General features: G+C 31.6%; 108 protein-coding genes, 2 tRNA genes, 3 pseudogenes, 1 riboswitch and 1 other annotated feature (1 of these 115 running past the window's edge). Of the genes and pseudogenes, 75 read left to right on the plus strand and 38 right to left on the minus strand.

Features of this window, described 5'->3' with window-relative positions; translation table 11 throughout:
* Positions 1-141: 141 nt before the first annotated feature.
* Positions 142-402 carry a hypothetical protein gene (locus ACVBFA_RS01950; protein WP_002458611.1) on the plus strand — a complete coding sequence of 87 codons (261 nt, stop codon included), beginning with the start codon at positions 142-144 and terminating at the stop codon, positions 400-402.
* Between the two features lie 113 nt (positions 403-515).
* Positions 516-715 (plus strand): annotated as a pseudogene (locus tag ACVBFA_RS01955) (XRE family transcriptional regulator).
* A gap of 247 nt (positions 716-962) precedes the next feature.
* Here the strand turns inward: ACVBFA_RS01955 and rpsR are convergent.
* The 3 genes from rpsR to rpsF are packed head-to-tail and all read right to left on the minus strand — an operon-like array spanning position 963 to position 2078.
* Positions 963-1205 (minus strand): 30S ribosomal protein S18, encoded by a 243-nt coding sequence (gene rpsR / locus ACVBFA_RS01960; RefSeq protein ID WP_001831354.1) that lies wholly within the window; start codon positions 1203-1205, stop codon positions 963-965.
* Between the two features lie 44 nt (positions 1206-1249).
* Positions 1250-1759 (minus strand): single-stranded DNA-binding protein, encoded by a 510-nt coding sequence (gene ssb, locus ACVBFA_RS01965; protein WP_002447681.1) that lies wholly within the window; start codon positions 1757-1759, stop codon positions 1250-1252.
* Between the two features lie 22 nt (positions 1760-1781).
* Entirely contained in the window at positions 1782-2078 is a 297-nt protein-coding gene (rpsF, locus tag ACVBFA_RS01970; protein ID WP_001831345.1) for a 30S ribosomal protein S6, read from the minus strand.
* A gap of 384 nt (positions 2079-2462) precedes the next feature.
* On the opposite strand from rpsF, the gene ACVBFA_RS01975 reads away from it, so the two are divergent.
* Both ACVBFA_RS01975 and ACVBFA_RS01980 read left to right on the plus strand, forming a co-directional pair.
* Positions 2463-3272 carry a GH25 family lysozyme gene (locus ACVBFA_RS01975; protein ID WP_126122229.1) on the plus strand — a complete coding sequence of 270 codons (810 nt, stop codon included), beginning with the start codon at positions 2463-2465 and terminating at the stop codon, positions 3270-3272.
* 73 nt (positions 3273-3345) lie between these two features.
* Positions 3346-3537 carry a hypothetical protein gene (locus ACVBFA_RS01980; protein ID WP_001831355.1) on the plus strand — a complete coding sequence of 64 codons (192 nt, stop codon included), beginning with the start codon at positions 3346-3348 and terminating at the stop codon, positions 3535-3537.
* 232 nt (positions 3538-3769) lie between these two features.
* On the opposite strand, the gene ychF is transcribed toward ACVBFA_RS01980, so the two are convergent.
* From ychF to ACVBFA_RS02000, 4 genes are all read right to left on the minus strand, one after another.
* Positions 3770-4867 carry a redox-regulated ATPase YchF gene (ychF, locus tag ACVBFA_RS01985; protein ID WP_002447679.1) on the minus strand — a complete coding sequence of 366 codons (1098 nt, stop codon included), beginning with the start codon at positions 4865-4867 and terminating at the stop codon, positions 3770-3772.
* Positions 4867-5082, minus strand: a complete 216-nt coding sequence (locus tag ACVBFA_RS01990; RefSeq protein WP_002447678.1) for a DUF951 domain-containing protein — start codon at positions 5080-5082, stop codon at positions 4867-4869. The genes ychF and ACVBFA_RS01990 overlap by 1 nt, the downstream gene beginning before the upstream one ends.
* 20 nt (positions 5083-5102) lie before the next feature.
* On the minus strand, positions 5103-5978 hold the full coding sequence (locus ACVBFA_RS01995; RefSeq protein WP_002458618.1) for a mechanosensitive ion channel family protein: 876 nt from the start codon (positions 5976-5978) through the stop codon (positions 5103-5105).
* Positions 5979-6134: 156 nt separating this feature from the next.
* Positions 6135-6977 carry a ParB/RepB/Spo0J family partition protein gene (locus tag ACVBFA_RS02000; RefSeq protein ID WP_002447676.1) on the minus strand — a complete coding sequence of 281 codons (843 nt, stop codon included), beginning with the start codon at positions 6975-6977 and terminating at the stop codon, positions 6135-6137.
* A 727-nt stretch (positions 6978-7704) separates the two neighbouring features.
* Here ACVBFA_RS02000 and ACVBFA_RS02005 point away from each other — a divergent pair.
* From ACVBFA_RS02005 to ACVBFA_RS02025, 5 genes are read left to right on the plus strand one after another with little or no spacing between them, the layout of a single operon-like run.
* Positions 7705-8808: a PLP-dependent transferase gene (locus ACVBFA_RS02005; protein WP_002447675.1), complete on the plus strand. Its 1104-nt coding sequence runs from the start codon at positions 7705-7707 to the stop codon at positions 8806-8808.
* Positions 8805-9980 carry a cystathionine beta-lyase MetC gene (gene metC, locus ACVBFA_RS02010; protein WP_002447674.1) on the plus strand — a complete coding sequence of 392 codons (1176 nt, stop codon included), beginning with the start codon at positions 8805-8807 and terminating at the stop codon, positions 9978-9980. The genes ACVBFA_RS02005 and metC overlap by 4 nt, the downstream gene beginning before the upstream one ends.
* Positions 9934-11772 (plus strand): bifunctional homocysteine S-methyltransferase/methylenetetrahydrofolate reductase, encoded by a 1839-nt coding sequence (locus ACVBFA_RS02015; protein WP_002458619.1) that lies wholly within the window; start codon positions 9934-9936, stop codon positions 11770-11772. Before metC ends, ACVBFA_RS02015 begins: the two co-directional genes overlap by 47 nt.
* Positions 11769-14015 carry a 5-methyltetrahydropteroyltriglutamate--homocysteine S-methyltransferase gene (metE, locus tag ACVBFA_RS02020; RefSeq protein WP_070845774.1) on the plus strand — a complete coding sequence of 749 codons (2247 nt, stop codon included), beginning with the start codon at positions 11769-11771 and terminating at the stop codon, positions 14013-14015. The genes ACVBFA_RS02015 and metE overlap by 4 nt, the downstream gene beginning before the upstream one ends.
* A 21-nt stretch (positions 14016-14036) precedes the next feature.
* Positions 14037-14780, plus strand: coding sequence for a cyclase family protein (locus tag ACVBFA_RS02025; protein WP_126122231.1), 744 nt, complete (start codon positions 14037-14039; stop codon positions 14778-14780).
* A 216-nt stretch (positions 14781-14996) separates the two neighbouring features.
* On the opposite strand, the gene ACVBFA_RS02030 is transcribed toward ACVBFA_RS02025, so the two are convergent.
* From ACVBFA_RS02030 to ACVBFA_RS02040, 3 genes are all read right to left on the minus strand, one after another.
* Complete coding sequence (locus ACVBFA_RS02030; protein WP_002491728.1) at positions 14997-16181, minus strand: acetyl-CoA C-acetyltransferase; 1185 nt, start codon at positions 16179-16181, stop codon at positions 14997-14999.
* A 15-nt stretch (positions 16182-16196) separates the two neighbouring features.
* Positions 16197-16409: a hypothetical protein gene (locus ACVBFA_RS02035; RefSeq protein ID WP_002447670.1), complete on the minus strand. Its 213-nt coding sequence runs from the start codon at positions 16407-16409 to the stop codon at positions 16197-16199.
* Between the two features lie 608 nt (positions 16410-17017).
* Positions 17018-17218 carry a sterile alpha motif-like domain-containing protein gene (locus tag ACVBFA_RS02040; RefSeq protein ID WP_001831332.1) on the minus strand — a complete coding sequence of 67 codons (201 nt, stop codon included), beginning with the start codon at positions 17216-17218 and terminating at the stop codon, positions 17018-17020.
* A gap of 284 nt (positions 17219-17502) precedes the next feature.
* Between ACVBFA_RS02040 and ACVBFA_RS02045 the strand changes: the two genes are divergently transcribed.
* The 6 genes from ACVBFA_RS02045 to ACVBFA_RS02070 all read left to right on the plus strand — a co-directional run bounded on the left by ACVBFA_RS02045 (position 17503) and on the right by ACVBFA_RS02070 (position 21268).
* Positions 17503-17706 carry a helix-turn-helix transcriptional regulator gene (locus ACVBFA_RS02045; protein WP_001831346.1) on the plus strand — a complete coding sequence of 68 codons (204 nt, stop codon included), beginning with the start codon at positions 17503-17505 and terminating at the stop codon, positions 17704-17706.
* Positions 17703-18437, plus strand: a complete 735-nt coding sequence (locus ACVBFA_RS02050; protein ID WP_002491718.1) for a DUF3169 family protein — start codon at positions 17703-17705, stop codon at positions 18435-18437. Before ACVBFA_RS02045 ends, ACVBFA_RS02050 begins: the two co-directional genes overlap by 4 nt.
* Before the next feature lie 27 nt (positions 18438-18464).
* On the plus strand, positions 18465-19307 hold the full coding sequence (locus ACVBFA_RS02055; protein ID WP_002437236.1) for an ABC transporter ATP-binding protein: 843 nt from the start codon (positions 18465-18467) through the stop codon (positions 19305-19307).
* Complete coding sequence (locus ACVBFA_RS02060) at positions 19307-19945, plus strand: ABC-2 transporter permease (protein WP_002447666.1); 639 nt, start codon at positions 19307-19309, stop codon at positions 19943-19945. Before ACVBFA_RS02055 ends, ACVBFA_RS02060 begins: the two co-directional genes overlap by 1 nt.
* A 149-nt stretch (positions 19946-20094) precedes the next feature.
* Entirely contained in the window at positions 20095-20325 is a 231-nt protein-coding gene (elxI1, locus tag ACVBFA_RS02065; RefSeq protein ID WP_070845771.1) for an epilancin biosynthesis-related protein ElxI1, read from the plus strand.
* Positions 20326-20803: 478 nt separating this feature from the next.
* On the plus strand, positions 20804-21268 hold the full coding sequence (locus ACVBFA_RS02070; RefSeq protein WP_126122232.1) for a bacillithiol transferase BstA: 465 nt from the start codon (positions 20804-20806) through the stop codon (positions 21266-21268).
* Positions 21269-21389: 121 nt separating this feature from the next.
* On the opposite strand, the gene ACVBFA_RS02075 is transcribed toward ACVBFA_RS02070, so the two are convergent.
* On the minus strand, positions 21390-21938 hold the full coding sequence (locus ACVBFA_RS02075) for a GNAT family N-acetyltransferase (RefSeq protein WP_002458624.1): 549 nt from the start codon (positions 21936-21938) through the stop codon (positions 21390-21392).
* 1328 nt (positions 21939-23266) lie between these two features.
* Here ACVBFA_RS02075 and ACVBFA_RS02080 point away from each other — a divergent pair.
* A complete protein-coding gene (locus ACVBFA_RS02080) occupies positions 23267-24631 on the plus strand; it encodes an MFS transporter (RefSeq protein ID WP_049383323.1) in 1365 nt (454 codons plus the stop codon).
* 62 nt (positions 24632-24693) lie between these two features.
* Here the strand turns inward: ACVBFA_RS02080 and lepB are convergent, their stop codons facing one another.
* From lepB to ACVBFA_RS02095, 3 genes are all read right to left on the minus strand, one after another.
* Complete coding sequence (gene lepB / locus ACVBFA_RS02085; RefSeq protein WP_002447662.1) at positions 24694-25272, minus strand: signal peptidase I; 579 nt, start codon at positions 25270-25272, stop codon at positions 24694-24696.
* 65 nt (positions 25273-25337) lie between these two features.
* On the minus strand, positions 25338-25982 hold the full coding sequence (locus ACVBFA_RS02090; protein ID WP_046044521.1) for a hypothetical protein: 645 nt from the start codon (positions 25980-25982) through the stop codon (positions 25338-25340).
* Positions 25983-25997: 15 nt separating this feature from the next.
* Entirely contained in the window at positions 25998-26378 is a 381-nt protein-coding gene (locus ACVBFA_RS02095) for an LptM family lipoprotein (RefSeq protein ID WP_002474869.1), read from the minus strand.
* 293 nt (positions 26379-26671) lie between these two features.
* On the opposite strand from ACVBFA_RS02095, the gene ACVBFA_RS02100 reads away from it, so the two are divergent.
* From ACVBFA_RS02100 to ACVBFA_RS02110, 3 genes are read left to right on the plus strand one after another with little or no spacing between them, the layout of a single operon-like run.
* Positions 26672-27430: an ABC transporter ATP-binding protein gene (locus ACVBFA_RS02100; RefSeq protein ID WP_002458531.1), complete on the plus strand. Its 759-nt coding sequence runs from the start codon at positions 26672-26674 to the stop codon at positions 27428-27430.
* A complete protein-coding gene (locus ACVBFA_RS02105) occupies positions 27420-29300 on the plus strand; it encodes an ABC transporter permease (protein ID WP_002499498.1) in 1881 nt (626 codons plus the stop codon). The genes ACVBFA_RS02100 and ACVBFA_RS02105 overlap by 11 nt, the downstream gene beginning before the upstream one ends.
* 44 nt (positions 29301-29344) lie before the next feature.
* On the plus strand, positions 29345-29536 hold the full coding sequence (locus tag ACVBFA_RS02110) for a VraH family peptide resistance protein (protein WP_001831751.1): 192 nt from the start codon (positions 29345-29347) through the stop codon (positions 29534-29536).
* A gap of 79 nt (positions 29537-29615) precedes the next feature.
* On the opposite strand, the gene lip is transcribed toward ACVBFA_RS02110, so the two are convergent.
* From lip to ACVBFA_RS02130, 4 genes are all read right to left on the minus strand, one after another.
* Positions 29616-31661 carry a YSIRK-targeted triacylglycerol lipase gene (gene lip, locus ACVBFA_RS02115; protein ID WP_070845769.1) on the minus strand — a complete coding sequence of 682 codons (2046 nt, stop codon included), beginning with the start codon at positions 31659-31661 and terminating at the stop codon, positions 29616-29618.
* Between the two features lie 998 nt (positions 31662-32659).
* Positions 32660-33856 (minus strand): ABC transporter permease, encoded by a 1197-nt coding sequence (locus ACVBFA_RS02120; RefSeq protein WP_126122278.1) that lies wholly within the window; start codon positions 33854-33856, stop codon positions 32660-32662.
* On the minus strand, positions 33849-34535 hold the full coding sequence (locus ACVBFA_RS02125) for an ABC transporter ATP-binding protein (RefSeq protein WP_070845767.1): 687 nt from the start codon (positions 34533-34535) through the stop codon (positions 33849-33851). The genes ACVBFA_RS02120 and ACVBFA_RS02125 overlap by 8 nt, the downstream gene beginning before the upstream one ends.
* Positions 34532-35650, minus strand: coding sequence for an efflux RND transporter periplasmic adaptor subunit (locus tag ACVBFA_RS02130; RefSeq protein WP_002501618.1), 1119 nt, complete (start codon positions 35648-35650; stop codon positions 34532-34534). Before ACVBFA_RS02130 ends, ACVBFA_RS02125 begins: the two co-directional genes overlap by 4 nt.
* A gap of 237 nt (positions 35651-35887) precedes the next feature.
* On the opposite strand from ACVBFA_RS02130, the gene ACVBFA_RS02135 reads away from it, so the two are divergent.
* Positions 35888-36517 carry a YIP1 family protein gene (locus ACVBFA_RS02135; protein WP_002447653.1) on the plus strand — a complete coding sequence of 210 codons (630 nt, stop codon included), beginning with the start codon at positions 35888-35890 and terminating at the stop codon, positions 36515-36517.
* Between the two features lie 190 nt (positions 36518-36707).
* Here ACVBFA_RS02135 and ACVBFA_RS02140 read toward each other — a convergent pair whose 3' ends face one another.
* The 10 genes from ACVBFA_RS02140 to rpmH all read right to left on the minus strand — a co-directional run bounded on the left by ACVBFA_RS02140 (position 36708) and on the right by rpmH (position 44893).
* Positions 36708-37277, minus strand: coding sequence for a helix-turn-helix transcriptional regulator (locus ACVBFA_RS02140; protein ID WP_002447652.1), 570 nt, complete (start codon positions 37275-37277; stop codon positions 36708-36710).
* Between the two features lie 219 nt (positions 37278-37496).
* On the minus strand, positions 37497-38036 hold the full coding sequence (locus ACVBFA_RS02145; protein WP_002447651.1) for a TetR/AcrR family transcriptional regulator: 540 nt from the start codon (positions 38034-38036) through the stop codon (positions 37497-37499).
* Positions 38002-38397, minus strand: a complete 396-nt coding sequence (locus ACVBFA_RS02150; RefSeq protein WP_001831775.1) for a DUF3147 family protein — start codon at positions 38395-38397, stop codon at positions 38002-38004. The genes ACVBFA_RS02145 and ACVBFA_RS02150 overlap by 35 nt, the downstream gene beginning before the upstream one ends.
* 15 nt (positions 38398-38412) lie before the next feature.
* On the minus strand, positions 38413-38772 hold the full coding sequence (locus ACVBFA_RS02155) for a DUF3147 family protein (RefSeq protein ID WP_001831810.1): 360 nt from the start codon (positions 38770-38772) through the stop codon (positions 38413-38415).
* Positions 38773-39172: 400 nt separating this feature from the next.
* A complete protein-coding gene (gene noc / locus ACVBFA_RS02160) occupies positions 39173-40012 on the minus strand; it encodes a nucleoid occlusion protein (protein WP_002447649.1) in 840 nt (279 codons plus the stop codon).
* Positions 40013-40055: 43 nt separating this feature from the next.
* Positions 40056-40775, minus strand: coding sequence for a 16S rRNA (guanine(527)-N(7))-methyltransferase RsmG (gene rsmG / locus ACVBFA_RS02165; protein ID WP_002458523.1), 720 nt, complete (start codon positions 40773-40775; stop codon positions 40056-40058).
* Positions 40775-42652 (minus strand): tRNA uridine-5-carboxymethylaminomethyl(34) synthesis enzyme MnmG, encoded by a 1878-nt coding sequence (gene mnmG / locus ACVBFA_RS02170; protein WP_002470718.1) that lies wholly within the window; start codon positions 42650-42652, stop codon positions 40775-40777. Before mnmG ends, rsmG begins: the two co-directional genes overlap by 1 nt.
* 72 nt (positions 42653-42724) lie before the next feature.
* Positions 42725-44104 (minus strand): tRNA uridine-5-carboxymethylaminomethyl(34) synthesis GTPase MnmE, encoded by a 1380-nt coding sequence (mnmE, locus tag ACVBFA_RS02175; RefSeq protein WP_002447646.1) that lies wholly within the window; start codon positions 44102-44104, stop codon positions 42725-42727.
* A 145-nt stretch (positions 44105-44249) separates the two neighbouring features.
* Complete coding sequence (gene rnpA / locus ACVBFA_RS02180; RefSeq protein ID WP_001832522.1) at positions 44250-44597, minus strand: ribonuclease P protein component; 348 nt, start codon at positions 44595-44597, stop codon at positions 44250-44252.
* Positions 44598-44755: 158 nt separating this feature from the next.
* A complete protein-coding gene (gene rpmH / locus ACVBFA_RS02185) occupies positions 44756-44893 on the minus strand; it encodes a 50S ribosomal protein L34 (protein ID WP_000240855.1) in 138 nt (45 codons plus the stop codon).
* Positions 44894-45641: 748 nt separating this feature from the next.
* Here rpmH and dnaA point away from each other — a divergent pair.
* The 6 genes from dnaA (at position 45642) to gyrA (ending at position 54884) form a co-directional block, all read left to right on the plus strand.
* On the plus strand, positions 45642-46997 hold the full coding sequence (gene dnaA, locus ACVBFA_RS02190; protein ID WP_002496908.1) for a chromosomal replication initiator protein DnaA: 1356 nt from the start codon (positions 45642-45644) through the stop codon (positions 46995-46997).
* A gap of 312 nt (positions 46998-47309) precedes the next feature.
* A complete protein-coding gene (gene dnaN / locus ACVBFA_RS02195; RefSeq protein WP_002447644.1) occupies positions 47310-48443 on the plus strand; it encodes a DNA polymerase III subunit beta in 1134 nt (377 codons plus the stop codon).
* A 432-nt stretch (positions 48444-48875) separates the two neighbouring features.
* Entirely contained in the window at positions 48876-49112 is a 237-nt protein-coding gene (gene yaaA / locus ACVBFA_RS02200; RefSeq protein ID WP_001831806.1) for a S4 domain-containing protein YaaA, read from the plus strand.
* Complete coding sequence (gene recF / locus ACVBFA_RS02205; RefSeq protein WP_002458520.1) at positions 49109-50224, plus strand: DNA replication/repair protein RecF; 1116 nt, start codon at positions 49109-49111, stop codon at positions 50222-50224. Before yaaA ends, recF begins: the two co-directional genes overlap by 4 nt.
* Before the next feature lie 10 nt (positions 50225-50234).
* Positions 50235-52166, plus strand: a complete 1932-nt coding sequence (gene gyrB / locus ACVBFA_RS02210) for a DNA topoisomerase (ATP-hydrolyzing) subunit B (protein ID WP_126122276.1) — start codon at positions 50235-50237, stop codon at positions 52164-52166.
* 36 nt (positions 52167-52202) lie between these two features.
* On the plus strand, positions 52203-54884 hold the full coding sequence (gyrA, locus tag ACVBFA_RS02215; protein ID WP_126122275.1) for a DNA gyrase subunit A: 2682 nt from the start codon (positions 52203-52205) through the stop codon (positions 54882-54884).
* A gap of 396 nt (positions 54885-55280) precedes the next feature.
* Here gyrA and ACVBFA_RS02220 read toward each other — a convergent pair whose 3' ends face one another.
* On the minus strand, positions 55281-56096 hold the full coding sequence (locus ACVBFA_RS02220; protein WP_001831762.1) for an NAD(P)H-hydrate dehydratase: 816 nt from the start codon (positions 56094-56096) through the stop codon (positions 55281-55283).
* 542 nt (positions 56097-56638) lie between these two features.
* Positions 56639-56853: a binding site (T-box leader), on the plus strand.
* Positions 56854-56940: 87 nt separating this feature from the next.
* Here ACVBFA_RS02220 and serS point away from each other — a divergent pair.
* Positions 56941-58227 carry a serine--tRNA ligase gene (serS, locus tag ACVBFA_RS02225; RefSeq protein ID WP_001831805.1) on the plus strand — a complete coding sequence of 429 codons (1287 nt, stop codon included), beginning with the start codon at positions 56941-56943 and terminating at the stop codon, positions 58225-58227.
* A gap of 528 nt (positions 58228-58755) precedes the next feature.
* Here the strand turns inward: serS and sph are convergent.
* Complete coding sequence (sph, locus tag ACVBFA_RS02230) at positions 58756-59739, minus strand: sphingomyelin phosphodiesterase (RefSeq protein WP_002458517.1); 984 nt, start codon at positions 59737-59739, stop codon at positions 58756-58758.
* Between the two features lie 384 nt (positions 59740-60123).
* Between sph and ACVBFA_RS02235 the strand changes: the two genes are divergently transcribed.
* The 32 genes and pseudogenes from ACVBFA_RS02235 to ACVBFA_RS02390 all read left to right on the plus strand — a co-directional run bounded on the left by ACVBFA_RS02235 (position 60124) and on the right by ACVBFA_RS02390 (position 95141).
* Positions 60124-60816, plus strand: coding sequence for an AzlC family ABC transporter permease (locus tag ACVBFA_RS02235; RefSeq protein WP_020363450.1), 693 nt, complete (start codon positions 60124-60126; stop codon positions 60814-60816).
* The gene (locus ACVBFA_RS02240; RefSeq protein ID WP_002447636.1) at positions 60813-61142 is read left to right on the plus strand and encodes an AzlD domain-containing protein; all 330 of its coding nucleotides are present in this window, start codon (positions 60813-60815) and stop codon (positions 61140-61142) included. The genes ACVBFA_RS02235 and ACVBFA_RS02240 overlap by 4 nt, the downstream gene beginning before the upstream one ends.
* A 124-nt stretch (positions 61143-61266) precedes the next feature.
* Positions 61267-61367: riboswitch (SAM riboswitch) on the plus strand.
* A 64-nt stretch (positions 61368-61431) separates the two neighbouring features.
* Entirely contained in the window at positions 61432-62400 is a 969-nt protein-coding gene (gene metX / locus ACVBFA_RS02245) for a homoserine O-acetyltransferase MetX (RefSeq protein WP_001831747.1), read from the plus strand.
* 227 nt (positions 62401-62627) lie between these two features.
* Positions 62628-63554 (plus strand): YybS family protein, encoded by a 927-nt coding sequence (locus ACVBFA_RS02250; protein WP_020363449.1) that lies wholly within the window; start codon positions 62628-62630, stop codon positions 63552-63554.
* Positions 63555-63582: 28 nt separating this feature from the next.
* Positions 63583-65550: a DHH family phosphoesterase gene (locus tag ACVBFA_RS02255; protein ID WP_002458514.1), complete on the plus strand. Its 1968-nt coding sequence runs from the start codon at positions 63583-63585 to the stop codon at positions 65548-65550.
* On the plus strand, positions 65547-65993 hold the full coding sequence (gene rplI, locus ACVBFA_RS02260; protein WP_002447632.1) for a 50S ribosomal protein L9: 447 nt from the start codon (positions 65547-65549) through the stop codon (positions 65991-65993). The genes ACVBFA_RS02255 and rplI overlap by 4 nt, the downstream gene beginning before the upstream one ends.
* Positions 65994-66163: 170 nt before the next feature.
* The gene (gene dnaB / locus ACVBFA_RS02265; RefSeq protein WP_001831779.1) at positions 66164-67564 is read left to right on the plus strand and encodes a replicative DNA helicase; all 1401 of its coding nucleotides are present in this window, start codon (positions 66164-66166) and stop codon (positions 67562-67564) included.
* A 278-nt stretch (positions 67565-67842) separates the two neighbouring features.
* The gene (locus tag ACVBFA_RS02270; RefSeq protein ID WP_002455931.1) at positions 67843-69126 is read left to right on the plus strand and encodes an adenylosuccinate synthase; all 1284 of its coding nucleotides are present in this window, start codon (positions 67843-67845) and stop codon (positions 69124-69126) included.
* Positions 69127-69543: 417 nt separating this feature from the next.
* Positions 69544-69618 (plus strand) — tRNA-Glu (locus ACVBFA_RS02275).
* Between the two features lie 5 nt (positions 69619-69623).
* A tRNA-Asp gene (locus tag ACVBFA_RS02280) sits at positions 69624-69696 on the plus strand.
* 474 nt (positions 69697-70170) lie between these two features.
* Positions 70171-70872, plus strand: coding sequence for a response regulator YycF (gene yycF, locus ACVBFA_RS02285; RefSeq protein WP_001831816.1), 702 nt, complete (start codon positions 70171-70173; stop codon positions 70870-70872).
* Positions 70873-70884: 12 nt separating this feature from the next.
* Positions 70885-72717 carry a cell wall metabolism sensor histidine kinase WalK gene (gene walK, locus ACVBFA_RS02290; RefSeq protein ID WP_126122285.1) on the plus strand — a complete coding sequence of 611 codons (1833 nt, stop codon included), beginning with the start codon at positions 70885-70887 and terminating at the stop codon, positions 72715-72717.
* Positions 72710-74047 carry a YycH family regulatory protein gene (locus ACVBFA_RS02295; protein ID WP_001831744.1) on the plus strand — a complete coding sequence of 446 codons (1338 nt, stop codon included), beginning with the start codon at positions 72710-72712 and terminating at the stop codon, positions 74045-74047. Before walK ends, ACVBFA_RS02295 begins: the two co-directional genes overlap by 8 nt.
* Positions 74048-74839: a two-component system regulatory protein YycI gene (locus ACVBFA_RS02300; RefSeq protein WP_002474930.1), complete on the plus strand. Its 792-nt coding sequence runs from the start codon at positions 74048-74050 to the stop codon at positions 74837-74839.
* A gap of 29 nt (positions 74840-74868) precedes the next feature.
* Positions 74869-75006 carry a hypothetical protein gene (locus ACVBFA_RS02305; protein WP_157977666.1) on the plus strand — a complete coding sequence of 46 codons (138 nt, stop codon included), beginning with the start codon at positions 74869-74871 and terminating at the stop codon, positions 75004-75006.
* Positions 75007-75462: 456 nt separating this feature from the next.
* Positions 75463-76263, plus strand: coding sequence for an MBL fold metallo-hydrolase (locus tag ACVBFA_RS02310; RefSeq protein WP_002501606.1), 801 nt, complete (start codon positions 75463-75465; stop codon positions 76261-76263).
* A gap of 1032 nt (positions 76264-77295) precedes the next feature.
* Positions 77296-77775, plus strand: a complete 480-nt coding sequence (gene rlmH, locus ACVBFA_RS02315; protein WP_002494607.1) for a 23S rRNA (pseudouridine(1915)-N(3))-methyltransferase RlmH — start codon at positions 77296-77298, stop codon at positions 77773-77775.
* A 145-nt stretch (positions 77776-77920) separates the two neighbouring features.
* On the plus strand, positions 77921-79807 hold the full coding sequence (locus ACVBFA_RS02320) for a hypothetical protein (RefSeq protein WP_447158769.1): 1887 nt from the start codon (positions 77921-77923) through the stop codon (positions 79805-79807).
* Between the two features lie 469 nt (positions 79808-80276).
* Positions 80277-81425: an HNH endonuclease signature motif containing protein gene (locus ACVBFA_RS02325; protein WP_099606511.1), complete on the plus strand. Its 1149-nt coding sequence runs from the start codon at positions 80277-80279 to the stop codon at positions 81423-81425.
* Positions 81406-81702 carry a nucleotidyltransferase domain-containing protein gene (locus ACVBFA_RS02330; protein WP_062837789.1) on the plus strand — a complete coding sequence of 99 codons (297 nt, stop codon included), beginning with the start codon at positions 81406-81408 and terminating at the stop codon, positions 81700-81702. The genes ACVBFA_RS02325 and ACVBFA_RS02330 overlap by 20 nt, the downstream gene beginning before the upstream one ends.
* 410 nt (positions 81703-82112) lie before the next feature.
* The gene (locus tag ACVBFA_RS02335) at positions 82113-82370 is read left to right on the plus strand and encodes a hypothetical protein (protein ID WP_237638895.1); all 258 of its coding nucleotides are present in this window, start codon (positions 82113-82115) and stop codon (positions 82368-82370) included.
* A 1103-nt stretch (positions 82371-83473) separates the two neighbouring features.
* A complete protein-coding gene (locus ACVBFA_RS02340) occupies positions 83474-84253 on the plus strand; it encodes a tandem-type lipoprotein (RefSeq protein ID WP_099606512.1) in 780 nt (259 codons plus the stop codon).
* Positions 84254-84387: 134 nt separating this feature from the next.
* Positions 84388-84621, plus strand: a complete 234-nt coding sequence (locus tag ACVBFA_RS02345; protein ID WP_237638896.1) for a hypothetical protein — start codon at positions 84388-84390, stop codon at positions 84619-84621.
* Entirely contained in the window at positions 84615-85064 is a 450-nt protein-coding gene (locus ACVBFA_RS02350; RefSeq protein ID WP_237638897.1) for a hypothetical protein, read from the plus strand. Before ACVBFA_RS02345 ends, ACVBFA_RS02350 begins: the two co-directional genes overlap by 7 nt.
* A gap of 573 nt (positions 85065-85637) precedes the next feature.
* Entirely contained in the window at positions 85638-87368 is a 1731-nt protein-coding gene (locus tag ACVBFA_RS02355; RefSeq protein ID WP_447158770.1) for a DUF2075 domain-containing protein, read from the plus strand.
* A complete protein-coding gene (locus tag ACVBFA_RS02360; RefSeq protein WP_126122654.1) occupies positions 87361-87702 on the plus strand; it encodes a nucleotide pyrophosphohydrolase in 342 nt (113 codons plus the stop codon). Before ACVBFA_RS02355 ends, ACVBFA_RS02360 begins: the two co-directional genes overlap by 8 nt.
* Before the next feature lie 425 nt (positions 87703-88127).
* Positions 88128-88274 carry a hypothetical protein gene (locus ACVBFA_RS02365; RefSeq protein WP_002470813.1) on the plus strand — a complete coding sequence of 49 codons (147 nt, stop codon included), beginning with the start codon at positions 88128-88130 and terminating at the stop codon, positions 88272-88274.
* Between the two features lie 290 nt (positions 88275-88564).
* Positions 88565-89345, plus strand: a pseudogene (locus tag ACVBFA_RS02370) (tandem-type lipoprotein).
* A 188-nt stretch (positions 89346-89533) separates the two neighbouring features.
* Positions 89534-90391 carry a GIY-YIG nuclease family protein gene (locus tag ACVBFA_RS02375; protein WP_126122653.1) on the plus strand — a complete coding sequence of 286 codons (858 nt, stop codon included), beginning with the start codon at positions 89534-89536 and terminating at the stop codon, positions 90389-90391.
* Positions 90392-91127: 736 nt separating this feature from the next.
* Positions 91128-93191 (plus strand): heavy metal translocating P-type ATPase, encoded by a 2064-nt coding sequence (locus ACVBFA_RS02380; RefSeq protein WP_164539713.1) that lies wholly within the window; start codon positions 91128-91130, stop codon positions 93189-93191.
* Positions 93192-93205: 14 nt separating this feature from the next.
* Positions 93206-94639: a multicopper oxidase family protein gene (locus tag ACVBFA_RS02385; protein WP_002477377.1), complete on the plus strand. Its 1434-nt coding sequence runs from the start codon at positions 93206-93208 to the stop codon at positions 94637-94639.
* A gap of 19 nt (positions 94640-94658) precedes the next feature.
* Positions 94659-95141, plus strand: a complete 483-nt coding sequence (locus ACVBFA_RS02390; RefSeq protein WP_060556184.1) for a YdhK family protein — start codon at positions 94659-94661, stop codon at positions 95139-95141.
* 205 nt (positions 95142-95346) lie between these two features.
* Here ACVBFA_RS02390 and arsC read toward each other — a convergent pair whose 3' ends face one another.
* The 3 genes from arsC to ACVBFA_RS02405 are packed head-to-tail and all read right to left on the minus strand — an operon-like array spanning position 95347 to position 97365.
* On the minus strand, positions 95347-95742 hold the full coding sequence (gene arsC / locus ACVBFA_RS02395; RefSeq protein WP_002484920.1) for an arsenate reductase (thioredoxin): 396 nt from the start codon (positions 95740-95742) through the stop codon (positions 95347-95349).
* Between the two features lie 16 nt (positions 95743-95758).
* On the minus strand, positions 95759-97051 hold the full coding sequence (gene arsB / locus ACVBFA_RS02400) for an arsenite efflux transporter membrane subunit ArsB (protein ID WP_176295398.1): 1293 nt from the start codon (positions 97049-97051) through the stop codon (positions 95759-95761).
* A complete protein-coding gene (locus tag ACVBFA_RS02405; RefSeq protein ID WP_002477373.1) occupies positions 97048-97365 on the minus strand; it encodes an ArsR/SmtB family transcription factor in 318 nt (105 codons plus the stop codon). Before ACVBFA_RS02405 ends, arsB begins: the two co-directional genes overlap by 4 nt.
* Positions 97366-97568: 203 nt before the next feature.
* Between ACVBFA_RS02405 and ACVBFA_RS02410 the strand changes: the two genes are divergently transcribed.
* From ACVBFA_RS02410 to ACVBFA_RS02425, 4 genes are all read left to right on the plus strand, one after another.
* Positions 97569-97769 carry a hypothetical protein gene (locus ACVBFA_RS02410; protein WP_002477372.1) on the plus strand — a complete coding sequence of 67 codons (201 nt, stop codon included), beginning with the start codon at positions 97569-97571 and terminating at the stop codon, positions 97767-97769.
* A gap of 32 nt (positions 97770-97801) precedes the next feature.
* Positions 97802-98122 (plus strand): ArsR/SmtB family transcription factor, encoded by a 321-nt coding sequence (locus ACVBFA_RS02415; protein WP_002477371.1) that lies wholly within the window; start codon positions 97802-97804, stop codon positions 98120-98122.
* A gap of 87 nt (positions 98123-98209) precedes the next feature.
* Positions 98210-99094: a permease gene (locus tag ACVBFA_RS02420; RefSeq protein ID WP_237638899.1), complete on the plus strand. Its 885-nt coding sequence runs from the start codon at positions 98210-98212 to the stop codon at positions 99092-99094.
* A gap of 13 nt (positions 99095-99107) precedes the next feature.
* Positions 99108-99236, plus strand: coding sequence for a hypothetical protein (locus tag ACVBFA_RS02425; RefSeq protein WP_002473436.1), 129 nt, complete (start codon positions 99108-99110; stop codon positions 99234-99236).
* A 353-nt stretch (positions 99237-99589) separates the two neighbouring features.
* Here ACVBFA_RS02425 and cstB read toward each other — a convergent pair whose 3' ends face one another.
* Both cstB and ACVBFA_RS02435 read right to left on the minus strand, forming a co-directional pair.
* On the minus strand, positions 99590-100918 hold the full coding sequence (gene cstB / locus ACVBFA_RS02430) for a persulfide dioxygenase-sulfurtransferase CstB (protein ID WP_002477369.1): 1329 nt from the start codon (positions 100916-100918) through the stop codon (positions 99590-99592).
* Positions 100919-100936: 18 nt separating this feature from the next.
* A complete protein-coding gene (locus ACVBFA_RS02435; protein ID WP_002477368.1) occupies positions 100937-102007 on the minus strand; it encodes a DsrE/DsrF/DrsH-like family protein in 1071 nt (356 codons plus the stop codon).
* 138 nt (positions 102008-102145) lie between these two features.
* On the opposite strand from ACVBFA_RS02435, the gene cstR reads away from it, so the two are divergent.
* The 6 genes from cstR (at position 102146) to ACVBFA_RS02465 (ending at position 106358) form a co-directional block, all read left to right on the plus strand.
* Positions 102146-102406 (plus strand): persulfide-sensing transcriptional repressor CstR, encoded by a 261-nt coding sequence (cstR, locus tag ACVBFA_RS02440; RefSeq protein ID WP_000456195.1) that lies wholly within the window; start codon positions 102146-102148, stop codon positions 102404-102406.
* Positions 102403-103161 (plus strand): sulfite exporter TauE/SafE family protein, encoded by a 759-nt coding sequence (locus tag ACVBFA_RS02445; RefSeq protein ID WP_002473148.1) that lies wholly within the window; start codon positions 102403-102405, stop codon positions 103159-103161. Before cstR ends, ACVBFA_RS02445 begins: the two co-directional genes overlap by 4 nt.
* A gap of 324 nt (positions 103162-103485) precedes the next feature.
* The gene (locus ACVBFA_RS02450) at positions 103486-104265 is read left to right on the plus strand and encodes a tandem-type lipoprotein (protein ID WP_032606736.1); all 780 of its coding nucleotides are present in this window, start codon (positions 103486-103488) and stop codon (positions 104263-104265) included.
* Positions 104266-104267: 2 nt separating this feature from the next.
* A complete protein-coding gene (locus ACVBFA_RS02455) occupies positions 104268-104402 on the plus strand; it encodes a hypothetical protein (protein WP_002477366.1) in 135 nt (44 codons plus the stop codon).
* Positions 104403-104558: 156 nt separating this feature from the next.
* The gene (locus tag ACVBFA_RS02460; RefSeq protein ID WP_423830412.1) at positions 104559-105299 is read left to right on the plus strand and encodes a tandem-type lipoprotein; all 741 of its coding nucleotides are present in this window, start codon (positions 104559-104561) and stop codon (positions 105297-105299) included.
* Positions 105300-105608: 309 nt separating this feature from the next.
* A complete protein-coding gene (locus tag ACVBFA_RS02465; protein WP_002477363.1) occupies positions 105609-106358 on the plus strand; it encodes a tandem-type lipoprotein in 750 nt (249 codons plus the stop codon).
* Positions 106359-106461: 103 nt separating this feature from the next.
* On the opposite strand, the pseudogene ACVBFA_RS02470 reads toward ACVBFA_RS02465, so the two are convergent.
* Positions 106462-106605 (minus strand): annotated as a pseudogene (locus ACVBFA_RS02470) (response regulator transcription factor); the annotation flags it as partial.
* A 13-nt stretch (positions 106606-106618) separates the two neighbouring features.
* Positions 106619-107164 (minus strand): radical SAM protein, encoded by a 546-nt coding sequence (locus tag ACVBFA_RS02475; protein WP_237638900.1) that lies wholly within the window; start codon positions 107162-107164, stop codon positions 106619-106621.
* A 160-nt stretch (positions 107165-107324) separates the two neighbouring features.
* Between ACVBFA_RS02475 and ACVBFA_RS02480 the strand changes: the two genes are divergently transcribed.
* The 6 genes from ACVBFA_RS02480 to ACVBFA_RS02505 all read left to right on the plus strand — a co-directional run bounded on the left by ACVBFA_RS02480 (position 107325) and on the right by ACVBFA_RS02505 (position 114015).
* On the plus strand, positions 107325-108230 hold the full coding sequence (locus tag ACVBFA_RS02480) for an ABC transporter ATP-binding protein (protein ID WP_126122574.1): 906 nt from the start codon (positions 107325-107327) through the stop codon (positions 108228-108230).
* Entirely contained in the window at positions 108205-109326 is a 1122-nt protein-coding gene (locus tag ACVBFA_RS02485) for a hypothetical protein (RefSeq protein WP_126122573.1), read from the plus strand. The genes ACVBFA_RS02480 and ACVBFA_RS02485 overlap by 26 nt, the downstream gene beginning before the upstream one ends.
* Entirely contained in the window at positions 109292-109903 is a 612-nt protein-coding gene (locus tag ACVBFA_RS02490; RefSeq protein WP_001830486.1) for a hypothetical protein, read from the plus strand. Before ACVBFA_RS02485 ends, ACVBFA_RS02490 begins: the two co-directional genes overlap by 35 nt.
* A gap of 80 nt (positions 109904-109983) precedes the next feature.
* On the plus strand, positions 109984-110649 hold the full coding sequence (locus tag ACVBFA_RS02495) for a response regulator transcription factor (protein ID WP_164539710.1): 666 nt from the start codon (positions 109984-109986) through the stop codon (positions 110647-110649).
* The gene (locus tag ACVBFA_RS02500; protein ID WP_126122571.1) at positions 110637-111728 is read left to right on the plus strand and encodes a sensor histidine kinase; all 1092 of its coding nucleotides are present in this window, start codon (positions 110637-110639) and stop codon (positions 111726-111728) included. Before ACVBFA_RS02495 ends, ACVBFA_RS02500 begins: the two co-directional genes overlap by 13 nt.
* A 925-nt stretch (positions 111729-112653) precedes the next feature.
* Positions 112654-114015: an SLC45 family MFS transporter gene (locus ACVBFA_RS02505; RefSeq protein ID WP_002477358.1), complete on the plus strand. Its 1362-nt coding sequence runs from the start codon at positions 112654-112656 to the stop codon at positions 114013-114015.
* Between the two features lie 262 nt (positions 114016-114277).
* Here the strand turns inward: ACVBFA_RS02505 and ACVBFA_RS02510 are convergent, their stop codons facing one another.
* Positions 114278-115343, minus strand: the 3' portion of a protein-coding gene (locus tag ACVBFA_RS02510; RefSeq protein WP_447158771.1) for an ABC transporter permease. Its footprint extends 20 nt past the window's final position; 1066 of the gene's 1086 nt are visible here — the last part of the coding sequence; the start codon falls outside the window, past its right edge; its stop codon occupies positions 114278-114280.

Genomic DNA, 115343 nt, shown 5'->3' on the forward strand with positions numbered 1-115343 from the left:
AAATTTTTATTTTACTGATAAAAGCTATTTTGCTTTTATTTTTTCAATATTTATTATTATCAACCTCAATCCTATTGTGTTAAGCTATTGAAGATGACTAAAATGAACTATTTCTAAAAATATTTAAAGTAGGTATTTTACATGCAACATAAAAATAAATTTCAACGTATTAACCAAATTATACAAATTATAGGTTTCCTTTCATTTTTAGCAATTCTCACTATCATTACACTTAACTTTTTTATAAAAGGACACTTACAAGGTCATTTTGAAATAGGTTTTAATATTCAAAGTAATCAAGTCTATGTAGTAACGACACTAATCATGGTTACAATCATCTGTACTATATTATCAGCTATTCTAAACATGCTTTCTAATAAAAAACAAAATTACAAACATTAAATTTTAATGATGGTGCTACAACTTCAAAGTATAACCCTTTAGATATGCTAATTGATAAAATGACATCTTGATGTCAACGTAGATACTTTCATCATGAATAGAAGATGTGGCACATAAATTTACATATTTTATATAACTTAAGAACTAAAAGACATATAGAGATTGAAGAATTAACTACTCAACTTAACAAGAAAAATGGCACGCATAACAAACCACTTCAAATTTGGGAATGGTAAGTCATTATCATGAATCAATATTTAAAGATGTCATGCACCTAACCCATTTTTTCAACGTACCTTATCAAATGCTTTAAAAAATAAATTAATGACGTAGTTTTAGGAAGGTAAATATAATAAACTAAGATGTTCCGTTTTAAACCACTTTACAACGCATAATCTTAACTCATTTTGGGATTCAATCTCATAACATCACTGAAAAATATCGTCAAAGGATATGTATCTAAAAATCTAGCTTTCAAATTCCCGCCCTTTTCAAATATTCCAAAACACAAAAACAACCCCGTAAGCCTATACTTACGGGGTTTTACAATAAATAATCTATTATTGTTCTTCTTTAACATATGGTAATAAAGCCATATGACGAGCACGTTTGATAGCTGTAGTCAACATACGTTGATATTTCGCTGAAGTGCCTGTTACACGACGTGGTAAAATTTTACCACGTTCTGAGATAAAACGTTTTAATAATTCAGTGTCTTTATAGTCGATGTGTGTAATACCATTTGCTGTGAAATAGCATACTTTTTTACGACGACGTCCGCCTCTTCTTGGTCCACCTGCCATGGTTAACTGCCTCCTTTGACTCATTTTATTTTATTCGTTCATTATTAGAATGGTAAATCATCATCACTGATATCAATCGGTCCATTAGCATTTGCAAACGGATTATCCGACTGATTTGAGTTTGATGAATTATTGTTGTTGTAAGACGTATTTTGTCCTGATTGCTGACCACCAAATCCTTGACCGTAGTCTTGGAAATTATTGTTCTGTGAACGTTGGCCACCTTGTTGTGCGTTTTTAGGTTCAAGGAATTGAACACTATCACATACGACTTCAGTAACAAAAATACGACGACCTTCTTGATTTTCATAACTACGTGATTGTATGCGACCATCAACGCCAGCTAAACTACCTTTAGACAAGTAGTTATTTACATTTTCTGCTTGTCTACGGAAGACTACACAGTTAATAAAGTCAGCTTCGCGTTCCCCTTGAGCATTCGTGAAAGTACGATTAACTGCTAGAGTAAATGTCGCTACACTTACGCCTGAGGGTGTGGTTCTGTATTCTGGATCTTTCGTTAGACGACCTACTAATACAACTCGATTTAACATTTAAACGCCCCCATCTAAATTATTACTTATCTTGGTCTTCACGGATAACGATGTAACGAATGATATCGTCATTAATCTTAGCTAAACGTTGGAATTCGTCAGTTGATTTATTGTTATCAGTTTTAATACGTACGATGTTATAGAAACCTTCTTTGAAATCATTGATTTCATAAGCTAGGCGACGTTTACCCCAGTCTTTTTCTTCTAAAACTTCTGATCCTTCTGAAGCTAAGATACCATTGAAACGTTCAACTAACGCTTTTTTAGCATCCTCTTCAATGTTAGGACGTACGATATACATAATTTCATATGTTCTCATAGTTTATTTGCACCTCCTTGTGGTCTATACGGCTTATCAACATTTAAAGTGATAAGCAAGGAATAATTTTCATTACTCACAGAAAAGAATTATAGCATAGAGCTTTACTTTTTACAATCAATTTCAGATGAATCTTACCCTTAAATATTGATGAGCATTATTTATTTTTGAAAATATCAATACAGATTATTGGTTTAAGACTCCTCTGAGACTTCCCTCGTTGTTCAAACGCAATCATCCTATTTATGTTATACGTTACTTTATATTCAAATTATATTAATGTTACTTAATAGATAGTTGATACTTTATTTTAGTTATAATAACATCAAAATTATATTTCATATAATTGCACTTAATACTAAATTCATTATAAAGGAGTCGTTTATGTTAAAGAAATTTTCTTACTCTATCATTTCACTTTCAATTTTAGCTACTAGCCTTAATTTTATAGATACTCAAGCACAAGCGTCTTCATCTTCTGTAAGCGAAAAAGGTACAATGGGGTATGGCTATCAACAATACTTAAAAGACCATCCTAAAAAGCAACCTCATAAAACACAAAATCGTTCTACTTTCTCTGCTGAATCTAATATGACTGAAACAAATAATGGTGAAAGAGTCTTAGATATTTCTGAATGGCAAGGACTTTTAACTAACGAACAAATAAAACAACTAAAGAAAAATTATGATTTTATTATTTTAAGAGCACAGTACGGTTCAGAATACGTTGATAAGACTTTTGAAAAAAATGCAGCATTATTAGAACAAAATAAAATGAAATACGGCGTGTACTCTTATAGCATGTACGAAAGTCCAAAAGATGCACGTTATGAAGCTAACACTTTATCTCAACGTGCCCCCAAAGCCGCCTTTTACATCAATGATTATGAAGAACAAACCGTTACATCCGGAGATGATGAAACAGCTACACAAGCATGGGCAAACGAAATGAGAAAGCTTGCTGGAAACAAGAAGATCCTTTTTTATTCATATGAAAACTTCATGTTAAATCATGCATCAAATGCTGTCAGTTCTTATGATGGCTACTGGTTAGCAGCATATCAAGCTAAGGAACCAAACCGAGAGAAAGTGCTATGGCAATATACAGATAGTTACTACTCTCCTGAATTAAATCAAAATGTCGATGCAAATTACATTGACGAAAATGTGAATTCGTCTTGGTTCACTTCATAAACACGAACACATACGAACAAAAACACTTCACTTTAACGAACATTTGTTCTAAAATACATATGAGGTGTTTTTCATGAGATTAAATTTAGATTGGAATAAAGATTTCCAAGAGTTTCAAGATATCTTAAATAGTGGCATTCACCCAGAATGGCTATACTGCGCTAAAGCAAATTTAGTTCTTGAACCCGCATACACTGGTGAGGGCAAACAATTTTTTAGTACACAAGACATCATTAAAGCAAGTAAAATCATTCCATTTTTTTAAGAATTTGGAATCCTTACATAAGAGCAATGAAAGTTTAATGGAAAGCTTCATTGCTCTATTAATCAATGATTCTATTTCCTAACTACAAATGATCGCCTCATTAATAGTTGTCATTGTAGTATGCAGATTAATTTATCTCCTAATTTTCAATTTTATTATCAAAAAAACACCCTAAAACTAGAATTTGCTTCTAATTTTAGAGTGCCTCATTAATATAAATACATGCTTTAAGTTAAACATTAAAACGGAAATGAACAATATCCCCATCTTGCATGATGTAATCTTTACCTTCTAAACGTTGTCTTCCCGCTTCTTTAGCACCATTTTCGCCACCATGTTGTACATAATCATCATAGCTTGTTACCTCTGCACGAATAAAACCACGTTCGAAATCGGTGTGAATAATTCCAGCACATTGTGGTGCAGTCATTCCTTGTTTAAATGTCCAAGCACGCACTTCTTGCACACCGGCAGTAAAGTAAGTAGATAAACCTAACAAATCATATGTTGTTCTAATGAGTCTGTCTAAACCTGGTTCTTCAATGCCTAAATCTTCTAAGAACATTTCTTTATCTTCATCATCTAATGTGGCGATTTCTTCCTCAATTTTTGCACTAATAACGATAACTTCTGAATCTTCGTTTGCTGCATATTCACGGATTGCTTTCACTTTATCATTATCTTTATCTCCAATTTCATCTTCACCAACATTAGCAATGTATAACATTTTCTTAGATGTTAATAACTGAGCTTGATTAACCCACTTTTGATCATCTTCATTGAAATCAATACTGCGTACTGGTTTACCGTCTTCTAACGCTTCTTTAATTTGTGTTAATATACGTAATTCCATCTCAGCTGTTTTATCTTTTTGGCGAGCCATCTTCTCTATTTTCGGTAAACGTTTTTCAACAGATTCTAAATCTGCTAAAACAAGTTCCATATTAATGACTTCTATGTCATCAAGCGGATTAACACGCCCTGATACATGTGTAACATTCTCATCGTCAAACGCACGAACCACCTGACATATAGCATCTACTTCACGAATATGTGAAAGAAATTTATTTCCTAAACCTTCGCCCTTAGATGCACCCTTAACAATACCTGCAATATCAGTAAACTCAAAAGTAGTAGGAATTGTTTTTTTAGGTTGGACCATTTCTTCTAATTTTATTAAACGTGAATCTGGCACTTCAACGATACCAACATTGGGATCAATCGTTGCGAAGGGATAGTTTGCTGCTAATGCGCCAGCTTTAGTAATTGCATTAAATAGGGTAGACTTACCTACGTTAGGCAAACCTACGATACCTGCTGTTAAAGCCATTATTCATTCTCCTTACTTTCTTTGTCTTGATGAAATTCAAGAACTTTTTTCATTTTCTTATTAAACACTTGCCGTGGAATCATGACACTGCGCTGACAATGTTCACATTTAATACGAATATCAGCGCCCATTCTAATAATCTTAAAACGATTTGTTCCACATGCATGTGGTTTTTTCATTTCTACTATATCATTTATTCCATACTTTGACGTCATGAAATGACCTCCAATGATGATTAGCTTTTTCCTTCATTATAATTTGAAATGACTGGTTGTGGCATGCGAATACCTTCTTGTCTAAACATTTTTTGAGTTTCTTTACGAATAATACGAGCGCCTGAAAATCCTTCACCAGGAATTGTTTCTGCTGAAATTCGTATAGTAACCTTATTAGATTCTATCGCATCAATGCCATCAACAACTGGATCGCTGACAAATAAGTAATATTTACTGCGTAAAGAAACAAATAAACGATTGAGTTTCTTTTCAACTTGATCTATATTTTCATCAACTGATACTGGTAGTTCTACAATAGCAGTCCCATTTGTAATTGAAAAGTTCGTAATTTCACCCATGCTACCATTAGGTAAAATAGTCAGTTCTCCTGAAATTGTATTAATTCGCGTTGATCTTAAACCAATAGATTTCACAGTACCTTCTGCTACCGTAGTTCCTGAACTATTAATTTTAACATAGTCACCCACATCAAATTGATTTTCAAAGATAATAAAGAAACCTGTAATAATATCTTTCACTATCGTTTGCGCACCGAAACCAACCGCAATACCTACAACTCCAGCACTAGCAATAATACCTTCGACGCTAATACCAAACTTACTTAAAATTGTTGTGATAACAACAAACCATACGATATATTTTACTATGTTTTGTACAAGAGAAATCAGTGTTTTTGAACGCTTTTTATTCCCTTTTTTACTTTTATTTTGAATTTTAAATGCTTGCTCAATAATCTTATTCAAAATTGCTATAACAACAATCGCTACAAGGATATAAATTAAAATCATTATTACTTTAGTAATTAAATTTTCATATGTTTCAACCTTTGTTAAAGGTTCGAACAATGAAGATAAAATATGTTTTAGTTGATTCATATATAATATGCCCTCCTTTTCATTTTTTTTCATAATTCATTTATTATAACTTAATTTATTCATTTAGATAATACGTCTATGGTTTTAAAATACTATCCTTTTGAGGGATATTTATAAAACTATGTATATGCTTCCTGTTTATAGAGGGCTAAACTTTTAATATTCCATATAATCTTTATTAAGTTGACGAATCAAGCGTTTGAATTCTGCTTCAGATTTAAATTCAAATGTGATTTTTCCAACATTTTTTGATGTCGAAATATCTACTTTCGTACCATATTGCTTTTTTAAAAATCTTTCCTGCTGTTGAATCATTTTCGGTTTACTTCCCTTAGTCTCTTTGTCAAGTTTCATTGAGATGTCTTTACTGACTAAACCATTGACATACTCCTCTAAATACCTTACACTCCAAGACTCCTGAGCAGCTTTTTTTGCCGTCTTTTTTATTTTACTGGCGTCTTTCAAAGTTAATAACGTACGCCCATGAGCACTAGATAACACCCCGTGTTGAACCATTTGAGCAACATTTTTAGGTAATTGTAATAATCTAAGCATATTGGCAATATAAGGACGTGACTTACCTAATCGTCTCGCAACTTCTTGTTGGGTAATGTTCAAATCTGTCATCATTTTTTTATAACTTTCTGCTTCTTCAATGGCATTTAAATCTTCTCTCTGTAAATTTTCAATAATTGCCAATTCCATCATATCTTCATCAGATAGTTCTTTAATAATAGCTGGCACTTCTGTTAATCCTGCCAACTTAGATGCTCTAAATCGTCGCTCACCCACAACAATATAGTAACCTTGAACAGTTTGACGTAATACAATAGGCTGTAGTATACCATGTTGTTGAATTGATGAAGCTAAATCATTGAGTCGTTCTTCTTCAAACGTCTTACGTGGCTGATAAGGATTAGGTCTAATTAATTCTAGTGCAATAAATTGCACACTATCATCATTATTCATTTTCAACCTCTGATCATCTGTATATGCCATCTCTTTTCCACATCTTTCTATCTTAGTTTAAGTACCTCTAATGAATAATCAATCCTCATTGATTCATTCCTTATTTTAAAAAAGTTCAATCCAATAATACAAGCCTTTCAAATTAATACTAACGGCTTAATATGAAGCTTATTACGTCATATATTTTCAGATGTATTTCTGATAATAAATTAATAGTTAAATCAAAATTTTCAGAAAAATCATTGACAAATAAATTCAAACTATGTAATCTATGTATTAACAATTTAAAAACATTTTACACACTGTAAAAAGGAAAGTAAAACTTACACTGCTTATACAGAGAGTCTTCACACGCTGAGAGAAGGCATTGAAAGAAAGTTTGAAAATGGCCTTGGAGTGTTGATGCCAATATGAGGTATCAACGGGTTCGCCCGTTATAGCGATACAGTATTAACATTGATGTTAAATGGCGTACTGGAAATTTTATACGTCACAATTTATCGTTAATACTCATTTATTCACATATGGATTAAATGAGTTTTTGTTTTATTTAATGATGTTACGATAAGAAAATTGTGTATCAGCTATTTTCAGTATACTGTTTTAACACTATGGCGTACTGATTGAGGTTACTTTAGTAATAAAGTAGCAAACAAAGGTGGTACCGCGAAGTTTAAGCTTTCGTCCTTTACATCCGAATCATTCGGGTCTAAAGGACGGAAGCTTTTTTATTTTTACTGAATAGGAGGAGCTAGCTATGAAGGATACAGATTTAGCTCAAATTGCTTTAACACAAGATCACACTGGCGCAATTGCCAATCCAATATATTTATCTACTGCATATCAGCATCCTCACCTAGGTGAATCAACAGGCTATGATTATACACGAACGAAAAACCCAACAAGAACAGCCTTTGAAGAAGCTTTTGCACAGCTTGAAAAAGGCATTGCTTCATTTGCTACTTCCAGTGGTATGGCAGCGATTCAGTTAATATGCAATATATTCAAACCAGGTGATGAAATTCTCGTTGCATTTGACCTTTATGGTGGAACGTTTCGGTTATTCGATTTTTACGAAAAACAATATGGATTGAAGTTTAAATATGTAGACTTTTTAAATTATGAAGAAGTGGAAAAAAATATCACGCCACAAACTAGAGCATTATTTATTGAACCAATCTCAAATCCGCAAATGATTGAAATTGATGTAGAACCATATTATATCCTTAGCAAAAAACATCAACTGTTAACAATTATCGACAACACTTTTTTAACACCTTATCTTTCGACACCACTCGAAGAAGGTGCAGATATCGTTCTGCATTCAGCAACAAAATACATTGGCGGACATAACGATGTGTTAGCTGGAGTTGTAACTGTTAAAGATGCTCAATTAGCTGAACAATTGAATCAATTCCATAATATGATTGGAGCAACGCTATCACCTCTTGATAGTTATCTTTTACAAAGAGGTTTAAAGACATTACATCTTCGCATAGAGCGTTCCCAAGAAAACGCTCAAAAACTCGCACAACGATGTCGCCAGTCAGATTCAATTGATGAAGTTTTATATAGCGGACGAACAGGCATGCTTAGTTTAAGACTGAACCAAGCATATAGTGTCGCTAAATTTTTAGAAAATTTAGATATTTGCATATTCGCAGAAAGTTTAGGTGGTACAGAAACATTTATCACCTTCCCTTATACACAAACACACGTGGATATGCCAGATGAGGAAAAAGACAAACGTGGCATTGATGAATATCTCATCAGATTATCCGTAGGTATAGAAGATTATAACGATATAGAAGCTGACATAATTCAAGCATTAGAGAATTCTAAAGTAGGAGTGATTTCATGAGTTTATCTAAAGAAACAGAAGTAATATTCGATGTACGTAGAGGTAAAGACTACGACTCAGCTAACCCACCACTTTACGATTCATCTACGTTCCATCAAAAAGTGTTAGGTGGTGAGAGTCAATATGATTACGCACGAAGTGGTAACCCTAACCGAACTTTACTTGAAGAGAAACTGGCACGCTTAGAAGGTGGTAAATATGCATTTGCTTATGCTTCAGGCATTGCCGCAATTTCAGCCGTTTTACTCACATTAAACGCAGGGGATCATGTTGTTTTACCTGATGATGTTTACGGGGGGACATTTAGATTAACTGAACAAATACTCAATCGATTCAATATTGAATTTACTACAGTTAACGCCACACATATAGATCATATCGCTGAAGCTATTCAATCAAACACAAAACTCATCTATGTAGAGACACCTTCAAATCCACTTTTCAAAATTACAGATATTCATGCTGTAGCAACGCTAGCAAAGGAACATAAGTTACTATTAGCTGTTGATAATACGTTTATGACACCTTTGGGTCAATCACCTTTAGCACTAGGCGCTGACATAGTTATTCATAGTGCAACTAAATTTCTAGGTGGACATAGCGATTTAATCGCAGGTGCAGCAATTACTAATAATAGAGAGGTTGCAAATGCATTGTACTTATTACAGAACGGCACGGGCACAGCCCTTTCTGCTTATGATAGTTGGGCACTTGCAAAACATCTTAAAACATTACCAGTTCGTTTTAAACAATCTGTTCATAATGCTGAACGTCTTGTTCAATTTTTGAGTCAAAGAGAGGAGATTTCTGAGGTGTATTACCCAGGAAATAATCCTACACACCTCAAGCAAGCTTCAACTGGAGGTGCAGTGATAGGTTTCCGACTTAAAGATGAATCTAAAGCACAAAAGTTCGTCGATTCTCTTACTTTACCGCTTGTATCAGTGAGTCTCGGTGGTGTAGAAACTATCCTATCACATCCCGCAACAATGTCTCATGCAGCAGTGCCAGAAGATGTGAGACGTGAACGTGGCATCACTTTCGGGTTATTCCGTTTAAGTGTAGGTCTTGAGAATCCAGAAGAACTCATCGCAGATTTTAACTACGCTTTAAAGGAGGCTTTCAATGAGTCATTTACTGAACCAATTAAAGAGCAACGTTTTAGTAGCTGATGGCGCTATTGGAACAATATTCTACTCGGAAGGACTTGATACTTGTCCGGAAGCCTACAACCTTACTCATCCAGATAAGGTCGAGCGGATTCATCGTTCTTATATCGAAGCTGGTGCAGACGTCATTCAAACGAATACGTATGGTGCCAACTTTGAAAAATTAAAGTCCTTTGGTCTTGAACATAAAGTTAAAGAAATTCACCAAGCTGCAGTTCAAATTGCCAAACGTGCAGCAAATGAGGACACAATTATACTTGGAACGGTAGGTGGATTTAGAGGCGTCCGGCAAGAGGATATCAGTCTTTCAACAATTCAATATCATACAGAACTTCAAATCGATACATTAATTGATGAAGGTGTAGATGCCCTTTTATTTGAAACTTATTACGATTTAGATGAATTAACTCGCATCGTCACTGCCACACGACAAAAATACGATATTCCAATCATCGCTCAACTCACCGCTTCAAATACGAATTACTTAGTTGATGGCACTGAAATTAATGAGGCATTGAAATACGTAGTTGAATGTGGCGCCAATGTAGTTGGATTAAATTGTCACCATGGCCCACACCATATGCAACGATCATTTTCACATATAGAACTTCCTAAACATGCGTATTTATCGTGTTATCCAAACGCGAGTTTATTAGATATCGAGAATAGTGAATTCAAATATAGTGATAATGCTCAATATTTCGGAGATATAGCTCAAGAATTAATTAATGAGGGAGTCAGATTGATAGGTGGTTGTTGTGGCACAACACCTGAACACATTCGCTATATTAAATCAGCAGTTAAACATTTAAAACCCGTTAAAGATAAAAAGGTAATCCCTATTAATAAAGCTTCATCTCAAAAGCAAGCGCGAGTTCTTAAACAAAACCTTACTTCTAAAGTTAAAAATGGCCCAACAGTCATCGTAGAACTTGATACACCCAAACATTTGGATACTGATACATTTTTCGATAATGTAGGCAAATTAGATGAAGCTGGCATAGATGCTGTTACATTGGCGGATAATTCGTTAGCTACCGTAAGAGTAAGTAACATCGCAGCGGCAAGTTTAATCAAACAACGCTACGATATTGAGCCTCTTGTACATGTAACATGTCGTGACCGTAATTTAATAGGATTACAGTCTCATCTTCTAGGTTTATCACTCATTGGTGTCAATGAAATACTGGCTATTACCGGAGATCCTTCTAAAGTAGGTCATTTACCCGGAGCTACAAATGTCTATGATGTGAACTCAAAAGGCCTTACAGAACTTGCACTAAGATTTAACAAAGGTATTAACACTGACGGCGATGCGCTGAAGAAACATACTAACTTTAACATCGCTGGTGCGTTTGATCCTAACGTACGAAAATTAGATGGAGCCATTAAACGACTTGAAAAGAAAGTAGCAAGTGGCATGAGTTATTTCATAACTCAACCCGTTTATAGTAAAGAAAAAATTATTCAAGTATATGAAGAAACAAAACATTTAAATACACCTTTCTTCATAGGTATCATGCCAATCGCAAGTTATAACAACGCACTTTTCTTACATAATGAAGTGCCCGGCATCAAAATGTCAGACGATGTACTTAACCAATTCAAAGCTGTTAAAGATGATAAAGAAAAGACTAAAGAATTAAGTTTAAGACTTTCTAAAGAACTCATTGATACAGTACACGAATACTTCAACGGTCTGTACATTATTACACCTTTCCAAAAGGTAGATTATTCGTTGGAACTCGCAGCATACTCTAAATCAATCACTGCCAACAAGGAGGCAATATTATGACAACAATTAAAACTTCAAACTTAGGATTCCCAAGATTAGGTAGAAAAAGAGAATGGAAAAAAGCAATTGAAAATTATTGGGCACATAAAATTGACAAAGCAGAATTAGATCAAACACTGACTGATTTACACAAAGAAAATCTTTTACTTCAGAAAAATTATCATCTTGATAGCATTCCAGTTGGAGATTTCTCTTTATATGATCATATTTTAGATACGTCTTTATTGTTCAATATTATCCCTGAACGTTTCCAAGGACGCGAAGTCAATGATGATTTATTATTTGATATTGCTCGTGGTAACAAAGAGCATGTTGCAAGTGCACTTATTAAATGGTTTAACACCAACTATCACTACATTGTACCTGAATGGGACAACGTAGAACCTAAAGTTGAAAAAAATACGTTATTAGAACGTTTTAAATATGCACAATCAATTAATGTAAATGCGCATCCTGTAATTGTTGGTCCTATCACATTTGTAAAATTATCAAAAGGTGGTCATCAATCGTTCGAGGAAAAAGTTGAAACATTACTTCCTTTATATAAAGAAGTTTTACAGTCACTTGTAGATGCAGGTGCTGAGTATATTCAAATTGACGAGCCTATTCTAGTGACTGATGATAGCGAAAGTTATGAAGACATTACTAGAAAAGCATACGACTATTTCTCAGATGAAGGTTTAGGAAAATACCTCGTTATTCAAACTTACTTTGAACGTGTTCACTTAAAATTCTTAAGTTCATTACCAGTAAGCGGTTTAGGATTAGATTTGGTACACGATAACGGCTATAACTTAAAACAAATTGAAGCTGGTGATTTCGATCAAAGTAAAGCACTTTATGCAGGAATCATTGATGGCCGAAATGTATGGGCTGCTGATATTGAAGCGAAAAAACAACTAATCGAAACATTACAACAACACACACAACAGTTAGTCATTCAACCCTCATCATCACTTCTACATGTTCCAGTATCACTAGATGATGAAACACTTGATGAATCTATTGCAGAAGGATTAAGTTTTGCTACTGAAAAGTTAGATGAATTAGATGCATTGCGTCGCTTGTTTAATGATGATGACCCGTCAAAATATGAACATTACAAAGCTCGTTATGAACGCTTCCAAAGTCAATCATTTAAAAATCTTGAATACGATTTTGAAAGTGTACCGACACATCGTAAATCACCATTTGCTAAACGCAAGCAATTACAAAACCAACGTCTAAATTTACCAGATTTACCTACGACTACGATTGGTTCATTCCCTCAAACTCGTGAAGTCCGTAAATTTAGAGCAGATTGGAAAAATAATCGCATTACAGACGCTGAGTATCAAGAATTTTTACAAAATGAAATCGCTCGTTGGATTAAAATCCAAGAAGATATTGGTTTAGACGTACTTGTACACGGTGAGTTTGAACGTAACGACATGGTTGAATTTTTTGGGGAAAAACTTCAAGGTTTCCTAGTAACAAAATTCGGTTGGGTACAGTCTTACGGTTCTCGTGCAGTTAAACCACCAGTTATATATGGAGATGTGAAGTGGACTGCTCCACTTACTGTAAAAGAAACAGTATACGCGCAAAGCTTAACTGACAAACCAGTAAAAGGTATGCTTACAGGTCCAGTTACTATTCTAAACTGGTCATTTGAACGCGTAGATGTACCTAGAAAGGTTGTTCAAGATCAAATTGCCTTAGCCATTGATGAAGAAGTGTTAGCTTTAGAAGAAGCAGGTATCAAAGTCATTCAAGTTGACGAACCAGCGTTGCGTGAAGGCTTACCTCTACGTTCTGAATATCACGAACAATATTTAGAAGATGCTGTACATTCATTTAAATTAGCAACATCATCTGTGCATGATGAAACACAAATTCATACACATATGTGCTATTCTCAATTTGGACAAATCATTCATGCCATCCATGATTTAGATGCAGACGTTATTTCTATTGAAACTTCTCGTAGTCACGGAGACTTAATTCAAGATTTCGAAGATATTAATTATGATTTAGGAATTGGATTAGGTGTTTACGATATTCACAGTCCACGTATTCCAACCGAAGAAGAGATTACCACTGCAATTAATCGTTCATTACAACAAATTGACCGTTCTCTATTCTGGGTTAACCCAGACTGTGGTCTAAAAACACGTAAAGAAGATGAAGTGAAAGATGCATTAACAGTGTTAGTCAATGCAGTTAAAAAGAAACGTCAAGAATCTGAATCAACAACAGCATAATACGAGCTAGAGGTGAGACAAATGTCACAGTATCCACTTTGGAATCAATTAAATACTTTAAAAGAGGCTCAGTGGGTCGATTTAACACATACTTTCGACCCAAATATCCCTCGTTTTAGCGAATTTGAAAAAGGTGAAGTCTCAACGCTATTCAATGTTAAAGATCATGGGTTTTATGTACAACGTTGGAGTATCGTAACTCAATATGGAACACACATTGATGCTCCAATCCATTTCGTTGAAAATAAAAGATATTTAGAAGAATTAGATTTAAAAGAACTTGTTTTACCATTAATTGTTTTAGATTATTCTAAAGAAGCTGCACAAAATTCAGATTTTATCGTATCACGTAAACATTTAGAAGACTGGGAACAACAACACGGTCGCATTGAAGCAGGTACTTTTGTCGCATTACGTACTGATTGGTCAAAACGTTGGCCAGATATAGAAAAATTTGAAAATAAAGATGTAGATGGCTATCAACATCTTCCAGGTTGGGGCCTTGATGCATTAAAATTTCTCATTGAAGAACGTGGTGTTAAATCCATAGGTCACGAAACATTTGATACTGATGCCTCAATTGATACAGCTAAAAATGGTGACATTGTTGGCGAAAGATATATCTTAGGGCAAGACACATTCCAAGTCGAATTACTTACCAATTTAGATCAATTACCTACCAGAGGTGCAATTATCTATGCAATCAGTCCAAAACCAAAAGATGCACCAGGCTTTCCAGTTCGTGCATTCGCAATAAAACCTTAATTAATGTCTTTCATCTAGCGTTCTCAACCACGTGGTGTTCAAGTTGTGCACAAACGCTATGATATGATTCCATTAATGTTCATCATCATAAGATTTTAATAGCAATGAAATCTTTCTAACTAAGTAAAAAGCTATAAACGAAGTTTTTAAAACGACTTCGTTTATAGCTTTTTTAATACACATTTTTATTATATAAAAACCGTGCTCCACTAAATATTAAACGCCATATTTAGATACAAGCGTAGCGATACCTTGACCGCCTCCGATACATAAAGATGCCACACCTGTTGGCTTAGCATCACTTAATTGATGTAATAATGAAACTAAAGTGCGTGCACCCGAAGCCCCTATTGGATGTCCTAGTGCAATCGCACCACCATTAACATTGACTTTATCTTGCGGTAATTGCAACTCACGATTTACAGCAATTGATTGTGCTGCAAAAGCTTCGTTTAATTCAAAAATATCAACATCATCTATCACTTTATTAGAACGTTTTAAAGCTTTACGTATCGCTTCAACTGGACCAATGCCCATAATTGAAGGCGCCACACCACTCGCACCAAAACTATCTAATACAGCTATAGGTTGTATTCCCAAAGCTTTCGCTTTGTCCTCCGTCATAACGAGCATAGCAGCAGCACCGTCATTGATACCAGATGCATTACCAGCAGTTACTGATCCATCTTTTTTAAATGCTGGGCGGAGTTGTGCTAACTTATCAATTGTCGTTTGAGGTCTAATGCCTTCATCTTGAGAAATCATTAGGGGATCACCTTTACGTTGTGGTACCTCTACAGGTACAATTTCAGCATCAAACACACCTGCTTGTTGTGCACGTGATGCTTTTTGTTGGGAATCGAATGCAAATTGATCTTGTTCTTTACGACTAATCTGATACTGTTCAACTAGATTTTCGGCTGTGATGCCCATATGGTAGTCATTAAACTTATCAGTTAAACCATCAGCTATCATACTATCTTCTAAAGTTTGATTTCCCATTTTAAAACCGAAACGACTATTTTTAAGCAGCATTGGAGATTGAGACATACTTTCCATGCCTCCAGCGATAACAATCTCATTATCTCCCGCTACAATAGATTGATAGGCAAGTTGAATCGCTTTTAATCCAGAACCGCAAACTTTATTTACAGTAAAAGAAGGTACCGCTTCTGGCACACCACCATGAATCGCAGCAATACGAGCAGGATTTTGTCCTTGACCTGCCTGTAACACGTTCCCTAGAATAACTTCATTGATTTCATTAGGATCTATTTGACTATGTTCTAAAATTTGACGAATAACTGTTGCACCTAGTTCATAGGCAGGTATATCCTTAAATGCACCACCAAACACGCCTATAGGTGTTCGATATGCTTCAGCTAATACTATGCGTGACATGTCATATTCATCTCCTTAATATAACTTATACTTTTCTAAAAATGAGGGAAGAAGCAAACCTTCTTTTCTTATTGTCATTATATTTGGATATTCAAATCTATTATTTAAGAGTTTATCTCTTACCTTCATTGTATTTAAATGAGTATTACATACTTTAATTGTAGTAAACACATTCCACATTATATTACCAAATTTACATAGAAAAATTCCATTATGATCTATCGTCATCAAATGCATCACTTTCTTTCTAAGCAATGATCAATTTTAATTTCAGAATCACTTTCATTTCACTAAATATAGTTAATTCATTGCTGTAAAAAAGAGGAAACCATAAAAGAAATACTCATGTCTATACAAACGGGGTAGTCTAACCGTCCCACTTAACACAAGGCATCTTTATAAGATTTCCTCAACATCTACTATTATATCTACGATGATTTAACATTTCTAAGTTTTATTATGCAATCAATACTTACTTTCCTTTATATTTGTCACCCATGCTTCATAATAGAAACAACATATTCTACACTTATCTTTCCTATCAATTCACTGGTAAAGTGTTTTTAGAATCACCAACATCTTTGATAATAGATTAAGAAGCCGTATTTAAGCGTCTTGATGTCCCATAGACTTTTATGAATAAGTATAAAACGATCGCCATTGTTAAAAAACAGTTGAGACATATCATCTATTATTTATTCAAAACACGAAATCATTGATTTATCTGCACTATTTTTCCGAAAATGAATCCTATCAACGTATATGTATAAAAATTACATTAAAAGATTTTGACTAAAACCCTGATTTATTCAACAACCTTTTAATATAGATGAAAATTATTTATTTTGATACTGCTTAATCGCATCTTGTATCGTATCGTGTAAACTAGGTTCTTGTAACCAATGTTGGAACTTTTCCATAATTTCCCTTGGGGTCGTAATGTTTTCAGGAAAATTAATATCTTTCATACCTTCAAACAAATCTCCAAAATGACTTTTCTCACCTTCAAAATTCTTCATAAAACGATAAAAGCTCAATACCTAAACCTCCTATATTTTGCAACAATAGGTATATATTACCAAAATGAAGGCATTTACAAAATACATTTGTTTAAATTTAAGTAAAAAATTAATAGTTGAGGTCTTATTTATATGTTAAAAGTATTTCTTTTTTAAAACTAATAAATTTTATTAAAACTTGTGGTACTAAAAATCAATTTTATACAACCCCTAAAGAGTATAATATATATGTCATTTTGACTAATATACTTGTCATAATGACAAATATATTATATAGTTTATATGTAAGGAAGTGATACAATTTGCGCAATAGACTTAAAGAATTACGAGCCCGTGATGGATATAATCAAACAGAGCTTGCTAAAAAAGCTGGAATATCACGACAAACGGTGTCTTTAATAGAACGCAACGATTTTACACCATCTATATTAACCGCAATAAAAATTGCAAGAATTTTTGGTGAACCTGTTGAAGATATCTTTATTATGGAGGAGGAAGACTTTTGAAAATAAAAAGGTATGCACTTCTATGTTTATTAGGAGGATTAGTTGGAGGCATCATCGGATACATCATAGGAGCTATTAACTGGGAGAAGTTATTTAATTATGCACAGTTCGCTAACTTTAAAGTTGTGCTTTATACAACCATCGTAGCATCATTAATAAATGTTATACTCACTGTGTATTTATTTATAGTCCAAAATGCGTCACTTCACTATAAAGCTAAAATTGACGCAAATATTTCAGATGATTTAGCAGATACATATGAAAATAAATCATACACCAAATCATTGAAAGTAAGATTTATTTACACAATGCAATTAATTGTCGCTTTTATTGCAATTTTAATACCCGTCATAGGAAATGCATCTGACAATCACATTGCTCTAATAATGATTCCTTTCATTATTACAATCATTTCATCCATAATGATTGGGATATTTTATAGAAAATTTGATGCTCGATACCCTAAATTAGGAGAGAAACATTACACTGAAAAAGCATTTAATATTATGGACGAAGGAGAGCGATACATCACACTCGTTTCCTTGTATAAAGTGCACCAGCAAAATATTGTATTACTTTTTATAGGAATTATGATGTTGGGGATATTCTCAATAACTACAGGCATGAATCAATCACTAGGCATGATTTTGTTCATCATTTTATTTATCTATAATTCATTGGGATATTTACTGAAAGTCAGTAATTTTTATAAATCAGAACAGAAATCCTAAAACTATTTTAAAGAAAAGGAGTAAATTATGGAAAACTTATTAGAAGTTCAGCAACTCAATAAATCATATAAGAATTCAGAATTTCAGCTTACTGACATCACATTCTCTGTTAAACCTGGCGAGGTAGTGGGTTTAATTGGAAAAAATGGTTCAGGTAAGTCTACCCTCATTAATACTCTTGTAGGAAATAGACATAAAGATAATGGTTCACTGAAATTCTTCGATAAAGAGGTGACAGAGAACGACTTCAAATATAAAGAACATTTAGGCGTAGTTTTTGATGATTTACGTGTTCCAGATAAATTAACTCTACAATCTATCAATAAAGTTTTTACTGAAATATATGATGCTTGGAACAGTGATACATTCTTTTCTTTAATCAAAGCATTTGAACTACCAACAAATAATCAAATTAAGACATTCTCAAGAGGAATGCGTATGAAAGCAGCTTTAACAATTGCTTTAAGCCATGATGCTAAATTATTAATCTTAGATGAAGCTACAGCAGGTATGGACGTATCAGGACGTGAACATGTGTTAGAAATTCTAGAGGATTATTTAGGAGACGATCGTGCCATATTAATTTCATCACATATTTCTGAAGATATTGAACAGCTAGCTACTCAGCTCGTTTTTATGCGTGATGGTCGAATTATTTTAAAAGAAAGTAAAGAAGTTTTATTGAGCCAATACGGTATCATCGATCAACCAGTTGAGCATTTCAATATTTCAAATGAGTATCTAATCGCAACGCGCAGACGTAATGATCGACAAATCAGTTTAGTGAATAACTATCAAAAAGTACCTGATGCACAACCACTAAAGACAATCGATGATGCAACTAAAATTATTATGCGAGGTGAAGTATAATGAAAGGTCTTACTCTTAGTATATTTTATACAGCTAAAAAATCATTTTTCATCTACTTAGTAGTCGGAATTATTGCTGCAGTCGTTTTCTCATTTTTAAATCCAACGATGAACAGCTTTCTTGCTATCATTTTTTTAATATCTCCTATTACGGATAACTTCAAACGTGAAAAGGACTCAAGATGGATGAATTACATATCCACACTTCCTGTTAGAAGAGCTGATTATGTTAAAAGTTATTATACTATTTTTCTCTTGTGTGCATTAGTTGGGATACTTGCAGGTGTACCTAGTGTCGGTCTAATCACACAAAGTTTAAGTATGGTATTCATTTCACTATGTGTTGCCATTGGTGGCGCAGGGACTTTCTCCATTATGTTTCCTCTAACATTCAAATTCGGTTCTGAAAATTCAAATGTCATTGTGATGACTACAACATTTGCTGTCATTATTATCTATTTCTTATTCTATATCGCATCAATGATATTGAGTAATCAAACAGGAAGCGGCTCTATGATTACAATGCTGAGCAACACACAAAGCTATGTTGTATATTCCATTTATGGAATACTTGGATTGATTTCAATGATTATCTCTTATATTTTATCGATTAAAATTTTTAACAAACAAGAACTATAATATTTAATCTCCCTAAATTTTCGGTAATTGAAAATTCAGGGGGTTATTTATATCATTTAAGTTTTTAATAATTTATTTGCATTTAAAGATAATTATTTATTAATATATTTATAAATAGTTAATTAAAAATGGGATAAAGGAGTACTTTAATGACAATATTAACTAAAGTTTTAGATACTTTAACAGGCATATGTGTTGCTTTATTGTTTACCAAGTATTTTGTAAATTATGCAAATGATATGTTTGACTGGCACTTAAGATGGTATTTCCTAGAAAATGTACCTCACTTAGCGCTCATTTTGTTTATTCTAGTATTTATCTTTGCTGTTCCTTCTGAAATGATTAAAGATAAAAATAAGAAAAAGCATAATGATTCATAATCAATAAGTATATGACCATCATATTTTAAGTGTCACTGGCTCAATAGAACCCAACTTATCGGATTAGATGATAAATAAATGTATCTCGTAGGAGCTTAAAAAGAAAGAGGCACGCTTTTCCTATACTAATCTCGAACTACTTTATACACATTCGTTATTTACTCTAAATCATTGCTCTTTATTTCGGTCAAAAAGGGCCTACTGCATTCGAACTAAATTTCGAGTTATTAGTTGAATTATCAATCCTTTCGTATATCAATGTCTCCAATCAACTCTAGATTCATCTTACTTCTCAGTTTTTACAGCTAATACACTGATATGTTTATATATATGTATTAAAGGAACAGATTAAAAAAGAGAAGATCCATATACATTAAATTTTAACTAAAACTTGTGATAACTTTTATCTTTAATGCATATGCTACCTTTTTAATGGGTATTTTTAGTAATACCATCGATATATAAAAGGAGTAATATGATGAGTAATATCACAGTTTATAATGTCATTGAATTGGGCGTAAACAATCTTTTAGCCGATTATGACAATTGGAATGTTGAAGAAGTATTAGATAAAGAAACTCAACATTTCCCAAACACTTTACATTGGCAATATGGTCATGTATTAACAATCTTTGAACAAGCATTATCATTAGGCAATCAACATGTCGTAGATGTTGAAAAATATAATAAATTGTTTGGATATGGTTCAAATCCTAGAGACTGGAAAGGACAAGATGTACCTGCTATCAACGAAATCAAACAACACATTCAAACATTACCAGAACGTGCTAAAAAATTAACACACGAGCAGTTAGCTCAGAAATTAGACCAACCTATCGCAGGTTGTAACACACTTGATGAATTATTAATGTTAAATGCTATCCATGTGCCTTTACACATTGGTAAAATTGAAGAAATGACACGTGTACTTCGTGAAAAATAAGCATAATATATTTAAGCGTCTGGATTATCATCTCTAGACGCTTTTAAAGTTGTTAGAGGATTATCAAATTTTATTTGAATGCTTTCGCTAAAACAAAGATAAACATATCTTTCGAGGAGTTTTATCTAGTATACGTACATTCTTCTCTCAACAAGCTAAAAACATAACTATCTGAGAATTCTCCTTGTAAACGTTCATTACTTCTCAATATACCTTCTTGTGTAAACCCCAGTCTTATAGGTATAGCTCGACTTTTCTTATTTTTGGTAGACATTCGTATTTCAATACGATTAATATCATATTCTTCATATACATAACGAATTAAAGCTTTAGTACATTTAGTCATAATACCTTTCTTTTGAAAGTCTTCAGCTAAATAATAACCAATTGAAGTTGTTTTATTAACTAAATCTAAGTAATGCAATCCTATGACTCCAATCAATTCTTTATTACTCCATATTCCACAATGAAATCCATTACCATCGATAAATTGTTGCAACGCCGAATGGATAAAGTGTTTACTATCTTCAACCTTCTTCGTATGTTCAACAAAAGGTAGAAATTCAGCTAGATAGTCACGATTGCTATCTACTAATTTAAATAACTGTTCTGCTTCTCGTTCTTCTAATATTTTTAATTTAATATTTTTATTTATTTGATAACTAAACATACAAAACCACCCCTTTTTTTAGAATTTTCTGTTATTTTAGTATACACGAATATAGGATTATGTCATAAAACTTGATTACTAGAATTCGATATTCTCTAAGTCATAAGTGTGTATGTAGTTCTCTTGTTTCTATTGTCTTATACCTACAACCAATATTAGAGTGAAAAAGCTTAACTTAAGATAGATAATCATCAACAACACAAACGTTAAAAACACAGAGAAAACTTTTTTAAAATATACTTCTCAATATTGATTAGTAAAATCCAAAAATTGTATTTATTTTTATAGATGTCTTAGAAACTTTACATTTTCTATAGAATTTTCGTTGATAAGAGAGTTAAAACAAGGTTTTTACAAACAACTTGAAAAATAAATTGAACCACCACAGATTTAAATTAATCTTTATCAAACTTCGATACAGTCTTAACTATAAATTTTTAATATTTACCAAATGTATTCATAAATAAAGCTTAAATTATAGGATTGTTTGGAAATATGTATCATGGAAAAGACTATTACCTGTAAGTGCTAGAAACCTCAAAATAGTGATAGTCAATTTTATACAAAAACTTGAAAAATCTATCTAATTTTTCAAACCCAAAGACAAAGCGATTGGGCTAGATGATTTTTCTTTCAGAACTTTCCTGTAGAAAATCTTTACGTTAAGAAATTTTTGAAATTATCTAATACGTTTAAAATGATATCTAGTCAATCTCAATGAAGAAGATACTAAGAAATTTGAGGAATTCGAGTGATAAAATTTGTTTCAATTGCGAGGATATTCTATATATTTATTCATTTTAAAAATGAACCTTTCTCAAAAACCAAATGCTTTCTAAACTATTGCAAAAATCGAATTGCTTTTCATTTATTAAATAATACAACAAATTTATATTTAATCAAAAGACTTTTCTAATTAGATTATTTGAACTTATTAAAAAATATACAACCTTTAACAATACGCATACACAGAAAATATCTTTATTTATTAATAAATTTCTAAAAAATTAAATCTTTTACTTTCGTAATAAATTAAACGTAATTTATCATACAATTTATCCCTCCAACATTTAAAAGTGTTGATAGCAAATAAACAGCTATGATTATCACACAATTCTGTAAATTATACACATACGATCAAGCTATTGTGGATAATTTCACCCTTACTTAAACATTGCTATAACAACTTTTTTATTTTTCACCTTTCTAGTTATCCACAAATCACTTCTCATCTTTAAAAACATTAATAATTTTTTAATCTTAATTTTATATTGAATTAACGACCTTGGATTACGATTGAAAAGAAGATGAAAATAAGGGATGAAAATATGAATTTCGTTAAATCAAAAACTGACTTATTTAGACTCATAGACGATGAAGCTCAAACATCGACATCTAAGGTGGTTTTATTCTTAATATTAGGAACTATATTTTTAGATGCATATGATATTACTATTTTAGGTACAATGACTGATCAACTCACTCAACAGTTTCATTTATCACCAGCAACGCTATCTATAGTAATGACCTCTTTACCTATTGGTGCATTATTTGGTGCATTACTTGGTGGTACATTAGCATATCAGTTTGGACGCAAGCGCATTTTATCAATTGCCTTACTAACACTCACTGTAACGTCTCTTGGTGCAGCATTCGCACCAAATGTAATTATTCTAATAATATGTCGTTGTGTAATGGGGTTTGCTATTGGAATGGATAGTCCAGTTGCTTTCACTTTTATTGCGGAAATAAGTAATTTAAAGCATAAAGGAAGAAATGTTAATTATTGGCAAGTCGTTTGGTATGTTGCAATAGTTACTTCTGCTTTAGTGGTCATTGCGTTCTTTATGCTAGGGGCTGGTGCACATTTGTGGAGATATGCAGTTGGATTTGGTGCATTTATTGCTTTTGTCTTATACATCTTGCGAATTAAATATTTACACGAAAGTCCGACATGGGTGATTAATCATTATTCTTTAGAAAAAGCAACTGAATTTGTAAGAAAATATTATCATAAAGACATCCACCTAGAGGGAACGCTTGACGATGATTTAAGTTCTGATGTGACTTCGCCTCAAAATTCTTGGACAGACTTATTTAAACCGAGATATATAAAAAGAATTATCCTGGCAACCGCAATTTCAACGTTACAAGGTATGCAGTACTATGGTGTTGGTTTATACATACCTATTATTGCAACCTATCTTATTAGTAAAGAAAAAATAGGTGTATTATTAGGCACTGCCATAGTCAATATAGCAGGTATTCTAGGCGCATATTTAGGTGCTCAATTGACTTATAAATTAGGTACACGGAAGCTTACAATGATAGGCTTCACACTTGTTTTAATTTCAATGGTATGTGTAGGACTCTTTTATCATCATCTACCAATGCTTCTTAACACTTTCCTTATTGGATTATTTCTATTTGGCCATTCAGGAGGTCCTGGTACTCAAGGGAAAACAATTGGCGCCTTATCATTCCCCACTCATTTACGTTCACAAGCTACTGGCTTTGTAGAATCTGTAAGTCGTACTGGTAGTATCATAGGCACTTTTGTCTTTCCAATCATACTTGCTGCGGTAGGTCTAACGAATACTATGTTAATCTTGTCCATTGTCCCTTTACTCGGAATTATCATAACAGTATCTATAAAATGGGAAGCTGTCGGTAAACATATTGAAGTAGAGTAAATATTAAAAAACCCCTTAGTACGCATGTCATTGAAAATATGCACTAAGAGGTTTTTATTTAATTAGTTAGGAAATGTTCCAGGATTAAAACTACCACCCCACCGATTAAATGGCCAGTATCTCAAAACTACTTTTCCAACAACTTGATTTTTATCTAAAAGACCTACTTCATCCATACGACTGTCAATACTGTTTTGACGATTATCACCTAAAACCAAGTATTTACCGTTAGGAATTTTCATATTGCCATTCGTACCCTTAAGATCTTTAGAATTAAAGTTTTCCGTTAGATATTCTCCAACTTTATGTTTTTTATTTTCACTTAAATAAGGCTCATCTACTTTTTTACCGTTTAAATATAGTTGATCTTTTTTATATTCTACTGAATCACCTGGTTTACCAATAAGTCGCTTAATATAATCCTGCTTCGCGTTAGCATGAAAAATCACTACATCTCCTGTATCAATATGATCAAGCGTTTTTGCTATACGACTTACTATCACTTTTTCTCGATTTTCAAATGTTGGATGCATAGACGCTCCTTTGACTGTATAAGAAGCAAATAAAAACTTTTGCACAAGTGTGACGATTACAATTGCAACGATTATGGCTACAATCCATTCTATTATTTCTTTCTTCATTATTATAGCTCCCTTGATATGTTTTTATGTCATTTATCACTGAGCTTACATGGGCTCATAAAAGATTACTGAACAACACCATTTTTAACTTTAATGTGTTTTCCTTTTTCAATTTTGTCATATTGTTTTTTAGGTACAACAACGACACGCTTTCCTTGTTTGGTCTTTACAGTAACAGTATAAAGTTTCTCATGAGGCTTCATTTGTTGTTTCAACATATTAAATTGAGCATCTACACTGTTTTTCTTTTCATGTTGATTTAAAAACGAATATGCAAAGATATAATAGAATAACCAATTATTATAATAAGTTGTAGCTATATATTGAGACGAATACGGTGCACTTGAATCATATGGCCTTTGAGATGGCATTAAAGAACGAGATTGTGCTTTTTGGCTTGATACACTCTGTTGTCCTTTATTTTTGGTTGCTGTTACACGACTTGATTTTGTCGCTTGTTGGGCAGCACGCTGACTAGATTGTTGTGCATTACGAGACGCATTTACTGCACTAGAACGACTCATACTTGTACTTGAAGAAGTTGAACCTCTAGATGCAGAAGCTGCACTGCTACTTGAACTAGAACTTGCCGAACTGGAACTACTCGTTCCGCCCGATGTTGTTGCATGAGAATATGTACTGACAATACTTAAAGAAGACGTGAGAAATACCATCATTACGCAACTTGTTTTGTATAATAGCTGTTTCATTTTGTCACCTTTCTTTTACTTCGTAACTTCATCTTTCGAAATGGCTTTGCCTTCAACATCATCATCACCATAAATCATATATGGTGGTCGGTATACATGAATTTTCTTCCCATCTTTTACAATATATGGTTTTTTATTACCATCATCTAGTATATGTTCATACACGTGATCTAAATCAGCTTTTTCTATATGTGATTTACCTTTTTTATCTTTATATTTAATCTCAACATTTGGCGTTTCAGAATCTCCATCATTTAATATTTCATAATAAACATAATCATATTTATCAGATTTTTGACTTTCCTTAGATGGCTCTTTTTGTTTTCCAGAACCTCCACATGCACTTAAAGTAACAGTTATGGTAAGTATACTTATGATCATAAATACTTTTTTCATATTAATACTCCTTTTCTCCATTTATAAATTCATAATAAATTATAACAAACAATTTTTAAATTATTATTAATGATTAACTAAAACCTTATTTTTAAAAATTCAGTTTAAATTAAGCGTCATGGATAATCCGGCAAATTAAACCAAAAGCATACACTTATATGTATTTTGATAAATTATAAAACAAGTATCTTTCAAACATGTAAGTTTCATGTCTATAAATGTAAGTTTAGATAAAGGCAAGGAGGTCACAACCATCCTACAATTTAAATATAGATAACTAAAGGAGTGAGAGGATGGCTATTTTAACAGCAAATCAATTATCAAAAGTATATGGTCACAAACAAAAATATCGAGCTTTAAATAATATAAGTTTTTCAGTTGAAAAAGGGGAATTCGTAGCTGTCATGGGTCCATCTGGATCAGGTAAAACGACTTTACTCAATGTGTTAAGTTCAATAGATACTATTTCAGGTGGAACTGTGGAAGTTGAAGGCAAAGAAATTAATAAACTGAGCCACAAAGAAGTGGCAAATTTTCGAAAACAACATCTCGGTTTTATTTTTCAAGATTATAGCGTTTTACCCACATTAACAGTAAAAGAAAATATTATGCTACCACTCTCAGTACAAAAATTCCATAAATATGAAATGGAACAAAATTATAAAGAAGTGGCTGAGGCATTAGGTATTTATAACCTGGGAAATAAATATCCAAGTGAAATTTCTGGCGGTCAGCAACAACGTACGGCGGCTGCCCGAGCATTCGTCCATAAACCAACGATCATTTTCGCAGATGAACCTACTGGCGCCTTAGATTCTAAAAGTGCCCAAGATTTGTTACACCGTCTAGAAGATATGAATAAACAATTTAATTCAACCATTATGATGGTGACACATGATCCTTCAGCGGCTAGTTACGCTGAGAGAGTCATTATGTTGAAAGACGGTGATATACACTCAGAAATCTACCAGGGTAACGATTCAAAACAAACATTTTACCAAGAAATTATGAAACTTCAAACCGCACTAGGTGGTGTCACTCATGACATTTAACCAACTTATCCTTAAAAATTTAAGAAAAAATATTAAGCATTATGGAATGTTTCTATTTTCATTATTGATTAGCATTATACTTTATTTTAGTTTCTCAACTTTAAAATATTCACATAGTATTAATAACTCAGATTCTTCAACTATTATTAAAAATGGTGCCACAATTGGTGCTACAATTCTTTTTATCATTATTGTTGTTTTCTTAATGTATGCAAATCATTTATTTATTAAAAGGCGTACAAAAGAGTTTGCCTTATACCAACTGATAGGTTTAACACGTAGAAATATTCTAAGAATGCTCAATATAGAACAACTAGTATTTTTTATTGTAACAGGAATTTTAGGCACTTTAATTGGTATTTTTGGTTCAAAACTTTTACTTGTTATCGCTTCTAAATTAATGAAGTTAAACACACATATCTCTATTGGCTTTGAACCCCAAGCTATACTTATTACTATCGTAATGTTAGCTGTCGCTTTTTTATTGATAATGATACAAAATTACATTTTCTTAAAAAAACACAGCATTTTAGCTTTGATGAAAGACAATTATACCCCGGAAGCTACCCAAAAACGAATAACTACGTTTGAAGCAATCAGCGGTGTTTTAGGAATTATAATGATAGTATTTGGATATTATATGTCTACTGAAATGTTTGGTGTTTTTAAAGCCTTAACAACTGCTTTGATTACACCTTTTAGCATACTTTTCTTAACTATTATAGGTGCTTTCTTATTCTTTAGAAGTTCTGTATCACTTATTTTTAAAACGCTAAAACATATTAAACATGGTCGTGTAAATATCACAGACGTTGTCTTTACATCATCTATCATGCACAGAATGAAGAAAAATGCGATGTCTCTTACAGTTATTGCTATCATTTCAGCTTTCACTGTTAGTATTCTTTGCTTCGCGGCAATTACACAATCTAATACTAATACAACTTTAGAAATGACTTCTCCAGATGATTTTAATATAAGCCAGAATAAAATAGCTACGCAATTTAAACATAAACTAGATCAAGGAAATTTAAAATATCATCAACGGACTTATGAAGTAATCAATCCAAAAACATTAAGCGACCACGTCATGAAGAGTAAGAATGGTTCTGATATGTCTACTAATACAACATCACTAATGATGAACTCACATCTCAAGGGTCATGAAGCTAAAATAACGAATATACAATCATCAACGGGATTAATAGATATTCATTTAAATCATAAGATAACAGTTAAAGGAAAATCTAAACAATCTATTATCGTTAAAGACAAAGATGACTCTAAAATATATCCATCACAATTATCATTTGGAGCTCCTATAGTTGAGGTGAGCCCGGAGGTCTATAACACATTAAAAACTGACAATATTGTTAATAAGATGTACGGTTTTAATTTCAATACTCACAAAGATGTGAAAAAAGCAGAAAAAATTGCCTCAAAAGTTAATCGTAATATTGTGTCGCACGATGAATATAAGAAATTTATAAACCAAAGCAATGGCATACTTATCTTTGTAACATCATTCTTAGGAATAGCGTTTTTAATGGCTGCTGGTTGTATTATTTACATTAAACAAATGGATGAAACTGAGGATGAACTTGATAACTTTAAGATATTACGTCGTATAGGATTTACCTACACTGATATGTCTAAAGGTTTACTATTAAAAATTGCATTTAATTTTGGATTACCGCTTCTCATTGCTTTATTACATGCATTATTTGCAGCACTTGCATTTATGAAACTTCTAGGAAATGTCTCAATGTCACCTATATTTATAGTAATGATTATATATACAGTTGTTTATTTCATTTTTGCTATGATTTCATTTATACACTCGAGTCGTATGATTAAGCATTCTATTTAGTAACTCAATTCACAAAATTATTTTAATAAAGGACGGTTTTTACTATGAAATTCAAAGAATTAATCAAACAATCATATGAGGATTTAAAAAATTTAACAATCAATTGGTTTAACGTACTTAGTTTAACTGTAATCATATTTATTTTAAGTAACATTGTCACACCGCTTATTGGTATACCTGTGGGTTTACTCGGTGGTGCATATATCCTAAAGAGACGTGAAGAGAAAAATAAATAACCATAATACAAAAGCCCTCAATAGAGAGGTCAGTGTGACCTCTCTATATTATGAGGGTTTTCTTATACTATAAATAAAATTATTTATTTGTAATACCGTCAGCTTCTTCGATTCTCATGATATTATCCATAATACCTAGATAGAATTGACCTAATTCTCTACCTGTATGTGTTAAATCAAATGCATCCATACCTACTAAATCTAAATGGTCCCAATCATGTTGAACAGGTCTCACTTGCCAAACTCCTTTATCAGTAGCTGGTGTATGATCATCAACTTTTTTAAAGGCTTGATTAGAAGGATGTTGTGATGATATAACTGGAACTACACCATCATTCGGTCTAATTTCTTTGTTTGCATCCTTACCAATAATACGACTGGTTAAGTTCAACAAAAGAATTTCACTAGAATTAGGTAATTCATTACCAAGAGGTCCTGTGTGCGTCGCAGACCCCGTATAAGTAGTGTAGACAATATTAGGATTTAGACTTGTTTGTTGATTAATTTTTTCAGCACCTTGCGTTGTCAGATCATTAACAGCTTGATCTTCAGTATTCCAAATCTTACTTTTGGATACACGTTCCGCATAATCAATGTAGCTTTCATTTGGTTGTTGTTTTAATCCCCATTGAGAAAAACCTAAATCTATATCTACATCTTTACCACCACTTAATCTACCAATACGATTAATCGTTTCTTTTACAAGTTTACGTGTGCCAATTTTATCTGCCGCCGGTGTACCATTATGTGGTGTGCCAAGTGTAGTAATTGAAGCAACCATATTATCTTTACCACCTGTAAATAAATCGGATATAGTACCTCCATGTTGACGTTGATATTCTATTTCTTCTTGGTTACCATTTCTTAAGAACTCTTCCATTTGACGAATGGTTTGACCACCCATACTATGTCCTATAAAATGAATTTTTTTGCCAGGTTCCCAATCACGCATGATACCCTTGTATGTTCGACCATAGCGATGATGACCATATTTAGCTGCATGCGCTGCGCCGTAATCAACACGTCCTCCTTTGACATAGTAATATAATTCTACTGCGCGATCATAGTTACTACTAAAAGCACCGATATTTGCTTCATGTACATTGTAACCCTCATTAGTTAAATTTCTGTCAATATTGTATTTTGTACCACCCCAATATTTTGGAGCTAAACTAAATTGATTATCACCTGCAAAGCCTAGGAAACCATGGACAAATACGACTGGATATTGGTTTTTGAACTGTGCTTGATGTGTAGACTGATGATTTTGATTAGAATTTGCTGATTGCTTTTGTGTCTCCCTTGTTGTACTTCTATTAGATTGTTCTTTTGTAGCTACTTGATGATGATTTTTTTGTGATGTTGATGTATCATTTTTAGGCTCTTGAGTATGTTGTCTAGCATCTTGAGTGTCATTAGTTTTTTTAGAATCAACGTTATTTGTCTGTTCATTTTCAGTTGTTTGAATTTGATGTTTTGTTGTTTTTTCTTGAGGGAGCTGTTTAGAACTATCTTGTTTAGCTTTTGATTGTGTTTGATATGTAGAATCATTAGACGGCTTTTGTAATTTCACTAATGGCTGATCGATTTCTTCTGAGTCGCTATCTTTTGTTCCTATTGATTGATTATGACTGTTAGAACTCTGAGTATGTTGATTGCTCGCCTTTGAAGTTTGGTCTTCACCTTTTATGTCATTATTTTCTCTCTCATTTGATTGAGTAGCTACGTCTTGTTGATTTACATTTTTAGACGGTTGGACGTCTTGTTTTACTGAGCTTTCTTCTTCTACTTTTGGCTGATTTGCTGTCTCATCACTTTTCAGTTGTGCACTTTCAGCTACAGAATGTTGGTTGTTTTGATTTGTTTTAGATTGATCAATTGTTTGTACTTTTTGACTATCAGCAGTACCTTGTTTTGAAGCTTTTAGCGTTTCTTCTACCTTATCATTTTTTAATTGTTGTGTTGTTTGCGAGTCTTCTGGGTGTGCATCCGCATGTTGCACTGAAATTTCAGCTGCTTGAGCTTGTTGCCCTCCGATGAAAATTGTTACACCTGTAATAATTGATACTACTCCCACTGCGTACTTTCTAATGCTAAATCTTTTTATTCTATTATTATTTTTCAAAGAAATCACCTCTATAAGATTTTTCCCTTATAAAGAATGAAAAAATAACTGCTAAATTCAAAATAACATATAAGTCATTAATTTTTTTAACTAATTTAGTTAAATTTTTGTTAACTTTTTAGTTTTTAAAACATTTTATTGATTCTATTACAGCATTTAAACTAATTCAATACATTATTTTTAATTATATTTATCTATTTTATCGCATTAATCACAATTAAAATTGATAAAACGATATTATTAATAACAATTCAGGTATCATTAAATGAAAAAAGTAGCATGAGAAACATTTTAAATAACTAATCTTAGTTTTTGAGGTGAGTCTTCACAATGTTTAAAGTTATATATATCATCTCAAATTTTCAAATGACCTTTCTATATTTTGCTCGATAGACAATACTCTTGTATATCCTACAATAATGAGTTTTTACCTCACAAAATCAAAACCACCCGTACAAACGGATGGTTTACTTTTCATCTATAATTTTTTCTATTGATCAACCACTATTCGTGCGCTGATAGTAATCTAACTACATTAGCTTTTTTATTTTTCCTGAAAATAATTATAAATACCCTTCTATAGAAATTTAATCTATATCAATATTTTCTAATAATTAATTACGAATATAATATTTAATCACTTTATATTTCCATATCTATTTTTTAAATTCATATTACGAATTAATTAAAGCTTGTGCTAATTTTAGTTAATACATACACTACTTTTATCTTTTTATTCAATTCATGAAAATTAAATTTTTTGCATTCTTCAACTGACCGATAGATAGTCAAAAATAAGTATTCATGTATACATTAACCCCCTCTACTTGAAACAGTGAGGGGGTATAGGTGATAAAGGCTAATAACTACTATGCTCTCAAATTATCGTGTGTACTTAACCATTAAGTAATATAATGCAACAGTATAAACACTAATAGCTGTGTTAACAAGAATTTCGACCATATGGTACCTTACGATAAACCATTCTATGTTATAAATTATTTAATAATATCAATTAATTCTTTTTTAGAAGCTGAACGTGCGGGTATCCAACCGAAAATGATGCCTATCAATGTTGATACACCTACAGCTAGGATGACGGAACCTAGACTGACGGAACTCTTAACCATTTCAGGTGTCACGAGATCAATCAATGTAGCAATAATAATACCTAGAATTAATCCGATGATACCACCTATGAGACATAACACAACACTTTCTACTAAGAATTGTATTTCAATATCTCGACCTTTAGCGCCAAATGCACGACGAATTGCAATCTCTTCTGTTCGTTCAGTGACTGAAATATACATGACATTCATCACACCAATACCTGCAATAAAGAGTGATATTCCCGCAACAGCAGCGACAAAGTAAGTAATCGTGTCTAAGACTGAACCTATCGTTTTCATCACCGCTTCATTATCTTCATAACTATATTGACCTTCAGATACGCCAGTTCCTTTTTTATTCAACGCTTTTTCGACCTTTTTACCTACGTCTTTCTTATCTGAACCTTTTTCAACTGTAACTAATAATTGAGGCATACCTTGTGTCAAATTGCCCATATATTTATTAAATGTTTTTGTAGGTATTTGAATTAATGACTCAATAGGCATCCCACTTTCATCAACTTCTGAGCTATCAGAGACGCCTACGACTTTAAACCCTTCTCCATTTACATAGATAGATTGACCCATTGCATGATTATTAAATACTTTTTTAGCAATTTTTTTATCTATAACGGCTACTTTTTCTAGCACTTCATTATCATCATTCGTAAATCCTTTTCCTTCATCTACATCTGTCAGTTTATCAACCTTTTTTAAACTAGCATCACTACTGCCATGTGTATTCGTAATTTTGACTGAATATGTGCTATCTTTATCCTCTTTTACTTTAGCACTCTTAACACCATTAACCTGTTCAACAACACTCATATCCTCTAGCTTAAATGGATTGTTTTTAGGTGCATCCATATTTTCTGTCATGTAGGAAATTGAAGCTTGATTTTTACCAGCTCCAGCATTATTGAATTGCTCAGTCGTTGACTTCTTAAAACCATTTCCCAACGACATGATAGTAATTACTGATGCGATACCAATAATGATTCCAATCATCGTAAAGATATTACGTCGTTTGTTTTTTAAAATGGAACGAATAGCAACTGATATGACATTTGAAAAGTTACTCACGTGTCAACACCTCTTCCTCTTGCACACGTCCATCCAAAATATGGATAATACGATCAGCTTTTTCCGCCACTTCACGATCATGCGTTACCATAATAATAGTTGTATTCTGTTCTTTGTTCAGTTTTACGAAAAGATCCATAATATCTTGAGATGTCTTCGAATCAAGAGCGCCAGTAGGTTCATCGGCAATAATAAACTTAGGGTCATTAATAATTGCCCGGGCAATAGCTACACGTTGTTGTTGCCCTCCTGACAATTTATTTGGTAAGAGATGCTCTTTACCTTTGAGACCGACGTCATGAAGTCCGTCTAAAACTTTGCTTTTTCTCGCTTTATTACTCAAACCATTATAAATTAGCGGAATACTTACATTTTCTAAAATAGTGTTATTTTGAATCAATTTAAAATTCTGAAAGACGAAACCTACAGTATGATTTCGAATTTCTGCGAGCTTATTATCTGAGCTTTTTTGATAATTCTCATTGTTAAAAAAGTATTCTCCTTCATAACCACGATCAATAAATCCCAAGATATTAATTAACGTACTTTTACCTGAACCAGACGGACCCATGATAGCAATAAATTCACCTTCATCAATATGAATATCTATGTCTTTTAAAATATGATTTGATTCATTTCCATTTTTAAAGTGTCGATTGATTTTTCTCAATTCAATCATGATGACACCTCTACTTTTTCTCCATCATTTAAATTACCTTTTGGTTTTTTAATGACTTTATCGCCAGATTTCAATCCTTTTTTCACAATGATTTCACCATTATTACGTTCTATTTTAATTTCACGTTTGTGAACTTTATTATTCTTATCAACGACAAATACGTTATTATCTTTTGTTAACACGTTATTTGGTAACTTTTTAGTTTTAAGAGGGATTTTAGCATCCATAGAGAAGCCAGATCTCACGGGTATATCTAAATCACCAATAATAACTTTATATTTTGATGTTTCGCCACTTTTACCACCTGTTGGCTGATTAATTGTAGGATTAGATGCCGTCATTTCAGTTCCTTCTTCACTATCACCTTGTGCCCCTGATTGTGCCGATGATGCTGCACTATCGTCACTTGTATCATAGCTTGTAGGAAGTTCGTCTATTTTAAGGATTTTGCCTTTTCCTTTTTTACCTGTGCTATTTACAGTGACATCTACTTCATCGCCTTCTTTAATTTTATTAATATCAAACTCTGTGATTGTTGCGTTAATTTGAGGATTTGAAGAAATTAATTGCAAAATAGGTTGCCCTTCACCTACATCTGAATCATTTTTAATATTGATTTTACCATCGAATGATGCATTCATGCTGTCATTGAGTTGTCTGTCATATTGTGACAATGACTGCTGAGCTTCATTTAAAGCACTTTGATCTTGAGTCAATTTAACTTGTAATTGATTATTGTTAGGACTTTGATTTACTTTTTGATAATCATCATTAACTTGAGATTGTGCTTGATTCACTTTGTTCACTAGTTGTTGGCGTTTATTCCCATTTGTATCATAATTGATGATACGTTCACCCTGTTTAACTGTTTGACCATCTTGTACTGAAACACTTAAGAAATTACCCACAGATTGATTATTATTATAAGTTTTCACAGATTCTGGAGACGCTTTGCCTTCTAAACTAATAGGTGTCTCTTTTCTTACTGTATATGTATCGTAAGCCTTACTATCTTTACTACCTGAACCATTAACTTGTTTTAATATAAAAGCAGCAATGATTAATACGACAATAATTACAATACCAATGATGCTCCACAATAGTTTTTTATTCATATATATTCTCCTTGTGTAATAGATTCACAAGAAAATGATAACACACTTGTAAAATTATTAATCTTTTATATGTAGAAAAATCACTAAATCTTATAATTTTTAATATAGTAGCAATCATTTTGTCTTTAAATTAGTATTAGTAATTATATTTAATTAAATTTAAGGATTTTACATTTTATATTATGTAATAAAATGTTACCATCAAACTAACCTAAATAAGTAAAGGAGATATATTACATGAGTACACAGGAATTAAAAGAAAATGATATTCAGAACTCAAGTATTCCATTTGTTAATCATTTTAACAAACTAAGACATCAGCCAAAATGGATACTTAAATCAATCATAATGATAGTATTAGCTATTATTAGCGCTTTCATCACATATAATACTAGCAATGATCTATTAGATAACCAATCGATAGCTAATAGCCAAATGGATGAAAATATGTTTCGTATGACTACAACTATAGGTGCTTTCATAGGAACAATCTTTAGTGTTGTTGTAGTATTTTTAATCTTTTTAGTTATTTCTAAAATATTTAAATCAGATGCCAAAGCGAGCAGTTTATTCTCAGCTGCACTCTCTTATTCAATCATTATTTTAGGATTTACAACTATTATTTCTTTAATTCAAATAGTTTTTGGACTAAAGATAACAGATTATAAGCTTGATAGCTTAAACATTTTTTCAAAGGATAATAAAACACTCATGGCTTTCAGTTTAACTAATCTTTTAAAAGCCTTTTTAACAGGTGTTGTCTATTACTCAACAAGTCGATTATCTAAAAAAACATCTATGATATTAGGAATCGTTGCACTCATCATATTAATAGGATCAGGTATGATAGGTGGAATGAATAGCTAAACGCTGCTATTAAGTGCAATAAAAACTATGTAAGGAAATATTTATGAAAACAATAATCATAATGATTTGTATTATGTGTTGTTTCATATTTCCCATTATTATTATGAGTGGACAAAGCAATAAATAATCATTCTTAGAGTAGGCTGGGTGTCAAATTCAATAGACATCCAGTCTATTCTCTTTTTGATTTTTATAAAAAATAATCAGTTAAAATGATACTTAAGTAACTTATACCGATGATCACACCAACAAAGAAAATAAAAGAAATTAAAGATGTCCATATATATCTAAACTTACTTTTCTGCACCTCTTTAGGATCTTTACCATTAATAAACGCTAATATCCTGTCGTATGTTTCAATATCATTTTTTATTTTAATTTTTTCTAATTTTGTAGAAGCAATGATACCTATTAAAAATACTAAATATGTTATTCCTATTCCTAACCAATGAAAGTAATGAATCATAGGACCTATGAGAACACTCCCCAATACCATTGGAATTATCATCATCCATGTCCAAAAGTCTAATTCTTTTTTAATGTTTTTGATTTGCACGTTTTTCAAATCATCCTCCACCAGTTCGTCTAGAGATACCTTGAAGAGTTGACACATAATAAGTAAATTATGAATATCCGGATAACTTTTATCATTTTCCCAATTTGAAATGGTTTGTCTTGAAACAAACATTTTCTCAGCCAAAAATTCTTGTGAATACCCATCTCTTTCTCTAAATTTTTTGATTTGATTGCTAACATTCATTACGTTAAACTCCTTAATTATGATTTGAAATCATTTAATATTATTATTAAATCAAATCAAGTTTTCTCTACAAAAGCTATCAAATAGTTTTTACGATGTCACTCTTATCATTGTCAAAATGCTTTGACATATTATGGTTAAGGGTTTTAATAGACTGACCTTAGGCTAACCTGTTACATGAAATACAAAAAACGCTCCTCGAAAGAAGCGTTTTTCATATCAATGATATATACGTAGAACTTGATTCAACATCTTTTTAATGTAATTTTCATCGAGAGTTTCAGGTTTAATTAATATATTAAAATAGATGGGTGAGAAGATTAAATCGATAAACAAATCTTGTTCTTCCTCTTTTATATGCTTACGAACAATCTCTTTTAAAACTTTGCGATTATGATTAAAGTAATTAGTCATAAAAGTTTCTCTAGCTTCCATTTGTTGATGACTAATTAATATTTCAATCACAGCACTACCTAGTTTTGTTTTATAGATATCTTTTATTTTTACTAAAAACTGGAATAAATCATCATATAAATTATCTTGATTATGAATCACAATATATTGAGATTGTTCAATAAACGCAGACATGATAATTGAAGATTTATCCTTCCAACGTCTATAAATAGTTGCTTTAGAAATACCAGTATTCTCAGAAATTTGATCTATAGTAATATCTCTAAAATGAGTCGTTTCCAATAAACGTTGAATCTCAGTATAAATTTTTTTATTGATTGTTGGATCTTTTGGTCTTCCAGCCATGTTTATCCCTTCTTTTATGTGCGATGAATTCCACAATTTCAAAAATAATCAATGCACTTACAAACCAAGCTACAAAACCACCAATAATGCTCAATAGCCACATATGTGTAGCTTGTAGTAATCCCCAGGTTGCTAGTATACTACATAAAACTCCTATCATGCCAAAGACTGCACCTCTGCTCACATGCATAGCTACTTCATTGCCAAATTGCATCCCAGTAATACACATTGAAACTAAAAACACTGCAGGAAAGGTTGCAAATATACCTCCAAATTCCTTCCATGGAAGCACGACAGAAACAATATAACTAATTAAAACAGCTAAACCACCAACTGAAAATTTAATAATTGCTAACTTCATTTTTAATCCTCCAATTTAAATATGTCTGACTAAGAAAATCGCAACAGAAATCACAAACCAGCAAAGAATTGCAAATACTGTTCCACTCCTATAATTTTTCTTACCAATAAAAATTGAAGTAAAGAACACTGTTACAATACATGAGACAATCCCAACAATCGCTCCTGTACTTAAATGAATTGACATTTGAATGAGTTGCTGTCCTTTATGGTCTATAGCTAACGCTATAATAGCTGCAAGGTAGACTGCCGGCATAGTGGCAATAATACCACCTAATTTCCCTCCTACTTTATCAGCCATAATTGATGCAAGTGCAACAGCAAATCCTCCGATAACGAAATGTAGTATAGCACTAGAAATTGATATACCAAACACAATAACCCTTCTCATCCATATTTATTAAACGAAACGTATCGTTTACTTTTAGTTTATAGCGTAAATCAATTGTTGTAAATATATTGTTTAAATCACCTAATTTTCTAAATAATAACAATTTTTGTTTCACGTAAAACATTTTAAAGTCACTTTTTATCAATTAAAATATTATAAGTTTATCTACTATAATCACGCTTTCATTGAGTGACACAATACAAGTTATCTTTGCTATGGTTAAGATGTTATTAGGTACATTTAATATGATCATTAATGTTGATATTTGCTATTTAGATATTTTATTACACAGAATTTTTTACCGTTATAATATCAAAGATAATGCACTGTAATACGATAAAAAAGAGCCTGATACATCATCACAATATGTACCAAACTCTTATAATTATTTCTTATATATCTTTATTTTAATTTCATAATAATCTTCATGTTCTTTATCTTTTTGTTCAACGCGTATACCTGATTTTTCTATCGTTTCAATACTCTTACCTAGTTCTTCTTTTGCTTGTGTTACATCTTGAGAAAATTGGAAAGTCTGCGCTTTTACTTTCTCTGGTCCAGTTTTCTGACGTACTCTATCCTCAGTTTGTTTCACATTCAACTTCTGACTAATAACTTGTTCGATTAATTCTTCTTGTGTTTCATCAGGTAATACTAATACCGCTCGTGCATGTCTTTCTGTAATCTTACCTTCACGTAATCTCTTAATCACATTGGGTGCTAACTTCAATAATCTAAGTTTATTAGCAATGAAGCTTTGGCTTTTGCCTAGACTTTTTGCTAATTCATTTTGAGTCGTTTCCCCGATTTCAAGTAACTTTTTATAAGCTTCCGCTTCTTCGACGACAGATAAGTTTTCACGTTGAATATTTTCAATCAATGCAACTACCGCTGTTTCTTCATCATCCATATCTCGAACAATGACATCTACTTGAGGTTTATGCAACGACTGTAATGCTCTAAATCGTCGTTCGCCGGCTATAATTTCGAACATATCTTCTTCAATTGGACGTACAACTATAGGCTGTAATAACCCATGCTCTTCAATAGACTCTGCTAATTCTTTAATCTTATTTGGCTCAAATACTTGTCTAGGTTGATAACGATTGGGTACGATACGTTCAATATGAATGGATTCTACATTATTATTACGTTCTTCTTCAGTATAACCAATGATGTCATCTTTATTTTTTAAACCAAATAATTTTGAAAAAGGTTTCTTCATTATCCATTCTCTCCCTCTCAATTATTTATCATACTATGATGTCTTAACTTTCAACTAGTGGAGATTTGTTTGGCGTACCTGGTTTTCTTGGGTATTTTTTTGATGTCTGTCTACGTTTATCAATAATAATCATTTGTCGCTCACCGGCATTTTCAGGTAATTCAAAAGTATAAGTATCTTTCACATTACCGCCTAAAATATTAATAGCAAACGTCGCTTCTTGCAATTCTTCTTTACCCTTTGAAGATTTAAGTGCAAGGAACTGTCCACCTTTTTTTACTAAAGGTAAGCACAGCTCACTTAAGACAGTCAATCTCGCTACTGCACGAGCTGTAACAATATCATAAGACTCCCTGTAGACACCCTTGCCGTATGTTTCTGCTCGATCATGCACAAAACTAACATCTTCAAGACCTAGTTCTGCAGCTAAATGATTTAGAAATTGTATTCTTTTATTTAGAGAATCTACAATCGTCACTTTTAACTCAGGATATACTATCTTTAAAGGTATACTTGGAAAACCTGCACCAGCACCGATATCACAAAGACTTAATTGACCGTTAAAATCATAATAAAAACTGGGCGCTATTGAATCATAAAAATGTTTTAAATAAACATCATGTTCATCAGTAATACTTGTCAAATTCATTTTTTTGTTCCATTCAACAAGTAATTGATAATATTTTTGAAATTGCTCTTTTTGTGTATTAGATAGTTCTATGCCTTGCTCGCTTAATTTCTCTGATAACCATTCAATACTCATTATTGTTTCACCCTTTGAAGCTTACCTTGTTCTAAATAAACAAGTAGAATTGAGATATCTGCTGGATTCACACCTGAAATTCGTGAAGCCTGTGCAATATTTAATGGTTTAACTTCAGCTAACTTTTCGCGTGCTTCAGATGCTAAACTATCTACCTTGCTATAATCTAAATCCTCAGGAATTTTTTTCGCTTCCATTCTTTTAACTTTTTCTACTTGTTGTAAAGATTTATTGATATAACCTTCATATTTTGTTTGAATTTCAACTTGCTCCTCAACCGCTTCAGGAAGTTGATGTGATTCTTCTAAGATTTCTAAAATTGTTTCGTAGTTCATTTCCGGACGACGTAATAAATCAATCGCTAATATACCATCTTTTAATCTTGAACCACCCTTAGCTTCAATAATTGCTTGCGTATGTTCATTTGGTTTAATACGTACATCGGTAAGTCGTTGTATTTCATCTTTGATTTGTTGACGCTTTTCATTAAATCTTGCATAGCGTTCTTCTGATATTAAGCCTAACTCATACCCCATATCAGTGAGACGTAAATCAGCATTATCATGACGTAATAATAATCGATATTCCGCACGTGAAGTTAATAATCGATACGGTTCATTTGTACCCTTAGTGACTAAATCATCTATAAGTACACCAATATATGCGTCTGAACGACTGAGTATTTTTTTACCTGTACCTAAAACATTACCAGCAGCGTTAATACCTGCCATAATACCTTGTCCCGCTGCTTCTTCATATCCTGATGTTCCATTAATCTGACCAGCGGTATACAAGTTTTTGATCGCTTTTGTTTCTAACGTTGGCCATAATTGAGTAGGTACGATTGCATCATATTCAATAGCATAACCTGCACGCATCATATCTGCTTTTTCAAGACCTGGAATGGTTTCTAACATTTGACGTTGAACATGTTCAGGTAAACTAGTAGATAATCCTTGCACGTATACCTCATTCGTATTACGTCCTTCAGGTTCTAGGAAAAGTTGATGTCTTGGTTTATCGTTAAAGCGAACAAATTTATCCTCAATTGATGGACAATATCTAGGCCCTGTACCTTTAATCATACCGGAATACATAGCAGATAAATGTAAGTTATCATCAATGACTTGATGTGTATCTCCATTTGTATAAGTTAACCAACAAGGTAATTGATCTAAAATAAATTCGGTTGTTTCAAAACTAAACGCACGACCTATATCATCACCTGGTTGGATTTCAGTTTTAGAATAATCGATGGTTCTCGCATTTACACGAGGTGGCGTACCCGTTTTAAATCTAACGATATCAAATCCTAATTTTCTTAAATTATCCGCTAGCGTTACAGATGGTAATTGATGGTTAGGACCACTAGAATATTTTAAGTTTCCTAGTATAATTTCTCCACGTAAGAATGTACCAGTTGTAATAATGACAGCTTTAGAACGATATTCTGTACCAATGTTAGTACGAACACCTTTAACTTCATTATCTTCTATAATGAGTTCATCAACCATACCTTGCATGATGTCTAAATTATCCTCATTCTCAAGTACACGCTTCATTTCTTGTTGATATAATACTTTATCTGCTTGAGCACGTAAAGCTCTAACAGCTGGACCTTTCCCTGTATTAAGCATACGCATTTGAATGTGCGTTTTATCAATAGTTTTTGCCATTTGTCCACCTAAAGCGTCTATTTCACGTACAACGATTCCTTTCGCAGGACCACCTACAGATGGATTACATGGCATGAAAGCAATATTATCTAAATTAATTGTTAACATCAGCGTTTTAGCACCCCGACGAGCTGAAGCTAGACCTGCTTCAATACCGGCGTGACCAGCACCAATGACTACTACATCATATTCTTGAACCACTATTTTACCTCCCAAAAGTCTTAAAATCTTGAATTGTAGACGTCTTACCGTCTAGTTTATATTTTTATATCATTATTTTCCTAAACAAAATTGACTAAATAGTTGATCTATTAATTCATCGCTCGCTGATTCTCCAATTATTTCTCCTAGAATTTCCCAAGTACGTGTTAAATCAATCTGCACCATATCCATTGGGATACCAGACTCAGCAGCATCAATCGCATCTTGAATTGATTGTCTCGCTTGTTTCAACAATGAAATGTGACGTGAATTCGATACATAAGTCATATCTTGATTTTGTACTTCGCCACCAAAGAATAAATCTTTAATTTGTATTTCTAATTCATCAATACCTTCTTGTTTAAGCATCGATGTTTGTATAAGTGGCATATCACCAATCATCTCTCTTAGTTCGCTAACATCTAATCGTTGCTCTAAATCTGTTTTATTAATGATTACAATAACATCCTCATTTTTAATGACTTCGAATAAAGTTTGATCATCTTCCGTCAGAGGTTCATTGTTATTAAGCACAAATAAAATTAAATCTGCTTCACTTAAAGCTTTCCTAGAACGTTCTACACCAATCTTCTCTACGATATCTTCAGTATCTCTAATACCCGCAGTATCTACAAGTCGTAATGGGACACCTCTAACATTGACATATTCTTCTAACACGTCTCTTGTTGTACCAGCGACCTCAGTCACAATTGCTTTATTATCTTGAATAAGGTTATTTAGCATCGAAGACTTCCCAACATTAGGACGTCCTACAATAACAGTAGATAACCCTTCTCTCATTATTTTACCTTGTGCACCTGTTTCAAGTAATCGATTGATTTCTTCTTTAATACGCTTAGACTGTTCTAGTAAGAAGTCTGTCGTTGCGTCTTCTACATCATCATACTCTGGATAATCAATGTTAACTTCAACTTGGGCGAGTATCTCTAATATGGATTGACGTTGTTTCTTAATTAAATCACTTAAACGTCCTTCTATTTGATTCATCGCAACCTTAGAAGCTCGATCAGTTTTGGAACGTATAAAATCCATAACCGCTTCTGCTTGAGATAAATCTATACGACCATTTAAAAATGCACGTTTTGTATATTCACCTGGTTCTGCCATACGTGCACCATAAGTCATAGTTAACTCTAATATACGATTAATTGTTAAAATACCACCATGGCAATTTATCTCAATAATATCTTCTCGTGTGAAAGTTTTAGGGGCACGTAAAACAGACACCATAACTTCTTCAACTGTTTCATTTGTTTCTGGATCAATAATATGACCGTAATTTATTGTATGCGTCTCAACTTCAGATAACTTTTTCTTTCCTTTATATAAGATGTCTCCGATTTCAATAGCTTGTGGCCCAGATAATCTCACAATTCCAATAGCACCTTCACCCATAGGTGTTGAAATACTTGTAATCGTATCAAAATCCATAAGAGTCTCGCCTCCTTATTAATGTAAAAATTCATTATAACATTGTAATTTGTTTCTTTTAAAAAAGCTAATAAATTGTTCAACATTAAGATGTAAGCCTTCGGTTTGTGTGACGTTAGACTTCGGTTCGTCTAAGTCCCCTGCCCTACTTGATCTTTTTATTAAACACTTTTGCAATTTTAAGCACATGCTCTAAACTACTTTGAATCTCTAGTGTATTCATATCTTTTGCTGGTTGCCTCGCTATAACTATAATATCTTTAGCGATAATATTTTGCTTATGCACTTTAAAATTCTCTCTTATTGCTCTTTTAATTCTATTTCTTGTAACAGCGTTCCCCAGTTTTTTTGAGACACTTATTCCTAAGCGAAAATGTTTTAAATCTCTATTTTTATAGGTATAGACAACAAATTGTCTATTTGCAACAGACTTCCCATTCTTGTATATCGCTTGAAAGTCTGAATTTCTCTTAATACGATATGCTTTTTCCATTAAACATCACTCGCTTATTCTAATCTATTCATTTTAATAGTAACAATTATCTATTAACAAAACATACGCATATATTATTTTGAAAATGATATCAGAACAATACTTAAATATCATTTTATTATTTAAACAAAAAAAAGACCACTGATGATTCAGTGATCTTATGCAGATAAAACTTTACGGCCTTTACGACGACGACGCGCTAAAACTTTGCGGCCATTTTTAGTGCTCATGCGTTTTCTGAAACCATGAACTTTACTATGTTTACGTTTATTTGGTTGATAAGTACGTTTTACCATGCAAAACACCTCCATCTGAATTCAATTACCAATATTTCCAACTTCCTACCTAGAAATTGGTTCATATAAATAGATAAATTAACGAAGTATATATTAGCTTCAATTACTAACATACTTCATCTGAGCAATTGCTCTCTTATTGTGTCTGCTATTAAGAAATTTGTTCTATAGCTTATTATTATCTAGTCATAATTCAAGCAACTACTACAATATAACAAAATACCTTTTATAAAGCAAGATGAATTTACGAATATAACGATTGAAAATCACTTGTTGTGATTTAATATAAGAAATCTTTTTTCTTCATCAAATTATTACCAATTTTAATAATAATTTGTCATATACATAGTTCATACAATCCATATAAATTATTTCCCAAAGTAAAAAAAGAAATTGTGACGCTTATTTGAAGTTATCCACTTATACACAGAAATTCTCTCAAAAACTGTGGATAACATATGCGCTATACACACAGTTATTCAAAATTTAACAACATATTCACAGCCATTTGACATCACTTGGAGTTAAAAAGTATAATTATGTGGATAAGTCGTTCAAATTATGATTTTATAAGGATTTATTTATTAAATTTATATACATAAATGGTGTGCATAAATCATAGTTATGTTTAAGTTATCCACTGATTGTGATTAACTTGTGGATAATTATTAACATACTGTGATTATTTTTATCCACCTATGTTATTTCTGTGTATAAGTCTAAAATTTTAAGAAAGATGGAGTTATTTATGTCAGAGAAAGAAATTTGGGATAAAGTTTTAGAAATTGCCCAGGAAAGAATTTCAAACACTAGTTATCAAACGTTCATAAAAGATACGCAACTCTACTCACTTAAAAATGACGAAGCCATTATATTAGTAAGTCTGCCTTTCAATGCGAGTTGGCTTAATCAGCGATATTCAGAAATTATGCAGGCTATTATTTATGATGTCATCGGTTATGAAGTGAAACCACATTTTATTTCTGAAGATGAACTTGCATCCTACAACAATGTAAATACACAAGAAGTTCAAGAACCCCAAGTACAAAATTCTTCTATAGATGATAAGACTTGGGGAAAAGAACAATTTAATATGCACAATACATTCGATACATTTGTCATTGGACCTGGCAATCGTTTCCCACATGCTGCAAGTTTAGCTGTTGCAGAAGCACCGGCAGAAGCTTATAATCCATTATTTATATATGGAGGCGTAGGTCTAGGTAAAACACATTTAATGCATGCAATTGGACATCATGTTCTTAGTAACAAACCTAATGCTAAAGTCATTTACACTTCTAGTGAGAAATTCACAAACGAATTTATTAAATCAATACGTGATAATGAAACTGAAGCATTTCGTGAAAAGTATCGTAAAATTGATGTTTTATTAATTGATGATATTCAATTCATTCAAAATAAAGAACAAACGCAAGAGGAGTTCTTCCATACTTTTAATGAATTACATCAAAATAATAAGCAAATCGTTATTTCAAGTGATCGTCCACCAAAAGAAATTGCTAAGCTAGAAGACCGTCTACGTTCTCGTTTTGAGTGGGGGCTAATAGTTGATATCACGCCACCTGATTACGAAACAAGAATGGCAATATTACAAAAGAAAATTGAAGAAGAAAATCTTGATATTCCGTCAGAAGCATTGAATTACATCGCCAACCAAATTCAATCCAATATTCGTGAACTTGAAGGCGCATTAACTCGACTTTTAGCGTACTCAAAATTACAAGGGAAACCTATTACAACCGAACTTACCGCAGAAGCGTTAAAAGATATCATTCAATCACCTAAGTCTAAAAAGATTACAATTCAAGATATCCAAAAGGTAGTTGGTCAATATTATAGTGTAAGAATTGAAGATTTTAGTGCTAAAAAACGTACAAAGTCAATTGCTTACCCACGACAAATAGCTATGTATCTATCTAGAGAATTAACTGATTTTTCATTACCTAAGATAGGTGAAGAATTTGGAGGTCGCGATCATACAACAGTTATCCATGCCCATGAAAAGATTGCAAATGATATCAAGTCTGATCCTACATTTAAGCAAGAAGTAGAAAACTTAGAAAAAGAAATTAGAAATCAGTAATGGGAAATAAATCAATCAATATTGAATAAATTGAAAATTAGCAGATTGTAAACGGTCTTTTAGGGAATAATTACTAAGTAAATCAATTCCCAAAAACTTAAAAAGATGGGTAGTTGTCCCTCTGAATAACAATAGCAATTGTGGATAATGTGAAAAATTAATACACAACATACACAGTTTATCCACATGTGTATAACTGTGCTATCCGTAAGTTTTTTAGACTTATCCACCAATCCACAATGCCTACTACTATTACTATGATTTTAAAACCTATATAATTATATATAAACGACTGGAAGGAGTTTAAATTTAATGATGGAATTCACAATCAAAAGAGATTATTTTATTAATCAACTTAACGACACATTAAAAGCTATCTCACCTAGAACAACTTTACCGATTTTAACAGGTATCAAAATTGATGCTAAAGATAATGAAGTCATTTTAACTGGGTCAGATTCAGAAATATCAATAGAAATCACTATTCCAAAACAAGTTGATGGTGAAGAAATTGTTGAAATTACAGAAACAGGATCAGTTGTACTTCCTGGTCGTTTCTTCGTTGATATTATTAAAAAACTTCCTGGAAAAGAAGTTAAATTATCAACTAATGAACAATTCCAAACATTAATCACATCAGGTCATTCAGAATTTAACTTAAGTGGTTTAGATCCTGATCAATATCCATTATTACCTGAGGTATCACGAGATGACGCTATTCAATTGTCTGTTAAGGTACTAAAAAATATCATTGCACAAACTAATTTTGCAGTGTCCACCTCAGAAACACGACCAGTACTTACTGGTGTAAACTGGCTTATACAAGATAATGAATTAATATGCACAGCAACAGATTCACACCGCTTAGCTGTAAGAAAATTACAGTTAGAAGATGAATCAGAAAATAAAAATGTCATCATTCCTGGTAAAGCTTTATCTGAATTAAACAAAATTATGAGTGACAGCGACGAAGATATTGATATTTTCTTTGCTTCTAACCAAGTGTTATTCAGAGTGGGGAATATTAATTTCATCTCACGTTTACTTGAAGGTCATTATCCAGATACGACACGTTTATTCCCAGAAAATTATGAGATTAAATTAGGAATTAACAATGGAGACTTTTATCATGCAATTGATCGTGCATCTTTATTAGCACGAGAAGGTGGAAATAATGTTATTAAATTAAGTACAGGTAATGAATTAGTTGAACTTTCATCTACTTCTCCTGAAATTGGTACTGTTAAAGAAGAAGTTAACGCTAATGATGTAGAAGGCGGAAACTTGAAAATTTCTTTCAACTCAAAATACATGATGGATGCTTTAAAAGCCATTGATAATGATGAAGTAGAAGTAGAATTCTTTGGTACAATGAAACCATTTATCTTAAAACCAAAAGATGATGATTCTGTAACGCAATTAATTCTGCCTATTAGAACATATTAATAAAAATTAAAATTATAATCGTATTAGATTGCTAAATCTCTTATACAAAGAAGCCTGTGCATTTGTCGCATAGGCTCTTTTATATTGATACCAAACCTCATTTCAAACATTCAAAACTTAATATAGACGAATGAGATAATTATCGTGAATGTAAAATTAATTTTAAATGTACTGAGCGCTTTTCATAGCAATAATAAATATATTTGAGTATTCAATTACCCTTGTGGAAAAAGTGTGCTAAAAACCCCTTTAAAATTAAAATTCAGTGTAAGTTTCTAAAATGATTGTAAGTAAATTATAAAATTTGTAGCAGCTTTTGATAAAATAAAATATATATCAAAGTAAACGATTTCATTCTTTATTTTAAATGAAATTCAAAGTAAAAAACGGTATAATATATTAATGACACATACAGAAATGGAGTGAGAAATTTTGGTTCAAGAAGTTGTTGTAGAAGGAAATATCACTTTAGGTCAATTTCTTAAAACTGAAGGAATCATAGAATCAGGTGGACAAGCCAAATGGTTTCTACAGGATTTTGAGGTTTTAATTAATGGACAACGTGAAACAAGACGTGGCAAAAAATTAGAACACAACGACCGCATTGATATTACAGATATCCCTGAAGATACGGGTTCCTTTTTAATCATCCATCAAGGTGAACAATGAAACTTAATACACTCCAATTAGAGAATTATCGTAACTATGAACAGGTGACATTAGATTGTCATCCTGAAGTGAATATCCTTATTGGTGAGAACGCACAAGGAAAGACAAATTTACTTGAATCAATTTATACCTTAGCGCTTGCTAAAAGTCATCGTACGTCAAATGATAAGGAACTCATACGTTTCAATTCTGATTATGCTAAAATAGAGGGTGAGCTAAGTTATAGACATGGCACGATGCCGCTTACGATGTTTATAACTAAAAAAGGTAAGCAAGTTAAAGTGAATCATCTTGAACAAAGCAGACTAACTCAATATATTGGACATTTAAATGTCGTCTTATTTGCGCCTGAAGATTTAAATATCGTTAAAGGTTCACCACAAATACGTCGACGGTTCATAGATATGGAGTTAGGACAAATATCTGCTGTCTATTTGAATGATTTAGCTCAATATCAGCGTATTCTAAAGCAAAAGAACAATTACCTTAAACAGTTACAAATTGGGCAGAAGACAGATACAACAATGCTAGAAGTCTTAAACCAACAATTTGCTGAATATGCACTGAAGGTTACGTTACGTCGAGAGCACTTTATAAAGGAATTAGAAACACTTGCACAACCCATTCATGCAGGTATTACAAATCATCGAGAGACACTGACACTCGATTATGTTCCAAGTTTGAAGTTAAGTAATTATGAAGCTAATCAATCTGAGTTAATTGAAGAAGTATTAGCATTGTTAAATGACAATTTACAAAGAGAGAAAGAACGAGGTGTATGTCTCTATGGCCCACATCGTGATGACTTAAGTTTCAATGTAAATGGCATGGATGCTCAAACGTATGGTTCACAAGGTCAGCAACGTACAACTGCGCTATCAATTAAGTTGGCAGAAATTGAATTAATGAATATTGAAGTAGGAGAATATCCAATCTTACTTTTAGATGATGTCTTGAGTGAGCTTGATGATTCACGTCAAACTCATTTGTTAAGTACGATTCAACATAAAGTACAAACATTTGTGACAACAACGTCAGTTGAAGGAATAGATCATGAAATAATGAATAACGCTAAGTTATACCGTATTAGTCAAGGTGAATTACTAAAGTAACGAGAAAGTGATGGTGAATACATTGTCAGATGTAAACAACACAGATAATTATGGTGCTGGACAGATACAAGTTTTAGAAGGTCTCGAAGCGGTTCGTAAAAGACCAGGTATGTATATTGGTTCAACTTCAGAAAGAGGGTTGCACCATTTAGTATGGGAAATTGTTGATAATAGTATTGACGAGGCATTAGCAGGTTATGCTAGTCATATTGAAGTTATAATTGAGAAAGACAATTGGATTAAAGTTACTGACAATGGCCGTGGTATTCCTGTTGATATTCAAGAAAAGATGGGACGCCCTGCTGTCGAAGTTATCTTAACTGTACTTCACGCTGGAGGTAAATTCGGAGGTGGCGGATACAAAGTATCTGGCGGTCTTCACGGTGTTGGATCTTCAGTTGTTAATGCTCTCTCACAAGATCTTGAAGTTTATGTACATCGTAATGGCACGATTTATCATCAAGCCTATAAACAAGGTGTGCCACAATTTGATCTTAAAGAAATTGGCGATACAGATAAAACAGGTACAGCTATTCGATTCAAAGCCGATAAAGAAATCTTTACAGAAACAACAGTTTATAACTATGAAACACTTCAAAAGCGTATACGTGAGCTTGCTTTCTTAAATAAAGGTATTCAAATTACTTTAAAAGATGAAAGGGAAGAGGAAGTTAGAGAAGACTCATATCATTATGAAGGCGGGATTAAATCCTATGTAGATTTATTGAATGAGAATAAAGAACCTCTTCACGATGAACCTATATATATCCATCAGTCTAAAGATGATATTGAAGTAGAAATTGCACTTCAATATAACAGTGGATATGCAACCAACTTATTAACGTATGCGAATAATATTCATACATACGAGGGTGGTACGCATGAAGATGGCTTTAAACGTGCTTTAACACGCGTTTTAAATAGCTATGGAACACAAAATAAGATTATTAAAGAGGATAAAGATAGACTTTCAGGTGAAGATACACGGGAAGGTTTAACAGCAGTCGTATCAATTAAACATGGCGATCCTCAGTTTGAAGGACAAACTAAAACAAAATTAGGAAACTCTGAAGTACGTCAAGTTGTTGATAGATTATTTTCTGAACACTTTGAACGTTTCTTATATGAGAATCCGTCTGTAGGACGTATTATTGTTGAGAAGGGTATTATGGCTTCACGCGCACGTGTAGCTGCCAAAAAAGCACGTGAAGTTACGCGTCGTAAATCAGCATTAGACGTTTCAAGCTTACCAGGTAAATTGGCAGATTGTTCTAGTAAGAACCCTGAAGAAAGTGAAATTTTCTTGGTAGAAGGTGACTCTGCCGGGGGGTCTACTAAATCTGGTCGTGATTCAAGAACACAAGCCATTTTACCTTTAAGAGGTAAAATTTTGAATGTGGAAAAAGCACGTTTAGATCGTATCTTAAACAATAACGAAATTCGTCAAATGATTACTGCATTTGGTACGGGTATTGGAGGAGAATTCGATATATCAAAAGCACGTTATCATAAAATCGTAATCATGACTGATGCCGATGTTGATGGTGCACATATACGTACGTTATTACTTACATTCTTCTATCGTTTCATGAGACCTTTAATTGAAGCGGGCTATGTTTATATTGCTCAGCCGCCTTTATATAAACTAACGCAAGGAAAACAAAAATATTATGTATTTAACGATAGAGAACTAGACAAGTTGAAACAAGAATTAAACCCGTCACCAAAATGGTCAATTGCACGTTACAAAGGTCTTGGTGAAATGAACGCAGACCAATTATGGGAAACGACTATGAATCCTGAACATCGCTCTATGTTGCAAGTGAGACTTGAAGATGCAATTGATGCAGACCAAACATTTGAAATGTTAATGGGCGATGTAGTAGAAAATCGCAGACAATTTATCGAAGACAATGCAGTTTATGCCAACCTAGATTTCTAGACACTATGAACTGAACTTTTGAAGGAGGATCTCTTGATGGCTGAATTACCTCAATCAAGAATTAATGAACGAAATATAACCAGTGAAATGCGTGAATCATTCTTAGACTATGCTATGAGTGTTATCGTTTCTCGTGCATTACCTGATGTTAGAGACGGATTAAAGCCAGTACATCGTCGTATTCTTTATGGTTTAAATGAACAAGGTATGACGCCCGATAAACCGTATAAGAAATCTGCACGTATAGTCGGGGATGTGATGGGTAAATATCACCCTCATGGTGATTCTTCAATTTATGAAGCAATGGTAAGAATGGCCCAAGACTTTAGTTATCGTTATCCACTTGTAGATGGTCAAGGTAACTTTGGCTCTATGGATGGTGACGGTGCAGCCGCAATGCGTTATACCGAAGCACGTATGACTAAAATAACATTAGAACTTTTACGAGATATCAACAAAGACACAATTGATTTTATTGACAACTATGATGGTAATGAAAGAGAGCCGTCAGTCTTACCTGCACGTTTCCCTAACTTATTAGTGAATGGTGCGGCAGGAATTGCCGTAGGTATGGCTACAAATATTCCTCCCCACAATTTAACTGAAGTTATTGATGGTGTGCTCAGTTTAAGTAAGAATCCAGACATCACAATTAATGAGCTGATGGAAGACATCCAAGGTCCTGATTTTCCTACAGCTGGTCTAGTACTAGGTAAAAGTGGTATTCGTCGAGCTTATGAAACAGGTCGTGGGTCAATTCAAATGCGTTCTCGTGCTGAAATAGAAGAACGTGGTGGTGGCCGTCAACGTATTGTCGTAACGGAAATACCTTTCCAAGTCAATAAAGCACGTATGATTGAAAAAATCGCAGAGTTAGTTAGAGATAAGAAAATCGACGGTATTACAGATTTACGTGATGAAACAAGTTTGCGTACAGGTGTAAGAGTAGTTATTGATGTACGTAAAGATGCAAATGCGAGTGTTATTTTAAATAATTTATATAAACAAACGCCATTACAAACATCATTTGGTGTGAATATGATTGCTTTAGTGAATGGTAGACCTAAACTAATCAATTTAAAAGAAGCACTTATTCATTACTTAGAGCACCAAAAAACAGTGGTTAGACGACGTACTGAATATAATCTTAAAAAAGCAAGAGACCGTGCACATATTCTAGAAGGTTTACGAATAGCACTAGATCATATCGATGAAATTATCACAACAATTCGTGAATCGGACACTGATAAAATTGCGATGGCAAGTTTACAAGAGCGTTTTAAACTTACTGAACGTCAAGCTCAAGCAATTTTAGATATGCGTTTAAGACGTTTAACTGGATTAGAAAGAGATAAAATAGAATCTGAGTATAATGAACTTCTAGAATATATTAAAGAGTTAGAAGAGATTTTAGCTGATGAAGAAGTGTTATTACAATTAGTTCGTGATGAATTGACTGAAATTAAAGAACGTTTCGGTGATGAACGTCGCACTGAAATTCAATTAGGTGGTCTAGAAGATCTTGAAGATGAAGACTTAATCCCTGAAGAACAAATCGTTATTACATTAAGTCATAATAACTATATTAAACGTTTACCAGTATCTACATATCGTTCTCAAAATCGTGGTGGTCGTGGCATACAAGGTATGAACACGTTGGATGAGGACTTCGTTAGTCAATTGGTAACAATGAGTACACATGATCATGTTCTGTTCTTTACAAATAAAGGTCGTGTATATAAACTCAAAGGTTATGAAGTTCCTGAGTTGTCACGTCAATCCAAAGGTATACCTATTATCAATGCGATTGAACTCGAAAATGACGAAACAATAAGTACGATGATTGCAGTTAAAGACCTTGAAAGTGAAGAAGATTATCTCGTATTTGCGACAAAACAAGGTATCGTTAAACGTTCATCATTAAGTAACTTCTCCCGTATTAACAAAAACGGTAAAATTGCAATTAACTTTAAAGAAGATGATGAATTAATTGCAGTACGTCTAACAACAGGTAATGAAGATATTCTTATTGGAACTGCACATGCATCATTAATTAGATTCTCTGAATCTACATTACGTCCATTAGGCCGTACAGCAGCAGGTGTGAAAGGTATTTCTCTACGTGAAGGGGATACTGTCGTAGGTCTTGATGTTGCAGATTCAGAAAGTGAAGATGAAGTATTAGTAGTTACTGAAAATGGTTACGGTAAACGTACACCTGTTAGCGAATATCGTTTATCAAATCGTGGTGGTAAAGGAATCAAAACTGCGACAATTACTGAGCGTAATGGTAACATCGTTTGTATCACAACTGTGACCGGTGAAGAGGATTTAATGGTTGTAACTAACGCTGGTGTTATTATCCGTCTTGACGTTCATGATATTTCTCAAAATGGACGTGCAGCACAAGGTGTACGTCTTATGAAACTCGGAGATGGCCAATTTGTTTCTACTGTTGCTAAAGTAAAAGAAGAAGACGATAATGAAGAAAATGTAGATGAAGCGCAACAAACCACTAGTGCTGAAAAAGCAGATGTAGAAGAGGTAGTGGATGATCAGACACCAGGCAATGCGATTCATACAGAAGGTGATGCAGAAATGGAATCTGTAGAGTCTCCTAAAAATGATGATCGTATTGATATTAGACAAGATTTTATGGATAGAGTGAATGAAGATATCGAGAGTGCTTCAGATAATGAAGAAGATAGTGATGAATAGTTAAAAAGGGAGTAAGACAGAAACACAGAGTTCGTTGTTCTGCCCGGCCCCCTTAATTAAACTACCTGTAGATTTAATGAATAAAAGTTTATATATAGGGAAGTCGGACTAGAGTTATAATGAGGTTATTTTCTAACTCAATCATCGACGCCCAATATGCTAAAATGCATGAGACATAGCAATATGCCTCATGCATTTTTTAATTTCTTGTTTATGTTAAATTGATTTGCCCTTTATGACTTCTGTAGCACCACGCATCGAGGATAAATGTATAATCATTTTCATACATTTAGACCCCCTTCAATAGAGAGTGTCTAAAATGTAACTGTCCCTCTCAACAATGTACCTTCTCAATTTACCAGTACTGATAAGCACAGTAATTAATTCTGATATCTGTTAACCTTCAAGTTGTTTCATCACATACGGAATTTCACTAATCAGACGTGAAGGTGGAACAACATACATTGTGTCAGATAATTTTTCACCGATAAAACTATGCATGTAAGTTGCACTTGTAACAGCTTCTTTAAAGTTATCAAATTGGCCTACGAAACTTGTAATCATGCCCGCAAGTGTATCGCCCATACCACCTGTAGCCATAGCAGGTGTGCCAATAGGTAATTTATAGACATCATCATTGCAGAAATAGATTTCCGTACCATGTTGTTTTAATACTACTGTTGCGCCAATACGTTCTACCGCTTCAAGGTTGCGTTCATAAGTTTGTTCTTCAATAGGTATACCGCTCAACCGCTCCCATTCCTTTTGATGTGGTGTGAATATAACACGACATGTAGGAATTTGAGGTTTCAACTTACTGAATATTGTTATAGCATCTCCGTCAACAATTAAATTTTGATGAGGTTGTATATTTTGAAGTAAAAACGTGATGGCATTGTTACCTTTGAAATCTACTCCAAGACCTGGACCGATAAGGATACTATCGGTTGCTTCAATCATTTTTGTAAGCATTTTAGTATCATTAATATCTATAACCATCGCCTCAGGACAACGAGAATGTAGCGCAGCATGATTATTTGGATGTGTTGCTACAGTAATGAGTCCACTTCCACTATAAACGCAAGCGCGTGCAGCAAGCATGATTGCGCCCCCCATATTAGCAGATCCACCGATTAATAAAATTTTACCATAGTCACCTTTATGTGTTTCGTCTTTTCTTATAGGAATATTAACAGAATCTAACGTTTTCATAACGACATAACCTCCCATAACATGTTATTTCTTAAAATGTTGCAAGTCTTATGTTTGCTTTTATTTCACGAATCTTTTTATTTATTTCAAACAATTGTTTACATGTGATTTTAAATCATCTCTTCTAAATACAATTAAGAATACTATACCTGTATCTGACATTCGTCAATAGTTAAATGAAACTCTTTTTACATCGTCATGTATCATTCATTATTTTAGTAGACCGATAGCATAATGTAGCAGTTTTATTTATTTAATTAAAAATATTAAATGGAAATAGAACGTAAGGTGACATTCCAAGCAGTTGATTATAATAATGTTGAAATTCTCTCGCCACTCATCTGAGAAAAATTGTATGTATATCGTCACAATATATCTACTATTACACAGGACAAGATATTCAGTTTCAACAAGTTGTAGAAGCGGGACACAAATGATTTAAAAAGTGTTGCATATAAGCACATCTAAATATGACGTAATTGTTGCAAATTTAAAATAACTTGAAATATGATAATGACTTTGCTATATTAAAATTAAGTTAATAAAGTATTGTTCGTAGGACAAGTAGCATAGATAGTTCGATTTCAGAGAGCTTGTGGTAAGTGAGAACAAGTAATCGACATTCATGTGAATCTACCTACTGTATGTGAACAATCGGTAATAACCGTTATTTTAGTTAAGCGCAATTTGAGGTAAATGGTTTTAATTTACTTGAAATTGTTAAATAGGGTGGCAACGCGTAGACCACGTCCCTTGTCTGGGATGTGGTCTTTTTTTATTGTTTTATCACACGAAGTCATCCATAAAATTGAATATATTTTATTTGGGAAAGGATGAAGGTTACATGTTAGACATTCGTTTATTTAGAAATGAACCTGAGAAAGTGAAGAGCAAAATTGAATTAAGAGGCGACGATCCTAAAGTTGTCGACCAAGTTTTAGAATTAGATGAACAACGCCGTGAATTAATCAGTAAAACTGAAGAGATGAAGGCGAAAAGAAATAAAGTGAGCGAAGAAATAGCTCAAAAGAAACGTAATAAAGAAGATGCTGATGACGTCATTGCTGAGATGCGTCATTTAGGTGATGAAATTAAAGATATCGATAATCAACTTAATGAAGTAGATAATAAAATTAGAGATATCTTAATTCGTATTCCTAACTTAATTAATGAAGACGTACCTCAAGGTGCTTCTGATGAAGAAAACGTTGAAGTTAAAAAATGGGGTACGCCACGTGATTTTGAATTTGAACCTAAAGCACATTGGGATTTAGTTGAAGAATTAAAAATGGCTGACTTTGAACGTGCTGCTAAAGTATCTGGTGCGCGTTTCGTATACTTAACTAAAGATGGCGCATTACTTGAACGTGCTTTAATGAACTACATGTTGACAAAACATACAACGCAACATGGTTACACTGAAATGATGACACCACAATTAGTGAATGCTGATACAATGTTTGGCACAGGTCAATTACCTAAATTTGAAGAAGATTTATTTAAAGTTGAAAAAGAAGGTTTATATACGATTCCAACTGCAGAAGTACCTTTAACAAACTTCTATAGAGATGAAATTATTCAACCAGGTGTACTACCTGAATTATTTACAGCTCAAACTGCATGTTTCCGTAGTGAAGCAGGATCAGCTGGTAGAGATACAAGAGGGTTAATTCGTTTACATCAATTTGATAAAGTTGAAATGGTTCGTATTGTACAACCTGAAGATTCTTGGAATGCTTTAGAAGAAATGACACAAAATGCTGAAGCTATTCTTGAAGAATTAGGTTTACCATACCGTCGTGTTATCTTATGTACTGGCGATATTGGTTTCAGTGCTAGTAAAACATATGATCTAGAAGTTTGGTTACCAAGTTACAATGATTATAAAGAAATCAGTTCTTGCTCTAACTGTACTGATTTCCAAGCACGTCGCGCAAATATCAGATTCAAACGTGATGCTGCTTCTAAACCAGAATTAGTCCACACATTAAATGGTAGTGGTTTAGCTGTAGGTCGTACATTTGCAGCCATCGTTGAAAACTATCAAAACGAAGATGGTACATTAACAATTCCTGAAGCATTAGTACCATTTATGGGTGGCAAAACTAAAATTGAAAAACCAATCAAATAATCATATAAACTTAACTAGATGATTACAATATTATAAAGTTATTTAACTGTCGATAAGGTTCTATAAACTTATCGGCAGTTTTTTTATGTATAAAGACAAAATTGCTATTTTTATATTCAATTAGAGATGGATGTCTAAAATAACTTAAAATAATTTTCGCGATTTAAAATGCTGATATAACAAATCTTTTATAGATACGGTTGTCTGACGTCACACAAACGTATGTCTAAAAATAGTAAATATTTATTGTCATAGATTGAGTTATAAAATCATGAAAATAATACATGAAGTAGCAAGTATTTATCTTTTAGAGAACGCCTGTAAAAATATAAAATAGTGGAAATTGATTTTTAAACGTTGTCATTCATATTCAAAATATTTAATTTAGTTTGTCAAACAACGTTTATTTCTATATAACCATAAAATAATATCATAAAGAAGCTATATGAAATTCGAAGTTTAATTCCAATGTTTCATATAGCTCCTATTCTAAATATTAATATTTAATAATTAAATGTATCAATCGTCCTATTCATTTGATGCGTAGCCAGAAAGTGGATAATGATCTGAGTAGTCATTGTATTTGTATGTTTTTCCCCAAGATTTCACGGACCATTCTGGTGACTTCACTCTATGTGTATCATTATGCCATGAGCTTGGTTGTGCATGGTCACGATCTAATAAAATATAATCTAAGTGTTGAGGTTCTAATTTAGGATAATTGTATTTCGCAATACTATTACTGCTAGTATCCCAACTATATGCATTACCATCGAATTGAGTAGGTAACGAAACATTTAAGTTATTTGCCATTTGTTGATATTCTTCTGAATCTTTAATGACATTTAAGTCACCACCGATATAGACGGGTTCATTTTTAGGGATATTCTTGTCTTTGATAAATTGTTTAATTTCACTCATTTGACTCTGTCTAATGTCTTTATCTTTTCCTTTAAAGCATGTTGGATCTTCAGCTTGTAGATGTGTTCCGATAATATGGTGGTATTTGCCATTCTTATTAATTTTAATGTAGGCAAAGCCTTTATTACCGGCCATATCAGCACCACAGCCTTTTTTATAAATATGTTGTTCTTGTTGTACGATAGGCCATTTACTCACAATACCAACGCCACCGCTTACTTTTTTAATTTTTCTATAAGTACCAGAAGTATTTTGCCAACCTTCTGTACCTTTACCAACGATAGGTGTTTGATAAGGATACTGTGAATGTAAACGTGCTAACAATCTTTTTGATGCTTTTTTATCAAATAATTCATTTAGAATCACGACATCTTGATTTTGAATGTAATCTGCTTTTGAAATTAAATCAGCGCGCTGAGATTGTCCCCAATTAGGGTAGATAGCAGTAGGTAAGAAATACACGTTATGTGTAGTGATTTTAAGACTGTCTTTATAATCACGTTCACTCGCATATGTGATAGTCGAAAATACTAAAAATAAACTACTTAAAACCAACAAAGTAGTTAGTATACATTTACGTTGCCAATTCAATATTGTTACACCTCGTTTCATTTGATGGTGTGATTATATCAAACTAAATTAAGTATCTTTTGAAAATTACTATTTCTAAATAAAATTTTAATAAAAAATTAAAAATCAATGATGCTTTAAAGAGTTGCAAAAGTTCAGTCACTATTATTTTTTGATAATCTTTAAAAGTAATGTTGTAAACATTTTGATTTTAAAGGATAGAAGTTGGAAAGAGGGTCTAAAAATAAGAAAGAAAATTCTGAAAAATAAAACCCTTATATATCAACTTTTTTAGACAACGGTATGTATGACGGCACACATACCGGTCTTTAAATATATTGAATAAAGTAATTAGGTATATTAGACTGATTTTATTATTTTATTGGAGAGACTGGGGCTGATAATATGACTCACCTTACGTTTAAGCAAGGTGTGAAAGAGTGTATTCCTACGTTACTTGGATATGCAGGTGTAGGACTATCATTTGGAATTGTGGCAGCCTCCCAAAATTTCAGTGTTTTAGAAATTATATTATTGTGTCTGATTATTTATGCCGGTGCAGCCCAATTTATTATTTGTACATTAGTGATTGCAGGCACTCCTATTTCTGCAATTGTGCTTACAACACTTATCGTTAACTCTCGAATGTTCTTATTAAGTATGACTTTAGCACCTAATTATAAGCAATATGGATTTTGGAATAGGGTAGGGCTTGGAACGTTATTAACAGATGAAACTTTTGGAGTTGCTATAACACCATATGTTAAAGGTGAAAAAATTAACGATCGATGGCTACACGGACTAAATATTACTGCTTACCTATTTTGGACTGTTTCCTGTGTAATCGGCGCCATTTTCGGAGAGTATATTTCAAATCCTGATGCGCTTGGTCTAGACTTTGCCATTACCGCAATGTTTATTTTTTTATGTATATCTCAATTTGAAGGTATTAAGAAATCACGATTGAGAATATATATTGTACTCATTGTATGTGTGATTGTGATGATGATTCTTTTAAGTTCAATTCTACCTTCATACGTAGCAATATTGATAGCCGCAATAGTTGCTGCATTGTTAGGGGTGATGATGGAAAAATGACGACAGATTTACATACATTAGTACTTATTGTTTTATGTGGCGTGGTCACATTACTCGTTCGTGTTATTCCATTTGTTATGATATCGCGTGTCAACTTACCAGCAATTGTAATTAAATGGCTTTCTTTTATTCCTATCACTTTATTTACAGCTCTTATTATAGATGGTGTAATTCAACAACATGATCATACATTTGGTTATACGCTTAATTTACCTTATATTATTGCAATCGTACCAACTGTGATGCTCGCTATTTTCACACGTAGTCTAACAGTGACAATTCTCGGAGGTATATTTGTCATTGCTTGCTTACGTTTAATCTTTTAATCTTTGAAAATCATATCAAATCATTGAACTTACGGAAAAAGTTAGTTAAGATTAAAATAATTAGAAAATTTAGACTATTCGAGACGAAATGCATATCTACATCACAATACAATTAAATTACCTAACCTTATTTTGAGAAGTTGAGGGATTTGGCCCATAGAAGCTTCAGCAACCGACTTTAAATAGCACGGTGCTAATACCAACGAGCAACTCGAATGATAAGTACGATAAGTGCCTTTACATCATTTGAGTAAGGCACTTTTTTAGTTGAAGGAGGTATGGAACTATTATGACGAATTACACGGTTAATACATTAGAACTAGGTGAGTTTATAACTGAATCTGGTGAAACGATTGATCATTTACGTCTACGTTATGAACATGTAGGACTTCCTGGTCAACCCCTTGTCGTTGTTTGCCATGCACTTACTGGCAATCATTTAACATACGGCACGGATGCGCAACCTGGCTGGTGGCGAGAAATCATTGATGGTGGTTACATTCCAGTTCATGATTATCAATTTCTTACATTCAATGTCATTGGAAGTCCATTTGGTTCAAGTTCTAAATTAAATGATGACAACTTCCCAGAACATTTAACATTGAGGGATATTGTTAGAGCTATTGAGTTAGGTATACAAGCATTAGAATTTAAGAAGATTAATATTCTCATTGGAGGCAGTTTAGGTGGTATGCAAGCGATGGAATTGCTTTATAATCGTCAATTCGAGGTGGAAAAAGCAATCATATTAGCCGCTACTGATAAAACGTCCTCCTATAGTCGTGCTTTTAACGAGATTGCAAGACAAGCTATACATATAGGTGGTAAAGAAGGTTTAAGTATCGCACGTCAACTCGGCTTTCTCACGTATCGATCGTCTAAAAGTTATGATCAACGTTTTACACCAGATGAAGTAGTAAGCTATCAACAACATCAAGGTGATAAGTTCAAAGAATATTTCGATTTAAATTGTTATTTAACACTGCTAGACGTCTTAGATAGTCACCATTTAGATAGAGGGAGAGATGATGTTGATGAAGTCTTTCAGTCGTTGGAAACGAAAGTACTAACAATGGGCTTTATTGATGATTTGCTTTATCCTGATGATCAAGTGAGAGCTTTAGGAGAACGTTTTAAATATCATCGTCATTTCTTCGTACCAGATAATGTAGGACATGATGGTTTTCTTCTAAATTTTAATGATTGGGCGCCTAATTTATATCATTTCTTAAACTTGAAACAATTCCGACGTAAATAGTAAAGTTTTATAATAGAACACAATCCCCATGAGCACACATAAGAAATACTAAACAGTGCAGAGTAGGTAAATTTTTCTTTGGCATGAAAATAGTCATACAAAGAATTATATAAGCAAAGTTTATTTCATATGTCGTATCTATGCATAAACCTATCACTGGTAGTATGGCTTTACTTTATTGTTAAATTTTAGCAAAGAGGTTAAAATAGGAGTTATAGTCAAAAAGTATGGGAGTGGCGTATGTGTTTTCAAAAATACAACCTAAAGCAACTATTTTAGCAATTATTTCATTATTAGTAGTCGCTTTAGCAACACATGTATTACCTGTTCTCGGCTTGATTTTATGTTTATTTGCAACGATTCCCGGTATTGTTTTGTGGAATCGTTCCATACAATCATTCGGAATTAGCGCATTAGTAACAGTTGTACTTACAACATTATTAGGTAATACATTTGTCTTAAGTATGATGGTCTTAATCTTATTATTAAGTGCGATTATCGGACAATTACTTAAGGAAAGAACATCTAAAGAACGAATTCTTTATATTTCAACAGCTTCATTAAGTTTAGTTACACTTATTGGATGGATGTTATTACAAACATTCGATAAAATTCCGACGGCAGCTGTATTAATTAAGCCTTTTAAAAATGCAATGCATGAGGCTTTCTTAACAAGTGGAATCGATTCAAACTATAGACAGATTCTTGAGGAAAGTTTCCGACAAATGACGGTCCAACTCCCTAGTTTTCTAATTATAGTTATTTTCATTTTTGTCTTAATTAATCTGATTATTACATTTCCAATTTTACGTAAATTTAAAGTAGCAACACCTATTTTTAAACCTTTATTCGCATGGCAAATGAGCCGTAATTTACTATGGTTTTATCTTATAGTACTTATTTGTGTCATGATTGCAAGTGAACCAAGTACGTTCCAAAGCATCGTGTTAAACTTTGATGTTGTGTTATCATTAGTGATGTACATCCAAGGATTAAGTGTCATTCACTTCTTTGGTAAAGCTAAAAGATGGCCGAACTTCGCAACAATTCTTGTTATGGTAGTAGGGACACTTCTTACACCGGCAACGCATATTGTTGGATTACTTGGGGTAATTGATTTATGTATTAATTTAAAGAAAATAATAAAAAAATGATGATTAAAAAGTGATTAGAGGTGGAAGAATGAACCGTCAATCCACTAAAAAAGCTTTGCTCATACCGTTTATTTTAATGGTACTCACTGCTATAGCACTTGTCATCGTGTGGTTTATTTTTAACCAACTAGTGGCAGGTATTGCTACAGCTATACTTATTGTGATGATTATTATTAGTGGCGTGTTATTGAGAAAAGCATTTCTAAAAATGGATAATTATGTGGATGATTTAAGTGGTCACATCTCGGCAAGTAGTAATAAGGCGATTAAGCACTTGCCTATAGGGATGATTGTGTTAGATGAAGATAATCACATTGAGTGGATGAACCAATTTATGACAGATCACATTGAAACGAATGTGATTTCTGAAAATGTCAATGAAGTCTTCCCTAACATATTAAAACAACTGGAAAAAGTTCAAGAAGTAGAAATAGAAAACAACAATTATTACTATCATGTACGATATTCAGAAAACGAGCATTGTTTATACTTCTTTGATATGACTGAAACTGAACGTACAAACGAACTATATGAAGATTCAAAGCCGATTATTGCAACAATATTTTTAGATAATTACGATGAAATCACTCAAAACATGAACGATACACAACGTTCTGAAATTAACTCTATGGTGACACGTGTGATTAGTCGTTGGGCACAGGATTACAATATTTACTTCAAACGTTACAACTCAGATCAATTTGTAGCTTACTTTAACCAAAAAATATTGGCTGAACTAGAAGATTCTAATTTTGAAATCTTAAGCCAATTAAGAGAAAAGAGTGTGGGTTACCGCGCACAACTAACTTTAAGTATTGGTGTAGGTGAAGGTACTGAGAACCTTATTGATTTAGGTGAATTATCACAATCTGGTTTAGACCTCGCGTTAGGTCGTGGTGGTGACCAAGTTGCAATTAAGAATATGAACGGCAATGTAAGATTCTATGGTGGTAAGACTGACCCTATGGAAAAACGTACGCGTGTACGTGCGCGTGTGATTTCACATGCTCTCAAAGATATTCTTACTGAAGGCGATAAAGTTATCGTTATGGGACATAAGCGACCAGATTTAGATGCTATAGGTGCAGCTATCGGAGTTTCGCGCTTTGCATCAATGAATAATTTAGAGGCATTTATCGTTCTTAATGATTCTGATATTGATCCGACATTACGTCGTGTTATGGATGAGATTGATAAGAAACCGGAACTAAAAGAACGCTTTGTAACATCAGATGAGGCTTGGGATATGATGACTTCCAAGACGACTGTCGTTGTTGTAGATACACATAAACCTGAAATGGTCTTAGATGAAAATGTCTTAAATAAAGCAAACCGCAAAGTAGTCATTGATCATCATAGACGTGGCGAAAGCTTTATTTCAAATCCATTACTTGTGTATATGGAACCTTACGCTAGCTCAACTGCTGAGCTCGTAACGGAATTACTAGAATATCAACCAACTGAACAGAGATTGACTCGTTTAGAATCAACTGTTATGTATGCAGGTATTATAGTAGATACAAGAAACTTTACGTTAAGAACAGGTTCCAGAACATTTGATGCCGCAAGTTATTTACGTGCACATGGCGCTGATACAATCTTAACGCAGCATTTCTTAAAAGATGATGTCGATACGTATATCAATCGTTCAGAATTGATAAGAACAGTTAAGATACAAGATCAAGGTGTAGCCATTGCACATGGTTCAGATGATAAAATTTATCATCCTGTAACGGTTGCACAAGCTGCCGACGAGTTGTTAAGTTTAGAAGGCATTGAAGCATCTTATGTAGTAGCTAAACGTGAAGACAACCTAATCGGTATCTCAGCACGTTCATTAGGTTCCATAAATGTTCAATTAACAATGGAAGCGTTAGGTGGCGGTGGCCATCTGACAAATGCTGCGACACAAATAAAAGGTGCGACAATAGATGAAGCAATAGAACAATTACAACAAGCAATTACAGAACAAATGAGTAGGAGTGAAGACGCATGAAAGTAATTTTCACACAAGATGTTAAAGGTAAAGGTAAAAAAGGCGAAGTTAAAGATGTACCAGTAGGTTACGCAAATAACTTCTTACTTAAAAATAAATATGCTGTAGAAGCAACTCCTGGTAACTTAAAACAATTAGAACAGCAAAATAAACGTGCAGCAGCAGATAGACAACAAGAAATCGATGATGCAAAAGCACTTAAAGAACAGTTAAAAGATATCGAAGTTGAAGTATCAGCTAAAACAGGTGAAGGCGGCAAACTATTTGGTTCAATCAGTACGAAACAAATTGCCGAAGCGCTAAAAAAACAACATGATATTAAAATCGACAAACGTAAAATGGACTTACCACATGGTATTCACGCACTAGGATATACTAACGTTCCAGTGAAATTAGACAAAGAAGTCGAAGGTACAATCCGTGTGCACACTGTAGAACAATAATTTAAAGATATGACGCGAGGATAGTACATGATTACTATTATAGGTGCAATTATATAAGATGTATGACTTATACAATTTGTTAACCTCTGAAATACCTGTAGTGTATCTCGTGATAATATCAGATGACGATAAAATAAAAGATGGATTGAAATAAGAGGTGTAAGTAGATAATGGATGGAATGTATGAGCAAAATCAAATGCCACATAGCAATGAAGCTGAACAATCTGTCTTAGGTGCCATTATTATAGATCCAGAACTCATTAATACTACTCAGGAAGTTTTGCTTCCTGAGTCGTTTTATAGAGGCGCCCATCAACATATTTTTCGAGCAATGATGCACCTAAATGAGGATAATAAAGAAATTGATGTTGTCACATTGATGGATCAATTATCAAGTGAAGGTAGCTTAAACGAAGCGGGTGGCCCTCAATATCTCGCCGAACTATCGACGAGTGTACCGACAACGCGAAACGTTCAGTACTATACGGATATCGTTTTTAAACATGCGTTGAAACGGAAACTTATTCAAACTGCTGATAGTATAGCGAATGATGGCTATAATGATGAATTAGAATTAGATACGATTTTAAGTGACGCCGAACGACGTATTTTAGAACTATCTTCTACAAGAGAAAGTGATGGTTTTAAAGATATTAGAGATGTCTTAGGACAGGTATACGAAACCGCAGAAGAACTTGACCAAAATAGTGGTCAAACACCAGGTATTCCAACTGGTTATCGTGACTTAGACCAAATGACTGCTGGTTTTAACCGTAATGATTTAATCATTCTAGCGGCACGTCCTTCAGTAGGTAAGACTGCCTTTGCCTTAAATATTGCGCAAAAGGTTGCCACGCATGAAGATATGTATACTGTCGGTATCTTCTCACTTGAGATGGGCGCCGACCAATTGGCAACACGTATGATTTGTAGTTCTGGTAACGTTGATTCCAATCGTTTAAGAACTGGGACGATGACTGAAGAAGATTGGAGTCGCTTTACGATTGCGGTAGGTAAGCTATCACGAACTAAAATCTTCATAGACGATACGCCAGGTATCCGTATCAATGATTTACGTTCTAAATGTCGTCGACTCAAACAAGAGCACGGTCTTGATATGATTGTGATTGATTATCTACAATTGATTCAAGGAAGCGGATCACGTTTCTCAGATAACCGTCAACAAGAAGTTTCAGAGATTTCACGTACACTTAAGGCGATTGCACGTGAATTAGAATGTCCAGTTATTGCACTGAGTCAGTTATCACGTGGCGTTGAACAACGACAAGACAAACGTCCTATGATGAGTGATATTCGTGAATCTGGGTCTATAGAACAAGATGCCGACATCGTCGCTTTCTTATATCGTGATGATTATTATAATCGTGGTGAAGGTGATGAAGATGATGACGATGCTGGTTTTGAACCACAGACAAATGATGATAACGGTGAAATTGAAATCATCATCGCCAAGCAGCGTAACGGTCCAACAGGTACTGTGAAACTTCACTTTATGAAACAATACAATAAATTTACAGATATTGATTATGCTCATGCAGATATGTCATAAAAAATATTTTTCCGTACAATAATTGTTAAAAACTATTTATTGTACGGTTTTTATTTTGTTTTTCTCTTTTGAAAATGTGGGAAGTATGTGTATGCATTTTACTTAGACATCCTTTAAACAACTGTCATAGAAACGTTTGGAAGTGATTTTACACAGAAAATATACTGAAAGATGATGCGTTATCGAACGCTGATTAATGTTCGATTTTTATTTGCAAATTCAAAATCATATTGGTAAAATACCTAGTGGTTAAACGAGAAAAACTTGGAGGTGCTCATATGTCATCAATCGTAGTAGTTGGGACACAATGGGGAGACGAAGGTAAAGGTAAAATAACAGACTTTTTAGCAGAGCAAGCAGACGTAATTGCTAGATTTTCTGGTGGTAACAATGCGGGACATACGATTCAATTTGGTGGAGAAACTTACAAATTACACTTAGTACCATCAGGTATCTTTTATAAAGATAAATTAGCTGTAATCGGTAACGGTGTAGTTGTAGATCCAGTCGCATTATTAAAAGAATTAGATGGGTTAAATGAACGTGGCATTTCAACTGACAACCTACGTATCTCAAATCGCGCACAAGTCATTTTACCTTATCACCTAGCTCAAGACGAATATGAAGAACGTCGTCGTGGCGATAATAAAATCGGTACAACGAAAAAAGGTATCGGCCCAGCATACGTAGATAAAGCACAACGTATCGGTATTCGCATGGCAGACTTATTAGAAAAGGAAACATTCGAACGCCGACTCAAAGAAAATATTGAATATAAAAACGCATACTTTAAAGGCATGTTTAATGAAACTTGTCCAACATTCGATGAAATCTTTGATGAATATTATGCTGCAGGTCAACGTTTAAAAGACTATGTGACAGACACAGCTAAAATTTTAGACGATGCAAATGTGGCTGATGAAAAGGTATTATTCGAAGGGGCACAAGGTGTCATGTTAGATATTGACCATGGTACATACCCATTCGTTACATCTAGTAATCCAGTTGCAGGTAACGTTACAGTAGGTACAGGTGTTGGCCCAACATCAGTGTCTAAAGTGATTGGTGTATGTAAATCATATACATCTCGTGTGGGTGACGGTCCATTCCCAACTGAACTCTTTGATGAAGATGGCCATCATATTAGAGAAGTGGGTCGTGAATATGGTACAACTACTGGACGTCCACGTCGTGTAGGTTGGTTTGACTCAGTTGTATTACGTCATTCACGTCGTGTAAGTGGTATCACAGATCTTTCAATTAACTCCATCGACGTCTTAACAGGATTAGACACAGTTAAAATTTGTACTGCTTACGAATTAGATGGTGAAAAAATTACTGAATACCCAGCAAACTTAGATCAATTAAGACGTTGTAAACCTATCTTCGAAGAGCTTCCAGGTTGGACTGAAGATATTACAGGTTGCCGTAGTTTAGATGAACTCCCTGAGAATGCACGTAATTACTTAGAGCGTATTTCAGAATTATGCGGTGTCCATATTTCAATCTTCTCAGTAGGTCCAGACCGCGAACAAACGAATTTATTAGAGCAACTTTGGTAGAATAAAGCATCAAGAAAGCATGTGAGTTTTGTTTAATTAGAGCATTGAGCGAAATGATTAATATCATTCTTAGTGCTTGCTATATGCATGAAAGTAAAAAAGCTTTCTAACTCATATCTATCAATATTTGCAGTGAATCATCTTTAAACAAGCGGCCACAACATAATGGTCGCTTGTTATTTATTTTGGAGTAGGTCAATGACTTTCATCTCCTTTTGTTCTACTCCAGTTTTATTTTAAAACAGCAATTTGAAATGAGTTTTGAATGAAATCAATGGTTTTATTCTTCTCCACAGTAAGCTTCATAGCATGATTGTGTTGGTTGATTAACGAAACAAAAATATTATTAAATTTATGTAAAAAATATCTTGTCATCAAAAGTAGAGCTATGCTATAATCTATCTTGTGCTTAAGAACGGCTCCTTGGTCAAGCGGTTAAGACACCGCCCTTTCACGGCGGTAACACGGGTTCGAGTCCCGTAGGAGTCACCATTCTAGGTCCCGTAGTGTAGCGGTTAACACGCCTGCCTGTCACGCAGGAGATCGCGGGTTCGATTCCCGTCGGGACCGTATTGCCTACCCAATAGGGTAGGCATTTTTTTATGCTTTTTTACATACAACAATGTACCTTCACTTTATTAATCTTTCTGATTCACACTACCTACTTTTTTAACATGCAATGAAAACTTAATATTCCTATACATGCTTATATTTCTATCATTACAAACACTGTCATTACTGCACTTTTACATATACGAAAACGATAAAATATGATGATAAAGCTAAACAAAAGCGTCAAGCATATTGCAAAAGTCTAACTTATTTTGCGGAACTGTATTTCAATGGTAAAATTATAAATAATATTATTCTATAATTTTAAATACTAAAATAGAATTAACCGTTCATAAATGGTAAATTATATAATAGGTAGCTATATGTTATATAGAGAACAGAATAATAATGAAGCACTTCGAAAATTTGATATAACATTAGCAATGTAAACGAACGGAAGAACTACACTTTGAGAAAAGAGGTTTATAATATATGGCTAGAAAAGTTGTTGTAGTTGACGATGAAAAACCAATTGCTGATATTTTAGAATTTAATTTAAAAAAAGAAGGTTACGACGTATATTGCGCTTATGACGGTAATGACGCAGTAGATTTAATCTATGAAGAAGAACCAGATATCGTCTTACTTGATATCATGTTACCTGGTAGAGATGGTATGGAAGTGTGTCGTGAAGTGCGTAAAAAGTATGAAATGCCAATTATCATGCTGACAGCGAAAGATTCTGAAATTGATAAAGTTTTAGGTCTTGAATTAGGTGCAGATGACTACGTAACTAAACCATTTAGTACTCGTGAACTCATCGCACGTGTGAAAGCGAACTTACGCCGTCATTATTCACAACCAGCCCAAGAAGTAAGTGGTGCGACAAATGAAATTACAATTAAAGATATTGTGATTTATCCAGATGCATATTCAATTAAAAAACGTGGAGAAGACATTGAATTAACGCATCGTGAATTCGAGCTGTTCCATTATCTTTCTAAACATATGGGTCAAGTCATGACACGTGAACACTTACTACAAACAGTGTGGGGTTACGATTATTTCGGTGATGTTCGTACTGTGGACGTAACAATTCGCCGTTTAAGAGAAAAAATTGAAGATGATCCATCTCATCCAGAATACATTGTGACACGTAGAGGCGTTGGATACTTCCTCCAACAACATGATTAGAGGGAGCGTCTTATGAAGTGGCTTAAACAACTACAATCCCTTCACACGAAACTCGTTATTGTTTATGTACTACTCATTATTATTGGTATGCAAATCATCGGTTTGTATTTTACGAATAGTTTAGAAAAGGAATTACTCGATAACTTCAAGAAGAACATAACACAATATGCGAAGCAATTAGACGTCAATATTGAAAAGGTTTATAAAGATAAAGATAAAGGTTCAGTCAACGCTCAAAAGGATATCCAAGACCTTTTGAATGAATATGCGAATCGCCAAGAAATAGGAGAAATACGCTTTATTGATAAAGACCAAATCATCATGGCAACAACTAAGCAGTCTAACCGTGGTCTTATCAATCAAAAGGTTAACGACGGTTCAGTTCAAAAGGCGCTCTCCTTAGGACAAACGAATGATCATATGGTTCTTAAGGATTACGGAAGTGGTAAAGAGCGTGTTTGGGTATATAATATACCGGTTAAAGTCGATAAACAGACAATCGGTGATATATACATAGAATCGAAAATTAATGATGTATACAATCAGCTGAACAACATTAATCAGATATTCATCGTAGGGACAGCGATATCACTATTTATTACAGTGATACTAGGATTCTTCATTGCACGAACGATTACTAAGCCGATAACCGATATGCGTAACCAAACCGTTGAGATGTCTAAAGGTAACTACACGCAACGAGTGAAGATATACGGTAATGATGAAATCGGTGAGCTCGCGCTTGCCTTCAATAACTTATCGAAACGTGTCCAAGAAGCACAAGCGAATACAGAAAGTGAGAAACGTCGTCTAGATTCTGTTATCACACATATGAGCGATGGTATTCTTGCGACAGATCGTCGTGGACGTGTACGTATTGCAAACGACATGGCGCTGAAAATGCTCGGTCTCGCAAAAGAAGATGTCATCGGCTACTACATGCTTGGTGTCCTTAACTTAGAAAATGAATTCTCATTAGAAGAAATTCAAGAAAATAGTGATTCCTTCTTGTTAGATATTAACGAAGAAGAAGGCATTATTGCACGCGTAAACTTTAGTACGATTGTACAAGAAACAGGTTTCGTGACAGGTTACATTGCCGTACTACATGATGTCACAGAACAACAACAAGTCGAACGTGAACGTCGCGAATTCGTTGCAAATGTTTCACACGAATTACGTACACCACTGACATCGATGAATAGCTATATCGAAGCACTTGAAGAAGGTGCTTGGCAAGATAAAGAATTGGCACCATCATTCCTATCTGTCACATGCGAAGAGACTGAACGTATGATTCGTTTAGTGAATGATTTACTTCAATTATCTAAAATGGATAATGAGTCAGATCAAATTACGAAAGAAATTATCGACTTCAATATGTTTATCAACAAAATTATTAACCGTCATGAAATGGCAGCGAAAGATACAACATTCGTACGCGAAATTCCACAGCAAACCATCTTTGCTGAAATCGATCCAGACAAGATGACACAAGTATTTGATAATGTCATTACCAATGCAATGAAATATTCACGTGGCGAGAAACGTGTTGAGTTTCATGTGAAACAAAATGCACTTTACAATAGAATGACGATTCGTATTAAAGATAATGGTATTGGAATACCGATTAACAAAGTAGATAAAATATTTGATAGATTCTATCGTGTAGATAAAGCACGTACACGTAAGATGGGTGGTACAGGACTTGGTCTAGCTATTTCCAAAGAGATTGTCGAAGCACATAACGGTCGAATTTGGGCTAACAGTGTAGAAGGACAAGGTACGTCAATCTTTATTACACTTCCTTGCGAAATCATTGAAGACGGTGATTGGGATGAATAACAAAGAACATACTAAATCAATTATTTTAGTCCTACTCGTCTTGATGAGTATCGTTTTGACATACATGGTCTGGAACTTTTCTCCAGACCTTTCAAATATTGATAACACGGATAATAGTAAAAGTGATAAGCCTAAACCACTTACTAAACCAATGACTGCAGAAATGGAAGGAACAATCACACCATTTCAAATCGTGCATTCTAGAGATGATAAATCTCAAGGAACAGTAGCATCAGGTGCAGTCTTAGATAAGATGATTCAACCTTTAAAGAATCAAGAAGTTAAATCTGTATCACATCTGAAAAGGGAACATAACCTTGTTATCCCTGAACTAAGCAACGACTTTATCGTCCTAGATTTCACATATGATTTGCCACTTTCAACATATTTAAGTCAAGTACTCGATATCGATGCGAAAGTGCCGAATAACTTTAATTTTGATCGCCTTCTTATCGATCAAGATCATAATAACCACGTCGTACTATATGCGATTAGCAAAGACCGTCATGAAGTAGTTAAACTTAAGACAACCATGAAAGGGAATAATGTTGACAAAGCTTTTAAAAGTATCGAACCTGACATGCAGCCCTATACGGAAATCATCACGAATAAAGATACAATCGACAAAGCAACACACGTGTTTGCACCAAGCAAACCGAAAGACTTAAAGACGTATCGCATGGTCTTCAATACGATTAGTGTTGAACGCATGAACTCAATACTATTTGATGATTCAACGATTGTTCGTAGCTCTCAAAGTGGTACGACAACATACAACAACAATACTGGTGTCGCCAACTACAATGATAAAGATGAAATGTATCATTATAAGAATTTATCTGAAGACGCAAAAAGTTCAAGCAACATGCAAGAAACCATCCCAGGCACATACGAGTTTATAAATAGTCATGGTGGCTTCTTAAATGAAGATTATCGCCTATTTAAAACAGATAATAGAACGGGGAAACTCACATATCAACGATTCCTCAACGGGCACCCAACGTTTAATAAACAGAACTTCAATGAAATCCAAGTCACATGGGGAGATAAAGGCGTTTACGATTATCAACGTTCGCTACTTAAGACGGACGTCACACTGAACAGTGAAGAATCTAAATCTGTCCCTACCGTTGAGTCCGTGCGTTCTGCATTAGCCAACCATCCTGATATTGATTTTGAAAAGGTAACGAACATTGCGATTGGTTATGATATGGACGACAAGGCAAATAACGAAGATATTGAAGTTCAACGTAACTGTGAATTAATACCACGTTGGTTTGTAGAATACGATGGCAATTGGTATGCCTATAAAGATGGGAGGCTTGAATAAATGAACTGGAAACTCACGAAGACACTTTTCATTTTCGTTTTTATTCTTGTGAACATCTTTTTAGTCATCGTTTATATTGATAAAGTGAATAAATCACAAGTTAATGACTCGGAAAAGGTAAACGAGGTCAACTTTCAACAAGAAGAAATTGACGTGCCCAAGGATGTCTTGAATCAAAGCGTGAAAGATACTGAACTTGAACAAATTACTGCCCGTTCAAAGAATTTCTCAAGTTATGCGAAAGATCATTCAAGCATGCAAACGTCTGATTCCGATAAAACACTTGAAGGAGATATTGATAAAGGCGTTCAAGTGAGTGATAAGAACTTACAAGATATCAAAGAGTACATTGCTAAGAAAATCTTTAACGGTAAAGAGTATCAATTAAGTGATTTAACTAAAGACAAAGTCACTTACGAACAAACGTATAAAGATTATCCAATTATGAATAATAGTAAAGCACGCCTAACGTTTAATTTGAGCGATGGCAAGGCGACAAGCTATAAACAGACAGCGATGGATGATATACAAGTAGCTAAAGGTTCAAATAGCACGAAGAAGCAAGTCATCACGCCGCGTAAAGCTATTGAAGCCCTTTATTACAACAGATATCTAAAACAAAATGATCAAGTGCTTGACGCACGCCTAGGCTATTATTCAGTTGTAAAGGAAACAAACGTTCAATTACTCCAACCTAACTGGGAAATTAAAGTAAAACATAAAGGCAAGGATGAAGTTCAAACCTATTATGTAGAAGCTACAAATCATAATCCGAAAGTGATTGATTATTAGAGGTTATTGATGAGTGACGTGACGTTTGAATGAAACCGCCAAGCGATAGCATAGAAGGTTACGTTAATTTGTACTGTCTAGAGCAAACTTTGGCGTATTTATGTTGGAAGTCATTTATCGAACCAACGACATGTGATGAGTTACAGATTAATTATGAAGCTATATAAGATGATATAAACTAAGCCTGAGACACCGATGAGTGATTTCAGGCTTTTTTAAGTATTGAAAGTGCTTGAGTAATCAAATAGGGTGGATATCAAAAATGATGTTGGTTGATATGTTAGGTCGTTTAAGAGGATGCAATGCCAGGCTCAATATCAAGGTAGTTATGAAGCGGTGTACCATTTTAAGAGGTGAATGACTGTCTTCGATAAACGGACTATTGGAACTCAACTTTTAAAATTGATATAGTATAATATAAAGGAAATTTAGAGGACGTGACGTTTCGATATTTGAATAACTGTATTAAGGAATGTCAAAACTTTAAAATATCTACGCAATTTAGGATAAAAAATCAACATTGAGTGAAAGCCAACTTAGTCGAAGCATCTCAATAAAGCGTAAGACACTCGAGTTCCCCCGCACCCCTATAAACAAAATAACTATGGTACATATGAGAAAGGATGAGTCGCTTGATACGTATGAGTGTATTAGCAAGTGGTAGTACAGGTAACGCCACTTACGTAGAAAGTGAGAAAGGTAGCCTACTCGTCGATGTAGGTTTAACTGGCAAGAAGATGGAAGAACTTTTCAGCCAAATCGACAGAAGCATTAAGGATTTAAACGGAATATTAGTGACACATGAACACATCGACCATATTAAAGGTCTTGGTGTCTTAGCACGTAAATATAAACTTCCAATTTACGCGAATGAGAATACATGGAAAGCGATAGAGAAGAAAGATAGTCGCATTCCAATGGATCAGAAATTTATCTTTAATCCATATGAAACGAAATCTCTTGCAGGATTTGATATAGAATCATTTAACGTGTCACATGACGCGATTGATCCACAATTCTACATCTTCCACAATAACTATAAGAAATTCACGATGATTACTGACACAGGTTACGTTTCAGATCGTATGAAAGGTATGATTCAAGGTAGTGATGTCTTTATGTTTGAAAGTAATCACGACGTCGATATGTTACGCATGTGTCGCTATCCATGGAAGACGAAACAACGTATTTTAAGTGATATGGGTCACGTATCCAATGAAGATGCAGGCCTTGCGATGAGTGATGTCATTACAGGTAATACGAAACGTATATACCTTTCTCATTTATCACAAGACAATAATATGAAAGACCTCGCACGCATGAGTGTTGGACAAGTGCTCAACGAACACGATATCGATACAGAGAAAGAAGTATTGCTTTGCGATACCGATAAAGCACAAGCCACACCGATTTATACACTATAATTGAATAGAGGTAAGACAAACGACCTACTTAAGTATTGCGCTTAAGTAGGTTATTTTTTTGGAAAAAGATTTCAGGAGAAGTGCAGGGAATGATTACGTGTTAGTTTAAACGGGCTAGTGCATTAGGAATTTTTTTAATGAAATGAAAATGCACCGTGGTCGAGGGCAAACGATGTCTTACACGCTTTGTGATTTATATTACATTTCCTAATTGATAAAAAAGTAATGTTGTAAAAATATGAATAAATAAAATATTAAGACTCTCATAAAAGCTTAAATATAAAGTTACAATTTAAAACATTTATAAATTGTAACAAAATAAAAATTGGAATTTAAATAATATTTAAATATATTGTATTTATAGTTAGTGGTCATGCTATTTAATATAAAAATGAGTTTCTATGTTCAACACATGTATGATTTAAAGCAATAAATGATTTACCGCTGCTTTCATAGTTATGTTGTAACTCAAAGCATTGTCATGTGAGAGTTTATCAAGTCAATATCATCGTAGTTAATATGAATTCATTTAATTGATCACATGCTTAATTGAGGTGAAAGCGAATTACTCACATATTTGATTGAATGTCGTAGTGATGATTGATTAGACTCAGGTAGGGGTGATACATATACTGCTAGATGATAGCTCACTTACATAAAGATAATGATGATATTAATTTAGGGTTAAAAAGATGTGTGTGGAAAACTAGGATATCAATGATGATATATGTAGTAAGTAAGTCTAAAAGGTCTGTGATATAGGGAATAATTGTAAAAATAACGTTAAGACGACCGTAAAGTTATCCACTGATTAGGCAATAGTTATCCAGAAATGTGTACAATACACACATAAATACCCACATTATTCACAGACTTATCCACAAATTCACAAGATATTTCTTTGAATCTGTGTATAATTCTTAAAAAACACTAAGAAAATGTTAATTTAATTGTTATACTAAGAGGGAATTGTGTGCACAAGTGTATAACTTGTGGATAACTCGAATAAATTATGTTCTTACGGAGGATAAAATGAAGATTACTATCTTATCAGTTGGAAAACTAAAAGAAAAATATTGGAAGCAAGCCATTGCAGAATATGAAAAAAGATTAGGGCCTTACACGAAAATCGAATTAATAGAAGTACCAGATGAAAAAGCACCTGAAAATATGAGCGACAAAGAAATTGAACAAGTCAAAGAAAAAGAAGGCCAACGTCTACTCAATAAGATTAAACCTCAATCCACAGTAATCACGTTGGAAATCAAAGGCAAAATGTTGTCTTCAGAAGGACTCGCTAAAGAACTACAAACACGCATGACACAAGGTCAAAGCGACTTTACATTTGTCATAGGTGGCTCCAATGGTTTACACCAAGACGTCTTACAACGCAGCAACTATGCTTTATCATTCAGCAATATGACTTTCCCACATCAAATGATGCGCGTCATATTAATCGAACAAATTTATCGCGCATTTAAGATCATGAGAGGCGAAGTGTATCATAAATGATGCGGTTTTATGTCAGCTATTAATAAAGTTATTTTGATTTTATTGAAACGTATTAGATTATATATGAATTACTTTTGTTAAATAATTTTTATTGTCACATTTGATAATATATCATTTAATATAATAATTAATAGCAGGTGATTAAATGAAGTATTTTAAATTTTATGAAAATAGTTATTTGAATAAAAATATTATAGAATGTTTTATTTCTAATATTGAAAAAAACGGAATAGAAAATATAAATATAAATGAAATTTTGGAATTATATAATTATGTATTATACATCGAATATAATGATATATGTAATAAAAAGTTAACACGATGTAAAACTATTATTGGAAAAGGTATAAAAATTGTAGGAAGTGAAAATTTCTACGACTATGAATGTATAGATATTCAATATATAAATGATTTTTGGGATGTTTTTGTGAATTTTAAACTAATTGAAAACATAAATGAAGATCAATTTAGTTACTACTACAATAGATATATAAAGAAGTTAAATACAATTTTGACTAAAAAGAAAATTGTAGATAAATACGATAATTTTATAAAAAGAACTATTTTAAATAACCCTCGATATTTAGAGTTATTTATTCAAGAATTTGATAATGATACAAATATTTATATCCCTAAGTCTTTTAATATAAGCGATTTTAATGATTTAATAGATAGATATCTTGAATTTAAAAGATTAAATTTATTTACGCTTGAAGTTATATCCAAAAACACAAAAATTAGAGATTTTAAAATAGATTATAAAAATAAAGTGAAAGCTAGAAACTTACTTAAATTAGAAAATGAAAAGATTTTTCAAAAAAATAATTATATGAGATTTTCATTTAATATAATTATGGATGAAAATGTAAAACAAATAGTTAGCTATAATTTTAATGATCAAAATGAATTAACAATTACTATGAATAAAAGATTTTTAAAAGAATATACAGATTTAAGAATGGTATTAAATAATATAATTGATTTAATAGGTATTGTTAATGGAAATGGAATTTTTAATTTTGTAATAAATTACGATGATAATAACTTTTTAAATAAATTACAAAAATTTACTAAAGAAAGTTATAAAGTGTACTTTGAACAAGAATACATGATTAATATATATAAATCGTTATTTATGATTTATTATGACTTATTAAACTTTAAAGGTATTGAACTAACAAATATTTATGCAGCATATTTTAATGAATATGTACCTGAAGAATTTAATATTAATTCTTTCTTTATTGAAGAAATTCCTACACATATCGATTTTCATGACAAAATAATCATATTATTGACACGATTTGAGAGTTTAATTAAACAATTTTATTTAATTAGAAAAGAACATGAAATTTTTGATGAGCAATTTGAAGCTTTAGGAGATCAGGTGAGTTATGACAATTTAACTTCATTTATACAAGATAAGTATTTTTATTTGAGTAATGACACAATCGCAAAAATATGTGAAAATCTTTTCTCCAATTCAACTATTTTTTCTTTCTATAGTAAAAAAGAAAAAACATATAAATGTTTAGCAGAAAAAATATTTGAAGGTCTTGAATATAATGAATTGAATAACGTTCAAAAAAAATATATTGATTTTCTTGAATCAGAAAAAATAGTTTTGATTGAAAATAACAAAAAAATAGAGTTTGAAAACGAACGTTATATTATTCTTATTTTCAAAATTTGGAAGTATGGGTATTTGAATTCTATTTATTTAAATGATGATGAACTTAATATTCTTTATGAGGGAGTTAAAAAAAAATATTTTAAAACCTCTAATTTGCTTTTTTCAAAAAGTGAGTTAGATTATTTAAAATATATATTAGACAATAAAAATTTTGATAATTCTTTAGGTCTAAGAAATAAATACATTCATGGAAAATTTTCTAGAATTTCAGAGAAAGAAAATGATTCGGATATTCATAAATTTAATTATATAGAGATTCTTATAGTAGTATTTTTATTTATTGTGAAAGTTAATGAAGAATTAGAATTTGCTAGTTTAACTGGCATAGAATTAAAATAAAGGAGTTGAATTTTGAGATGAGAAAAAGTGAAAGAATACAACTAATGATATAAAGTTAAGTAATTTAAAGAGCTTAGTATAGGGAAAGATATGAAATATGAACGCACCTAAGCTGTCATCAGCACTTTAAGAAAATGATAAAGTCGTGAGAGAAACATATCTATTTACCTTGAAAAATTATGGGCGAATTAAAAGTGTAAGACAATAAGTGAAATTCAATAAAAAATACGAGAGTCTGTGACATAATTCCTAGAAAAATAGAGTACGATACTTAAATATTTATCTTAGGCATTTAAAACATGACAGTCGAAGATTGAAAAGGAAATACTCTATATCCAACTTTTTTTGTTCTAATCATTGTTGTCGAGGGAGTAATAATTCAAAATACTAATAAATATTTCATAGCCAGCATAGCTTAATTTTTAATATAAATATTATATTTTAAAAACATAAAAAAGGAGAATTATAGATGAATAGAAAAAAGATACCTATAAAAGTTGAAAGAAGTTTATATGCTGAATCATTAGGGGTTTGTTTAAATCCTGAATGCAAGGAAAAAATAGTTAATTTTGATTTAGATATAAGTGAGAAAGCTCATATAATTGAATATTGTCAATCTCAAGATAATAGTTATGAAAATTTAATAATATTATGCCCGAATTGTCATACCCGTTTTGATAAAAATAAAGAATTTACTATAGAAGAAATAAAAAGTTGGAAAAAAGAAAGAAAAAATGATTTAAATAAAATAATAGAAAAAAAATTCTTAAGCTTTGAAGAATTGGAAAAGGAAGTAAGACCTATTTTGTTGGAAAATCAATTAATTTACAACAATTATTATTTAGATAGTAATAAAAATCAATGGGAAAAATTTGAAAAAAACATTATAGTTAATAACAGTAAAATAAAAAACTTGATAAACAAAAATAGACATTTATTTGAAGATTATAAGTATAGTGATGATTCTAATAGAAAAACAATAAACAATTTTATTTTACACGTTGATGAGTTCCAAAGAAGTCGGTCTGATGAGGAAAAAATACGTAAAATGTTATATCCAAAAAAATTAAATTCAATATTTGGTATCGAACAAGATTTTCACGAATCATTTTTGCAATCAGTTGCATCTATAGAAAGTTTAATAAGTGTATATTTAAGAAATAATAAATTTGATCATGTAAATTTGGCAAAAGAAAGACCATATATACAATTAAATAAATTAGGAGAAAATGAAAAAATATATTTAGATAATTTACCTCGATTAAAACAATTATGTCATTCTCATAAGTGTTTTAGAAAAACTAAAGTTAGAATGGACGATTTGAATTTTGCTTTGAAATATCTAAATAACAATAAAATTACATTTCATTTCAAAGCGTTACCTAGTTTAAGAGAAATAATTATCAATTCTTATAATATAGTGTTTGTATACGAATATTGTTTGACACAAGAATACTTATATAGGAAAGCTTTTTCACAAGGCACAATTGTTGTTAATTTACATGGTTGGAATGATGATAAAAGTATATCTAAAGAGGCTAGAGAGCTTGCTTCTACTATGGAAATAAAATTACTAACTAAAAACGAGTATTTTTCTTATGTTCATAAAATTAAATAATAATAAATTTAAAAAAGAAATGGAATTTTATAAAACTTTTAATAGGATATATGTTTTTGGTTCTTATTTAACGGATAAAAAAAACTCAAATGATATCGATATAGTAATAATTTATAAGTATTATTCAAGTGATTTTAGAAAAGATTTGTATAAATTTAAGAAAAAGCTATCAAATTTAGTGAACTTACCTCTAGATATTACTGCTTTAAGCGAAAAAGAAGAAAAAGACGTTAATTTTATTGATGAATTAAATAATAATTATATAGTGTTAAAATAATATTATATATTAAGTTGGAAAGATTAGAGAACCTAAATACTAAAAAATAACTAGGAAATGAGTTTATCATAGTTCTATATCAATATCGGTTAGTCATGAAAAAAGTATTAAGTAAATTTACTCAGCTGTCAGTATTTTTATACATTCACTTATGAATACCTAGAAATAAAATTATTAGTCATTTCTAATTATGAATGGAGGTTATTTTTGGGAAAAAATATTATATTGGTTCCTCATACTTATAGAAAGTTTGTACATATTGAATTGCAAGATGCTAATCTGATGTTGTATTTCGATGGTTTAAAAAAAGATTAAAATGAAGACCCTTATATTTTTATATAGTTTTTGTCACGCGACAACTTCTATGTCTAAAGATGTATTATCAGATAATATAAGACCCATTTTTTTGTATGACAAAAGATGAAGACAATCATTATATGATATATACGGTTATTGAAAGTGAAACTATTATTGAATGGCCTTTAAAAGGGGATAGAAGTAAGGAGCAATTAAAAAGATTTTTTGCTGAAAATTTAGGAGATGAAATTGATATTGATGATGTGATTGATCATCATTTACCTGGAATTTCAGAAGAAAAAAACGATTTGACTGGACATTGTAATATTATTCCCGGAACATGTATTGGAAATAAAGAGGGTAGCTATTAACCATTAATAACATATGGAGAAAATTACAAATCCTTTACTTTTAATAAAGAATACAGCCAAAAAATACAAAATCTATTTAAAACTGACAAAAATACAGGAAACTATGTAGTAAAAAGAATACTCCTAGAATTTGTGATGATAGTAATAAAATGAAGGATTATATTCTGAACTCAAAAATAAAAGAGGTAAAAAAGGTCCAATTGAACTAAAAATAAATAAGTCATTAAATGAATTATAACGTATTAAATCACTTTTTTATTATAAAAAATGATTATAAAACTATAGCTCCCCATCTTACCTACACATTTTCGTGTGGGTAAGATGGGGAGGTTTTTAATTTAATCTTTATCAACATCCAATCATTTTTTCAACTTTTTAAAATCACACGCCCCATTTTCTTTCATTATTTGCTCAAGTCTTTCTATAATTCTTGTTCAATTAAGTCGAAATGTGTATTAAGCAGGTCTCGTTGTTCATTTAAGACTCCTAGGTGTGTATACAACAAAGTTTAGACATCGATTTGATTTTGACAGAACATGTATGTGTTTTTTTAGGTATCCATTTATGACATTTTTAAATTGCTTAGACACTCGATAAATTCAATCATTTTGAGACCGTCGTATGAGAGAATTAACGCGTGGTATTACTATTTCTGTCGAAGTGCTTAAATTTATTCTTTTTCGTAATCACGCTGATTGTTTATATATATTTGATCATCTGAGTATACTTAATTGGCTCGTATATTACCTGAAAATAATTACGCTACACTTAAGAAAATCTCTACTAAGATGAAGCGTATAGTTTTAAACTACATGTCACTCGTATACCATTATAATTTGTCATGGTCGCACTCGTGAAATGATTACTAAAATTAATAAAACTACTTAGAAGTAAAAATAATTAGCAACCACGTAGTTATACATAAAGATGACTATGTGGTTTTCATACTATATAAACGTAACAATAATATACAAAAAATAAATTAAAATGAATGGGTGTTTATTGTTTGATAATATGAAAGAGAGATTTGCATTATAACTCAATATGTATATGTAGATACCATGATTTAAAAAAAGAATTCAAAAACAGAGAGATGTGAAAATGTGAAACATTCGAAAAAGTTACTTTTATGCATCAGTTTTTTATTAATAACGATTTTTATTGGTGGATGTGGATTTATGAATAAAGACGATAGTAAAGAAACGGAAATCAAAAAAAGTTTTAATAAGACATTAAGTATGTATCCTATCAAAAATCTTGAGGAACTATACGATAAAGAAGGTTATCGAGATGAAGAATTTGATAAAGATGATAAAGGGACATGGACACTTTACTCTGAAATGGCTATTCAACGTAAAGGTGATGACCTTGAAACAAGAAGTATGAAATTAGATATAGATAGAAATACTAGGACATCTAAAGGTGAATATATTATAAGCAAAGTCACTTATGATAAAAAAGGAAGACCCCATCATCATGATAAAAAGTATCCAATAAAAATGAAAGATAATAAAATAATTCCGATTGAAAAAAGCATTGATAATAGACTAAAAAGTGAAATAGAAAATTTTAAATTCTTTGCGCAATACGCAAACTTTAAAGATTTAAATGATTATAAAAATGGAGATATTTCATATAATCCCAATGTACCTAGCTATTCGGCAGAATATGATTTAGAAAATAATAATTACAATGTAAAACAATTAAGAAAGCGATATGATATTCCAACTAAGCAAGCACCTAAATTATTATTAAAAGGAACTGGTGATTTAAAAGAATCATCAGTGGGATATAAAGATCTTGAAATTACTTTTGTAGAAAAAAGTGGAGAAAATATATATTTTTCTGATTTTATGAACTTTAATCCAAGTAAGGGTGAGTAGTTATGGCTCAAAAAGATTATCAAATAAAAGTGGAGAGTTTAACTAATAATTCAGAAGAAACTAGTACAATATAGTCAATTAGTTAAGAAATAGAAAATGCGAATACTAATGGGTTAGATAAAAATAAAATTGAAATGCAAATACAGAAATTAAAGAATGGCAAAGAGTTTCCTTCAAATCTTGAGTATGTAGATAGCTACACGAATCCTAATAAAGAAACGACGTCAACTGCCTTTTTAAATCAAGATACAGGAAAAGTGACTGGGGGAATGGCAGGGACAAATGTATATGGGGAACAATTAAAAAATACGCTTAACCCCTTTAATTTTATTAAGGATAAACAAGAGGCAATAGATGGTCAATGCTAGATTTTGCCGCAGATGCAAACATTGTATTAAACACTATTACAGATAAAGATGCGCATTTTAAAAACACGCAACAATTTATCAAAGATATTAAAAAAGACTATGAGATAGATACGATCACAGGTCACTCTTTGGGTGGCCGTGATGCGATTATCATAGATGTTAGTAATGATATTGACAATGTGGTTGCTTATAATCCTGCACTACTAACGGTTAAAGATTTTAGAGGAATTATAAAGGGATCAATATCTAGCTTTCATGATAAAGAAAAAGATGCATATATAGAGTCGTTTATTAAAAGTTATGATGGTAACATATTAAGAATTGTTTCTGATAAGTATGAAATAAATGGCATTATAAAAAAGACTGAATATGTATTTGCAGGAAATGAAATGGTAATTAAATTAGATAAGATAGGTGAAAGTTTAAAGCAAATTATAGATTGAAAAGTCTTAATTTAAGGTGAAAAAGAGGTTTAAAAAATCAGTAGAAATACTGGTTAAATATAGTGAAGACACTTAACGAATTAATCGATAAGAGTTTTTTTAGGAATATCACTAACTCAGGAAAGCGTACCATAAGGGATAAGGTTTTTAGTGTATTAAGAAAGAACATGTACATATTATTTTAAGCAATTTTATGTTTAAGATTGTTTAAGGAGTTATTAGTTTTTCTTTAATATTATATGATACTACACAAAATAGATATATTAGATCAAATGTTTATTTGATTTTTAGGCGATTATTATATATAGAATCATTTTAATTTAATAATTTTAGTTATATATAACTTAATTTATAAAATAAATAATATTGTGAATAATCAAGGTAAATAATTGTTAGAGAATTAATTATGCAACAGTTGGATGGTTTAAGGTATTCACGTAACTTGAGTATCATGTACATAGTATACTATCTCGATGATTACAATTTTTTCTCAATAAAAATAAAAAAGTATATTAATTTAGCACAAAATTGATAAAATAGAGATGTATATATGAGAAATTGATAGGTGATATAATGGGAAACTTATTAAAAATAGAAAATATTAACTATTCATTAGAGAATTTAGATAACTCAGTGCGTAAGTGGAATACTTCAACAAATGGGAAATTTTTATTGAGATATCCGACTGTATATATCATTAATGACAAAAAGAGTGAAAATAATTTTGAAGTTTATGTGGGAGAAACAGCTGATATTAGAAATAGAACAAGACAACATCTTAATGCTGATACGAAGGCAAAATCATTTTGGGAAGATTTTTCTGAATCAAAAAAATCATCAATGTATGTGATTGGTCATGAACTATTTAATAAATCTTTGACTCTCGATATTGAAAATAGGTTAATGCAGTATTTGCTGAGTGTAGAGAATATATCTAGAGTTCATAATAGTAGAACAAATCAACAAAATGAATATTATACATCGGAAATGCTTGATGAGATATTCTCTGAAATATGGCAATCTTTAAATAAAAAAAATAAATCGTTATTTCCTATAGAAAGTATTATTAAAGATTCAGCTATATTCAAAGCATCTCCATTTCATAAATTGACACAAGAACAAATTAATGCTAAAGAAGAAATACTAACTAAAATTAAAGAAAGTATACTTTTAAATGAAGATGGACAATTAATTATTGTTGAAGGAGAAGCGGGCTCGGGTAAAACAGTTCTAATGAGTACATTACTTTATGAATTAGGAAAATATAATTTGGATTTAGATGAAAATTTAGATATTCATCTTTTAGTTAACCATAATGAGCATGTTTCTATATATAGTCAAATAGCTTCTAAATTAGGTATAGCTAATAAAAAAAATAAAATTGTTCAAAAACCTACTAGTTTTATTAATAACAACTCATCAGATGAAAAAGTAGATGTGGTTATTGTTGATGAAGCACACTTACTTTTAACTCAAGGGAAGCAAAGTTATCAAGGTAAAAATCATTTAGATGATTTATTGGCGAGAGCCAAAGTTGTGGTAATTGTATTTGATATAAAACAAGTTCTTACTACTGAACAAATTTGGGAAGTAGATAAGTTGAATGAATATTTTGATAAAGCCAAAAGTAATAGTAATCATGTAACATTGAGAAATCAAATGCGTATAAATAGTAATATTTCAACTGTTAATTGGATCAGAAATTTAGTTGATTATCAAGTAATAAATTCTATACCTAAAGATAAATTAGGATATGATATTAAAATCTTTGATACACCAGATGAGTTAGAAAAAGCTATTAAGATAAAAGCTGCACATACAGATAGTGGTATATCACGAATGCTTGCTACATTTGATTGGAAGTATGGAACCAAGCCACCTAATAATGAAGACTTTTGGAGAGTTAAAATCGGAAATTGGTCCATGCCTTGGAATTATCAATTAAAAGCTAATAGAAATCAAGCTAGTTTACCGTGGGTTGAGCAAGATCAAACAATCGATGAAATAGGCTCAACATTTACTATACAAGGTTTAGATTTAAACTTTGCGGGCGTCATTATAGGACCTTCAGTTAAATATAGAGATGGCAAAATTATTTTTGACAAAAGTGAGAGTGCTAATAAAAAAGCTACGCAAAGAAGAACGTTAAAAGACGGATCAAAACAGTATTTTTCAGAAATGCTTTTGAAGAATGAATTAAATGTCTTATTAACACGTGGTGTAAATGGCTTATATATTTATGCTGTAGATGATCAATTAAGAGAAGCACTAAAAATAGCAGCAAAGGATGAGAGCAATGGGTGAAATTAATGATATCGTGAAAGAAATTAATAAATTTAGAGATGCTCGTAACTGGAGACAATTTCATAATGAGAAAGATTTATCATTGTCCATTACTTTAGAAGCAGCTGAGTTATTGGAATTATTCCAATGGAAAACATCTGAAGAAGTAGTAGAAACTAATCGTGAAAGGTTAGCTGAAGAAATAGCAGATGTTTTAATATATAGCTATATGTTAGCAGACAATTTAAATTTTGATATTAATGATATTATCCGTGAGAAGTTAGTGAAAAACGCGGAGAAGTATCCTATAGCAAAAAGTAAAGATAACAAAATTAAGTATAATGAATTGTCTTAGAAATTTGTTTTTTAAATACTTTAATATTTTCAAATAAAAATTACCAATCCCATAAACTCCCCATATTACCTACACATTTTCGTGTGGGAATGGTGGGGATTTTTTAATTTAAACTTTATCAACATCCAATCATTTTTCAAATCACAATCCCTGTTTTTCTTCATCACACATTCGTGAATCTCTGTAATTTTTGTTCATTTAAGATTTTTAGGTTCGCGCGCAACAAGGTTCAGACATCGATTTGATTTTGATAAATCATCTTCCTTTTTTTCAGGTATCCATTTAAGGCATATTTAAATTGATTAGGCACTAGATAAATTTAACCGTGGTCTGTGTATCAACCTGTGTTATTCCTTTCTCTGTCGATGTTCTTCAATAAGAAATTCTAAAAAATACTAAAGTTATATAAAGGTATCAGAATTATTATGATTTTACTTGTCGATAAGTTAATTACGACTGAAGTGATTACAATTGATTCGAAAATTAATAAACAAATCGCTAAAAATCTCTCGCTTGAAGGTATGATAGAGACAAAAGAACAACAAAAACAAATACTTGCTACTATTAAATAATAAGAAAGAAATTACCAATGAACTGATTCGTAAAATTGCCTTTAGAAATGATTACTAAAAATCATAAAACAATGTAGAAGTAAAAATAATTGAGGAACCACGTAGTTATACAAAAAGATGACTATGTGGTTCTTATACTATATAACCATAACAATAATATGCAAAAAAATTAAAATGAATGGCTGTTTATTGTTTGATAATATAAAAGAAAGATTTGTATTATGACTCAATATTTATATGAAGAAATCATGATTTTAGAAAAGAATTCAAAAACAGAGAGATGTGAAAATGTGAAACATTCGAAAAAGTTATTTTTATGCATCAGCTTTTTATTAATAACGGTTTTTATTGGCGGTTGTGGAAGTATGACAAAAGAAGTTAATAAAGAAGAAAAAAATTAAAAATAGTTTTGAGAAAACATTAAGTATGTATCCTATTAAAAACTTAGAAGATTTATACGATAAAGAAGGTTATCGAGATGAAGAATTTGATAAAGATGATAAAGGTACATGGTTACTACACTCGGAAATGGCTATACAACGTAAAGGAAAAGATTTAGAAACTAGAGGTATGGTGTTAAAAATAAATAGAAATACGCAAACATCTAAAGGTGATTATATAACCAATAAAATTACATATGACAATAAAGGAAGACCACAAAATAATAAGAAAAAATATCCAATCAAAATGGAAAACAATAAAATAATTCCTATTAAAAAAATTGAAGATAGTAAGGTAAAGAGAGAAATAGATGAATTTAAATTTTTCGCTCAATATGCAAATTTTAAAGGATTAAAAGATTATAAGAATGGAAATATATCATACAATCCCAATGTACCTAGTTATTCAGCTGAATATGATTTAGAAAATAGTGATTATAATGTAAAACAATTAAGGGAAAGATACGATATTCCAACGAAACAAGCACCAAAGTTATTATTGAAAGGTACAGGTGACCTAAAATGTTCTTCAATAGGTACGAAAGATGTAGAATTTACCTTTATTGAAGGCAAGCAAGAGAACATTTATTTTTCTGATAGTATGAATTTTATGCCAAGCGAGTATGATTAAATTACTTTCCGAAACATAAGGTAATATATGAAGATTATAAAATTTTCACATGGGAGCTGTGTTGGCTGTTAGTCTATTTTACGTGAAAGATATCCTCAATTTTAGATAAGGTGTAAAGAACGGGGATTAAATATATTATCAAAAATTGGCTGATTGATGATATTTAAAAATGAGAGGATAAGAAAATTATGATTGAACTTAACCAATTTATAAAAGTACCGAATTTAAATAAAACTAAAATAAAGTTTAATATGAATGCAGGAAATGTTGAAATAAGAGCTTGGGATTTACTTTTTAAAGAAGATGAAACTCAATGGGAACAAATTAATGCATGGAAAACGAAACATCCAAATAACAATTTGAATCATGCAGATTACTTACTAGCTTTTGCTCAATATTATCCATATGGTCCAGAATATTTTATTTTTGGGGGATTATATAAAATTAAAAAGATTGAACCTGAAGTTTATGATGAGGTAGGTTATGAATTAACTTTAATGGAAGATTATAAGGAATATAGAAAAAGACTTATCGTTAAATTAAAAAAACCTATAGGTAGAGATTTATATAATAGATTATATAAAAATATTCAAGATACTTTAGAACCTGAGGTTTATGAAATTGCTCCTAATACTAAATTAGGACATTTTCCTGGTTATCAGAATGTAACGTTATCCCACCCACAAATGCAACAAATTATATTAAGAAATGAACCTAGTTGGAAACAAGCTTTAATGAATGTAAAAGGTGTTTATGTTATAACCGACTTAAGTAATGGCAAATTATACATAGGATCAGCATCAGGTAATACAGATGGAATATGGCAACGATGGTCGGACTATGCCAATATAGAAAATCTAACAGGTGGTAATAAATTATTAAATGAAATTAAATTAGATAAAGGAAAAGATTACATCGTAAATAATTTTCAATATTCAATTTTAGAGATTTTTGATACAAAGACTAAAGCAAACACTATAATCAATAGAGAAAATTATTGGAAGAATGTATTTTGCACTAGAAAATATGGTATGAACTATAACTAAGAAAAAAACAATTAGTAAATTGAAATATGATAATGAAAATCATAAAGGTGAGTGTAAATCACTAGTAATTTTAATGTTATTAAAGAATTTATTATGAAAAGAAAAAATCAAATGTATGCTTATTTATGAAAGGGATACAAGAAAAAGTTTTTACTAAGTAATAAAATGACATTGTTGCATATCTTTTTAGCAATATCACTGATAGGGTGAAGCGTATAATAAGTAAAACTAAAAAATAGGTTGTATATAACTCACTTTGAAATTGATTGAATATATAGTATCTTTAATAGAATGTAGCTATTGTGGCGTAGAATATGAGAATCAAAAAATGATTAATATAGTTTGAAGAGAGTGAGCATAAATACTAGAAAAATGGCCAGTAAATGAGTTTACTATAAACTCATTTACTGGCTTCTCTAATAATTATCAAGACAATTTGCGTTTCTAGGCATACTTTGAAATGCGCTATTTTCTTTAAGAATATTAATATATGACTTGTGTTGGTAATGATAACCTTGGTTAGAGTGTATTGTCATGTGATAGTTAAGATTAGATCTTTTAATTAAAACATTGTTTTAAATATCGATGACAAGGTCTAATGTAGGACGTGTAGATATAAGGTTCGGAATTATATAAATCCATAAAAGGAGATAAATCGAAAAGCTTTATACCCTAGGGGGGTATATGTTATATTATAAGTAGCTTTACTATAACATTTTCATTAGGAGGGGTTAATTTGAATAATAATAGTGAAGAGCATAATCATCAAAATCACATGAATCATTCCAATCACATGCATCATGATAACCATGAATCACATAATCATCATAGTGGCCATGCACATCATCATGGAAATTTTAAAGTTAAGTTTTTTGTTTCATTAATTTTTGGAATACCTATCATTCTTTTATCGCCACTGATGGGTGTTAACTTACCTTTTCAATTCACATTTCCAGGTTCTGAATGGGTAGTGTTAATATTAAGTACAATTTTATTCTTTTATGGTGGTAAACCGTTCTTGTCTGGTGGTAAAGATGAAATTGCTGAAAAAAAACCAGGCATGATGACCTTAGTTGCCCTAGGTATTTCAGTAGCTTATATTTATAGCTTGTATGCTTTTTATATGAATAACTTCAGTAGTGCAACTGGTCATACAATGGACTTTTTTTGGGAATTAGCAACCTTAATTTTAATTATGCTATTAGGACATTGGATAGAAATGAATGCTATAGGAAATGCTGGAGATGCTTTAAAGAAAATGGCAGAACTGTTACCTAATAGTGCTATTAAAGTTATGGATAATGGCCAACGCGAAGAAGTTAAAATATCAGACATCATGACTGATGATATCGTCGAAGTAAAAGCCGGAGAAAGCATTCCAACAGATGGTATTATCGTTCAAGGACAAACATCTATAGATGAATCCCTAGTCACTGGAGAATCTAAAAAAGTACAAAAAAATCAAAATGACAACGTCATCGGGGGTTCTATTAATGGGTCTGGAACAATACAAGTCAAGGTTACAGCTGTGGGAGAAGATGGATATCTTTCTCAAGTTATGGGACTTGTTAATCAAGCACAAAATGATAAATCTAGTGCTGAATTGTTATCTGATAAAGTAGCGGGTTATTTATTCTACTTTGCTGTAATTGTTGGCGTGATTTCTTTTATTGTCTGGATGCTCATTCAAAATGATGTTGATTTTGCACTCGAACGTCTTGTAACTGTGTTAGTCATTGCTTGTCCACATGCTTTAGGATTGGCAATACCTTTAGTCACTGCACGTTCTACTTCAATTGGTGCACATAATGGTTTAATTATTAAAAATAGAGAGTCTGTAGAAATAGCTCAACATATCGATTATGTAATGATGGATAAAACTGGTACTTTAACTGAGGGTAACTTTTCTGTGAATCATTATGAGAGCTTTAAAAATGATTTGAGTAATGATACCATATTAAGCCTTTTCGCCTCATTAGAAAGTCAATCTAATCACCCATTAGCTATAAGTATTGTTGATTTTGCGAAAAGTAAAAATATTTCATTTACTAATCCACAAGACGTGAATAATATTCCGGGTGTCGGATTAGAAGGTCTAGTTGATAATAAAACATATAAAATAACAAATGTCTCTTATCTTGATAAACATAAACTTAATTATGACGATGACTTGTTTACTAAATTAGCTCAACAAGGTAATTCAATCAGTTATTTAATCGAGGATCAACAAGTCATTGGCATGATTGCTCAAGGAGATCAAATTAAAGAAAGCTCAAAACAAATGGTAGCTGATTTACTATCAAGAAATATTACACCAGTCATGCTTACAGGTGACAATAATGAAGTGGCACACGCTGTCGCAAAAGAATTAGGTATTAGTGATGTCCACGCACAACTCATGCCAGAAGATAAGGAAAGCATTATAAAAGATTATCAAAGTGACGGTAATAAAGTCATGATGGTCGGAGACGGTATCAACGATGCGCCGAGCCTTATAAGAGCCGATATTGGTATAGCAATTGGTGCAGGCACAGATGTTGCAGTGGATTCAGGTGATATCATACTTGTTAAAAGTAATCCATCAGATATTATTCATTTCTTGACCCTTTCAAATAATACTATGAGAAAAATGGTGCAAAACTTATGGTGGGGTGCAGGTTATAATATTGTTGCTGTACCTTTAGCAGCTGGCGCATTAGCTTTTATCGGGTTAATATTATCACCAGCTGTAGGAGCAATATTAATGTCTTTAAGTACAGTTATAGTAGCGATTAATGCTTTTACATTAAAATTAAAATAAAAGAGGTAAACCTTATGTATAATAAAGTTTTTGCAATTTTAATTATAATTTTTTCCATAATAATTATTGCGTCTAATGATACTTTCGCAGAAAGTAAGAATGACATGATGAACATGAAAGAAGATAAGAAAAGTACAATGGACATGACAAATATGAAACATCATGACGAAAGAAAGAAATTAAATTCTTCACAAGGAAAAAATGAAATAATATTTCCTGAAGTTGCAGAGTCAAAAAAAGATAACAATGGTTATAAAAATTATACATTAAAAGCTCAGAAAGGAAAGACAGAGTTTTACAAAAATAATTTTTCTAATACTCTAGGCTACAATGGAAATTTACTTGGACCAACTTTAAAATTAAAAAAAGGAGATAAAGTTAAAATTAAGTTAATAAATAACTTAGATGAAAATACAACATTTCATTGGCATGGATTAGAAGTAAATGGAAAAGTGGATGGAGGGCCTTCTCAGGTTATAAAACCAGGAAAAGAAAAAACTATAAAATTTGAGGTTAATCAAGATTCTGCTACGTTATGGTATCACCCCCACCCCTCTCCAAATACAGCTAAACAAGTTTATAATGGCTTATCAGGATTATTATATATAGAAGATAGTAAAAAGAATAATTATCCTAGTAATTATGGAAAAAATGATTTGCCTATAATAATCCAAGATAAAACATTTGTATCTAAAAAATTAAATTATTCAAAAACGAAAGACGAAGATGGCACTCAAGGTGATACTGTTCTTGTGAACGGAATAGTAAACCCCAAACTGACAGCAAAAGAAGAGAAAATACGTTTGAGACTTTTAAATGGTTCTAATGCTCGAGATTTAAATCTTAAGCTAAGTAATAATCAAAGTTTTGAGTATATTGCTTCAGATGGCGGTCAATTAAAAAACGCTAAAAAATTAAAAGAAATTAATTTAGCTCCTTCAGAAAGAAAAGAAATAGTAATAGATTTATCTAAAATGAAAGGCGAGAAAATCAGTCTGGTTGATAATGATAAAACTGTAATTTTACCGATTAGTAACAAAGAGAAAAGTTCTAACAAAGGTAATACACCAAAAGTAAGTAAAAAAATAAAATTAGAAGGTATGAATGATCATGTTACCATTAATGGTAATAAATTCGATCCTAACAGAATAGATTTTACACAAAAGTTAAACCAGAAAGAAGTATGGGAAATTGAAAATGTCAAAGATAAAATGGGTGGTATGAAACATCCTTTCCACATCCATGGAACGCAATTTAAAGTTTTATCTGTGGATGGTGAGAAACCTCCAAAAGATATGAGGGGTAAAAAGGATGTTATATCTTTGGAACCTGGACAAAAAGCTAAAATAGAGGTTGTATTTAAAAATACTGGAACATACATGTTTCACTGTCATATACTTGAGCATGAAGATAATGGAATGATGGGTCAAATAAAAGTAACAAACTAATCAATAGGGAGATTTTAATATGATGAAAAAAGATAAAGACACTAATGACCAAAAAAGTGAGAGCCATATGAAGCATAATGATGAAAGTAAAGTTCCTGAAGATATGACATCGACTAATGAGGGTGAATTTAAAGTAGGAGATAAAGTAACGATTACAGCAGGGCATATGCCAGGTATGAAAGGTGCAGAAGCTACTGTAAAAGGTGCGTATAAAACATATGCCTATGTTGTAAGTTATAAACCCACAAATGGAAATGAAAAAGTAAACAATCATAAATGGGTCGTAAACGAAGAAATCAAAGATGCACCTAAAGATGGATTTAGTAAGGGCGATACTGTTAAATTAGAAGCAAATCATATGTCTGGTATGAAAGGTGCTACAGCCATTATAGATAACGTGAAAAAGACTACTGTTTACGTAGTTGATTACAAATCCAAAGATAATGGTAAAATCATTAAAAATCATAAATGGATGACAGGAAATGAGCTGAAAGCACGATAAAAATCTAGTTCTAGATTGAGAAATAAATAGATATAAAAATATCCTCCTTAATCAATAATTTAAATAACTTATTATTGTTAAGGAGGATATTTTTTAGTGTGTAAATTAAAAAGATAAGAAAAATGACTAATCCTGGAGATAAATCAAAAAGTATAAAATAATTAATAATAAAAAAGCGTCCCAATGATATTGAGACGCTTAAAGTTTATCTAGTTTTAAATGATTCAATGGCGGTTTTGATTTCATCTCTAACACGTTGGAATTCTGACCAAGGTTTGCCTGCTGGATCATCAAATCCCCAGTGTTCTTTTTTTACATTCGGCGGCAATATAGGACAATTATTGTCAGCATCACTACATAAAGTTACTACTAAATCGGATTGGTTTAGTATATTTTTATCAATTAAATTAGAAGTATGATTTGATATATCAATTCCAACTTCTTTCATAGCTTCGATTGCTTTTGGATTTACACCGTGTGCCTCAATACCTCCAGAATATACTTGCCATTCATCTCCTAAGATTTTTTTACCCCAGCCTTCAGCCATTTGGCTACGGCATGAATTACCTGTACATATAAAATAAATTATTTTCTTTGTCATCATTGACACCTCTTTTTTAAAATACAATAAGTGTAACGTATAAACCAACTAATGTGATAAAAAGAACAGGAATCGTAATAACAATACCCGTTTTAAAATATGTGCCCCATGAAATTTTTACTCCCTTTTGTGTTAAAACGTGTAGCCATAGCAGTGTTGCTAAGGAGCCGATAGGTGTGATTTTAGGTCCTAAATCTGCGCCAATGATATTGGCATAAATCATGCCTTCTTTGATTAAACCAGTAGTTGCAGATTGTCCAATAGCAATTGCATCAATTAATACGGTAGGCATATTATTCATAATTGCTGAAAGAAATGCGGATATGAAGCCCATACCTATAACACTACTAAACAGTCCATAGTTTGATATGCTTGATAGAATATTAGCTAATAGTGCAGTAATACCCACATTTTTCAGACCAAATACAACTAAATACATGCCTATAGAAAAGAGAACAATATTCCAAGGTGCGCCTTTGATAACTTGTTTCGTGTTTACTACTCTCGATTTATAGGCCAGTACAGTAAATATAAGTGCAATCAAACAAGCAATTAACGATACTGGAATTTGAATAAATTCACTAACTATATAACCAATGAGTAAAATTGACAAAACAATCCACGAAAACTTAAATAATTTTGGATCTTTAATTGCTTGATTAGGTGTTTTAAGATTTTTAATTTCAAAATTGTTAGGAATAACTTTTCTGAAATATAACCATAATACAACAATACTTGCTATTAAAGAGAATATATTTGGAATAATCATACGACTTACATATTCAATAAATCCAATATTGAAGTAGTCAGCAGAAACAATATTTACTAAATTACTTACAATTAATGGGAGAGATGTAGTATCTGCAATGAATCCACTTGCAATGATAAAAGGAAAAATGACTTTTTGATTAAATCCAAGATTTCTTACCATAGCAAGTACGATTGGAGTGAGAATTAATGCAGCTCCATCGTTCGCAAAGAAAGCTGCTACAATAGCGCCTAATAACATAATGTAGACAAACATTTTAAACCCATGACCATTTGAAGCTCTAACCATATGTATAGCTGCCCATTCGAAAAATCCAATTTCGTCTAAAATTAATGAAATGAGTATAACAGCGACAAAAGTTAAAGTAGCGTTCCAAACAATCCCTGTAACTTCAATAACATCCGAGAGACTAACAACGCCTGTAATAATGGCGATGATAGCACCAATCAATGCTGTAATACCAATATCTAAACCCTTAGGTTGCCAAATAACAAACATAAGAGTTAAAAGAAAAATAATAATCGCTAGAATAGTCATTATTTACATTCACCTGTCTTTATCTTTTTACACATACATTGTTGAGTAGGAGAACTAATATAAGTTAATTCTTTGTTGATTGAATCTAAAAACGTATGATTAAGTCGGTACATGCGCTTAGTACCATCTTTTCGTGTAGATACTAATTCATTATCCACTAAAATTTTCATATGATGGCTTAATGTAGGTTGTGAAAATTGAAAATACGCTAATAAATCACAAGCACATAGTTCACCGCAAGATAATAAGTCTAATATTTCTAATCGACTTGGATCTGATAAAACTTTTAATATTGCTGATAATTCTTTATAAGACATAAATATACCTCCTAGTCATTATATAGATTAACATCTATATAGATTTGTGTCTATGTAAGTTTTGACTAATTTTAGTATTAGATTAGATTGTGTCCTAAATAACTAGTTTTATTATCTTGCAAAAATTGAAATAATAATTTATATTTAATACATCAAAAAAAGTTGATGTATCATTTTAGTATTTTATAAAGGAGTTCGATTTTATGAAAATAAATCATGCAGGTACATTATCTGTTGATTATTTTGTTAGCTACTTAAATCTAATTATGATATCAAGAGAAGTTTCTTTAAAAGAAGCTGTATCATATATGAAAAATGAGTTCTTTAAAGGAAAAACTGACTTGTATGGTAAAGTAACAGAAACTCATTTTAATCAAGCAATACAAGAACTCAAACAAAAATAGAAATAACTATATATAAGAGAGGTGATTATTCAATGGAATTTATTAAGTCCAGCTCTAATGGAACAGAGGAAGAACAATTAGAATTTTATGAACAGATATTTAATGCGCTCGCTGATAAAATTAGACTTAAAATTCTACATTCAATACGTCAAAGCGATTCAAAATCTTTATGTGTTTGTGATCTAGAAGAATTATTAGCGTTAAAACAATCTAAGCTTTCCTATCATTTAAAAAAATTAGTAGATGCCAATATTCTTATTGTTGAAAAGCATGGCACATGGAATTATTATAAAATTAATGAGCAACAAATACAGGTTGTTTTAAACGAAGATACTTGTTGTAAGATACTTTAAGTATCTTTTTTAATGTAGCATTAATCAATTTTTTTTGATTAATATATCAAGAAATATTGATTAATTAAATTTGGAGGCATTATACTAATGTTAGATTCAATTATGGAATTTATAAAAACATTTGTGATGTTGTTTTTTGAACTATTAATACTATTTATCATCGTGAGTTTTATTGTAAGTACAATCCAGCAGATAGTTTCAGAAGAAAAAATAAAACAATTTTTAAGTAAACCTAATCAAGCTATTAATTATATTTTGGGAATGGCTTTTGGTGCGATTACACCATTTTGTTCTTGTTCTACAATTCCTATACTTGCAGGTTTATTAAATTCTAAAGTTCCATTTGGTCCTGCAATGAGTTTTTTAATTGCGTCACCTTTAATGAATCCATTAATGATATTTATGTTATGGGCCTTATTAGGTTGGAAAGTTGCTGTTGTTTACTTTATTTTACTAGCAATCTTTAGTGTCTTAACTGGTCTAATATTTTCAAAAATGAATTTATTTAAAAGTTATAAAGGTGTAACGGTAAAAGGAGATGGGTTTTTCGCTAATAAAAATGGATCTCGTTTTAACCAAGCTTTAAATGATGCTTGGGCATTCTTATATCCAATGATTCCTTACTTATTTATTGGTGTATTTATTGGTGCTTTTATATATGGCTTTGTACCCGAAACATTTATTACTAAATATGCGAGTGGAGATGGCATTATATCAGTATTTATTGCTTCTATTATAGGTATTCCTATGTATATCAGACCTGAAACAATGTTACCTATAGCTGAAGCATTAGCTTCAAAAGGAATGTCGCTAGGGACAGTTGTTGCTTTGATAATTGGTGGTGCTGGCGCAAGTATTCCAGAAGTTGTATTACTATCTAAATTATTCAAGAGAAATTTTGTATTATCATTCGTTATTGCAATTTTAGTTGTGGCTATCGTTACAGGTTTGATTGTAAACATCATTATTTAAAGGGGGTGAGCTAATGGGAATTAAAGATGTATTAAATAAAATGAAACCTCAGGATCAATCATGCTGTTCAGTAGAAATTGAAGAAAAGAAAGAGAAAGATGAAAAAGAACAGCAAGACAATAATAATTGTTGTAACAATTAATTTAGAAGTATGTAGAATATATGCTTCTAATAAATAAATGAACGACAAATTCCAATGTAATAGTATGGAATTTGTCGTTCTTTCGTTTCAGTTAAGAAAAATTATTTTACTTGTTTAGTATTTCTTTAAGACTTATAACAAAAAGGAGTTAAATAAAAAACGCATCATTAACCGATACGCAGAATACAGCAATAAATAAAAAAGGCATGTACTATGTAAAATGTTTGTTAAATTATATAAATTTATATATATATATAAATATTTTTTAAATAGATATTTATTCAATAATATAAAAAGGGACTATAAGCTATATCTAATTACTTATAGCCCTTTTTCATTAGCATAAATAATTATTAAGAAAGGTGTATATCTTTGTAACCTTCGTTTACATTAATAATGTTGTGATAACCTTTGTGTTCTAAAATACCAATAGCTATAGAACTTCTAATGCCAGATTGACAGTGGACATAAATAACATCATTTTTATTGAAAGGTAAATCTGTTTCTAAAAGTTTACCGTGTGGTACATGAACCGCTTGAGATAAGTGGCCATTATTCCATTCATTATCATTACGTACATCCAATATATGTGATTCGTTACCTGTAATATCCTCGCTATGAATGGAACGTGTTTGAATCTTAGATTGAGGTAATTGATATCCAGCAACATCATCGTATCCAATGAGTTGTAAGGTGTGTGTTGCTTTTGAAACAAGATGATAGTCTCCAATCAAATTAATGTCTTGATCATAGTTTAGATACCAGCCAATTTGATTGATGAAATTTTTATCATATGGAATATTAATTGTACCTTCAATATGTCCACCATGATAAGCCTCCTTACTGCGGAGATCAAAAGTTAATCTGTTTGTACTTGTAGCTGGATAAACCGTATAAGGTTGGTATAAATCCATACCGAATTGATTAATTTTTTTCATTTGTGCAAAATGATGTGGTGGTGCAGGTTGGTCAGAAATTAGCTTATCGATAAAAGTAGCTTCATTATTTTCAGAAAAAGCCCAGTTAGTTTGTTTTTCATAGCCAAGAGTAGATATTGGAATAGCACCTAAAGATTTACCACAAGGACTACCAGCGCCATGGCCAGGCCAAATTTGAATATAGTCTGGCAAGTCTTTAATACTTTCAATAGATTTAAACATTTGTTTAGCGCCTATTTCAGATGATCCTTCTACTTTAACGGCTTTTTCTAGTAAATCAGGTCTACCGATATCTCCTACAAAAATAAAATCACCACTGAATAGTCCCATTGGAACTTGTGCTCCAGCACCTTCATCAGTAAGTAAAAAACTTATACTTTCTGGCGTGTGACCAGGTGTATGAAGAACTTTTAATTTTATATTTCCTACATAAATATCATCATTATGTTGAACAAAATGAGTGTGGTTAGGCATGTTTTTGTAACCTAATGTGTCATCACTTTCACCCGATACATAAATATTAGCATTTAACTTTATAGCAACATCTCTAATTCCTGAAGCAAAATCTGCATGTATATGTGTTTCAGCTGCATGAGTAATGGTTAAACCTTCTTCATCAGCAACTCGAATATATGAAGATAAGTCCCGAATAGGATCAATAATCATGGCTTCTCCAGTTTTTTGACAACCGATTAAATAAGATGCTTGAGATAAATGTTTATCATAAAATTGTTTAAAAAACATAATATCATTCCTTTTTAATTATATAAATAAATTGTGATTAGCTTGTTCTGTATATCCAATATATGCACCTACGCCACCGTATTCTACATCATCGCGTAGTTCTTCTTTTGTAATGCCCATAACATCCATGCTCATTGTACAAGCAATAAGTTTAACACCTTGTTCAACTGCTTGATTGATAAGAGAAGGTAAATCATCGACATTTTTCTTTTTCATGACATAACGCATCATTAAATTTCCTAAACCAAACATATTCATTTTTGAAATAGGCATTTTAATTGGTGAATTTGGAAGCATGAAGTCAAAAAGTTTTGCAATACCTTTTTTATTAATGCGTTGACTTTGAGTTTTTTTAAGTGCATTTAAGCCCCAAAATGTGCAAAAAATAGTAACATCTCTACCTGCGGCTTTAGCACCATTGGCAATAATCATTGCTGCAACTGCTTTATCTAGCTCGCCACTAAATAAAACAATCGTTGTTCCATTTTTCGTGTGCGTCACTTCTATATTTTTATTTTCTTCCTTTTGAATAATAGCGCGAATTTCATTACCAGAATCATTGAGTCTAACAAGTGTGTGTCCAGTTTGTTTGACCCAACTTTTAATATCATTTAAAAATCCGCGATCAGTTACAACAACTTCTATTTGATCACCAATAGCGATGTTTTTGATTTCTTTACTAATATTAACAATAGGTCCTGGACATTGTAGATTACTATAATTAAACGTCTTACGATTGTCTTTGATTTGAATTTCTTTATCTTCTTTTAATTTAAATGATTCATTATTATGTTGTTGTTCGTATGCAGTATAGCCTCCATCTAAATTAACTACGTCGTATCCGCGTTGTGTAAGAAAGTGACTTGCTTTTCTACTTCTATTACCACTTTTGCAATAAATATAGTAAGTTTTATTGCGATCTTGTTCAAAATTTTCTATGTTTTCAACTGAATGTAATAATGCATTTTTAATGTGTCCTAATTCAAATTCTTCAGGCTGTCGAACGTCAATTAATTGACCCTTAGAACCCAATTCTTGTAATTCTTTTTTAGTGAAATCATTAATGTGTTTCGTTTTATATTGTGACATAATTGCCTCCTTTTAAATACCTATGGGGGTATATTATAACGGATTAGATAGTTTGTCAAATACATATGGGGGTATTTGACAAAATAAAATTTAATCAATATGATGTAATTATTAAAAATGAATGTGGAGTGAAATATATTGGAATATAATAAAAAGATGATTAATCGTATTCATCGCATACAAGGACAGCTTAATGGAGTCATTAAAATGATGGAGGAAGAAAAAAATTGTAAAAACGTCATTAGTCAATTAAGTGCCTCTAAAAGTTCTATTCAACGGTTAATGGGTATTATCATTAGTGAAAACTTAGTAGAATGCGTCAAAATGTCTGAAGAAAATAGTGAAGATTCTCAGGCACTAATTAATGAAGCAGTTGAATTATTGATAAAAAGTAAATGATAAGTATAACAACAATTATAGTAATGTTAGTTATTGGTATCTTAGGAGGATTTATTTCTGGATTAGTCGGTATAGGGGGAGCCATTGTTATTTACCCAGCTCTCTTATTATTACCACCATTATTTGGTTTACCTACTTATAGTGCTTATATTGCTTCAGGATTAACTTCAAGTCAGGTGTTTTTTAGTACATTGAGTGGATCTTTAAACGCATATAAAAATAAAAATTTTTCTAGAACGCTTATACTTAATATGGGAAGTGGAATGGTAATAGGTAGTATGCTAGGTGCAATCTTAGCGAATTTAATAAATGTTCAGTTTGTTAATACGGTTTATATTATTATTGCATTACTAGCTCTTATTCTAATGTTTATAAAAGTCACACCATCTACTAGTCATATTAAATTTAATCGTCTACTTTTAATTACAATAGGTGGTATCATTGGTTTGGTATCTGGTATTGTAGGAGCTGGTGGCGCATTTATTATTATTCCAGTACTACTTGTTATATTTAAATTACCAATGAACATGGTGGTTACAAATAGTATTGTAATTGCATTCATTTCTTCTATCGGAGCATTTATGATTAAATTATTACAGGGTTATATTCCTATCAATAGTGCAATACCGTTAATTTTAGGTAGTATACTATTTACGCCTCTAGGTATGAAAATGGGCCAGAAAATACCTGACTATATTCAAAAAACGATAATATGTATTTTAATCGTCGTTGCAATTATTAAGTTGATATTTTAAAAACATGGGAGTGGGACAACATTCATTTTGAATTTGTAGTCTCGCTCCCTAAATTAATTCTTACTATATTTAATTTAAAAGTTATTTTACATGTTTAAGATTTATGATAAAACAATATTAAAAATAAACCGCATCATTAACCGATACGCAGAAGGGTATCGTATGTGATGTGGTTTTATTTATTAATTATAAAGTGAAAAATTAAATTTGAATTACATCTTAAGTATTTATTGTTTGGTAATATAAAAGAGTAATATGAAGAAGTTTAAGAATTTGATTTATATGGTGTTTACAAATATACGATAAATAGAAAGATGTGAATATATGAAGCATTCGAAAAAGTTACTTTTATGCGTAAATTTTTTATTAATAACGGTTATTATTGGCGGATGTGGAATTATGACAAAAGAAGATAATAAAGAAGAAAAAATTAAAAAGAGTTTTGAGAAAACATTAGGTATGTATCCTATCAAAAATCTTGAGGACCTATACGATAAAGAAGGTTATCGAGATGAAGAATTTGATAAGGGTGATAAAGGAACCTGGATATTGTATTCTGAAATGGCTATACAACGTAAAGGCGATGATCTTGTAACGAGAGGTATGATTTTGAAAGTAAATCGAAATACAAGGACATCAAAAGGAAATTATATAATAAATAAAATATCTACGGATAGTAAAGGGGTTAGTCGAAATACTCAAAAAAAATTCCCTGTAAAAATGGAAAATAATAAAATAATCCCTATTAAAAAAATTGAAGATAGTAAGATAAAGAGAGAAATAGATGAATTTAAATTCTTCGCTCAATATGCAAATTTTTACTCTTTAAAAGATTATAAAAATGGAGATATAGCAACCAATCCGAAAGTTCCTAGCTATTCAGCAGAGTATGATTTAGAAAATAGTGATTACAATGTAAAACAATTAAGAAAGAGATATGATATTCCTATCCAACAAGCACCTAAATTATTGTTGAAAGGTACAGGTGACTTAAAAGGTTCTTCTATTGGGTCTAAAGATATTGAATTTACCTTTATAGAAAAACCTAAAGAGAACATATATTTTTCTGACAGTTTAGACTATAAACCAAGTGAGGGTCATTAAATATGAGCTCAACTGAATATAAAATAAAAACAGAAAATATCACTAGTAATTTTGAAGAAACTAGTTCAATTTTGAATATTAGTTATGAAACAGAAAATGCCAATAATAATGGTTTACCTAAAAATAAATTAAAATGAATGGCTGTTTATTGTTTGATAATATAAAAAAGAGATTTGTATTATAACTCAATATTTATATGTAGATACCATGACTTAAAAAAGAATTAAAAAACAGAGAGATGTGAAAATGTGAAACATTCGAAAAAGTTATTTTTAACCATCAGTTTTTTATTAATAACGATTTTTATTGGTGGATGTGGATTTATGAATAAAGACGATAATAAAGAAACGGAAATTAAAAAAAGTTTTAATAAAACGTTAAGTATGTATCCGATTAAAAACTTAGAGGATTTATACGATAAAGAAGGTTTTCGAGATGAAGAGTTTGATAAAAATGATAAAGGGACTTGGATAGTTCATTCTAAAATGGTCATTGAACCAAAAGGCAAGAACATGGAATCTAGAGGGATGGTTCTCTTTATCAATCGCAATACTAGAACATCAAAAGGCCATTTTATAGTCAATGAAATAGAAAAGGATAGAGAAGGAAGACCTATTAATAATAAAAAGAAATATCCTGTAAAAATGAAACACAATAAAATTATTCCAACTAAACCAATATCTAATGATAAATTAAAAAAAGAAATAGAAAACTTTAAATTTTTTGTACAATATGGCAATTTTAAAGATATTAAAGATTATAAAGATGATGACATTTCATACAATCCTAATGTACCTAGTTATTCCGCGAAATATCAACTGAATAATAATGACTATAACGTGAAACAATTAAGAAAAAGATATGACATCCCAACTAAAAAAGCACCTAAATTATTGTTAAAAGGGGATGGCGACTTAAAAGGTTCTTCTGTGGGTTCTAAAAATCTAGAATTTACTTTTATAGAAAATAAAGAAGAGAATATTTATTTTACTGATTCTGTACTATATAGCTCTAGCGAGGATAATGAATCATGAGACAAACTGAATATCAAATAAAACTGGGCAATATGAAAAGTAACTTTGAAGAACCACACTTAGTACCCAAAATAAGTTCTGAAATTGAAAATGCGAAAAATAAATGAGATGAAAGATGAAGAAAGAGCACTGATAACACAAATAATGAGCTATTGCCACGCTTTCAACAAAAATTTAAAAGTTCAGCTAAAGACGATTGAGTAGTTAGTGTGATTTTTGCATCTTAGAAACGTATCAAAGTGATGCGTTTTTTATAATGTGCATTTTTGTAAAAGTATATATGAAGTAAAATCAGAAAGATGTGAGCTAATGCACTATCTAAAGAAAGTAACTATATACATAAGTTTATTAATTTTGGTGACTGGTTGTGGAGACGATAAAGAAACGGAAATCAAACAAAACTTTAATAAAACGTTAAGTATGTATCCTATTAAAAACTTAGAGGATTTATACGATAAAGAAGGTTTTCGAGATGAAGAATTTAATAAAAATGATAAAGGAACATGGGTAATAACTTCTAGTATCAATATTCAACAAAAAGGGGAAGGTTTAAAAACTAGACGAATGGTTTTATTTATGAATCGAAATACAAGAACGTCCAAAGGTAAATTCACGATAACTGAAGTAAAAGAAAAAAATGATATAGGATTTCAGACTCGAAAGAAAGAATATCCAGTCAAATTGATTGATAATAAATTCATTCCATCTAAACAAATAAAAGATGAAAAAATAAAAAAAGAAATAGAAAACTTTAAGTTTTTCTCACAATATGGCAATTTTAAAGATTTAAAAGATTATAAAGACGGTGAGGTATCTTATAATCCCAATGCACCTAATTATTCAGCTAAATATCAACTCAGTAATAATGATTATAATGTAAAACAATTAAGAAAAAGATATAATATTCCAACCGACCAAGCCCCTAAGTTGTTATTAAAAGGTACAGGCGACTTAAAAGGTTCATCCATAGGCTCTAAAAATATTGAGTTTACTTTTGTAGAGAAAAAAGGTGAAAATATTTATTTTACTGACAGTGTTGAATACACGCCAAGTGAGTAAGGAAGGCTCAAAAAAATTATCTTCCATACTCATAAAAAATAGAACTGATGAGATTATTACGCTCATGAGTTCTATTTTTATGTCAACAACTTTATTTCCATCATCACCCTAAATATTGCATTTGATATGCGATTCTCGGAGGAGTGATAATTAGTTCCTTATCCATACCATCAAAATTTTCACTATAATTTAACTTCTACGACGCCATGTGCACACGTAAGGAAGCCATTTCGCACTTATTGACGTATACGATTCTTTTTTTAAAATGGAATGAATTTTTTTCTGATTAACATACCGTTTGTCATAATAACAAACTTATTCTTAAAGTTAGTTCTTATATAGGAAATAATTTCTAATATATCGTTTCTAATAAAGGGTTCTCCGCCAGTTAGAATAAGCGTATTCGGGTTGACGTCAATAATCTTATCAATTGCATGTTTGACATCATTTGTACTTAAAATATCTTGTGATAAAGGAGAAGCAGATAGAGCACAATGACTACAAGAAAGATTGCATTTATTTGTAAGAGTAAAAGTCACACTTAAATTATTTTCTTGATGAGTTTTTTCTTCATCTACGTAGTATCGTATTTCAAGCAATTCGTTAAAAAGCCGCTTTAAGTTATCTATCACATTACTTACATATTTATACTTCATAAAATCACCAATTTGATTAGATTCAACCAATTTGTTTAAAACTTCAAAATATTTTCTACTTGTTCTTACCCATTGTCCATTGTTTAAGTTGACTAGTAAAACTTTATTTTTAAAGTAAACTTCATGTACATTTGTATTTTTGATATACATCTAATCACCTCGATATCAAGTTATCATTACTTTATCAATTTTTTATCAATTTAATTAATATTGACCAAACCTTCATAATTGTATACTTTGTGAATTTCCTAAAATTGATATATTATTGATTTCTTTTTGATATGTTGATATAAAAGGAGGCTAATTTTGGATGAATAAAATAGTTATCAAAGGTTTGAGTAAATCATATGATGGAAAGAAAGATGCGCTTAATTCATTGGATTTAGTAATTCCCAATGGTATGTTTGGTATTTTAGGAAGAAACGGATCTGGTAAATCTACATTAATGAATATTATTGCAACAATTCTTCAACCAAGTAAGGGAACAGTAACAATTAATGGTATTGAAATTAAGAATTCACAAAAGATTAGACAAATGATTGGTTACTTACCTCAAGATTTTGATTTTTATCCTAATATGAAAGTCTCGGAAGTTTTATACTATTTAGGTTTTTTATCTAAAATAAATCAAAAGGATTTCGATAAATATGTAGATTTAATTCTTCGTAAGGTTAATCTAATTGATTATAAAAATAAAAAAGTTAAAAGTTTATCTGGTGGAATGAAAAAAAGATTAGGTATAGCGCAAGCCATTTTACATGATCCTAAAGTAATTATTGTCGATGAACCAACGGCGGGATTAGATCCAGAAGAAAGAGTAAGGCTACGCAATTTACTATCTGATTTAGCTGAAAATAAAATTGTGATTATATCAACTCACATTGTGAGCGACATTGAATCAACTTGTAATAGGATTGCTATTTTAGATAAAGGAAGTCTTGTATATAAAGGTGACATACCATCGTTGATACAAGAAAGTGATGATCATATTTATGAAATCAATCTATCCCCATCGGAGTTGGAATCATTTAGAAAAAATGACTTATTTATTACTAAAACTCAAGAAATTGAAAATAAATTAAAAGTTAGGTTTATTTCTGAAACAAAAGTTGCAAACGCTAAAAAAGTTAAAGCTGATTTTGAAGATGCTTATATGTATTTTTTAAAGAAACAACAAGGAGGTTTGAATCATGCGTCTATTTATAATGGAATTTAAACATTTAATGTTTAGTAAGACATTTCTATTTTATTGTTTATTGATTATTATATTCACGGTATTGAATTGTCAACAAGTTCTCAAACATCCTATTAATTCAGATGTATATCAACCTCAAAATATGACTATGTATTCTACTGATAAAAACATAATAATGTCAAATGAAATTAAAGAATTAAAGAACGAAGCACACCAAAATAAATTTAAAACGTATCAATTTGGATTTTTAAAGCAAAAGAAGTTAAATGACCAACAAATTTCTAAAATAAAGAAACTAATATCAAAAATGGAAAAAACAAATAATTTTCATCAGTTTAAAAATTATTCTAATAGCGTATCACACGTTGTTGGATGGGGATCTCAATATTCTGAAAATAATATTTCATTATTTGGAATTAAAAATATGAGTAAGAGCACGTATGTTAAAGAGAAAAATATTATAAAAAACAAAGAGTACTATTATGGAGCATATAGTAGATATTTTTCAGATATTATGGGGGTAGTGTTAGGAATACTTCCATTCTTTTTGGGTGCTCAAATGATTCTTCAAGACAAAAAAAGTAATGCCATTAAAACGATTCATTCTAAATCGATATCATCATACCAATTAATTTCTACACGTGTATTTACTATTCTTGTTTTGGCATACTTACCAGTATTATTAGTATCAATATATTTTATTACTTGTTTATCGATGATACATCAAATATCGATGTTTTCTTTATTTATTTTTTATAAAATTTTAATCTTGTGGACATTACCCACTTTAATATTTACTATCGCGATGGGATTGTTTGTCACAATTATATTGAATTCTTATTTAGGTGTAATGATACAAATAGTAATTTGGTTTATTAATTTAAATATAGGTTCTCGTGCCATTGAGGGGTGCTATGGTTTTCTATTGATTCCTAGACATAATACTTTATTTAACGCAGTTTTTTTCTATAATCACTTCAATCAAATTTTAGCTAATAGATTTACATACTTTGGCTTAGGTTTACTTTTAATTCTACTTAGTACATATATATTTGACCTGAAAAGAAGAGGGGTAGGTTTTAATGGCAAAATTTTTACTAATAGATATCAAAACTAATTTAGTCAAACTTTACATGGGAATTTTAATTCTATTATTTGGTGGAATGTTTATTTTTGGTGTATCTAATCTTAATCATGAGAGAGTTACACAATACATTGAGTTGATATTTACTATACTAGGCATATTGTTATTTACTGCTATCTATTCTGTAGATCAAAACAAGAAGTCTAAGTTAACTATTAGTGCAAAGTGTCATGACTACCAATTCGTATTTATGCTTAGATTAGTTATAACAATCATCTATATACTGTTCCTAATTACAATCAATTTATTTATATTTTATTTATTTAACTCAAATATCATTGTTTTGAGAGATATGTTTATTGCTTTAACCAGTACTTTATTTATAGGATCAATATGTTTATTAACAAGTATTCTTAGTGGTAATACATTAAATGGCTTAATGTTTGGACTTGTATATTTCTTATTCTGCTTAGGATTTAGAAATCTAGGCTTTATGTATTTATTCTCAGAAACCTTTAACTTTCCATTTTATATAAAAATATTTCAATTTTTATTAGGAATTGTATTATTAATTCTTAGTTACACTATTATCAAAAAAGTACAAAATTAATACGTTTTGGAATCAAGCATTGTCATTTATAATTTCTAGCGTAACATGAATACTATAAAAACAAGCTTAGGTGATTTGTGATGTATAACATAATGATTGTCGACGATGAAGAAAAAATTGTGTCATTTATAGAAGAAAGTTTATACTTAGAAGGTTTTAACACTATTGTCGCTTATAATGGACGTGACGTTTTAAAACAAATCGATGACAAAATTGATTTAATCATTTTAGATATTAAAATGCCGTATATAGATGGGTTTGAAGTTGCTCAATCACTTAAAGAGAGTAATATACCTATTATTTTTCTTACTGCTAAAGATAATCTTGATACTAGACTGAAATGTTTCTCGCTTGGTGCAAAGGATTACTTACCTAAGCCTTTCTATATGGAAGAACTTATAATTCGAATTAAAAATGTACTTAATCAAAGTCATTCTCAAAGTTTGACTTCCAACATAAAAAAAACTAAAGAATTAATCATTTATTACGATACATATAGAATTGATGTAAATAACATGACGATAGATATTACAAAAAAGGAATTTGAAATTATAAAATTACTATCTTTAAATCCTCAATATTATTTCAGTAAAGAACAGATATATGATTCGATTAATTTAAATAAGACAGGCAATACTCAAGTTGTGGCTGAACATATACGTAAAATAAGAAAAAAGTTAAGTTGTTATAGTCGTTTTGAATACATCGATACAAAGTGGGGAGTTGGATATAAATGGCTAGAGTAGAAAGTTTAAAAAGAAAAATGACACGTCTTATCATAGCAATTATAGTTGTCAGTGTTGGATTAGTATTTTTACTACAAATTTTGCTTAATGTATTAGAATTTTCAAATTTTGGAAAGTCTTTATACACTAATTTTTGGAAACAACCTCATTACATTTTCTCTTTTACTAGCGCATGTATCAGTATTATGACTCCTTTGTTAATTATTTACGTGTTTACACAATTTTTTTATAAAAAGTATATTACAACTAGTATTAATTATCTTAATGATACGATTCAAGGATTAAAAAATAACCGCACTGATGTTGAATATAAGAAAATGAATATTACAGAATTTAATAAATTGATTCAAGAAGTAGAACATATACATACTTATCTTGCTAATAGTATTAAAGACCAATTATCTATTCAAAATAATTTTAAAAGAAAACTCGAAATTTTAGAACATGATTTAAAAACACCGTTAACCGTCCTTCAAGGTCATATTGAATTATTAAGAAAGATTAATCGTTCTAATCTGTCTCAGGAGGAAATACAATTCAAAATAAACAAAGAAGCAGACATTGCGTTACAATCTATTGATAGAATAAATAATCAATTACAAATACATATTAAGAACATCAACCTATTGCCAAACCATTCAGATACAATTCATGTTGATAAGGTAATAAAAATCATTAAAGAGAGCTATAATCAACAATACATATTAAAGGAGAGAGAACTGATTATTGATGTTGATCATGATTTCCCCTATCATACCTTAAGCATTAACAATCAAGTTCTATACCACGTCATCGATAATCTAATTAATAACGCCTTGAAATATGCTGAAAAGCAAATATCTATAAAGTTTGAAATTGTAAACGAACATTTACTAAACTTCACCATAACCAATGATGGTAGAATATTTACTGAAGATGAACTGAATTCTGCCAAAGAATGGGGGACAAAAGGTAAAGAATCAAATGGGTCTGGTATTGGTCTGTATTTTGCTAATATTGTGCTTCAACAATATAATAGTGAACTTATTTTAGAAAATGAGAATAAGCATGCAAAAGTAAGTTTCAATATTCCTGTCTAACAAAGTTTATTAATTCTAATGAATAAAGTTTGTATTTATTGCTAAGATTTAAAAGTATAAACACATCAGAATCTTATAGACATCTGGAGTTGATATCTTGATTCCTAGCACATCACAATTATTATTGTGATTGCATTTGGTATTTTTAAAATTAGCAAAATAATTTTGAGAATATATAAATCCATTTAAAGATTATTGAAAACAAAAAGTTAAAGTAATTATTAGTTTTTAATCATTTGTATCTACCCTTGGTTATTAACTATTAAAAGGACTAAGCGATCATAATGAGTCGCTCAGTCCTTTTTATAATCCCTTTCCCAACTTCTTTAATCAAGAAATATATCCACTAATTGTCCACTGTCTACTCAGACTATTTCGTTTATTCTTCAATTGTCCATTCTCCACCACTCGGTCAAGGCTCTGTGATTGTTGTTCAATTAAGTCGATATAGTTTTTTTCTTTCAATTAAGACTTCTAGGTTTGTACGCAACATGGTTCAGACAGTGAAATGGTTATAGTAATTATCATAACAACTACAGGAATATTACGCTTTGTTCCAGGTGATTTTTTATTATTTACATTTAAACTCACGTATACCAAACATTTCTCAACAATACTATATCATTTCATTTGGTTAAGTAATGATTAATAATATCTTGAAAAAAAGTCGTAACTGTATCGCTCTTTAAAAAACACTGAAATAGCTTACTCAAGAATCTCTTCATCTTTGATTGCTTTAAAATATTGATGTCGATAAATTCAAGTTTAAAAATAAAATTTATTCTAAAAAGGTATCAAAGCTTGCTTAAAAATTGTGGAGTGTTAAAATTATAATTGAAAACGGTTCCAATGAATTGTTGTTTGCTATAGGTAGTTAATCAATGAATTAATTAGCTATATCGAGTAATAAATGGGAGAGATAGAAATGAATGATACAGATAGAACACATAAGGAAAACAAGTTAGAACAAGATATTACACTACCTTATTTAAAAAAAGCAGTTATTTTTTCAATTACTTTTGGTTTCTTTGGTGTAAATATGGCTTTTGCACTTCAATCATCAATGATGGGGAGAATATTTCAAACGTTAGGGGCTAATCCTAATAATTTAGGATGGTTTTTTATTTTGCCACCTTTAGTAGGAATGATTGTTCAACCCCTTATTGGATACTACTCTGACAGAACTTGGACTAGATTTGGACGTCGTATGCCGTATCTGTTAATAGCTGGTCCAATTGGAGCAATCGTATTAGTCTTATTACCTAATGCAGGCTCATTTGAATTTGGATATGCTTCACTCATGGCTTTATCCTTTGGTGCGGTTATGACTTTACTTATGGATTTGACTTCAAATGCATGTATGCAACCATACAAAATGATTATTGGGGATATGGTAAACGAAAAACAAAGAGATATGGCGTGGTCTTGGCAACAAATTTTTTCAAATTTAGGTGGTATTATTGCTACAGTATTACCATTTTTATTAACAATGTTGGGAATGAGTAATGTAGCACCTAAAGGTGAAGTACCAATGACTGTAAAATTAGCTTACTATATTGCAGCAGCAGTACTATTAATTGCTTCTATATGGACAGTTATCTCTGTTAGGGAATATGAGCCTAAAACGTATAATTATTATCATGGAATCAATGAGAACAATAGAAATAATAAATTAAATTTATTACAGTTATTAAAAAAGGCCCCTAAACAATTTTGGCAAATTAGCGTAGTTCAATTTTTTAACTGGTTTGCATTGATGTATCTTTGGACATATTCAACAGGTGCAATAGCAAAGAATGTTTGGAATGTGACAGACCCTTCTTCAGCCGGATATCAAGCAGCGGGAAATTGGTATGGCGTATTATACTGTATACAATTTTTGAGCTCAGTTATTTTTGGTTTTGTCATTGCAAGATCTAAACCATCTCAAAGAAAATTTTGGTATAGCTTTGGATTGGTTTTCGGTGGTATAGGTCTTATTTCAATATTCTTTATCCATAATCAATGGTTACTCATTTTTTCATTTGTATTAATTGGTATTAATAATTTAACGATGAATACTCAACCATTTACATTATTAACTGAGGCAATCGATGGAGAAAATTCGGGTGCATATTTAGGTTTATTTAATACAAGTATTTGTCTACCACAAATTGTAGCGTCTATAGTCAGTTTTGGACTGTATCCATTATTGGGAAGTTCAATGCCTGCGATGCTACTGCTTGCAGGAATCATGATGCTTTTAGGTGCAGTTTCAGTTAAATTTATTAATGCAAAATTTGAATAGACTAGTAAAGAAAAACTTAATGATATTAATAAGAGCGAAAATAGAGTGTTTTTCGCTCTTTTTTTATAAAAATTATTAGAAACATGCAATAAACGTAGAAATGATGTATTAGTGATTAAAGAAGTTGAGATCCTACCGTCATTGATAAATCTTTTAAAGAGTTATTCTACAGATGATTAGCATAATTAAAGCTTGTCCATTCTTTAGACGTCATCGTCTTCAATTGGACAAGCTATTTACGTCCCGTATGATTTATGAATGATTAAACCCTACGATAACGCTTTAGACCAATAATATTTAATGCAATGAATAATATGATAAATACAAAGAGTATAAGCATATCGAACCATATATTAGACCAACCTTGCCCTTTAATCATAATGTTAGTTAAAGCATGACCTGCATAACGCAGAGGGAATAGATATCCAATATTACTTAGCCATGAGGGCATGTTTTCCAGTGGGAAGATACCTGAAAAGAATACTTGCGGAATAGCCACAAGAGGGATGAACTGTACCATTTGAAATTCTGAATTCGCAAATGTAGAAATAAATATCCCCATAACTAACGCAGTAATAGCTAACAAAATATTAATAAGTAACACATAGCCAAGATTTCCCGATAGGCTAATATTTAGTAAATAGATTGAAAACAGTACAATGATTAACGTTTGGATGATAGCGAAAATACCATAGCCTAGTAAATAACCAAACACAATTTCACTTCTTCTAATCGGTGTAGCAAGTATACGTTCCAACGTTCCAGTAGTTCGTTCTCTTAATAATGCAATACCCGAGATAAGAAAAACGAATAAAAAGACAAAGAATCCCATAAGTATAGGGAACATTTTATCAAAATAATTACTATCTTTATCGCCATACAAATAACTGTTGTCTAACTGAATGCTCTTAGAGTCTTTATTTTTAACTGAATCTGGTAGTGAATTCATCAATTTTTTGACATCTTTCATTTTATTTTTTAGAATAGATTGATGTAGCAATTGTTTAATTGCACCTGATTGACTTGGATCTTCATTGGTATATGTCACGTGTAAAGTCTGATTTTCTTGATAAATAAAAGCATCTAAATTATTGTGTTCAATTTTATTTTTTATATTTTTGACAGAATCAAAATGCTTAAATTTAACATCATCATTGTCGATGTGATCAGTAATTTCGCTTGATACAGAGTCGGCAACACCAATATTTATTGTTGTATCTTCATCTGAATTAAAAATAAAGTACATGAGTGTAAGTACTAATAAAGGTGCTAAAAACATAAGTGCTAATGTACGTTTATCTCGTAATAGTTCGATGATGACACGTTGA

It is taken from the genome of Staphylococcus sp. MSU001, assembly GCF_052976705.1.

Coding starts and splice junctions, on each gene's coding strand:
- rpmH (WP_000240855.1), bottom strand. CDS start 44,893: ATGGTAAAACGTACTTATCAACCAAATAAACGTAAACATAGTAAAGTT.
- ACVBFA_RS02445 (WP_002473148.1), top strand. CDS start 102,403: ATGATAAGTATAACAACAATTATAGTAATGTTAGTTATTGGTATCTTA.
- ACVBFA_RS02105 (WP_002499498.1), top strand. CDS start 27,420: ATGACATTTAACCAACTTATCCTTAAAAATTTAAGAAAAAATATTAAG.
- ACVBFA_RS02270 (WP_002455931.1), top strand. CDS start 67,843: ATGTCATCAATCGTAGTAGTTGGGACACAATGGGGAGACGAAGGTAAA.
- ACVBFA_RS02390 (WP_060556184.1), top strand. CDS start 94,659: ATGATGAAAAAAGATAAAGACACTAATGACCAAAAAAGTGAGAGCCAT.
- ACVBFA_RS02415 (WP_002477371.1), top strand. CDS start 97,802: ATGGAATTTATTAAGTCCAGCTCTAATGGAACAGAGGAAGAACAATTA.
- ACVBFA_RS02350 (WP_237638897.1), top strand. CDS start 84,615: ATGCTAGATTTTGCCGCAGATGCAAACATTGTATTAAACACTATTACA.
- ACVBFA_RS02420 (WP_237638899.1), top strand. CDS start 98,210: ATGTTAGATTCAATTATGGAATTTATAAAAACATTTGTGATGTTGTTT.
- gyrA (WP_126122275.1), top strand. CDS start 52,203: ATGGCTGAATTACCTCAATCAAGAATTAATGAACGAAATATAACCAGT.
- ACVBFA_RS02015 (WP_002458619.1), top strand. CDS start 9,934: ATGAGTCATTTACTGAACCAATTAAAGAGCAACGTTTTAGTAGCTGAT.
- ACVBFA_RS02250 (WP_020363449.1), top strand. CDS start 62,628: ATGGGAGTGGCGTATGTGTTTTCAAAAATACAACCTAAAGCAACTATT.
- ACVBFA_RS02365 (WP_002470813.1), top strand. CDS start 88,128: ATGATTTTACTTGTCGATAAGTTAATTACGACTGAAGTGATTACAATT.
- ACVBFA_RS02475 (WP_237638900.1), bottom strand. CDS start 107,164: ATGTATATCAAAAATACAAATGTACATGAAGTTTACTTTAAAAATAAA.
- rsmG (WP_002458523.1), bottom strand. CDS start 40,775: ATGAGTATTGAATGGTTATCAGAGAAATTAAGCGAGCAAGGCATAGAA.
- ACVBFA_RS02145 (WP_002447651.1), bottom strand. CDS start 38,036: ATGGCTGGAAGACCAAAAGATCCAACAATCAATAAAAAAATTTATACT.
- ACVBFA_RS02355 (WP_447158770.1), top strand. CDS start 85,638: ATGGGAAACTTATTAAAAATAGAAAATATTAACTATTCATTAGAGAAT.
- ACVBFA_RS01950 (WP_002458611.1), top strand. CDS start 142: ATGCAACATAAAAATAAATTTCAACGTATTAACCAAATTATACAAATT.
- ACVBFA_RS02410 (WP_002477372.1), top strand. CDS start 97,569: ATGAAAATAAATCATGCAGGTACATTATCTGTTGATTATTTTGTTAGC.
- dnaA (WP_002496908.1), top strand. CDS start 45,642: ATGTCAGAGAAAGAAATTTGGGATAAAGTTTTAGAAATTGCCCAGGAA.
- ACVBFA_RS02295 (WP_001831744.1), top strand. CDS start 72,710: ATGAATAACAAAGAACATACTAAATCAATTATTTTAGTCCTACTCGTC.
- ACVBFA_RS02075 (WP_002458624.1), bottom strand. CDS start 21,938: ATGTTTAGTTATCAAATAAATAAAAATATTAAATTAAAAATATTAGAA.
- ACVBFA_RS02435 (WP_002477368.1), bottom strand. CDS start 102,007: ATGTCACAATATAAAACGAAACACATTAATGATTTCACTAAAAAAGAA.
- ACVBFA_RS02405 (WP_002477373.1), bottom strand. CDS start 97,365: ATGTCTTATAAAGAATTATCAGCAATATTAAAAGTTTTATCAGATCCA.
- ACVBFA_RS01995 (WP_002458618.1), bottom strand. CDS start 5,978: ATGAATCAACTAAAACATATTTTATCTTCATTGTTCGAACCTTTAACA.
- ACVBFA_RS02495 (WP_164539710.1), top strand. CDS start 109,984: ATGTATAACATAATGATTGTCGACGATGAAGAAAAAATTGTGTCATTT.
- ACVBFA_RS02450 (WP_032606736.1), top strand. CDS start 103,486: ATGAAGCATTCGAAAAAGTTACTTTTATGCGTAAATTTTTTATTAATA.
- ACVBFA_RS02480 (WP_126122574.1), top strand. CDS start 107,325: ATGAATAAAATAGTTATCAAAGGTTTGAGTAAATCATATGATGGAAAG.
- ACVBFA_RS02070 (WP_126122232.1), top strand. CDS start 20,804: ATGAGTAATATCACAGTTTATAATGTCATTGAATTGGGCGTAAACAAT.
- elxI1 (WP_070845771.1), top strand. CDS start 20,095: ATGACAATATTAACTAAAGTTTTAGATACTTTAACAGGCATATGTGTT.
- gyrB (WP_126122276.1), top strand. CDS start 50,235: ATGGTGAATACATTGTCAGATGTAAACAACACAGATAATTATGGTGCT.
- metC (WP_002447674.1), top strand. CDS start 8,805: ATGAGTTTATCTAAAGAAACAGAAGTAATATTCGATGTACGTAGAGGT.
- ACVBFA_RS02500 (WP_126122571.1), top strand. CDS start 110,637: ATGGCTAGAGTAGAAAGTTTAAAAAGAAAAATGACACGTCTTATCATA.
- rlmH (WP_002494607.1), top strand. CDS start 77,296: ATGAAGATTACTATCTTATCAGTTGGAAAACTAAAAGAAAAATATTGG.
- ACVBFA_RS02345 (WP_237638896.1), top strand. CDS start 84,388: ATGCAAATACAGAAATTAAAGAATGGCAAAGAGTTTCCTTCAAATCTT.
- ychF (WP_002447679.1), bottom strand. CDS start 4,867: ATGGCTTTAACAGCAGGTATCGTAGGTTTGCCTAACGTAGGTAAGTCT.
- ACVBFA_RS02080 (WP_049383323.1), top strand. CDS start 23,267: ATGAATTTCGTTAAATCAAAAACTGACTTATTTAGACTCATAGACGAT.
- ACVBFA_RS02055 (WP_002437236.1), top strand. CDS start 18,465: ATGGAAAACTTATTAGAAGTTCAGCAACTCAATAAATCATATAAGAAT.
- ACVBFA_RS02330 (WP_062837789.1), top strand. CDS start 81,406: ATGTTCATAAAATTAAATAATAATAAATTTAAAAAAGAAATGGAATTT.
- ACVBFA_RS02135 (WP_002447653.1), top strand. CDS start 35,888: ATGAGTACACAGGAATTAAAAGAAAATGATATTCAGAACTCAAGTATT.
- ACVBFA_RS02095 (WP_002474869.1), bottom strand. CDS start 26,378: ATGAAAAAAGTATTTATGATCATAAGTATACTTACCATAACTGTTACT.
- ACVBFA_RS02325 (WP_099606511.1), top strand. CDS start 80,277: ATGAATAGAAAAAAGATACCTATAAAAGTTGAAAGAAGTTTATATGCT.
- ACVBFA_RS02030 (WP_002491728.1), bottom strand. CDS start 16,181: ATGTCACGCATAGTATTAGCTGAAGCATATCGAACACCTATAGGCGTG.
- ACVBFA_RS02150 (WP_001831775.1), bottom strand. CDS start 38,397: ATGAAGTTAGCAATTATTAAATTTTCAGTTGGTGGTTTAGCTGTTTTA.
- ACVBFA_RS02305 (WP_157977666.1), top strand. CDS start 74,869: ATGAAACCGCCAAGCGATAGCATAGAAGGTTACGTTAATTTGTACTGT.
- ACVBFA_RS01980 (WP_001831355.1), top strand. CDS start 3,346: ATGAGATTAAATTTAGATTGGAATAAAGATTTCCAAGAGTTTCAAGAT.
- ACVBFA_RS02140 (WP_002447652.1), bottom strand. CDS start 37,277: ATGAATGTTAGCAATCAAATCAAAAAATTTAGAGAAAGAGATGGGTAT.
- arsC (WP_002484920.1), bottom strand. CDS start 95,742: ATGACAAAGAAAATAATTTATTTTATATGTACAGGTAATTCATGCCGT.
- ACVBFA_RS02490 (WP_001830486.1), top strand. CDS start 109,292: ATGGCAAAATTTTTACTAATAGATATCAAAACTAATTTAGTCAAACTT.
- ACVBFA_RS02425 (WP_002473436.1), top strand. CDS start 99,108: ATGGGAATTAAAGATGTATTAAATAAAATGAAACCTCAGGATCAATCA.
- metE (WP_070845774.1), top strand. CDS start 11,769: ATGACAACAATTAAAACTTCAAACTTAGGATTCCCAAGATTAGGTAGA.
- ACVBFA_RS02385 (WP_002477377.1), top strand. CDS start 93,206: ATGTATAATAAAGTTTTTGCAATTTTAATTATAATTTTTTCCATAATA.
- dnaB (WP_001831779.1), top strand. CDS start 66,164: ATGGATGGAATGTATGAGCAAAATCAAATGCCACATAGCAATGAAGCT.
- ACVBFA_RS02360 (WP_126122654.1), top strand. CDS start 87,361: ATGGGTGAAATTAATGATATCGTGAAAGAAATTAATAAATTTAGAGAT.
- rpsR (WP_001831354.1), bottom strand. CDS start 1,205: ATGGCAGGTGGACCAAGAAGAGGCGGACGTCGTCGTAAAAAAGTATGC.
- ACVBFA_RS02090 (WP_046044521.1), bottom strand. CDS start 25,982: ATGAAACAGCTATTATACAAAACAAGTTGCGTAATGATGGTATTTCTC.
- serS (WP_001831805.1), top strand. CDS start 56,941: ATGTTAGACATTCGTTTATTTAGAAATGAACCTGAGAAAGTGAAGAGC.
- ACVBFA_RS02485 (WP_126122573.1), top strand. CDS start 108,205: ATGCGTCTATTTATAATGGAATTTAAACATTTAATGTTTAGTAAGACA.
- ACVBFA_RS02505 (WP_002477358.1), top strand. CDS start 112,654: ATGAATGATACAGATAGAACACATAAGGAAAACAAGTTAGAACAAGAT.
- ACVBFA_RS02025 (WP_126122231.1), top strand. CDS start 14,037: ATGTCACAGTATCCACTTTGGAATCAATTAAATACTTTAAAAGAGGCT.
- mnmE (WP_002447646.1), bottom strand. CDS start 44,104: ATGGATTTTGATACGATTACAAGTATTTCAACACCTATGGGTGAAGGT.
- ACVBFA_RS01975 (WP_126122229.1), top strand. CDS start 2,463: ATGTTAAAGAAATTTTCTTACTCTATCATTTCACTTTCAATTTTAGCT.
- yycF (WP_001831816.1), top strand. CDS start 70,171: ATGGCTAGAAAAGTTGTTGTAGTTGACGATGAAAAACCAATTGCTGAT.
- noc (WP_002447649.1), bottom strand. CDS start 40,012: ATGAAGAAACCTTTTTCAAAATTATTTGGTTTAAAAAATAAAGATGAC.
- ACVBFA_RS02255 (WP_002458514.1), top strand. CDS start 63,583: ATGAACCGTCAATCCACTAAAAAAGCTTTGCTCATACCGTTTATTTTA.
- rpsF (WP_001831345.1), bottom strand. CDS start 2,078: ATGAGAACATATGAAATTATGTATATCGTACGTCCTAACATTGAAGAG.
- ACVBFA_RS02060 (WP_002447666.1), top strand. CDS start 19,307: ATGAAAGGTCTTACTCTTAGTATATTTTATACAGCTAAAAAATCATTT.
- recF (WP_002458520.1), top strand. CDS start 49,109: ATGAAACTTAATACACTCCAATTAGAGAATTATCGTAACTATGAACAG.
- rplI (WP_002447632.1), top strand. CDS start 65,547: ATGAAAGTAATTTTCACACAAGATGTTAAAGGTAAAGGTAAAAAAGGC.
- ACVBFA_RS02035 (WP_002447670.1), bottom strand. CDS start 16,409: ATGACGATAGATCATAATGGAATTTTTCTATGTAAATTTGGTAATATA.
- ACVBFA_RS02455 (WP_002477366.1), top strand. CDS start 104,268: ATGAGCTCAACTGAATATAAAATAAAAACAGAAAATATCACTAGTAAT.
- ACVBFA_RS02220 (WP_001831762.1), bottom strand. CDS start 56,096: ATGAAAACGTTAGATTCTGTTAATATTCCTATAAGAAAAGACGAAACA.
- ACVBFA_RS02000 (WP_002447676.1), bottom strand. CDS start 6,977: ATGGCATATACAGATGATCAGAGGTTGAAAATGAATAATGATGATAGT.
- ACVBFA_RS02100 (WP_002458531.1), top strand. CDS start 26,672: ATGGCTATTTTAACAGCAAATCAATTATCAAAAGTATATGGTCACAAA.
- ACVBFA_RS02125 (WP_070845767.1), bottom strand. CDS start 34,535: ATGATTGAATTGAGAAAAATCAATCGACACTTTAAAAATGGAAATGAA.
- ACVBFA_RS02110 (WP_001831751.1), top strand. CDS start 29,345: ATGAAATTCAAAGAATTAATCAAACAATCATATGAGGATTTAAAAAAT.
- ACVBFA_RS02335 (WP_237638895.1), top strand. CDS start 82,113: ATGACAAAAGATGAAGACAATCATTATATGATATATACGGTTATTGAA.
- cstB (WP_002477369.1), bottom strand. CDS start 100,918: ATGTTTTTTAAACAATTTTATGATAAACATTTATCTCAAGCATCTTAT.
- ACVBFA_RS01990 (WP_002447678.1), bottom strand. CDS start 5,082: ATGACGTCAAAGTATGGAATAAATGATATAGTAGAAATGAAAAAACCA.
- ACVBFA_RS02310 (WP_002501606.1), top strand. CDS start 75,463: ATGAGTCGCTTGATACGTATGAGTGTATTAGCAAGTGGTAGTACAGGT.
- dnaN (WP_002447644.1), top strand. CDS start 47,310: ATGATGGAATTCACAATCAAAAGAGATTATTTTATTAATCAACTTAAC.
- metX (WP_001831747.1), top strand. CDS start 61,432: ATGACGAATTACACGGTTAATACATTAGAACTAGGTGAGTTTATAACT.
- ACVBFA_RS02130 (WP_002501618.1), bottom strand. CDS start 35,650: ATGAATAAAAAACTATTGTGGAGCATCATTGGTATTGTAATTATTGTC.
- ssb (WP_002447681.1), bottom strand. CDS start 1,759: ATGTTAAATCGAGTTGTATTAGTAGGTCGTCTAACGAAAGATCCAGAA.
- ACVBFA_RS02235 (WP_020363450.1), top strand. CDS start 60,124: ATGACTCACCTTACGTTTAAGCAAGGTGTGAAAGAGTGTATTCCTACG.
- ACVBFA_RS02375 (WP_126122653.1), top strand. CDS start 89,534: ATGATTGAACTTAACCAATTTATAAAAGTACCGAATTTAAATAAAACT.
- ACVBFA_RS02320 (WP_447158769.1), top strand. CDS start 77,921: ATGAAGTATTTTAAATTTTATGAAAATAGTTATTTGAATAAAAATATT.
- ACVBFA_RS02240 (WP_002447636.1), top strand. CDS start 60,813: ATGACGACAGATTTACATACATTAGTACTTATTGTTTTATGTGGCGTG.
- walK (WP_126122285.1), top strand. CDS start 70,885: ATGAAGTGGCTTAAACAACTACAATCCCTTCACACGAAACTCGTTATT.
- ACVBFA_RS02300 (WP_002474930.1), top strand. CDS start 74,048: ATGAACTGGAAACTCACGAAGACACTTTTCATTTTCGTTTTTATTCTT.
- lepB (WP_002447662.1), bottom strand. CDS start 25,272: ATGAAGAAAGAAATAATAGAATGGATTGTAGCCATAATCGTTGCAATT.
- ACVBFA_RS02005 (WP_002447675.1), top strand. CDS start 7,705: ATGAAGGATACAGATTTAGCTCAAATTGCTTTAACACAAGATCACACT.
- ACVBFA_RS02465 (WP_002477363.1), top strand. CDS start 105,609: ATGCACTATCTAAAGAAAGTAACTATATACATAAGTTTATTAATTTTG.
- rnpA (WP_001832522.1), bottom strand. CDS start 44,597: ATGGAAAAAGCATATCGTATTAAGAGAAATTCAGACTTTCAAGCGATA.